Annotated in this window: 101 protein-coding genes (2 of these 101 only partly in view); 29 read left to right on the top strand and 72 right to left on the bottom strand. The window is 70.8% G+C overall.

Annotated elements, in window-relative coordinates; translation table 11 throughout:
* A protein-coding gene (locus tag AB0I59_RS01810) for a GtrA family protein (protein ID WP_358129026.1) crosses the window boundary here: on the top strand, positions 1-303 show its 3' portion. Its footprint begins 183 nt before the window's first position; the window shows 303 of its 486 coding nt (coding positions 184-486); its start codon lies off the left edge, out of view; it ends in the stop codon at positions 301-303.
* Here the strand turns inward: AB0I59_RS01810 and AB0I59_RS01805 are convergent.
* The 9 genes from AB0I59_RS01805 to AB0I59_RS01765 form a co-directional block, all read right to left on the bottom strand.
* Positions 276-1,544 (bottom strand): sensor histidine kinase, encoded by a 1,269-nt coding sequence (locus tag AB0I59_RS01805; protein WP_061253399.1) that lies wholly within the window; start codon positions 1,542-1,544, stop codon positions 276-278. The genes AB0I59_RS01810 and AB0I59_RS01805 overlap by 28 nt on opposite strands.
* A gap of 26 nt (positions 1,545-1,570) precedes the next feature.
* Positions 1,571-2,239 (bottom strand): response regulator transcription factor, encoded by a 669-nt coding sequence (locus AB0I59_RS01800; protein WP_030451323.1) that lies wholly within the window; start codon positions 2,237-2,239, stop codon positions 1,571-1,573.
* Between the two features lie 264 nt (positions 2,240-2,503).
* Positions 2,504-2,986 carry a bacterioferritin gene (gene bfr / locus AB0I59_RS01795; protein ID WP_061253398.1) on the bottom strand — a complete coding sequence of 161 codons (483 nt, stop codon included), beginning with the start codon at positions 2,984-2,986 and terminating at the stop codon, positions 2,504-2,506.
* A gap of 15 nt (positions 2,987-3,001) precedes the next feature.
* Positions 3,002-3,181 carry a (2Fe-2S)-binding protein gene (locus tag AB0I59_RS01790; RefSeq protein ID WP_061253397.1) on the bottom strand — a complete coding sequence of 60 codons (180 nt, stop codon included), beginning with the start codon at positions 3,179-3,181 and terminating at the stop codon, positions 3,002-3,004.
* A gap of 141 nt (positions 3,182-3,322) precedes the next feature.
* On the bottom strand, positions 3,323-3,928 hold the full coding sequence (locus AB0I59_RS01785) for an MBL fold metallo-hydrolase (RefSeq protein WP_061253396.1): 606 nt from the start codon (positions 3,926-3,928) through the stop codon (positions 3,323-3,325).
* A gap of 97 nt (positions 3,929-4,025) precedes the next feature.
* Complete coding sequence (locus tag AB0I59_RS01780) at positions 4,026-5,111, bottom strand: S-(hydroxymethyl)mycothiol dehydrogenase (RefSeq protein ID WP_061253395.1); 1,086 nt, start codon at positions 5,109-5,111, stop codon at positions 4,026-4,028.
* Positions 5,112-5,170: 59 nt separating this feature from the next.
* Positions 5,171-6,196, bottom strand: coding sequence for an adenylate/guanylate cyclase domain-containing protein (locus tag AB0I59_RS01775; RefSeq protein ID WP_358129019.1), 1,026 nt, complete (start codon positions 6,194-6,196; stop codon positions 5,171-5,173).
* Between the two features lie 17 nt (positions 6,197-6,213).
* Positions 6,214-6,726, bottom strand: a complete 513-nt coding sequence (locus AB0I59_RS01770; RefSeq protein WP_061253393.1) for a PH domain-containing protein — start codon at positions 6,724-6,726, stop codon at positions 6,214-6,216.
* A 54-nt stretch (positions 6,727-6,780) separates the two neighbouring features.
* Positions 6,781-7,611, bottom strand: a complete 831-nt coding sequence (locus tag AB0I59_RS01765; RefSeq protein ID WP_061253392.1) for a biotin--[acetyl-CoA-carboxylase] ligase — start codon at positions 7,609-7,611, stop codon at positions 6,781-6,783.
* 153 nt (positions 7,612-7,764) lie between these two features.
* Here AB0I59_RS01765 and fdhD point away from each other — a divergent pair, with 153 nt between their 5' ends.
* Positions 7,765-8,631 (top strand): formate dehydrogenase accessory sulfurtransferase FdhD, encoded by an 867-nt coding sequence (gene fdhD, locus AB0I59_RS01760; protein ID WP_358129015.1) that lies wholly within the window; start codon positions 7,765-7,767, stop codon positions 8,629-8,631.
* 48 nt (positions 8,632-8,679) lie between these two features.
* Here fdhD and AB0I59_RS01755 read toward each other — a convergent pair whose 3' ends face one another.
* The 3 genes from AB0I59_RS01755 to AB0I59_RS01745 form a co-directional block, all read right to left on the bottom strand.
* Positions 8,680-11,316: a phosphoenolpyruvate carboxylase gene (locus AB0I59_RS01755; protein ID WP_061253391.1), complete on the bottom strand. Its 2,637-nt coding sequence runs from the start codon at positions 11,314-11,316 to the stop codon at positions 8,680-8,682.
* A 117-nt stretch (positions 11,317-11,433) separates the two neighbouring features.
* Positions 11,434-12,990, bottom strand: a complete 1,557-nt coding sequence (locus AB0I59_RS01750; protein WP_358129012.1) for a hypothetical protein — start codon at positions 12,988-12,990, stop codon at positions 11,434-11,436.
* Positions 12,966-13,742, bottom strand: a complete 777-nt coding sequence (locus AB0I59_RS01745) for an ABC transporter ATP-binding protein (protein ID WP_061253389.1) — start codon at positions 13,740-13,742, stop codon at positions 12,966-12,968. Before AB0I59_RS01745 ends, AB0I59_RS01750 begins: the two co-directional genes overlap by 25 nt.
* Positions 13,743-13,808: 66 nt before the next feature.
* On the opposite strand from AB0I59_RS01745, the gene AB0I59_RS01740 reads away from it, so the two are divergent.
* From AB0I59_RS01740 to AB0I59_RS01720, 5 genes are all read left to right on the top strand, one after another.
* On the top strand, positions 13,809-15,398 hold the full coding sequence (locus AB0I59_RS01740) for an acyl-CoA carboxylase subunit beta (protein WP_061253388.1): 1,590 nt from the start codon (positions 13,809-13,811) through the stop codon (positions 15,396-15,398).
* Positions 15,395-15,634, top strand: a complete 240-nt coding sequence (locus tag AB0I59_RS01735) for an acyl-CoA carboxylase epsilon subunit (protein WP_358129009.1) — start codon at positions 15,395-15,397, stop codon at positions 15,632-15,634. The genes AB0I59_RS01740 and AB0I59_RS01735 overlap by 4 nt, the downstream gene beginning before the upstream one ends.
* Before the next feature lie 101 nt (positions 15,635-15,735).
* A complete protein-coding gene (locus tag AB0I59_RS01730) occupies positions 15,736-16,674 on the top strand; it encodes an NYN domain-containing protein (RefSeq protein WP_061253387.1) in 939 nt (312 codons plus the stop codon).
* A 70-nt stretch (positions 16,675-16,744) separates the two neighbouring features.
* Positions 16,745-18,223 carry an AlkA N-terminal domain-containing protein gene (locus AB0I59_RS01725; RefSeq protein WP_358129006.1) on the top strand — a complete coding sequence of 493 codons (1,479 nt, stop codon included), beginning with the start codon at positions 16,745-16,747 and terminating at the stop codon, positions 18,221-18,223.
* Between the two features lie 22 nt (positions 18,224-18,245).
* Positions 18,246-18,776: a methylated-DNA--[protein]-cysteine S-methyltransferase gene (locus tag AB0I59_RS01720; protein WP_358129004.1), complete on the top strand. Its 531-nt coding sequence runs from the start codon at positions 18,246-18,248 to the stop codon at positions 18,774-18,776.
* Here AB0I59_RS01720 and AB0I59_RS01715 read toward each other — a convergent pair.
* The 12 genes from AB0I59_RS01715 to AB0I59_RS01660 form a co-directional block, all read right to left on the bottom strand.
* A complete protein-coding gene (locus tag AB0I59_RS01715; RefSeq protein ID WP_358129001.1) occupies positions 18,766-19,758 on the bottom strand; it encodes a hypothetical protein in 993 nt (330 codons plus the stop codon). The genes AB0I59_RS01720 and AB0I59_RS01715 overlap by 11 nt on opposite strands.
* Positions 19,755-20,510, bottom strand: a complete 756-nt coding sequence (locus AB0I59_RS01710; RefSeq protein WP_358128998.1) for a hypothetical protein — start codon at positions 20,508-20,510, stop codon at positions 19,755-19,757. Before AB0I59_RS01710 ends, AB0I59_RS01715 begins: the two co-directional genes overlap by 4 nt.
* Before the next feature lie 97 nt (positions 20,511-20,607).
* The gene (locus AB0I59_RS01705) at positions 20,608-23,781 is read right to left on the bottom strand and encodes a BTAD domain-containing putative transcriptional regulator (RefSeq protein WP_358128995.1); all 3,174 of its coding nucleotides are present in this window, start codon (positions 23,779-23,781) and stop codon (positions 20,608-20,610) included.
* Complete coding sequence (locus AB0I59_RS01700) at positions 23,778-24,179, bottom strand: pilus assembly protein TadG-related protein (protein ID WP_061253383.1); 402 nt, start codon at positions 24,177-24,179, stop codon at positions 23,778-23,780. The genes AB0I59_RS01705 and AB0I59_RS01700 overlap by 4 nt, the downstream gene beginning before the upstream one ends.
* Positions 24,180-24,268: 89 nt before the next feature.
* On the bottom strand, positions 24,269-24,721 hold the full coding sequence (locus AB0I59_RS01695) for a TadE family protein (protein ID WP_358128992.1): 453 nt from the start codon (positions 24,719-24,721) through the stop codon (positions 24,269-24,271).
* Between the two features lie 5 nt (positions 24,722-24,726).
* The gene (locus AB0I59_RS01690) at positions 24,727-25,113 is read right to left on the bottom strand and encodes a TadE/TadG family type IV pilus assembly protein (protein WP_308066798.1); all 387 of its coding nucleotides are present in this window, start codon (positions 25,111-25,113) and stop codon (positions 24,727-24,729) included.
* 74 nt (positions 25,114-25,187) lie between these two features.
* Positions 25,188-25,439 carry a hypothetical protein gene (locus AB0I59_RS01685; protein ID WP_061253381.1) on the bottom strand — a complete coding sequence of 84 codons (252 nt, stop codon included), beginning with the start codon at positions 25,437-25,439 and terminating at the stop codon, positions 25,188-25,190.
* The gene (locus tag AB0I59_RS01680; protein ID WP_061253380.1) at positions 25,440-26,378 is read right to left on the bottom strand and encodes a hypothetical protein; all 939 of its coding nucleotides are present in this window, start codon (positions 26,376-26,378) and stop codon (positions 25,440-25,442) included.
* The gene (locus tag AB0I59_RS01675; RefSeq protein ID WP_358128987.1) at positions 26,375-27,316 is read right to left on the bottom strand and encodes a type II secretion system F family protein; all 942 of its coding nucleotides are present in this window, start codon (positions 27,314-27,316) and stop codon (positions 26,375-26,377) included. The genes AB0I59_RS01680 and AB0I59_RS01675 overlap by 4 nt, the downstream gene beginning before the upstream one ends.
* A complete protein-coding gene (locus AB0I59_RS01670) occupies positions 27,316-28,635 on the bottom strand; it encodes a TadA family conjugal transfer-associated ATPase (protein ID WP_061253379.1) in 1,320 nt (439 codons plus the stop codon). The genes AB0I59_RS01675 and AB0I59_RS01670 overlap by 1 nt, the downstream gene beginning before the upstream one ends.
* On the bottom strand, positions 28,632-29,405 hold the full coding sequence (locus tag AB0I59_RS01665) for a CpaE/TadZ family protein (protein WP_061253378.1): 774 nt from the start codon (positions 29,403-29,405) through the stop codon (positions 28,632-28,634). The genes AB0I59_RS01670 and AB0I59_RS01665 overlap by 4 nt, the downstream gene beginning before the upstream one ends.
* 1 nt (position 29,406) lies before the next feature.
* Positions 29,407-30,093 (bottom strand): hypothetical protein, encoded by a 687-nt coding sequence (locus tag AB0I59_RS01660; RefSeq protein WP_061253377.1) that lies wholly within the window; start codon positions 30,091-30,093, stop codon positions 29,407-29,409.
* 569 nt (positions 30,094-30,662) lie between these two features.
* Between AB0I59_RS01660 and AB0I59_RS01655 the strand changes: the two genes are divergently transcribed.
* The gene (locus tag AB0I59_RS01655) at positions 30,663-35,567 is read left to right on the top strand and encodes a type VII secretion EssC family protein (protein ID WP_358128982.1); all 4,905 of its coding nucleotides are present in this window, start codon (positions 30,663-30,665) and stop codon (positions 35,565-35,567) included.
* Between the two features lie 133 nt (positions 35,568-35,700).
* Here AB0I59_RS01655 and AB0I59_RS01650 read toward each other — a convergent pair whose 3' ends face one another.
* Together AB0I59_RS01650 and AB0I59_RS01645 are read right to left on the bottom strand one after the other, a co-directional pair.
* Positions 35,701-35,973: a WXG100 family type VII secretion target gene (locus tag AB0I59_RS01650; protein ID WP_061253375.1), complete on the bottom strand. Its 273-nt coding sequence runs from the start codon at positions 35,971-35,973 to the stop codon at positions 35,701-35,703.
* A gap of 415 nt (positions 35,974-36,388) precedes the next feature.
* Entirely contained in the window at positions 36,389-36,847 is a 459-nt protein-coding gene (locus tag AB0I59_RS01645) for a beta/gamma crystallin-related protein (protein ID WP_358128979.1), read from the bottom strand.
* A gap of 244 nt (positions 36,848-37,091) precedes the next feature.
* Here AB0I59_RS01645 and AB0I59_RS01640 point away from each other — a divergent pair, with 244 nt between their 5' ends.
* The 3 genes from AB0I59_RS01640 (at position 37,092) to eccB (ending at position 42,533) form a co-directional block, all read left to right on the top strand.
* A complete protein-coding gene (locus tag AB0I59_RS01640) occupies positions 37,092-38,246 on the top strand; it encodes a S8 family serine peptidase (RefSeq protein ID WP_061253373.1) in 1,155 nt (384 codons plus the stop codon).
* 344 nt (positions 38,247-38,590) lie between these two features.
* A complete protein-coding gene (locus AB0I59_RS01635; protein WP_358128976.1) occupies positions 38,591-40,966 on the top strand; it encodes a protein kinase domain-containing protein in 2,376 nt (791 codons plus the stop codon).
* Between the two features lie 148 nt (positions 40,967-41,114).
* Complete coding sequence (eccB, locus tag AB0I59_RS01630; protein WP_063818614.1) at positions 41,115-42,533, top strand: type VII secretion protein EccB; 1,419 nt, start codon at positions 41,115-41,117, stop codon at positions 42,531-42,533.
* Between the two features lie 45 nt (positions 42,534-42,578).
* On the opposite strand, the gene AB0I59_RS01625 is transcribed toward eccB, so the two are convergent.
* From AB0I59_RS01625 to AB0I59_RS01580, 10 genes are all read right to left on the bottom strand, one after another.
* Entirely contained in the window at positions 42,579-43,307 is a 729-nt protein-coding gene (locus tag AB0I59_RS01625) for a WXG100 family type VII secretion target (protein ID WP_358128973.1), read from the bottom strand.
* A gap of 36 nt (positions 43,308-43,343) precedes the next feature.
* Complete coding sequence (locus AB0I59_RS01620; RefSeq protein ID WP_358128970.1) at positions 43,344-44,423, bottom strand: hypothetical protein; 1,080 nt, start codon at positions 44,421-44,423, stop codon at positions 43,344-43,346.
* Positions 44,424-44,447: 24 nt separating this feature from the next.
* Positions 44,448-45,704, bottom strand: a complete 1,257-nt coding sequence (locus AB0I59_RS01615) for a hypothetical protein (protein ID WP_358128967.1) — start codon at positions 45,702-45,704, stop codon at positions 44,448-44,450.
* An 8-nt stretch (positions 45,705-45,712) separates the two neighbouring features.
* A complete protein-coding gene (locus AB0I59_RS01610) occupies positions 45,713-46,249 on the bottom strand; it encodes a hypothetical protein (protein WP_061253368.1) in 537 nt (178 codons plus the stop codon).
* 25 nt (positions 46,250-46,274) lie between these two features.
* Positions 46,275-47,750 carry a WXG100 family type VII secretion target gene (locus AB0I59_RS01605; protein ID WP_358128964.1) on the bottom strand — a complete coding sequence of 492 codons (1,476 nt, stop codon included), beginning with the start codon at positions 47,748-47,750 and terminating at the stop codon, positions 46,275-46,277.
* A 24-nt stretch (positions 47,751-47,774) separates the two neighbouring features.
* The gene (locus AB0I59_RS01600; protein ID WP_358128961.1) at positions 47,775-48,176 is read right to left on the bottom strand and encodes a hypothetical protein; all 402 of its coding nucleotides are present in this window, start codon (positions 48,174-48,176) and stop codon (positions 47,775-47,777) included.
* Positions 48,177-48,289: 113 nt separating this feature from the next.
* Complete coding sequence (locus AB0I59_RS01595; protein ID WP_061253365.1) at positions 48,290-48,604, bottom strand: WXG100 family type VII secretion target; 315 nt, start codon at positions 48,602-48,604, stop codon at positions 48,290-48,292.
* A 33-nt stretch (positions 48,605-48,637) separates the two neighbouring features.
* Positions 48,638-48,964, bottom strand: a complete 327-nt coding sequence (locus AB0I59_RS01590; protein WP_061253364.1) for a WXG100 family type VII secretion target — start codon at positions 48,962-48,964, stop codon at positions 48,638-48,640.
* Positions 48,965-49,132: 168 nt separating this feature from the next.
* Positions 49,133-49,582: a hypothetical protein gene (locus tag AB0I59_RS01585; RefSeq protein ID WP_061253363.1), complete on the bottom strand. Its 450-nt coding sequence runs from the start codon at positions 49,580-49,582 to the stop codon at positions 49,133-49,135.
* Between the two features lie 142 nt (positions 49,583-49,724).
* A complete protein-coding gene (locus AB0I59_RS01580; RefSeq protein ID WP_358128957.1) occupies positions 49,725-50,246 on the bottom strand; it encodes a YbaB/EbfC family nucleoid-associated protein in 522 nt (173 codons plus the stop codon).
* Positions 50,247-50,522: 276 nt separating this feature from the next.
* Between AB0I59_RS01580 and AB0I59_RS01575 the strand changes: the two genes are divergently transcribed.
* Complete coding sequence (locus tag AB0I59_RS01575; protein ID WP_061253361.1) at positions 50,523-50,831, top strand: hypothetical protein; 309 nt, start codon at positions 50,523-50,525, stop codon at positions 50,829-50,831.
* 119 nt (positions 50,832-50,950) lie between these two features.
* Here AB0I59_RS01575 and AB0I59_RS01570 read toward each other — a convergent pair whose 3' ends face one another.
* Positions 50,951-52,135: an RNA-guided endonuclease InsQ/TnpB family protein gene (locus tag AB0I59_RS01570; protein WP_358128954.1), complete on the bottom strand. Its 1,185-nt coding sequence runs from the start codon at positions 52,133-52,135 to the stop codon at positions 50,951-50,953.
* Positions 52,136-52,309: 174 nt separating this feature from the next.
* Between AB0I59_RS01570 and AB0I59_RS01565 the strand changes: the two genes are divergently transcribed.
* Complete coding sequence (locus AB0I59_RS01565; protein WP_358128951.1) at positions 52,310-53,059, top strand: hypothetical protein; 750 nt, start codon at positions 52,310-52,312, stop codon at positions 53,057-53,059.
* Positions 53,060-53,164: 105 nt separating this feature from the next.
* Here the strand turns inward: AB0I59_RS01565 and eccD are convergent, their stop codons facing one another.
* Positions 53,165-54,601 (bottom strand): type VII secretion integral membrane protein EccD, encoded by a 1,437-nt coding sequence (eccD, locus tag AB0I59_RS01560; RefSeq protein ID WP_358128948.1) that lies wholly within the window; start codon positions 54,599-54,601, stop codon positions 53,165-53,167.
* Between the two features lie 116 nt (positions 54,602-54,717).
* Here eccD and eccCa point away from each other — a divergent pair, with 116 nt between their 5' ends.
* A complete protein-coding gene (eccCa, locus tag AB0I59_RS01555) occupies positions 54,718-58,734 on the top strand; it encodes a type VII secretion protein EccCa (protein WP_061253357.1) in 4,017 nt (1,338 codons plus the stop codon).
* Positions 58,734-59,750, top strand: coding sequence for a scabin-related ADP-ribosyltransferase (locus AB0I59_RS01550; protein WP_358128945.1), 1,017 nt, complete (start codon positions 58,734-58,736; stop codon positions 59,748-59,750). The genes eccCa and AB0I59_RS01550 overlap by 1 nt, the downstream gene beginning before the upstream one ends.
* Here AB0I59_RS01550 and AB0I59_RS01545 read toward each other — a convergent pair whose 3' ends face one another.
* From AB0I59_RS01545 to AB0I59_RS01530, 4 genes are all read right to left on the bottom strand, one after another.
* Positions 59,751-60,086, bottom strand: coding sequence for a hypothetical protein (locus AB0I59_RS01545; protein ID WP_358128942.1), 336 nt, complete (start codon positions 60,084-60,086; stop codon positions 59,751-59,753). It abuts the gene before it with no gap.
* A 96-nt stretch (positions 60,087-60,182) separates the two neighbouring features.
* Entirely contained in the window at positions 60,183-62,663 is a 2,481-nt protein-coding gene (locus AB0I59_RS01540; protein ID WP_494410545.1) for a WXG100-like domain-containing protein, read from the bottom strand.
* A gap of 51 nt (positions 62,664-62,714) precedes the next feature.
* Positions 62,715-62,849, bottom strand: coding sequence for a hypothetical protein (locus AB0I59_RS01535; protein WP_358128936.1), 135 nt, complete (start codon positions 62,847-62,849; stop codon positions 62,715-62,717).
* Entirely contained in the window at positions 62,846-63,241 is a 396-nt protein-coding gene (locus AB0I59_RS01530) for a YbaB/EbfC family nucleoid-associated protein (protein ID WP_061253353.1), read from the bottom strand. Before AB0I59_RS01530 ends, AB0I59_RS01535 begins: the two co-directional genes overlap by 4 nt.
* 283 nt (positions 63,242-63,524) lie before the next feature.
* On the opposite strand from AB0I59_RS01530, the gene AB0I59_RS01525 reads away from it, so the two are divergent.
* Together AB0I59_RS01525 and AB0I59_RS01520 are read left to right on the top strand one after the other, a co-directional pair.
* Positions 63,525-64,946, top strand: a complete 1,422-nt coding sequence (locus AB0I59_RS01525) for a hypothetical protein (RefSeq protein ID WP_358128933.1) — start codon at positions 63,525-63,527, stop codon at positions 64,944-64,946.
* A gap of 195 nt (positions 64,947-65,141) precedes the next feature.
* A complete protein-coding gene (locus tag AB0I59_RS01520) occupies positions 65,142-66,371 on the top strand; it encodes a pentapeptide repeat-containing protein (protein WP_082776550.1) in 1,230 nt (409 codons plus the stop codon).
* On the opposite strand, the gene AB0I59_RS01515 is transcribed toward AB0I59_RS01520, so the two are convergent.
* Positions 66,348-67,739: an NAD(P)H-quinone dehydrogenase gene (locus tag AB0I59_RS01515; protein ID WP_061253350.1), complete on the bottom strand. Its 1,392-nt coding sequence runs from the start codon at positions 67,737-67,739 to the stop codon at positions 66,348-66,350. The genes AB0I59_RS01520 and AB0I59_RS01515 overlap by 24 nt on opposite strands.
* 140 nt (positions 67,740-67,879) lie before the next feature.
* Between AB0I59_RS01515 and AB0I59_RS01510 the strand changes: the two genes are divergently transcribed.
* From AB0I59_RS01510 to AB0I59_RS01490, 5 genes are all read left to right on the top strand, one after another.
* Complete coding sequence (locus AB0I59_RS01510; RefSeq protein WP_061253349.1) at positions 67,880-68,332, top strand: gamma-glutamylcyclotransferase family protein; 453 nt, start codon at positions 67,880-67,882, stop codon at positions 68,330-68,332.
* Between the two features lie 173 nt (positions 68,333-68,505).
* Positions 68,506-70,122, top strand: a complete 1,617-nt coding sequence (locus tag AB0I59_RS01505) for a beta-N-acetylhexosaminidase (protein WP_061253348.1) — start codon at positions 68,506-68,508, stop codon at positions 70,120-70,122.
* Positions 70,123-70,204: 82 nt separating this feature from the next.
* A complete protein-coding gene (locus AB0I59_RS01500; protein ID WP_358128928.1) occupies positions 70,205-72,865 on the top strand; it encodes a glycoside hydrolase family 2 protein in 2,661 nt (886 codons plus the stop codon).
* 145 nt (positions 72,866-73,010) lie between these two features.
* Entirely contained in the window at positions 73,011-73,814 is an 804-nt protein-coding gene (locus tag AB0I59_RS01495; protein ID WP_358128925.1) for a purine-nucleoside phosphorylase, read from the top strand.
* An 8-nt stretch (positions 73,815-73,822) separates the two neighbouring features.
* A complete protein-coding gene (locus tag AB0I59_RS01490) occupies positions 73,823-75,466 on the top strand; it encodes a phospho-sugar mutase (protein WP_358128922.1) in 1,644 nt (547 codons plus the stop codon).
* Between the two features lie 71 nt (positions 75,467-75,537).
* On the opposite strand, the gene AB0I59_RS01485 is transcribed toward AB0I59_RS01490, so the two are convergent.
* The 4 genes from AB0I59_RS01485 to AB0I59_RS01470 form a co-directional block, all read right to left on the bottom strand.
* The gene (locus AB0I59_RS01485) at positions 75,538-76,116 is read right to left on the bottom strand and encodes a PH domain-containing protein (RefSeq protein ID WP_358128919.1); all 579 of its coding nucleotides are present in this window, start codon (positions 76,114-76,116) and stop codon (positions 75,538-75,540) included.
* On the bottom strand, positions 76,113-77,201 hold the full coding sequence (locus AB0I59_RS01480; protein WP_061253343.1) for an adenosine deaminase: 1,089 nt from the start codon (positions 77,199-77,201) through the stop codon (positions 76,113-76,115). The genes AB0I59_RS01485 and AB0I59_RS01480 overlap by 4 nt, the downstream gene beginning before the upstream one ends.
* Before the next feature lie 150 nt (positions 77,202-77,351).
* Positions 77,352-77,708, bottom strand: a complete 357-nt coding sequence (locus AB0I59_RS01475; RefSeq protein ID WP_061253342.1) for a cupin domain-containing protein — start codon at positions 77,706-77,708, stop codon at positions 77,352-77,354.
* 12 nt (positions 77,709-77,720) lie between these two features.
* A complete protein-coding gene (locus AB0I59_RS01470) occupies positions 77,721-78,416 on the bottom strand; it encodes an AMIN-like domain-containing (lipo)protein (protein ID WP_061253341.1) in 696 nt (231 codons plus the stop codon).
* 247 nt (positions 78,417-78,663) lie between these two features.
* Here AB0I59_RS01470 and AB0I59_RS01465 point away from each other — a divergent pair, with 247 nt between their 5' ends.
* Entirely contained in the window at positions 78,664-80,796 is a 2,133-nt protein-coding gene (locus AB0I59_RS01465; RefSeq protein ID WP_358128915.1) for a SigE family RNA polymerase sigma factor, read from the top strand.
* A 179-nt stretch (positions 80,797-80,975) separates the two neighbouring features.
* Here the strand turns inward: AB0I59_RS01465 and AB0I59_RS01460 are convergent, their stop codons facing one another.
* Entirely contained in the window at positions 80,976-82,394 is a 1,419-nt protein-coding gene (locus tag AB0I59_RS01460; RefSeq protein ID WP_358128912.1) for an MFS transporter, read from the bottom strand.
* Positions 82,395-82,497: 103 nt separating this feature from the next.
* On the opposite strand from AB0I59_RS01460, the gene AB0I59_RS01455 reads away from it, so the two are divergent.
* Positions 82,498-82,899 carry a MarR family winged helix-turn-helix transcriptional regulator gene (locus AB0I59_RS01455; protein WP_061253338.1) on the top strand — a complete coding sequence of 134 codons (402 nt, stop codon included), beginning with the start codon at positions 82,498-82,500 and terminating at the stop codon, positions 82,897-82,899.
* A 178-nt stretch (positions 82,900-83,077) separates the two neighbouring features.
* On the opposite strand, the gene AB0I59_RS01450 is transcribed toward AB0I59_RS01455, so the two are convergent.
* The 13 genes from AB0I59_RS01450 to AB0I59_RS01390 all read right to left on the bottom strand — a co-directional run bounded on the left by AB0I59_RS01450 (position 83,078) and on the right by AB0I59_RS01390 (position 96,749).
* Positions 83,078-84,370, bottom strand: coding sequence for a thymidine phosphorylase (locus tag AB0I59_RS01450; RefSeq protein ID WP_061253337.1), 1,293 nt, complete (start codon positions 84,368-84,370; stop codon positions 83,078-83,080).
* Positions 84,371-84,453: 83 nt separating this feature from the next.
* Positions 84,454-84,852, bottom strand: a complete 399-nt coding sequence (locus AB0I59_RS01445; RefSeq protein WP_061253336.1) for a cytidine deaminase — start codon at positions 84,850-84,852, stop codon at positions 84,454-84,456.
* Complete coding sequence (locus AB0I59_RS01440; protein WP_061253335.1) at positions 84,849-86,120, bottom strand: ABC transporter permease; 1,272 nt, start codon at positions 86,118-86,120, stop codon at positions 84,849-84,851. Before AB0I59_RS01440 ends, AB0I59_RS01445 begins: the two co-directional genes overlap by 4 nt.
* Positions 86,117-87,244, bottom strand: coding sequence for an ABC transporter permease (locus AB0I59_RS01435; protein WP_082776549.1), 1,128 nt, complete (start codon positions 87,242-87,244; stop codon positions 86,117-86,119). The genes AB0I59_RS01440 and AB0I59_RS01435 overlap by 4 nt, the downstream gene beginning before the upstream one ends.
* Positions 87,245-87,416: 172 nt before the next feature.
* Positions 87,417-89,018 (bottom strand): ABC transporter ATP-binding protein, encoded by a 1,602-nt coding sequence (locus AB0I59_RS01430; protein WP_358128907.1) that lies wholly within the window; start codon positions 89,016-89,018, stop codon positions 87,417-87,419.
* 78 nt (positions 89,019-89,096) lie between these two features.
* The gene (locus AB0I59_RS01425) at positions 89,097-90,140 is read right to left on the bottom strand and encodes a BMP family lipoprotein (RefSeq protein WP_358128904.1); all 1,044 of its coding nucleotides are present in this window, start codon (positions 90,138-90,140) and stop codon (positions 89,097-89,099) included.
* Positions 90,141-90,415: 275 nt separating this feature from the next.
* Positions 90,416-91,174, bottom strand: a complete 759-nt coding sequence (locus AB0I59_RS01420) for a hypothetical protein (RefSeq protein WP_061253333.1) — start codon at positions 91,172-91,174, stop codon at positions 90,416-90,418.
* Entirely contained in the window at positions 91,175-91,624 is a 450-nt protein-coding gene (locus tag AB0I59_RS01415; protein WP_082776547.1) for a GNAT family N-acetyltransferase, read from the bottom strand. It lies immediately after the preceding gene.
* Positions 91,625-91,737: 113 nt separating this feature from the next.
* On the bottom strand, positions 91,738-92,622 hold the full coding sequence (locus AB0I59_RS01410) for a 2OG-Fe(II)-dependent halogenase WelO5 family protein (RefSeq protein ID WP_358128900.1): 885 nt from the start codon (positions 92,620-92,622) through the stop codon (positions 91,738-91,740).
* A complete protein-coding gene (locus AB0I59_RS01405; protein ID WP_358128896.1) occupies positions 92,591-93,607 on the bottom strand; it encodes a DUF711 family protein in 1,017 nt (338 codons plus the stop codon). The genes AB0I59_RS01410 and AB0I59_RS01405 overlap by 32 nt, the downstream gene beginning before the upstream one ends.
* A 55-nt stretch (positions 93,608-93,662) precedes the next feature.
* On the bottom strand, positions 93,663-94,910 hold the full coding sequence (locus AB0I59_RS01400; protein ID WP_082776546.1) for an amidohydrolase: 1,248 nt from the start codon (positions 94,908-94,910) through the stop codon (positions 93,663-93,665).
* Positions 94,911-95,300: 390 nt separating this feature from the next.
* A complete protein-coding gene (locus AB0I59_RS01395; RefSeq protein WP_061253329.1) occupies positions 95,301-96,482 on the bottom strand; it encodes a glutamate--cysteine ligase in 1,182 nt (393 codons plus the stop codon).
* A gap of 48 nt (positions 96,483-96,530) precedes the next feature.
* Complete coding sequence (locus AB0I59_RS01390; RefSeq protein ID WP_061253328.1) at positions 96,531-96,749, bottom strand: SCO4848 family membrane protein; 219 nt, start codon at positions 96,747-96,749, stop codon at positions 96,531-96,533.
* Positions 96,750-96,846: 97 nt separating this feature from the next.
* Here AB0I59_RS01390 and AB0I59_RS01385 point away from each other — a divergent pair, with 97 nt between their 5' ends.
* Entirely contained in the window at positions 96,847-97,992 is a 1,146-nt protein-coding gene (locus AB0I59_RS01385) for a D-alanyl-D-alanine carboxypeptidase family protein (RefSeq protein WP_061253327.1), read from the top strand.
* Between the two features lie 85 nt (positions 97,993-98,077).
* Here AB0I59_RS01385 and AB0I59_RS01380 read toward each other — a convergent pair whose 3' ends face one another.
* Positions 98,078-99,337: an MFS transporter gene (locus AB0I59_RS01380; protein WP_358128891.1), complete on the bottom strand. Its 1,260-nt coding sequence runs from the start codon at positions 99,335-99,337 to the stop codon at positions 98,078-98,080.
* An 82-nt stretch (positions 99,338-99,419) separates the two neighbouring features.
* Here AB0I59_RS01380 and AB0I59_RS01375 point away from each other — a divergent pair, with 82 nt between their 5' ends.
* A complete protein-coding gene (locus AB0I59_RS01375) occupies positions 99,420-100,247 on the top strand; it encodes a LysR family transcriptional regulator (RefSeq protein ID WP_358128888.1) in 828 nt (275 codons plus the stop codon).
* 43 nt (positions 100,248-100,290) lie between these two features.
* On the opposite strand, the gene AB0I59_RS01370 is transcribed toward AB0I59_RS01375, so the two are convergent.
* From AB0I59_RS01370 to AB0I59_RS01360, 3 genes are read right to left on the bottom strand one after another with little or no spacing between them, the layout of a single operon-like run.
* Positions 100,291-101,229, bottom strand: coding sequence for a YihY/virulence factor BrkB family protein (locus AB0I59_RS01370; RefSeq protein WP_061253324.1), 939 nt, complete (start codon positions 101,227-101,229; stop codon positions 100,291-100,293).
* Positions 101,230-101,277: 48 nt separating this feature from the next.
* The gene (trpS, locus tag AB0I59_RS01365; protein ID WP_061253323.1) at positions 101,278-102,285 is read right to left on the bottom strand and encodes a tryptophan--tRNA ligase; all 1,008 of its coding nucleotides are present in this window, start codon (positions 102,283-102,285) and stop codon (positions 101,278-101,280) included.
* A gap of 43 nt (positions 102,286-102,328) precedes the next feature.
* Positions 102,329-103,636 (bottom strand): hemolysin family protein, encoded by a 1,308-nt coding sequence (locus AB0I59_RS01360; RefSeq protein ID WP_358128885.1) that lies wholly within the window; start codon positions 103,634-103,636, stop codon positions 102,329-102,331.
* A 388-nt stretch (positions 103,637-104,024) separates the two neighbouring features.
* On the opposite strand from AB0I59_RS01360, the gene galE reads away from it, so the two are divergent.
* Positions 104,025-104,972 carry a UDP-glucose 4-epimerase GalE gene (gene galE / locus AB0I59_RS01355; protein ID WP_358128882.1) on the top strand — a complete coding sequence of 316 codons (948 nt, stop codon included), beginning with the start codon at positions 104,025-104,027 and terminating at the stop codon, positions 104,970-104,972.
* A 34-nt stretch (positions 104,973-105,006) separates the two neighbouring features.
* Here the strand turns inward: galE and AB0I59_RS01350 are convergent, their stop codons facing one another.
* Both AB0I59_RS01350 and AB0I59_RS01345 read right to left on the bottom strand, forming a co-directional pair.
* Positions 105,007-106,176 carry a hypothetical protein gene (locus AB0I59_RS01350; protein ID WP_358128879.1) on the bottom strand — a complete coding sequence of 390 codons (1,170 nt, stop codon included), beginning with the start codon at positions 106,174-106,176 and terminating at the stop codon, positions 105,007-105,009.
* 92 nt (positions 106,177-106,268) lie between these two features.
* Positions 106,269-107,720: an MDR family MFS transporter gene (locus tag AB0I59_RS01345; protein WP_358128876.1), complete on the bottom strand. Its 1,452-nt coding sequence runs from the start codon at positions 107,718-107,720 to the stop codon at positions 106,269-106,271.
* 55 nt (positions 107,721-107,775) lie between these two features.
* Between AB0I59_RS01345 and AB0I59_RS01340 the strand changes: the two genes are divergently transcribed.
* Entirely contained in the window at positions 107,776-108,294 is a 519-nt protein-coding gene (locus AB0I59_RS01340) for a PadR family transcriptional regulator (protein ID WP_358128873.1), read from the top strand.
* Here the strand turns inward: AB0I59_RS01340 and AB0I59_RS01335 are convergent.
* The 4 genes from AB0I59_RS01335 to AB0I59_RS01320 all read right to left on the bottom strand — a co-directional run bounded on the left by AB0I59_RS01335 (position 108,291) and on the right by AB0I59_RS01320 (position 113,333).
* Positions 108,291-110,252 (bottom strand): serine/threonine-protein kinase, encoded by a 1,962-nt coding sequence (locus AB0I59_RS01335; RefSeq protein WP_358128870.1) that lies wholly within the window; start codon positions 110,250-110,252, stop codon positions 108,291-108,293. The two genes, AB0I59_RS01340 and AB0I59_RS01335, sit on opposite strands and share 4 nt — an antisense overlap.
* Positions 110,253-110,529: 277 nt before the next feature.
* Positions 110,530-111,747, bottom strand: coding sequence for an NADP-dependent isocitrate dehydrogenase (locus tag AB0I59_RS01330; RefSeq protein WP_061253317.1), 1,218 nt, complete (start codon positions 111,745-111,747; stop codon positions 110,530-110,532).
* A gap of 96 nt (positions 111,748-111,843) precedes the next feature.
* Complete coding sequence (locus AB0I59_RS01325) at positions 111,844-112,125, bottom strand: DUF3017 domain-containing protein (protein ID WP_228646902.1); 282 nt, start codon at positions 112,123-112,125, stop codon at positions 111,844-111,846.
* Between the two features lie 86 nt (positions 112,126-112,211).
* Entirely contained in the window at positions 112,212-113,333 is a 1,122-nt protein-coding gene (locus AB0I59_RS01320) for a citrate/2-methylcitrate synthase (RefSeq protein ID WP_061253315.1), read from the bottom strand.
* Positions 113,334-113,514: 181 nt separating this feature from the next.
* On the opposite strand from AB0I59_RS01320, the gene AB0I59_RS01315 reads away from it, so the two are divergent.
* Positions 113,515-114,162: an FHA domain-containing protein gene (locus AB0I59_RS01315; RefSeq protein WP_061253314.1), complete on the top strand. Its 648-nt coding sequence runs from the start codon at positions 113,515-113,517 to the stop codon at positions 114,160-114,162.
* 75 nt (positions 114,163-114,237) lie between these two features.
* On the opposite strand, the gene AB0I59_RS01310 is transcribed toward AB0I59_RS01315, so the two are convergent.
* On the bottom strand, positions 114,238-114,544 hold the 3' end of the coding sequence (locus AB0I59_RS01310; RefSeq protein WP_061253313.1) for a bifunctional methylenetetrahydrofolate dehydrogenase/methenyltetrahydrofolate cyclohydrolase. It continues 545 nt past the right edge of the window; the window shows 307 of its 852 coding nt (coding positions 546-852); its start codon lies off the right edge, out of view; its stop codon occupies positions 114,238-114,240.

Raw genomic sequence — 114,544 nt, 5'->3', positions numbered from 1 at the left:
GCCTACTTCGGCAACCGCTTCTGGACGTTCCGGCATCGCGAGCAGAGCGGCGTCGCCCGCGAGTACATCCTGTTCTTCCTGCTCAACGCCGTCGGCCTGGCGATCTCGCTGGCCGTGATCGGCTTCGTGACCTACGTTCTGGGGCGGCACGACGCCCTGAGCTTCGTCATTGCGCAGATCATCGGGCTGGTGCTGGGCACGCTGTTCCGCTTCTGGTCCTACAAGAAGTGGGTGTTCCTCGCCGTGCCCGACACCCCCGCCTCGGTGGTGGATACTCAGGCCGGGCCGCTCACCACGCGGTAACGCCCGTCGTCCTCGACGTGCCGCAGGAAGATCGCGAAGATCGCCGGCCGTCGTTTGATCAGCTCCAGCCGCCCGCCGTCCGCGGCGACGATCGACCGGGCGAGCGTCAGCCCGAGCCCGGTGCCTCCCGCTCCGCTCACGTTGCGTTCGAAGACCCTGGTGCCGAGCTCCTCGGGGATGCCCGGTCCCTGGTCCGCCACCTCGATGACGACCGATTTCTCCGTGCTCGTCGTGGTAATGGTGAGCGTGCCGCCGCCGTGCTGGAGAGAGTTCTCCAGGAGGGTCGAGATGGCCTGGCTCAGCCCGCCCGTGGTGGCGAGCGCCCGCAGGCCGCGGCTGCCCACCAGCTTGAGCGAGCGCTGCGCCCGCCGGAAGGAGGGCTCCCACTCGGTGACCTGCTGGTCCAGGATCTGATCCACGTCGATCGGCTCGGCCTGGGAGTGCCGCTGCCGCCGCGCGGCGGCGAGCAGCTCGTCGATCACCGCGGTCAGCCGCTCGACCTGCACGATCGCGGCCTCGCCCTCCTCGCGGACGATCGCGGGCTCGCCCGCCGCGGCGACGATCTCCTCCAGCCGCATGTTCAGGCCGGTGAGCGGTGTGCGCAGCTGATGCGACGCGTCCGTCGCGAACTCGCGTTCCCTGCCGAGCAGCTCCGCGATGCGTACGGCACTGCGGTCCAGCACCTCGGCGACCCGGTTCAACTCGGGGATGCCGTATCTGTGCCGGCTGGGCCGGGCGTCCCCTGAGCCGAGCCGCTCCGCGATCCTGGCGAGATCCTGGAGCGGCAGCGTCAGGCGTAACGAGGTCACGATGGCGAGCCCGACCGCCACGCCGAGCGCCGCGAGGACGAGCGCGACGATGAGCACCAGTCGCGCCCGGACGCCCTGCTGGACCTGCGCGGCGTCCCGGCTGATCCGGACGTAGCCGTTCTCCGACCGCGCTTCCGCGGTCAGTTGCCGGTGCGCCGGAGGTGCCGTGCCCGCCGCGATCGGCGCGGTCCCCTGCACGAACACCTGGATGTACCGGTCGGGATAGTTCTTCTCCAGCTGCTTGGGGTCGATGGATTGCTCCTGGCTTATGGAGTACTCGACCCCGATAAGCAGCCGGGTGGCCTCGGAATGCAGCTCCTGCGAGGCCTCGTCGTGGATCAGGCGGACGACGACCACGCCCAGGGGGACCCCGAGCAGCAGTACCGCGATGACCGCGACGAGCAGCATCGAGGAGAGCAGGCGCCGACGCACGTGCTAGTCCTTTCGCCCATACGGGCCTACTCGCGCTCGAATCGGAAGCCCACTCCCCTGACGGTCGTGATGTAACGCGGCTTGGCGGCGTCGTCCCCGAGCTTCCTGCGAAGCCAGGAGATGTGCATGTCCAGGGTCTTGGTGGAACCCCACCAGTTGGTGTCCCACACCTCCCGCATGATCTGCTCGCGGGTCACCACCTTGCCCGCGTCGCGCACGAGCACGCGCAGCAGGTCGAACTCCTTTGTGGTCAGGTGAAGCTCCTTGTCCCCCATCCAGGCGCGGCGGGAGTCGGCGTCGATCCTGACGCCCTGGACCACCGGGGTCTCGGAGGTGCCGCGCCGCAGCAGCGCCCGTACACGGGCGAGCAGCTCGGCGAGGCGGAACGGTTTGGTCACATAGTCGTCGGCCCCGGCGTCGAGGCCCACGACGGTGTCGACTTCGTCGACGCGTGCGGTGAGAATCAGCACCGGTGTGCCGTGCCCTTCGGCGCGGATCCGGCGCGCGACCTCGAGGCCGTCCATCTCGGGCAGGCCAAGGTCGAGAACTATGAGGTCGACACCTCCCGACAGAGCCCTCTCCAGGGCCTGCGGGCCATCAGGGCTCACCTCTACCTGATAGCCCTCCCGGCGCAATGCGCGCGCGAGCGGCTCGGAAATCGAGGTGTCATCCTCGGCGAGAAGTACGCAGGTCATGAAGCGATCGTAGGACCTTAAGGGGTTGTTTCCCGGCCACAGCGCGCGGTTTGACTTGTCGTTGACCCATCAATTGACCTGGGCAAACACTGATAAATGGCCAATAGTCCGCACGCAAGGGTTCCAGCTTTTCGCCGTACCGCTCCACCGCCTGTACCCCGAACGGCGAATGGCGACACGCGGCGGCCACTCCTTCATCGCATGGGAAAGGGAGGCAAAAAAGAACGCCCGCCGAAAACGGCGGGCGTCAAATGTCCGGAAATTTCAGGAGGACGACGGAGGTTCGGCGTACCTCTGCAGATACAGCTTCTCCCCAAGGCTCTCGAAGAGCCCGAGCTCGGTCTCCAGGTAGTCGATGTGCTTCTCCTCGTCCTCGAGGATGTCCTCGAAGATGTTGGCCGAGGTGATGTCGCCACGCTCACGCATGAACGCGATGCCCGACTTCAGACGCTTCACCACGCCGTACTCCAGCGCCAGGTCCGCCTGCAACTGCTCCTTGACGGTCTGCCCGATGTGCAGCGTGTTCAGCTTCTGGTAGTTGGGCAGCCCCTCCAGGAAGAGGATCCGGTCGGTGAGCCGCTCGGCGTGCTTCATCTCGTCGAAGGACTCGTGCCGGGTGTACTCGGCGAGCTTGGTGTATCCCCAGTTCTCCTGCATCTTGGCGTGCAGGAAGTACTGGTTGATCGCGGTGAGCTCGGAGGTGAGCTGCTCATTGAGCAGCGCGATGATTTCTTTGTCGCCCTGCATCAGGGGCCTCTCGATCTATGCGCTGGTGACGAGGTCGTCTGATCTCTTCAGCATGGCACAGATCTTCCGCACGCAGAGAGCGCAGTCCCCTCCGGCGCCCGTCATGTCGCGCACCTGGCGAGCACTCTTGGCGCCGTCCGCGATGCAGTCGTGCACTTCGCTCTCGGTCACCGCACGACAGATGCAGACATACATGGCGGCCTCTCGGAGGGGATTAAGGTAAGGCACACCTAAGATAACCCACCAAGGTAAGGCTTGCCTAGGTGAGGCGCCCCACATCCGCCCGTGCGGGGCGCCTCGGCGCGTCGCGGCGACGCGCGGCGGCCACAGGACGCTCTAGCCGATGTTCGGCGCCTCGGCTCCGATCGTGGTCGACTCACCGTGACCGGTGTTCACGACGGTCTCCTCCGGCAGCGTCAGCAGCTTCTTCCTGATCGACTCGACGATGGTGTCGTGCGACGAGAACGACCGGCCGGTGGCACCCGGGCCGCCCTGGAAGAGCGTGTCCCCAGTGAAGACCACCCCCAGCTCGGGGGCGTACAGGCAGACCGCGCCGGGCGCGTGACCGGGCGTGTGCAGCACCCGCAGCTCCGGACCGCCGGTCTCGATGACCTGGCCGTCCTCAAGCGGCTGGTACGGCACCGCCGAGCCGTACTCCATCTCCCAGAGGACCTGGTCGGCGGGGTGGAGCAGGATCGGCGCCCCGGTGCGCTCGGAGAGCTCGGCCGCGGCGTTGATGTGGTCGTTGTGCGCGTGGGTGCAGACGATCGCCCGCAGCCGGCGCGACCCGACGGCCTCGGCGATGGCGGCGGCGTCATGGGCCGCGTCGATCACCACCACCTCGTCGTCGGAGCCGACCAGCCAGACGTTGTTGTCGACCTCCCACGTCCCGCCGTCCAGGGAGAACGTGCCCGATGTGATCAGGCGGGAGACAGTGCTCATCGATGGATCTCTTCTCGCGTAGCGGATTTCGCAGATTTCCCTGATTTCGCAGGGCTCGCAGGACTCGCCGGGTTCGCCCGCTCGGTCACCGGCTCCGTCAGAGGAGCACGACCGAGCGCAGCACCTCTCCGCGGTGCATCTTGGCGAACGCCTCCTCGACCTGGTCCAGCCCGATCGTCTCAGAGACGAACCCGTCCAGGTTGAGTCGCCCCTGCAGGTAGAGATCGATCAGCATGGGGAAGTCCCGGCTCGGCAGGCAGTCGCCGTACCAGGAGGACTTGAGCGAGCCGCCACGGCCGAACACGTCGAGCAGCGGCAGGTCGAGCCGCATCTCGGGGGTCGGCACGCCGACCAGGACGACGGTCCCGGCGAGGTCGCGGGCGTAGAACGCCTGCTCGTAGGTCTCGGGCCGGCCGACCGCGTCGATCACGACGTCCGCGCCGTGGCCGCCGGTCAGCTCGCGGATCGCCTCGACGGCGTCGGTCTCGCGGGAGTTGACCGTGTGCGTGGCCCCGAAGTCGCGAGCCCAGGCGAGCTTGCGGTCGTCCACGTCCACCGCGATGATCTTGCCCGCTCCGGCGAGGCCCGCTCCGAGGACGGCCGCGTTCCCCACACCGCCGCAGCCGATGACGGCCACGGAGTCACCGCGGGTCACACCGCCCGTGTTGATCGCGGCCCCCAGCCCGGCCATCACGCCGCACCCGAGCAGGCCGGCCACCGCCGGCTTGGCCTCGGGGTTCACCTTGGTGCACTGCCCGGCGGCGACCAGTGTCTTCTCCGCGAACGCGCCGATGCCGAGCGCCGGGCTCAGGACCGTTCCATCGGCGAGGGTCATCTTCTGCGCGGCGTTGTGCGTGTTGAAGCAGTACCACGGACGTCCGCGCAGGCAGGCCCGGCACTGGCCGCACACGGCACGCCAGTTGAGGATGACGTAGTCACCGGGGGCGACGTCGGTCACGCCGGGGCCGACCGCCTCGACCACACCGGCCGCCTCGTGTCCCAGCAGGAACGGGAAGTCGTCGTTGATCCCGCCCTCGCGGTAGTGCAGGTCGGTGTGGCAGACGCCGCAGGCCTGGACGTTCACCACGGCCTCTCCCGGACCGGGATCGGGGACGTGGACGGTCTCCAGCGTCACCGGCTCGCCCTTGCCCCTTGCGATCACACCCTGGACCTCGTACGGCATATTCGCCCCTCATCTCAGATAAACGGGAAGGTTAGAGTTTTTCATGACAGCCGGGCGCGTCAAGCGCCCGTCCCCGTGGCGGAAGAGCTACGGCGAACGACGTACGGCTGGACGAGCCCCAGGCCACGAGCCGGTCGGCGGCGGATCCGCATCACCTCGACCCCCGCCGCGCCCTCCAGCCCCTGGGCCATCTCGCTGTCGGCGAGGATCGCCCCCGGCCGCGCGATGGCGGTCAACCGGGCCGCGAGGTTGACCGTGGTGCCGAACACGTCGCCCATCACCGGAAGCACCGGGCCGTAGGAGAGGCCGATCCGTACATCGGGCCCCTCCGCGCCCCGCCCGATCGACCGCTTGAGCTCGTCGACCAGGTCGAGCGCGATCCGCGCCGCAGTCGCCGGGACCGGCGCGGTGAACAGCACCTCGTCGCCGAGGGTCTTGACGAGCCGCCCGCCGTGCGACGCGATGACGTCGGAGGTGCGCGCCTCGAACCCCTCCACCAGATCGGCCAGGGCGAACTCGTCCAGCTGCCGGGAGAACGCCGTGAACGACACCAGGTCGGCGAACCCCACGGCCAGCGACATGCGCGACGCCGCCGGCCGCTCGTCCGCGAGTTCGGCGAGGGCGAGCAGGCGGCTCGCGGTGGCGGCGAGCTGCGCCCGCCACACGTGGACCAGCGTCTGCTCGAAGTCCGGCAGGAACTCGGCCGCGATGGTCATCGATCGGGCGAGGTCCTCGTCGCTCGGCCGCGTCTGCGGGTCGAGGACCGCGCCGATCATGATCTCCGCCTGCCACTCGGCGAGCCGCGACGTCGTACGGCCGAGCGCCCGCGCCATCCGGACGATCGCCCGCTCGTCCAGAAGGCCGGTCTCCAGCATGGCCTTGATCCGGCGCAGCGCGTCGACGTCGCCGTCGTTGAACGCCACCGCGTCGTCGGCGAGCGTGGCGAAGCCCAGCGCGCGCCAGATCCGGCCGGTGACGTCCTGCGGGAGGCCCGCCGCGGCGGCCACCTCGCGACGGGTGTAGCGGGGCGGCGAGCCGAGGAACAGTCGCCGGATGTCCTCAGCGGTGGGACGCCGTGTGGCCACCTTCCCCTCCTGCCGGCCTACTTGCCGTCGATGTTCCCGTCGGAGGCATCCTCCACCAGGCGGAACAGCTCCTGGCGGACCAGCTGGATCTTCGGGATGTCCAGATAGTCGATCTCGCCCTTCTCCGAGGCCGACTCGACCCGGAGCGTCCCGCATCCGAGGATCCGCTCGATGAACTTCTGGTCCGAGCTGACACTGTTGACCTTCGCCAACGGGATGTCGTCGTCCGACTTGTTCAGGATGCCGGTGCTGATGGCGAAACGGTGCGACGTCAAGGTGTACGACGTGGTCTTCCACCGCAGGTAGGGGATAAACGTCCACAATGTCAGGGCGACGACGGCGACCACGGCCACCGCGATCCTGGCGTACCCGGAATAGGTGTAGTCGTTGGGAATGAAGTAGATCGCGGCGCTGGAGGCGGCCACGACGAGGACGAACGCGAGGAAGGGAATGATGAGCCGCTTCCAGTGAGGGTGAAACGAGTGCACGATGCGCTCGCCCTCAGTCAAATGGTGTTCAGGGAGACCCATGCGGCAAATCGTGGCACGTTCGCACCCCGCCGCGCGACGGTCACCGCCAAGGTGTCACACGGCCGGCCGTACGTGGACCACGTCACCCGCGCTCAGCGTGTGCTCCTCGCGACCCGAGCGCACGAGCAGGCAGCCGGACGCGTCCACGCCGGTGGCGACCCCGGTCAGCGTCCGGTCTCCCGGCAGCTCCACCCTGACCTCCTGCCCGACCGTCGCGCACGAGGCGAGGTACGCGGCGCGCAGGCCGCAGGCGTCCGGATCACCGCCAGCGGAGACCCACTCGCGGTAGTGCGTCTCGATCTCCCGGAGCACAGCGCGGAGCAGCGGGTCGCGGTCGACGCACGCGGCCTTCTCCACGACCAGCGAAGTCGCCCGCTCGACGGGCAGCTCGTCCGGCCGCAAGGAGACGTTGAGCCCCATGCCCACGACGATGCCGCCCTCCACCCGCTCCGCGAGGATCCCGGCCAGCTTGCGCTCGCCGACGAGCATGTCGTTGGGCCACTTCAGCCGGACGTCCACCTCCGCCACGCGCCGTACCGCCGACGCGGCGGCGACACCGACCAGCAGCGGCAGCCAGCCCAGCCGGGCCGGGCGAGCCGCCGCGGCTCCGGGCCGGAACAACATCGAGACGGCCAGCCCCGAACGCGGCGGGGCCGACCACACGCGGCCGAGCCGTCCCCTGCCCGCGACCTGGGACTCGGCGACGAGGACAGCGCCCTCGGGAGCGCCGCCGCAGGCCTCCTCGGCGAGGTCGGCGTTCGTGGACCCCGTCTCCTCGACCACCGTGATCTCGGACCAGAGCGATCCGGGACGGATCAGGGCCTTTCGCAGCGCCTTCTCGGACAGCGGCGGCCGATCGAGGTCGGTGAAGGGCGAGTCCGGCATCTCTTCAGGCTATCGGTCTCGCCTCTCCCGCCGCCGCGGGGTCCCCGGAGGCCGGCCGGGCGTACCCTGAACACGCACCCGGGCATTGGAACGCGAGCCCTTCCGCACGATCGCGGTTTCCGCCCGTCCCCTCCGACCAGTGAAAATGAGATCGTGACCTTGCAATCGGGCGACAGCCGTACGACCCGCCCCGGGCCGGTCACCAGGACCCGGGTCCGCCACGTGTCCGGCTCCGGCGTACGGGACCGGCGGGACGACCTCGCCACCGAGGAGCCACTGGAGATCCGGCTGACCGCCGGAGGCGAGAGCCGCACCATCGCGATCACGATGCGGACGCCGGGCGCGGACTTCGAGCTGGCCGCCGGGTTCCTGCACGGCGAGGGCGTCGTCCAGACCGGGGACATCGCGGCCATCGGCTACTGCACCGACGAGGACATCGAACCGGAGGCCCGCTACAACACCGTGACCGTCCGGCTGGCCGCCCAGACCCTGCCGGACATATCTCAGCTTGAGCGGCATTTCATGACGTCGAGCGCCTGCGGGGTCTGCGGTACGGCGAGCCTCGACGCGCTCCGCGGCCGTTGCGCGCCTCTCGCCGCCTCCCCGGACCTCACCGTCTCCGCCGAGGTCCTGTACGGCCTGCCGTCCCGGCTCAGGAAGGCGCAGGGCGTGTTCGGGCGCACCGGCGGGCTGCACGCGGCGGGCCTGTTCACACCCGACGGCACCCTGGTCGCGGCCCGTGAGGACGTGGGACGGCACAACGCCGTGGACAAGCTGGTCGGCTGGGCGCTGCTGGACCGCCGGCTGCCGCTGGGCGAGCACGTCCTGCTGGTCAGCGGGCGCTCGAGCTACGAGATCATGCAGAAGGCCCTGACCGCGGGCGTCCAGGTCGTCTGCGCGGTCTCCGCGCCCTCGTCGCTCGCCGTCGACCTGGCCCGCGAGTTCGGCATGACCCTCGTCGGCTTCCTGCGCGACGAGCGGTTCAACGTCTACTCCGGCGCCGACCGGATCACCACCTAGCCCGTACGGCCGGGGCGGTGATCCGGGGCGAGGGCTCCGGGCTGACGGTCAGCCGGTGTTCTGCAGGCCGGCCGCCACGCCGTTCACGGAGAGCAGCAGCAGCGTGGAGAGGCGGTCCCGCTCCCCCTCGGACAGGTCGCCGTCCGCGCGCAGCGCCGCCAGCGCGCGGAGCTGGAGGTGGCTGAGCGCGTCCACGTAGGGGTCGCGCAGCTGCACCGCCCGGGACAGGACCCGGCGGTTCTCCAGCAGCCGGGAATGCCCGGTGATCTCAAGGACGAGCTTCCTGGTGAGGTCGTACTCCGTGAGCACCTGCTCGACGAAGTCCTCCCTGCCGCCCAGCGCGAGGTAGCGCGAGGCGATCGCCCGGTCGGTCTTTGCCAGCGACATCTCCACGTTGTCCAGCAGCGAGGCGAACAGCGGCCACTCCCGGTAGGCCGATCGCAGCTCGGCCAGTCCGCCGCCGGAGACGACCGCGGCCAGCCCGCTGCCCAGGCCGTACCAGCCGGGGAGGTTGACCCGGGTCTGGGCCCAGGCGAACACCCACGGGATGGCCCGCAGGTCGTCCAGGGACCGGGGCGCGCCGAGCCCGCGGCGGGCCGGACGCGACCCGAGCCGCAGCGAGCCGATCTCCTCAAGAGGGCTGACCAGTGCGAACCACTCGGGGAAGCCCGGCGCCTCGGTCAGCGCGCGATAGGCACTCTCCGACGCCGACGCCACCTGCTCGGCCAGCGTGCGGAACTTCGCCGCCGCGGCGGCCGTACGCGACTCGACCATGGGCGTGGAGGCGAGCAGGACGGCGTTGGTGACCTGCTCGATGTGGCGGCGGGCGATGGCGGAGTGCCCATAGCGGGCGAAGATGACCTCGCCCTGCTCGGTGACCTTGAACCGGCCCGCGACCGAACCCGGAGCCTGGGCGAGCACCGCCCGGTTGGCCGGGCCGCCGCCCCGGCCGAGGGCGCCGCCCCGGCCGTGGAAGAGCGTGAGGCGGACGTCGTTGGCCTCGGCCCACGCGGTCAGCGCGGCCTGCGCGTCGTACAGGCGCAGCGTCGCGGCGGCCGGGCCGAGTTCCTTGGCCGAGTCGGAGTATCCGAGCATGACCTCCAGCCTGCGGCCGTTGTCGGCGAGCCTCCGGCGTACCGGTTCGAGCTCGACCATGCCCGTGAGCACGTCGGACGAGTTGTCCAGGTCCTCACCCGACTCGAACAGCGGCACGACGTCCAGGACCGGGGCCCGGTCGCCGAGCGCGTGCCTGGCCAGCTCGTAGACGGCCGCGATGTCGTCGGCCGACCGGGTGAACGACACGACGTAGCGGGAGCAGGCGGTCACGCCGAACCGCTCCTGGATCCAGGCGATCGTCCGGATCGTGGCGAGGACCTCCTCGCCGCGCTCGGAGAGCGTGCCCGAGGCGATCTCCTCCAGGGTCGCCGCGTGGACCTGCGAGTGCTGGCGCACCTCCAGCTCGGCCAGGTGGAACCCGAAGGTCTCCACCTGCCAGATCAGGTGCTGCAGCTCGCCGTACGCCTGCCGTACGGCGCCGGCCCCGCGCAGGGACTCCTGTACGAGCCGCAGGTCGTCGAGCAGTTCGGCCGGCGAGCGGTAGGCCAGGTCCAGGTCACGGCGCCGCGTGGCCGCGATGCGCGTGGCGACGTAGAGCAGCCACTGGCGGTGCGGCTCCTGCGGTGAGCGGGTGGCCATCTCCGACACCATGTCCGGGAAGTCGCCGGTGGCGCGGGCGAGAGCGGCCCGCAGTTCGGCCGACGGCGGCGTGTCCATGGCGCCCGCGGTCATCGTGCGGCCGATCCGGGTGGTGGCGTTCTCCAGCGCGGTGAGCACGTGCTCGGACTGGATCAGGACGGCCTCGCGGGTCACCTTGGACGTCACGTTCGGGTTGCCGTCGCGGTCGCCGCCGATCCAGCTTCCGTACCGGATGTACGCCTTGGCCAGTGGCTGGCGCGTACCGGTGCCCGGTTCGAGCGCCGCGTCCAGCGAACGGTAGATCAGCGGCACGGTGCGGAAGAGCGTCTCGTCGAAGGCCGCCATGGCGGTGCGGACCTCGTCGAGCGGGTCCAGCTTCGTCGAGCGGAGCTGCGCGGTCCGCCAGAGCAGGTCGATCTCCTCCAGCAGCCGCCGGTGGGCCTCCTCGCGCTCGCCCGCTCCCCTGCCGGGGGCGTTGTACGCGTCGAGCTGGCCGCTGATCCGCTGGATCGCGGTGACGACGGCCCGCCGCCGCGCCTCGGTCGGGTGGGCGGTGAGCACGGGACGGTATTCCAGCCCGCCGACCAGGTCGGCGGGCCGCTCGTCACCGCGCAGTTCCTGCACGGCCTCCGCGAGCGACTCCCTGAGGGGGACGTCGTCCCGGTCCCGCTGCCGGAGGATGCGGATGCGGTAGTGCTCCTCGGCGAGGTTGGCCAGGTGGAAGTAACAGGTGAACGCCCGCGCGATCTGCACCGCGCGGTCGATGGGCCACTCGGCGACGAGGGCGGCGACCTTGTCGGCCGTCGTGTCGCCGCGCCGCGCGCCGATCACCGCTTTGCGCAGGCGTTCGACGTCGGCGAGGAGGTCGGGACCGCCGTGTTCGGCGATCACCTGACCCAGGAGTCCACCCAGGAGACGGACGTCCGCACGGAGCTCATCAGGCATCTCCGTGACGGCACTGTGTCGTTCAGCAGGAGCGATGGCGGCCATGTTTCGAAGACTAGCGACTTGGGTCACAGCGTCGGATATCGGTCTCACCAATTGGACTAGACCACTTGTCTGGACCGCTCATCGGACCTTTCACCAGGCCTTATGCGGCCCCACTTGTCAGGTCGGGCGGGACACCGCCGCGAGGATGTCCGGGAGGCGGTTGTTGCCGATCATGCCGCCGAGCCTGCGGCCGCCCCACGCGGCCAGGAACCCGTACGGCACGGCCAGCGCGCTCGCCCACGTGAGGCCGAACAGGACCGGCAGGAACACCGGAAGCGCGATCACGCTGGTGCCCAGCATCGCCCCGAACGAGCCGAGGAACGCCTCGCCGCCCTGTCCCGGGGCCGCCCCGCTGAAGGCGTTGAGCCGGTCGGGGAAGGTGTAGGGGAGGATCACGCTGGTCACCGCGCCCACACCGAGGCCGACCCCGAGGACGCCCCACGCGCTGAGCACGGCGGGCACGGCCCAGACCGGCTCGCCCGCGACGACGGACGAGACGACGGAGAGCACCAGCAGCAGCGGCACCGCGATGATGGCGACCGCCAGGTGCCGGCCGGCGAGGTCGGTGCGCACGTCACGCTCCGTCGCGAACGCGACCGCGTTCATCCAGAGGGAACGGCCGTCGATGCCGTAGGCGTTGGCCGCCTGCATCCCGATCATCATCGCGGCCAGGCACGCCGGGCCGATCACGAACGCGGGTCCGCTCCAGCCGTCCGGCCCGCGGAGCGAGAGCATGAGGACGCCGGTCACCGCGACCGATGTGAACCAGACGACCCGGCCGCGTGGCTCCCGCCGCGCGTACTTGAGCTCCTTGGCGACGACCGCGCCGAGCATCCCCCGCGGCAGGAGTCCGCCGAGGCGCGAACGGCGTACCGAGCCGCCGCTCTGGCTGGAGGAGTCGGGCGTGACGAGGGCCCTGCGCAGCGCGACGATCCACAGCCAGGCGAGCATGGCGACCGTCAGCGCGACGATCACGAGCTCGCCGAGACCGGCGATCCCGCCGTCGACGATCGCGTGGGCCGCCATCCCGGGCGGTGCCCAGCGCAGCACCGAGGCGGCGGCGTCCACCATCTCCGCGGGGTCGCCGGAGAAGCCCTGGTTGGCGAGCAGCCCGGGGAGCTGGAACAGGAGGATGACGAGCACGGCGCCCACGGCGAGCGCGTCCCGCCCGCGGCGGCTGCGCAGCGAGGCGGACAGCGCGGTGGTGACGGCGCGGGAGGCGACCAGGCACAGGGAGAACTGCAGCACGACGGCGATGACGCCGATCAGCACGCCGCCCGGCCCGGAGGCGAGGCCGGCGACCGCGCCCGCGAGCACGATCAGCGAGGCGAGCGGCCACGGACCGGCCGCGGACGCGGCGAACAGGCCGGTCGCCATCTGCCGGGTGGTGAGCGGGAACAGCGCCAGCCGCGACGGGTCGAGCGTCTCGTCCAGGCCGAAGGCCAGCAACGGGACGAAGATCCACGCGATGGTGAACACCGTGAACGCCACGATCCCGATGTCCGCCGCGATGCCGGGGTCAGCCAGCCGCAGCAGGGCGAAAAGGGTGAACCCCACGATGGCGCAGGCGAGGGCGGCCAGGCTCGTGAAGACGAAGCCGAGCTGCTTGATCGTGTCGCCGTGCAGGTTGCCCCGGATCAGCCGCAGCTTCAGACGGACGAAGAGCCCAACCACGACAGCCCCTCCTCCCCTCCGCCGCGCACGCCGACCAGGTCGAGGAACGCCTCGTTGAGAGTACGGCCGCGCCGGATGGAGTCGATGGGGCCCTGGGCCACGATGTTGCCCCGGCTCATCACGGAGACCCAGTCGCAGAGCCGCTCGACGAGGTCCATGACGTGGCTGGAGAAGACGACAGTGGAGCCGGATGCGGTGTATCGCTGGAGGACCTCGACCAGTGTGTTGGCCGAGACCGGGTCGACGCCCTCGAACGGCTCGTCGAGGAAGAGCACGTCGGGGTTGTGCAGCAGCGCGGCGGCCAGGCCGATCTTCTTGCGCATGCCGGTGGAGTAGTCGACGACCAGCTTGTCCTGTGCCTCGACCAGATCCATGACCCGGAGCAGCTCGTCGGCCCGGCGCTCGACCTCGTCTCGCGGGATGCCCCTGAGCTGGCCGTTGTACAGCAGGAGCTCCCGGCCGGAGAGTCGCTCGAACAGGCGCAGCCCCTCGGGGAGCACGCCGATGCGCGACTTGACCTTCACCGGATCGCTCCACACGCCGTGGCCGTTGATCTCGATCACGCCGGCGTCCGGCCGCAGCAGGCCGGTGACCATGCTGAGAGTGGTGGTCTTACCCGCGCCGTTGGGCCCGACCAGCCCGGCGAAGCTGCCCCTCGGCACGATGAGGTCGACGCCGGCGACGGCGATCTGCTGACCGAATCTCTTGAACAACCCTTGGGTGCGCACCGCCTCGGGCTTTCCCTCAACCATGCCGTCAACTCTGCCAGACGGCCCAGAGTCGCGGGCCTCCCCCGGCGCCTGGTTACCCTGCAGAACATGACCGCGGAACGGGTACCCGAGATCGATATCCACACGACCGCAGGCAAGATCGCCGACCTGGAGCGTCGCCGGCACGAGGCCGCCCACGCCGGTTCGGCCAGGGCGGTCGAGAGACAACACGCCAAGGGCAAGATGACCGCCAGGGAGCGGGTGCGCGCCCTGCTCGACGAGGACTCGTTCGTCGAGTTCGACACCATGGCCAGGCACCGGTCGACGAGCTTCGGCCTCGACCGCGAGCGGCCGTACGGCGACGGCGTGGTCACCGGCCACGGAACCGTCGACGGCCGCCCCGTGGCGGTGTTCGCGCAGGACTTCACGGTGTTCGGCGGCTCCCTGGGCGAGGTCTTCGGCGAGAAGATCGTCAAGGTCATGGACCACGCGCTCAAGACCGGCTGTCCGGTGGTCGGCATCAACGACTCGGGCGGCGCGCGGATCCAGGAGGGCGTCGTCTCCCTCGGCCTGTACGCCGAGATCTTCAAGCGCAACGTGCACGCGTCGGGTGTGATCCCGCAGATCTCCCTGATCATGGGCCCGTGCGCGGGTGGCGCGGTCTACTCCCCCGCCCTGACGGACTTCGTCCTGATGGTGCGAGAGAAGTCGCACATGTTCATCACCGGCCCGGACGTCATCAGGACCGTGACCGGCGAGGAGGTGACGTTCGAGGAACTCGGCGGCGCGCACGCGCACGGGTCGAAGTCCGGTGTCGCCCACTACGAGGCCGCGGACGAGGAGGACTGCCTGGATTTCGCCCGGGCGCTGCTGTCCTACCTGCCGTCCAACAACATGGACGACGCCCCGGTCCACGACGCCGCCGCTCCGATGGAGGTCACCCCCGAGGACGTCGAACTCGACACCGTCATCCCCGACTCGGCGAACCAGCCGTACGACATGCGCTCGGTGGTCGAGCACATCCTGGACGACGGCGAGTTCCTGGAGGTCCACGCGGGCTTCGCGCCGAACATCGTGGTGGGTTTCGGACGGGCCGAAGGGCGTTCGGTCGGCGTGGTCGCGAACCAGCCGATGAGTTTCGCCGGAACGCTGGACATCGCGGCATCCGAGAAAGCCGCACGTTTTGTCCGGACTTGTGATGCCTTCAATATTCCAGTCCTGACATTTGTTGATGTTCCGGGATTCCTGCCAGGTACCGACCAGGAATGGAACGGAATCATCAGGCGCGGGGCGAAACTCCTCTACGCGTACGCGGAGGCCACGGTGCCGCTGGTCACGGTCATCACCCGCAAGGCGTACGGCGGGGCGTACGACGTCATGGGATCCAAGCATCTCGGCGCGGACGTCAACCTCGCCTGGCCCACGGCACAGATCGCGGTGATGGGCGCCCAGGGGGCGGTCAACATCCTCTACCGGCGCGAACTGGCCGCCGCCGAGGACGCCGAGGCGGCGCGCGCCACGTTCGTCAGCGAGTACGAGGACATGCTGGCCAACCCCTATCTGGCGGCGGAACGCGGCTACGTGGACGCGGTGATCAGGCCGTCCGAAACCCGGATCCAGATCATCAGAGCGCTGCGCGCCCTCCGCAACAAGCGGGCGACGCTGCCGCCCAAGAAGCACGGGAACATCCCCCTGTGACGGCGCCGCAGAAGCCCCGCGTCGAGATCGTCCGCGGCGACCCGACCCCGGAGGAGGTCGCCGCGCTGGTGGCCGTCCTCCTCGCCGCGCGCGCCCACGAGTCCGTCTCCGGAGGAGGCGTTCCCGGGCCTTCCGCCGAACCCGTACGTAAGAAATGGGCAAACCCCGCACATGGGATGCGGAGGGGACTCGCGCACGGTCCTGGGGCATGGCGTTCGCCCATGCTTCGGCATTAGATCAGCGGAACAGGGTGTCAACAGGCTCAAGAGTTGGGAGTATCTAGAAAAGGGGGAGATATAGTCAGCCGATCATCTAGTGACGAGTCCTGGAGGACGACATGGCCATCCCGGACCTCACCGCACACAGCATGGCTGCCAAGTACGCGGTCCTCGTGGACGTCGGCTACCTTTACGCCGCGGCCGGCGAAGTCCTGCTGGGGGCGAAGGAACGCAAGGAGTACCGCGTCGCCGCGGACGAGCTCATCCAGTCGCTGCAGAAGCACGCGATGGAACGCATTCCCGGCGAGTTGCTCCGCGTTTATTGGTACGACGCCGCACGCGACCGGGTTCCGACGGTCGACCAGCGCGTGATCGCCCAGCTTCCCTGGGTGAAGGTACGGCTTGGCAACCTGAACGCTCGCGGCCAGCAGAAAGGCGTGGACGCCCAGATCCGCAGCGACCTGGAAGCCCTCGCCCGGCATCACGCCGTCAGCGACACCGTGCTGATCGCGGGTGACGAGGACATGGTTCCCGCTGTGGAGGCCGCGCAGGCGTACGGCGTTCGTGTGCATCTTTGGGGGGTGGAGCCGCCGTTCGGCACCAACCAGGCGGAGCGGCTGGTGTGGGAGTCGGACACTGTCGAGATTCTGAGCGCCGATTTCCTGCGTCCCTATTTCAACCGAGCGCCCGTCCCGGTTCCCGTCACGCCCGCGCCGTCCCCGGCGCAGGTCTTCGCCGGCCGCACCGTCAAGCCGGTGCCGCCGAAGGCACCCGTCGGGCAGATCACCAAGCTGGGCCCCGGACGGCCGCACGTCGAGGAGGTCGGCGAACATGTCGCGCAGAAGTGGATACTGACCCGCGGCCGCGACAACATCAGGGATCTACTTCCCGGGCCCATCCTGCCGACCGTCATCGACACCGAACTGCTGATCGAGGCGGAGAAGGAGCTGGGCCACTCGCTGCGCCCCTATCCGGAGGCGAGGGTGTGGCTGCGCGACGGCTTCTGGGCCAGGGTTTACCGCGAGTTCGACCTCGGGGTCGGCATCTCCAGCAAGTGAGGGCCGGCCGGGGTGGTGAGGTCCGATTCCCGCCAGCAGGAGGGTCCGGGCAGGGCATAACGTCGAACACGTGAGCACGCGAGAGCTGGACTTCAACTCGTGCTACGTGGCGGTGTCCGCCCGCGACTCCCGGTTCGACGGGCGCTTCTACACGGCGGTCACCTCCACGGGCATCTACTGCCGCCCGGTGTGCCCGGCGCGCACTCCGGCCCGGAAGAACGTCCGTTTCTACCGGCACGCGGCCAGTGCCGAGGCCGCCGGATTCCGGCCCTGCCGCCGGTGCCGCCCGGAGCTGAGCCCCGGCGCCCCCGGCTGGGACGTACGCGCGGACCTCGTCGGGCGGGCGCTGCGCCTGATCGGGGACGGTGAGGCCGACGACCACGGCGTCAGCGGCCTCGCGCGGCGGCTCAACGTGACAGAACGTCACCTCCACCGGCTGTTCGTCGCCGAGTTGGGGACCGGGCCGCTCGCCGTCGCCAGGACCAGGCGGCTGCTGCTGGCCAAGCAGCTCCTCACCGAGACCCACCTGCCGATCGCCGATGTCGCGTTCGCCGCGGGGTTCGGCAGCGTGCGCCAGTTCAACGCCGCCATGAAGGAGTCGTACGGCTTCGCGCCCGGAGACCTCAGGAAGGCCGCCGCGCCGATGGGCGGCGCCGGCGGGCCGCTCCTCGCCGCGCACGGCCTGACCCTGCGGCTGCACTACCGCGGGCCCTACGACGCTGCGGCGCTGCTCCGCTTCCTCTCCGCCCGCGCGATCCCCGGCACCGAGTTCGTCACGGCCGACGCGATCGAGGACGCCACCTACAGCAGGGCGATCCCCGGCGGGTGGTTCACGCTGGCGCCCGCGGGGGACCACGTCCGGCTCACCGTGCGTACCGGGGACACCCGGCAGCTGGCCAGGATCGTGGCGCGATGCCGACGCCTGCTCGACCTGGACGCCGACCCCGAGGCCATCGCCTCGGTCCTCGGCGCGACGTCGCTCGAGCCGCTCGTCGCGGCGCGTCCCGGGCTGCGCGTGCCCGGCGCGTTCGACGGGTTCGAGCTGGCCGTACGCGCGGTCGTGGGGCAGCAGATCTCGGTCGCCGGAGCCCGGACGCTCCTCGGCCGCATCGCCGCCAGAGCCGGCACGGCCGTCACGGTGCCCGACGGCGAGGCCGCACCGGTCACCCTGCTCTTCCCCACGGCGGACCAACTCGCCGGGGCCGACCTGACCGGGCTCGGGCTGACCAACCGCCGCGTCGAGACGCTGCGCGCGGTCGCCGAGGCGGTCGCCGGCGGGCTGATCGACCTGGACGGAGCCGAGGACGTCCCGGAGACGGTGGCCAAGCTGCTCCGGATCCCGGGCATCGGACCGTGGACCACGAGCTACATCGCGCTGCGCGCCCTCGGCGACCCCGACGCGTGGCCCGGCGGCGACCTGGTACTGAAGAAGACCATGCAGTGCCTGGGCATCCCTGCCGAGCATGTCGAGCGGTGGCGGCCCTGGCGGGCCTACGCCGCGCTGCACCTGTGGAACGCCGCCCCTGGAAAGACCGGACACAACGCCTGATAGGAGGGAGCGGCGAGCCCATGTGGCGGCCGCGATCACCATGATCACTACCCAGATCCTGCCCACTCCGGTGGGCCCGGTGAGCGTCCTCGCCCATGACGGGGTCGTCGTGGCCGCCGGATTCAGCGCGGACCCGCAGGAGCAGTTCGTCCGGCTTCCCGCCGCACTCCGGGCGCTGCCGCTGGTCGAGGGCGACCTCGGCGACATCGCGCAGGCCGTACGGGACTATCTGGACGGCGACCTCGACGCACTGGACCGCGTCCCCGTGGAGCAACCGGGAACGGAGACCCGGCAGCGGCTGTACACGGCGCTGCGCGGCGTGCGTGCCGGGACCACGGTGTCGTACGGCAGGCTGGCGGAGATGGCGGGGCTGCCCAGGACGGCGGCCCGGGCGGCGGGGTCGGCGTGCGCGCAGAACCTGATCGCGCCGTTCGTCCCGTGTCACCGCGTTCTACCCACGACGGGCGGGTTCGGCGGCTACTACTACGGCGTCCCGGTGAAGGAGTGGCTGCTCGCCCACGAAGGGCGCCGCCCGGCCCCTGTCACCCCGTGACGACGGACTGCACCTCTCCGACGGGGACGTCTCGGGTGACGGTGGCCCGGATCGGGTCGAACGGGAACGGCTGGCCTCCCTGGTCGTCGGTGCTGACGACCTGCCACACGGAGGTGACGGTGAGCGTGTAGACGTCGCGCGACTGGTCGATCGAGGCCCTGAGGTAGCGGACGCCGCAGGTGAAGGTCCCACCCTTGGTGTAGGGACGCCCGGCGGCTCCGCAGTTCTCGCGCACCTCGGCGCGGTCCGACGTGGTGCCCGGGTCGATCTCCACGTCCTTGGGAGTGGCGGTGACCGTGACGCTCATGAACCCCGGCAGGGTCGCGGTCACCGAGCGCGGCTCCTGCGTTCCGCCCTCCAACCAGATCCAGGTGGGCAGGTTGACGAAGCTCCTGGCGTCCGGGCTGAGCTTGACCTGCGGATCGGGCACGGTCAGCGCGGCCCTGGCGATCTGCCGGAGCTCGTCGGCGGTGATCCCGCCCGGGGGTGGGGCGGCCCCGTCCGGCACCCAGACGGCGGCGGCCAGCGCGGCCGAGCAGACCACCCCGTTCTGATCGCCGGCGTTGTACGCGGCACGCCACCAGCGGCCCGGTTGCCCCATTTTGTCGCGATATTTCTGGAGGAGGTCATTCGTGTACTGCTGGCTGTTCGCGCTGGAGTCGGCGAGGTCGGGGTCGGCGCGGAACGCGTGGCGCAACGTCGCGTCCTCCTCACGCAGCATCTCCTCGGCGTTCTTGTACGGCTCGTACCAGCAGGGGCGCGGAATCCGGTAACCGTCGCCCTTCGCGCCCTTGCCGCCGAGGCCGTTGCCGGAGAGCACGATGGAGGAGTTCATCAGCCGTACCCCGGCGGTCTTGCCCTCCTGGAATCCCTCCGCGGTCGGCCGGCCCGGACCCGGCGTCGGCGCCATGACCAGGGACGCGAGCAGAGGCGCGAGCAGTGGCCCGAGCAGAGGTGTGAGCAGGGCGGCGATCGGTCTCATCGGGCACACTCCTTCGCGGGCGCGGCAGGGTAGGTGGCGATGCGGAACGTGTTGATCCGCCAGACACCGCCTTCGTCCCGGCCGACCACACCGACCCACAGGTAGACGGACAACGGCGGCCGGGTCCAGTCCGGCTGGTTCGCGACGGGCTTCCCCACCGAGTCGGTCATCCGGATCCCCGACTCGTCCACGCAGCCGAGCACCCGTACGCCCATCCGGTCGCCGATCGTGACCTCGGAATCGACTCGCAGCGCGTACAGCCGGGCCACGCCGCGCGCCGACAGGTTCCGGTCGGAGAACCCGCGCAGGCGGGTCACGATGTCGCGGATGGCCGTCGGCTCCACCTTCGCGAGGTAGGAGGCGTCCTGCCCGCCGCTGGCGACGGCCCGCCACAGGGCGGTGTAGCTCTCGGCGTACATGCGCAGCGCTCCGGCCACGCCGGGGTTCACCCCCGAGGGCCATTCGATCTCGACCCGCAGCCCGTCCCCGGCCGAGGCCTCTTCGGTCCCCGGAGTGATCGGCGACCCCGCGGGGAGGGGGGTGGCGGACGGCGTCCCCCGTACGGCGTCGGCGGTGCCCCGGCCGGTGGACCCGCCCGCGAGCGTGCCCGTGCCTCCGGGGGCGAAGACCGGTTCTCTCCCGGAGGATCCGCATCCCGCCGCGAGGAGACCGCACAGCAGGGCGCACAGCAGGGCGCACAGGACGCCGCCCCTCAGCACCGCGGCGCCCCGCACGGTTCTCGCCGCTCGCATGGTTCTCGCCGCTCGCATGGTTCTCGCCGGTGAAGGGGCTCTCGCCGGTGACAGGGTTCTCGCCCCTCGCGGGGCGCCCGCCGTCGCCGGTGGCCGGTCACGCGAGACGCGGGGTGCCGAGGCCCGGGGGGGCGCCCCGGCGCCAGTCCGGGAGCAGTTCATCGATCAGCGCCTCCGTCTCGGGAGCCATGCCGCCTCCGTGGGGATGGGACGCGGCCCTTCGGTGCAGGCCGTCGACCACCGCGCGCAGCCGCGCGGGATCGCCGGTGGCGTGCGCGGCCCGCAGCAGGTCGCGCCAGAGCCCCTCGTCGTCCGCCGCGAGGAGCAGGCCCGCCCGTGCCGCCGCGACCGCGGCCATCGGCTCGCCCCGCGCCAGCCGCAGCTCGCAGAGGCGGTGGGCGGCGTCCGCCACGCTCGCCGTCACGTCGTACTCGAGCGAGTCAGCGGCGAGCCAGGCGTACCGGCCCGTCGGCCTGCCGCTCAGCAACGGCCCGCGCACCAGCCCGACGGCCTTCTCCAGCAGGAGGGTCTCCGCCTCGGGGTGCTGGTCACGGGATCTGCGGACCAGCTCCTGGAAGAGATGCCAGTCGCTTCTGATCTCGGGGCCGAGCCGCAGCCGCCCCGACTCGTCCGCGTGGACATGCGGGCGGCCTTCCGCGTCGGCGCCGAGCCACTCCACCACACGCGCGATGGTCGCGTCGCGGACCACCGCCTGCACGCCGCGCGGCCACAGCACGCCGCCGAGGACGACCGGATGCACCCCCGACGGATGCGCCGCCAGGTAGACGACCATCTCGTGGGCGAGCGCGGCCCGGCCCTCTTCCAGCCGGTTCACCGGGCTGATCTCGACCGGGCCGAGGATGCGGACCTCGATCGAGGGGGGCTCGTCCGGCACCCGCACCTCGGGTTCGGGCAGCGGCTCGCCGTCTGCGCGCTGTGCCGTACGGAACAGGTCGATGACAGCGGTGTAGTGGCGGCGCGGCAGGAGCTGGGCGTCGACCTCGAACCCCAGGGCGTCGATCCTGGCCCGGCCTCCGTCGGTGATCTCCCAGGTCCAGGTCGCGTGCGGCATCCCGCCCGACACGACGTATCCGGTGGCCGTGCGCGTCGCCTTGCCGAGCACCGCGAGGCGGCGCGCCTCGTCCTCGTCCGGGCGGATCGCCGAGAGCAGGTAGTGGGGCGTCCAGGCGGGATCGGCCACCCTGGAGTGGATCCGTCCGGTGAGGACGTCGCCGGTCTCGCGGGCCGCGCGTTCCTCCAGCTCGGGCAGGACCTCGGCGAGGCTGCCCGCGACCCGGATCCGGTCGGGCGCGATCAGCGTCAGCTCCTCGCCGAACCCGACGAGGGTGAGCGTCATGTGGTCCGACCAGCGGTTGGTCGCCAGCTCGACGGCGAGCGCGGACATGGCGGCGACGGTGTTGGTGCCCTCCATGGCGACGATCCCCTGCGCGGCCTCCAGGTCGACGAGCACCCTGCCGCCGTCCGCGGTCCCCAGGGAGACGAGGCCCGGGTACGGAGCGGGCACGCCGGCGAGGTCCCGCTCGTCGATCCGGCGCCCTTCGTGGGCGTGGAGCCGCCACACCTGCCCGCCGTCGCACGCCTCCCAGGGCTCGGGCGCGTCCAGGTCCGCGGGGTGGATCCACAGGTCCAGGCCCCTGCTGGACAGGTGGACCGCGTAGATCGTCGGCGGGCGCCTGTCCTGGTCGGCGAGCAGCCTGCCCAGCAGGCGCAGCCCCAGGTCGAGCATGCGGCTGCCCGGCGCGTCGGCCCCGAGGCGGATCGCCACCTCGGCCCCGGCGGCGTCCCCTCTCGGCCGGACCACCCGCCGGCCGAACGCGCGCCGCCAGAGCTGCTCCCTGCGCCGCCGCCCCAGAATGGCGAGCAGCCCGGCCGCCGCCAGTGACGCCGCCGCGAGGTAGTCGGCCAGGTCCGGGCCGCCGTCCTCCCGCTGCCCGTGGGGCCCGGCCAGCGAGGGTTCGCCGTGCTGCGCCGCCGTCCTGTCGCCCCTGGCGGTCGTGTCCTGCGCCGAGGGGACCGGCGACGGCTCGGCCCCGGCGGTCTCGCGGTGGGGGCGCTCGGGCAGGGCGGGCGGCGGCATCTGGAAATCGTCGTTTCCCGACACCGGATCGCGGTTCTCGCCCCGCCCGGCGTCGCGCCCGGTGTCCCGGCCGGTGTCGCCTTCGTTGCCGAGGTCGTCGTCCAGGTCGCCACTGCTGTCCGTCGGCATCCGGGGATGCTGGTCCAGCGTGGTGGGCCGGTCCTCCTCCACCGGGACGATCAGGACGTTCCTCGCGTCGTCCGGCATGTCGAGGACCCAGCCCGGCCTGATCAGGTCGGCCATCCGCAACCGGCTGCCGTCGGGCTGCTCCTTGTGCTGGTTGAGCCGGTAGATCTCGGGATAGCGGCGGCCGTCGCCGAGACACTTGTCGGCGATCTCCCACAGGCTCTCGTGGTGGCGCCCGTGCGGCGGCTGCACGACGTAGACCTTCTTCACCTCGCGGGCCTGGAGCGGCGGGCGGTCCTCGGTCGTGACCACGGGCGCGGACAGCGTCGCCGCCTGGGGACGGATCGACGGGCCGGTGCCGGCCCCGGTGACCGGCCCGATCACCGGAACGGCCACCGCCGCTGCGGCGAACAGCAGCAGCACGGCCGAGACGAGCCGGTTGGCGAGCGCCTGCGTGCCGCCGGACAGGGGGACCCGCGCCGGCATGCCCACCCGGCGGATCCCGGCGTACACCTCCACGATCACGCAGACGAGCAGCTGCAACCAGGCCAGCCACACCAGCAGGATGAGGATCGCGATGACCGTCTCCGGGCCGACGTTGCTCGTGAGCACGTCCATGTCCCGCAGCTCGGGCCGCAGCGGCGGCCCGGCCAGCCTGATCAGCGCGTACGGCACGCCGCCCACGAGGGCGACCAGCGCCAGCAGGGCCGCGACCCCGGCGAGGACGTCGCGCGGCGTCCGCTTCGGCGGGATGCGCACCGGACGCCGGACGGCCCGGCGGCCCTGCCGGCGGTGCTGGTGCGCGGCGGTCTGCTGGAAGGTCGAGAAGGACGGCTGGTCACGGTCGGCGACCGGCGGCCGGGTGGAGCGTCCCTCGGACGGCGGCGTGGGATCGCGGGAAGGCGGCAGCGCCGGTGGCAGCGGTGCCCGTTGGCCGGGAGGGCGACCACCGCCGGGTGGACGGCCACCACCGGGAGGGCGGCCCGCGCCGCGGGGGCGCCGCGGCGAGCTCGAACCGCGCGGCCACGAGTTCCCTTCACCGGTCATGCGTCCCCCGCGTCCGGCCCGGCCGTGGCGGTGGCCGCCATCTCCGAGCCGCCGAATCCGAGCACCGACAGGAACACGGCGTTCCAGCGGACGCCGACCTCGACGGTCACCTCCGCCTGGCCTCCGCCGATCTCACAGCGCTTCATCTGTACGTCCTGGTCGTCGTGGGCCGCCACGATCTCCCCCGCCCGGCCGCACACGGCGCCCTCGTCGGCGAGCAGCCGTACCTGGCCGTTGGCGCGCAGCGCCTCCACGTCGATCTGGTCGGCCGCGGCGCGGGCGCCCTGTTCCGCGACGTCGGCGGCCCGAAGCCGGGCGTTGATGGCCGCCCCGCCGTCGACGAGCAGCCCGGCGAGCAGGAAGACCGCCACGGAGAAGATGACCACGAAGACCGACATCGATCCCCGCTCACCCCACGCCCGCGATCCCGCGATGCGTCTTTGGCGGCCTGACCGGCGCGTACGGCCGCGCCGCCCGTGCGGTTCGGTCAATCCACCCTCCGGAACTGCTCCAGCGGGACGACGGAGGTCCCCTTCATGCGCCGTGTCGTGCCGAAGCCGAGGAAGTCCAGGTTCAGCTCGCAGGTCACGGCGACCTGGACGACGCCGCCTTCCTTCCATTCGGTGCCCGACAGGCCGACCTCGGGAGCGCAGTCGCCGGAGAGCGCGGCCTCGGCCGTCTCCGCCGCCGCCGACTCGGCCTCCGACCGGGTCCGCTGGACCGACGCCGCGCGGGCCGCGTCCCTGGCCGCGCCGTTGACCTCCCCCTGGGCCTCGACGACCCGGCCCGCCCCGACGAGGAACATGAGGAAGAGCAGGAAGACGGGCGCGAGCATCACGGTCTCGGCCGTCATCGACCCGCCGTCCCGCGACCGGGGGCGGGACGCCTCGGGAGGCGGACGCCGTACGGGACGGGTCACCGGCACAGGTCTTCGCGGCATCGGTCTCATTGGCATCCGTCCGAACCGTCGTCGGGGCGGAAACACTCGATGGGGCCGCCGAAACTGGCGGTGATGGTGAACGTCATCTCGGGAAGCAGCGGCACCACCTGGACGGCGCTGCCGGTCACGTCGACGCCGCGCTGGTCACCGCGTTCCCAGGCCCGAGCCGTGGCGTTCCTGAGGATCTCGGGCCCGACCGCCCGCACGATCTGCTCGGCCTTCGCCTCGGCGTCGCCCTGCCAGCTCTCCGAGGTCCCGGCCGCGCGGGCGAGCCTCGCGCCTTCCCTGGCGGCGGCGTCGGCGACCTGCCTGCCGTGGAACCAGAGCGTGAGCTGGACGACCAGCAGCACCACGGCCAGGACGATCGGCATGAGCATGGCGAGCTCGATCACGGTCGCTCCGCGGTCGCGCGCGGTCCGCGGCACCGTGGACCGGGTCGCTCGGAGCCGGATCCCTGCCGACCGGGTCACTCTGGGCCGCCGTCGAACTGACCTCCCCCGCCTCCCCCGCCGCCGGTGCCGCCACCGCCGCCGAAGTTGGAGGTGATGTCGGCTTCCTTCTGCGTGACCAGGTTCTTGATGAGGGTGGCCAGGCCGAGCGCGACTCCGGCGATGATCGCCGTGATGATCACCCACTCGACGGCCGAGGCCCCCTTGCTCGGCGCGTTACGCGCGCGGTCGATCCGCACATGGAGCATCGCGATCAAATAGGTGAGCATCTACGCCCCCAACATCTTCATGGCCGCCGGGAAACTGAGAAAGATCACGAAGCCGGCGCACAGCAGGAGCTGGGCGACGAGCATCGATTGGGATCGCTCCCCCGCCTTGCCCTCGACCTCGGCGAGCTCCCTCCGCCGGAGGGTCGCGGCACGCGCGGTGAGCGAGGAGCGGACCTTGGCGCCGTCGTCGGCGACCAGGCCGAGCGCGGCGGACAGGTCGCGCAGCTCGTCCACGTTGATCTCGTCGCCGAGCTGCCCGAGGGCCTGCCAGGGGGTGATGCCGACGATGCGGGCGTTGCCGAGCGCCTCGCGGATGCGTTCCATCGCCCAGTTGGCGCCCGCACCGGAGCTCCCGGTGGGGCTGCCGACGGCGACCGCCATCATCAGCGCCTCCGGGACGCCGCGTCCGCCCGCGAGGTTCATGGCGACGAGGTCGAGGAACGCGCCGACCGCGTGCCGGAAGTCGCGGCGGCGGACTGCCGCGTCGCGCCGGATCTGCATGTCGGGGAGGAGGAAGAAGACCGCGGAGACCGCCAGCGCGGACCAGAGCGGGATGTTCACCGACATGTCCCAGCCCATCAGCGCCAGCCAGCCGACCAGGAGGGGGAAGACCAGCAGCCCGCACGCCGCGAGCAGGACCTTCGTGGCGAGGAACCCCTCGAAGGACTTGCCGAGCAGCGCCAGGTCGGCCCGGATGGACCGGGCCTCCCATCCTCTGGCCGCGTAGAACCGCGCGAGCCGTACGCCGAGGTCGCGGCGGAACGCGCTGACCTGCTCGTCGGGGGCGATGAGCGGCGCCCTCGGCAGGTCGGCGCCCTCACGCGCCAGGTCGAGCGCCGTCAGCCGGGCGAACAGGCCGGGCCTCGGTGGGAACAGCGCGCGGAAGAGCAGGAAGAGGCCCAGGCCGAGTACGGCTCCCGCGAGCGCCGGCTCTGTCATCGTGTCCCTCCCGCCCGGAGCGCGGACTCGTCCGCGGCGTCGTCGCGCGGCTCGCCGCCCCTCGCCACCGGCCCGCCCGCGCCCGCGTACGGCGCGAGGATCCGGGCGGGCTTGTCGAAGCGGGCCAGCCGGCGCATCCACGCGAATCCGGCGCCGAACAACCCCGCGACCACGACGAGGACGGCCTGGCCGAGCACCGAGCCGTACTCCTCCACGTACGAACGGTTGAAGATCACCAGGATGGCCGCGAAGGCCAGTGCCGTGCCGACCACGATCTGCACGCTCTTGCGGGTGGATCGGCGCTCGGCCTCGACCCTTCGCCGCATGTCGAGCTCCTCGCGGGCGGAGACGGCCAGCGCGGACAGCACGTCACGCAGGCCGGGACCGCGCAGCCGCGAGTTGAGGATCAACGCCGCGACGACGAGGTCGGCGGAGGGGTCGTCGAGCTCGTCGGCGAACATCCTCAGCCCGTCGGCCAGGGGCATGCGGGAGTGCAACCGGTCCACAAGCGCGAGCAGGTGGGGCCGGAGCATGGGCGCGGCCGCCCGGATGGACGAGGGAATGGCCTGTTCGAGCCCGGCGGCGCCGGCGATCGTGTCCCGCAGCGACTCGGTCCACGCGGCCAGCCCCTCCAGGCGCCGCATGGCCGCGCGCTCCTCTGACGCGCCGCCGGCCAGGCCGCGCCAGGCCAGGACGAGGAGGACGGCGCCGACCGCCATCACCGGCCATCCCGTCACCAGCAGGACGACGAACCCGGTGATCACTCCGATCGCGGTCCGGGTGGACAGCGTCCTGAGCAGCTCGCGCCGACCGGACTTCCCGTCGGGGCCGGCGGGCCGGGGGCGCAGGCCGTACAGGGCGAGGGCGAGGAGGAACAGGCCACCGCCCGTCACCGCGCCGGTCAGCAGCACCAGCGGATCGAACAAACCGGCGGGCATCAGCGCCACACCTCCTGTGCGGGGTCGTAGCCGTGCGCCGCCAGCTCGTCCAGGCAGGAGATCGGGGCGTGCGGGACGACGCGGTCGCCCGCGGCGATGAAGACCTCCGAGGACAGGACCCGCCCGTCGCAGCCCGTGACCTCGCGCACGCTGGTCACGAAGCGCCGGAGCGTCCCGCCGCGGTGGTAGTCGTTGCGCTTCTCGATGAAGACCACGAAGTCGATCGCGCCCGCGATGAGCATGTGGGTCGCCTCGATGGGCAGCCGCTCGTCGGCCTGCAGGGCGTACGTCGCGATGCGGTTGAAGACCTCCATCGAGGAGTTGGCGTGGATCGTGGAGAGCGAGCCGTCGTTGCCCTGCGTCATCGCGTTGAGCATGGTGACGATCTCGTCGCCCAGGACCTCGCCGACGATGACCCGCGAGGGGTTCATCCGCAGGGAGCGCCGGACCAGCTCGGCCATGGTGATCTCGCCCTGCCCCTCGGAGTTCGGCAGGCGCTGCTCGAACGCCACCACGTTGGGGTGCAGCTCGGGGAACTGGTCGAGGCCGAGTTCGAGCGCGCGCTCGACCGTGATGAGCCGCTCTGCCACGGGGATCTCGTTGGCCAGCGCCCGCAGCAGCGTCGTCTTCCCCGCGTTGGTCGACCCGGCGATCATGATGTTCTTGCGCGCCGCGACCGCGGCCGCGAGGAAGCGGCCGAGCTCGGGGGCGAGTGTGCCGTTGCCCACCAGGTCGCTGAGGAACACCTTGCCCAGGCGGGCCCGGCGGATCGACACGGCGGGCCGTACGGTGACGTCCATGACGGCCGACAACCGGGAGCCGTCGGGCAGACGCAGGTCGAGCTGCGGGTTCGCGGTGTCGAACGGCCGGGACGACAGGCCGGAGTACGCCGCGAGGATCTGGATGAGCTCGATCAGCTCGTCGTCGGAGTCGGCGACGGGCTCGTGCGCGATCTCCTGCCCGTCGGCGTAGCTCACGAAGACCCGGTCGCAGCCGTTGATGTCGATGTTCTCGACCTCGGGGTCGTCCAGGAACGGCTGGAGACGGCCCACGCCGAACAGCGCGGCGTGGATGCCGGCGGCGAGCGCCTCCTCCTCGTCGACGGTGGGCGGGGTGCGGCCGACGCCGATCTCGCCCCTGGCGTACTCCTCCAGGACCTGCGCGATCAGCGCGCGGGCGAACTGCCGCTCGTCCTCTCCGGTCATCGGGGGGATGCCGCTCGCCTGGTCCAGCCGCCGCTGGTGGGCCAGCCGGTCGCCGACCTCCTGGCGGAACCGCTTCACCAGCGTGTGGTCGATGCCGCCCTGCTGCCCGCTCATCGTCGCGCTCCGCGTCGGTCGGCCCGCTGCCCGGCCGGCTCCTCGGGGGAGATCAGGGCGGCCAGCCGCCCGGCCAGCTCGCGCGCGGTGCGGATCAGCAGGCTGCGGTCGAGCCGCCCGCCCCACTGGCCGCGCAGCAATTCGGCGCCCTTGGGGTCGTGCGCGAGCCCGGCCACGAACGCGACGTCCCAGGGCGCGACGATGCGCCGGACCTCCTCGACGGACGCCCGGTAGGACCGGGGGTCGGCGATCACGACCACGACCGGGCGGCTGTCCAGCAGGGCCAGCCGCTCGCGCAGGTGGGCGACGTGGTCGAGGCTCGGGCGGGTGAAGAGCACGACCTGGGCGGCCTCCGCGATCAGGTCGCCGATCTGGGCGTGCCCGCCGAGGCGGCCGCAGTCGGCCAGCACGTCGGCGTGCGGCAGCGTGGCCAGCGACCGGCCGAGGGGCCCCCACAGCCAGGTGAGCCCCCCGGCCTGCTCGCCGTGGGTCAGGCCGGTGAGCACGTCCAGGCCGCCGACGAGCTTCTGCGTGTGTTCGTAGATGTGGTCGGGGTGCAGCCCGCGCCTGGCGACCGCGCCCAGGCTGAGCAGGCCGCGGCCCGGGTTCAGCACGCCGCCGTCCTGAGCGGGCAGCCGGTAGGCGAGGTCGCCGCCGGACGGGTCGCACTCGGCCAGCAGCACCGGACGCGGCCACACCGCCCCGAGGGCGGTCGCCGCGGTGGTCACGCCGGGCGCCCCCTTGTCGGCGGCGAGCACGATGAGCGCCACGTCACCCGGCTCCGGGGAGCACGGCCAGCGCGATCTCGCCGCTGGAGGCGTACGCGGCGACGGTGGGCGAGATGGCCGTGTCGACGACCACCGAGACCAGCCCGCTGCCCGACCTGCCGGGGGCGCCGACGCTGTGGACGCGGGCGCCGGGCGCGAGCACCCGCTGCTGGGCCGTCCCCTTGCCGCCCGCGGGGACGTAGATCACCTGGACGACGTCGCCCTTGCGCATGCCGACCGGCGCCTGCCCCGCCTTGAGCGCGAGGCCCACGATGGCCTTGCCGGGGCCGAGCTCCTCGCTCGACTTGGTGACCATCGCGCTGGTCAGCAGCGTGCCGGGCAGCAGGGTCACGGCGGCGTAGGTCGTCTCGACCTCGCTCCGGTACCGCCAGGGAACGTAGTCGATGCCGGTGTCGGCGATCTGGACCTCCTTGATGGCGGAGGCCGTGATGAGCTGGCCCGCGCCGACCTGCTGGACGATCCCGACGGCCGAGACGCGGTCGCCGCTGCGCAGGACGAGAAGCGTGGTGGCCAGCGCCCCACCCAGGATGAGGAGGACGGCGAGCGCGGCCAGCGCCGGCTTGCGCTCCCGTGGCGGCACGGGAAGCTTGCGCGACGCCGGTCCGGACAGCCCTGGCCGCTCGTTCGCGGGAGCGCGTCCGTCGGAGGCGGGCTTGTCGCTGATCCTCATGGGTGGGGGACTCCCAGGGATGATCGCTTCCGGTACTGAAATGAAGGGCCGATTAACGGCCGCGCCTTCATCCGCAGTATTGGTCAGTTCGAATTACAGAATTGACACCATTATGGACAACCACCCGCTGCCGTGTGGCCGGAAACCGGCCATCCATGCTTATCCGTTAGGAATACCGGTGTCAATGCCCGATTGATCGATGCTTGTTTACGATTATCACTTTCCTGTGGTTGAATTGCGTGATAAGAAGCACTCTGTCCGCATAGATCACATCGTCCCCACCAGCCCGTCCATGCCCGTTCATGCCCGTTCATGCTGTACGGCGCGGAGGGGTCCCGCGTTTCCCGCGAACAAGGAGATAACCGGGGACAGCCCCGCTACCTTGTCTCGGCGAGAGCCCTTTCGCCGGGCGCGTCCCGGAGGGACACTCCCCGAAATGTGGTCGGGGGGCCGGTTCCACGGGGGCCGGCCGATCGGCACGCACCGAGTTCACACACCGAGTTCACGCCACGAGTTCCGGTCACGGCGAACCGCCTTTCCCCGTGAGGGCGGCCCTTGGGAGTCTGGGTATGCGGATCATGCTCACCGTGGTGGCCGAGCACGGCCATCGCGAGGTGATGGTCGAAGGAGACGAGTCCACCACGGTCGGCGCGCTGGCGGCCGCGCTCGCCGGCCCGGCCCGGCCCTCCAACGTCGTACGGCTGCCGCCCGCCAGGGCGCCGTACGACCTGGACAGGGGTCGGCGGCGCCGGGCGGCGGGCCCCAAGCTCTGGGTGGACGGGCGGCCCCTCGATCCGGAGGCGCTCGTCTTCGGGCTGATCCGCGACGGCGATCTCGTGGCGCTCGACGGGCAGGCGGCGTCGGCGACGATGGCCGAGGAGCCGGACGGCGTGGTCGAACTCCGGGTGGCGGGCGGCCCCGGGGCGGGTTCCGTCCACAGGCTCGGCCCGGGCCTCCACACGCTGGGCTCGGATCCGGGATGCGCGATCGCCGTGCCCGACCCGCGGATGCCGCCCCACGCGGCGACGGTCCGGGTCGCGCCCGGCGGGGTCACGGTCGAGCCGGCGCATCCGGCCGCGGGGCTGGAGCTGGACGGCGAGCGTGTACGCGAGGCGACACCCTGGGCACCCGGAGGCGCGGCGCGGCGGCCCGCCGGGAAGTCCGGGAAATCCGGGAAATCCGGGAAATCCGGGAAATCCGGCCGCAGAGTGGGTCGCGGGTTCCGCGGAGTCCGCACGGCCCGGCGGGCCGCCGAAAGCCGCCGGGCCTCGGGGACCGGCCCGGACGCGGGAACGCCCAAGGACGTGCGGCAGGTCCTCCTGTCCTGCGGCGGCTCGGTGTTCTCCATCGGCCTCGTCGAGCCGCCCGACGCCCACCTGGACGCGCTTCCCGACGGAGGGCTGGCCTACAATCGGCCGCCCCGGCTCCGCGCGCCCGAACGGCACCGGCGGGTCGAGGTGCCCGGCGAGCCCAAGCGGGGTGAGGGTGCCCGGCTCCAGCTGCTGGCCGCGCTGCTGCCCGCGGTGTTCGGTGTCGGCATGTTCGTGGCGTTCCGCCAGGTGTACTTCCTGCTGATCGCGCTGATGAGCCCGATGATCATGCTTGGGCAGTGGGCGAGCGACCGCAGGCACGGCAGGAAGAAGCACCGCCAGGCCGTCAAGGCGTACAAGGAGCGGTTCGCGGAGTTCGAGACCGAGGTGGCGCGGGCGCGCGACGAGGACGAGGCGGCCCGCAGGGACGCGGCCCCCGACCCGGCGGAGATCCTGCTGACCGCGACCGGCCCGCGCCGCCGCCTGTGGGAGCGGCGGCTGCACGACCCGGACGCCCTGCGGCTCCGTGTCGGGCTGGCCGATCTTCCCGCCGGCGTCGCCTTCGCGCCGGAGCGAGGCACGCCCGCCGACACGGAGCTACCCGAGCCGCCCCTCGCGCGGCACGTACCGGTCGCGCTCGCGATGCGCAGGCTGGGCGTGGCGGGCGTGACCGGACCCAGAGCCGTCGCGGTCGGCACCGCCCGCTGGCTGGTCGGGCAGGCGGCGGCCCTGCACAGCCCGAGGGACCTGGCCGTCGTGGTGCTCTCCGCGCACGCGGACGCCGCCGAGCAGTGGGGGTGGGTGCGCTGGCTGCCGCACTGCGCCGCCGAGGGCGCGTCGGGAGGCGTGGCCCTCGGTTCCGGCTCCGTCGCCCTCGTCGGCACCGATCCCGAGGCCGCCGCCCACCGGGTCGCCGATCTCGCCGCGCTCATCGGCGAGCGACTCGACCCGGCGGAACCCGCCCTGCCCGGCGCCGCCTCGTACGGCGCGGCGCCGCTCGGCGGCCCGCTGTCCGGCGGGCCAGCTGGCTGGGGGGACCTCGGCCGCCCGGGGAACGCCCGGCCCGAGGAGGCGGCGGAACCCGCGTTCGCCGCCTACGACGAGCGGCCCTGTGACGTGCTGGTCGTCCTCGACGGCGCCCAGGTGCTGCGCGGCCTCCCCGGGATGCCCCAGGTGCTCAGGCAGGGACCCAGGGCCGGGGTCTACACGATCGCGATCGACGACGACGAGCGCCTCCTGCCGGAGGAGTGCGCGACGGTGGCGTCCTGCGAGCGTGACGGGTCGCTTCGGCTCCGCGGCGGCGGGCTGGACGCGATCGGGCCGATCCGGGGCGACCAGGTCTCGCCGTCGTGGTCCGAGCGGCTGGGCCGGGCGCTCGCCCCTCTGCGGGACGTGAGCAGGGACGACCAGGCGTCGGCGCTCCCGGAGTCGGTCCGGCTCCTCGACCTGATCAGCCCCGAGGGCATCGCGGGCCGGTGGAACGGATCGAGCCGCTCGGGCCGCTCGACCCGCGCGGTCATCGGCGTGAGCCCCGACGGGCCGTTCGAGATCGACATCAGCCGGGACGGGCCCCACGCCCTGATCGCCGGGACCACGGGCGCGGGCAAGTCGGAGCTCCTCCAGACGCTGATCTGCTCCCTGGCCGCCGCCAACCGTCCGGACGAGATGACGTTCGTGCTCATCGACTACAAGGGCGGCGCGGCCTTCAAGGAGTGCGTACGGCTCCCGCACACCGTGGGGATGGTCACCGACCTGGACGGCCACCTCACCCAGCGCGCCCTGGCGTCGCTCGCGGCCGAGATTCGGCGCAGGGAACGGCTGCTCCTGTCCGCGGGGGCCAAGGACATCGAGGATTACCAGGGGTCGCGGACGTCCGGCGGGGAGCCGCTGCCCCGGCTGGTGCTGGTCATCGACGAGTTCGCCGCGATGGTGGCCGAGTTGCCCGACTTCATGGACGGCCTGGTCGACATCGCCAGGCGGGGCCGCTCGCTCGGCATCCACCTGGTGCTCGCCACCCAGCGGCCCGGCGGCGTGGTGACCGCGGACATCCAGGCGAACACGTCGCTTCGGATCGCACTGCGGGTGACGGACGCCAGGGAGTCCGCCGACGTGATCGACGGCCCCGAGGCCGCGCACATCTCCAAGAAGACGCCGGGACGCTGCTACGTGCGGTCCGGCTCCGGCCAGGCGGTCGCCGTACAGGCGGCGCGGATCGGCGGGCGCACCCCGGACGGCCGTGACGGCGGGGTCGGCGGGCCCGGCGGGCCCGGCGGGAACCCCCGGGTGATCGAGCTTCCGTGGCGGGCGCTCGGCCACGCCCTGGCCGCCTCCTCCGCCTCGTCCACCTCGTCCGGCGGGGACGCGGCGGCGTCCGGGACGGACCTCGCGCTGCTCGTGGACGCGATCGACGCGGCGGCCAGAGGCATCGCCCGCCGCCCCAGTCCCTGGCTGCCGCCGCTCCCCGACGCGGTCACGCTGTCCCCGGAGCGGGGTGTGGACGGGAGGCCGCCGGTGCCGGGCGGCGGGCCGTCGTTGCCCTTCGGGCTCACCGATCTGCCGTGGAACCAGGCGAGGGGACCGCTCGCCCTGGATCTGGAGCACGGCGGGCATCTGCTGATCGCCGGAACGGCGCGGAGCGGGCGTTCCACGGCCCTGCGGACGATCGCGGGGGCGGTCGCCGCCTGGGCTTCCCCTGAGGACGTCCACCTGCACGCCGTCGACTGCGGTTCCGGGGCGCTGATCCCGCTGGTCGGCCTGCCCCACTGCGGCGCCGTCGTCACCCGCGACCAGCTCGACCGGGTCGAACGGCTGCTGTCCCGGCTCCGCGCGGAGGTCGGCCGCCGCCAGCAACTTCTCGCGGAGGCCGGGTACGCGTCCCTGGCGGAGGCCCGCGCCGCCTCCGGAGCCGGGCGAGCGGGAGACACCGGAAGAGCCGGGAACGCCGGGGATGCCGGGGATGCGGCGGTCGGGCGGCTCCCGTGGCTGGTGCTCCTGCTGGACCGGTGGGAGGGCTACGTCGCCGCGTTCGAGAACTACGACTACGGGCGGCTGCTCGACCTGCTGTTGCAACTGCTGCGCGAGGGCCCGGCCGTGGGCCTGCGGGCGGTCGTCACCTCCGACAGGTCGGGGTTGCTCGGCCAGATCTCGACGGTGTTCGAGGAGCGGCTCATCCTGCGCCTGGCCGACCCCGCGGACTACGGTCTGGCGGGCCTGCCGGTGAAGGACCTGCCCTCCGTCCTGCCTCCCGGGCGGGCGCTGTCCGTCGGGGAGCACGGGCTGGTGGAGAGCCAGATCGCGCTGCTCGCCGACGATCCGTCCGGTCCCGCCCAGGTGGCCGCCCTGCAGGCGCTGGCCCGTACGGCTCCCGCCCGGTTCGGCGGCGACCCGGAGCGGAGGGGATCGTGGGCGTGGCGGTCGCCGCCGCCCCTGCGCGTGGACGCGCTCCCCGTCCGCGTCACGGCCGAGCAGGCGATGGACCTGGCCCCGTCGTTCGAGCCGCCCTCGCCCCTGTGGGCGCTGCTCGGCGTGGGAGGGGACGCGCTGGAGCCGCTGGGCCTGGACCTCCTCGCCCAGGGTCCGGCGGCGGTGATCGGCGGGCCGGCCCGGTCAGGACGGTCGTCGTGCCTGGTCACTGCGGCATGGTCGCTGGTGCGGCGGGGGACGCCGGTCCTCGTGGTCACCCCCCGTCGCAGCCCGCTGCGCGAGATGGCGGGGGCGCCGGGAGTGCTGGCCGTACTGGACGGCAACGCCAGGGGCGTGGCGGGAGGCGAGTCCGACGGGTTCGGCGGGCTGCCGGGCGCGCAGGACCCGCGGGCCCTCCTGGACGGCAGGGAGGGGTATGTGGTGATCGTCGACGACGCGGAGCTGATCTCCCCCGACTCGCCGCTCGGGCTGGCGTTGGAGGAGATCCTGCGCACCGCGCGGGACGGCGATCACGGGCTGCTGATCGCGGGGGCCACGGGGGATCTGGCGACGGCCTATCGGGGGTTCACCGCCGAGGCCCGCAAGTCCAGGACCGGCCTGCTGCTGTCGGTGCAGAGCCCCGCGGACGGCGATCTCTTCAGCGTACGGCTGCCGCGCGGAGCGGTCGGGGGCCCGCCGGGGCGGGGACTGCTGATCACGTCGGGGGCCGCGACCCCGATCCAGGCCGCGGTCCCCGGATAGCGGGACCGGGCCCAGGATCGGGACCGGGACGAACGTCGGGTGCGGACGTATCCGGGACGGAGATGTCCGGACGAACCGTCCGGACGGGACCGGGGCCGAAGGATCGGCGGATTCGCGGGAAACGGCGGATCGGTTACCTGGTCGCGGACTCGATGTTGCCGCGGTAGGCGTTGATCACCCGGGACGCCTCGTTGAGCTCTTCGGACATGCGCTGGAAGGCCGACCGGTAGCTCTGCCATGCCTCGTTGAAACGCTGCGCGCCCGGCCCCGTCCAGGCGGTGCCGACCTTGGCCGCCTCACGGTCGAGACTGGCCATCGTGGCGCGAACCTGGTCGGCCTGCTGAGTGAACTGTGCGGCCATGCTCTGCATCTCCGCGGGGTCGCCGCCGAGCAGGTTGTTACTCATTCAGTGGCTCCTTCGTCGACAGTTCGGGCGCCCTCACCGTAGATCACATACCGTCCTTGTAAAGGTGTTATGCCGACTGGTTATGAAGGCGGTCAGGAGTATTCCGAACGGATGTGGATCACACGGGATGCCGTTCTCCTTCCGGCCGGACGACGGGGTTCTCACCAGTGCCGTGTCAGGTTCGCCCTCTTCACGATCCGGTGTAGGCGTGGGTTGTCGGCGTCGCGGCCTCACCGGCGATGCGGCGGCGGGGTGACCGGCCCTGGTGCGGCGGGTCCACAGGCCGAAGGGCCGCGGGGAGCCAGACCTGTGTGAGGCATGGTTCCCCGCGACCCGGATGCGGCAGGCCGCCGGCCAGGATCACTCGTGAGTGCCACCGGAGAGTCAGCAGTAGGCGGGCGGCCCCGGCCGCCTCTCAGCTGGTGCTGTAGAACGCCGGGTATCCGGCGCAGCTGGCGGTGTCCAGCCGCCGAGCTGAGGAGATCTTGTCGTTGAACTTCCACCGCGACGAGCTGAGGTTGGGCACCGTTTCGCCGGGACGAATGCAGTAGTGGCGATCGCGGTAGTTCTTGTCGTCGTACACGACCCAGGCCATCCAGTCGGCATTGGACAGGGAGCTCGTCTTGTCACTGAAGCTGCCGAGGTCTGGTTCGGAGGTCGGGGTCCACACCCATAGGCCCTGTGCTCCAATCTCGGGGTGCCACACGAGCTTTCGCAGGACCGCGACCCAGCCTTCGTATCCCGCGTCGTCGTGCAAGACCAGGGTGTGATACTCGTCGTCTGTTGCTTGAGCAGGGGTTGCGGCCCCGAAGACGCCCAGCGCCGCCGTGGACACGATGGTCGCGAGCGCGAGTCGCATGTTGATTCGAGACATGATTCCTCTCAGGGGATCGGTTGCTTCGGTGTCTGAGAGGAGCTTGCCGATCGCATCTTGTCTGCGACTTATGCCGGGTTTGAAGCCCATTTGAAGCTACGGAGGCTCGCTCGACCTTCTGGCTTGAGGGTCGGGCGGATGTCACAGTGCGACCTCGAACGGCGTGTCACCACGAAACAGGACAAACCCAAGCTGCTACCGCACTAGTCTGTCCCGCCGGATCACCTGCTGTGGGGGCTCGCCGATGATCATTCGAGGTCTTGCCGCGATCGTGCTGGCGCTGCCGGTGCTGATCACCGCGACACCCACGCCCGCGGACGCCGCCAGGCGGGACACCTGCGCCCCGTCCCGGCCGGGCCGCCTCACGCTGAGCGAGCCGTGGGCGCAGCGCAGGCTCGGCTTCACCTCCGTGTGGCCCCTCACCCGGGGGCGTGGCGTCACGGTCGCCGTCGTCGACAGCGGTGTGGACGCCAAGCATCCGCAACTCAAGGTGGCCCAGTCGGTCGACCTCACCGGAACGGGCACCCAGGACTGCCTCGGTCACGGCACCAGCGTCGCCGGCATCATCGCCGGGACCGAACGCAAGGGCAGCCCCTTCGCCGGTGTCGCACCGGACGCCCGGCTGATCTCGATCAAGCACACCAACGCGGAGCGAGGCGATCCCGCGCTACTCGCCAGGGCGATCGCCAAGGCGGCCGATCTCGGCGCCCAGGTGATCAACGTCTCGGTCAGGGCCGTCGACCGGATGGACCTGAGACGGGCGGTGGGATACGCGCTGTCCAAGGACGCCGTGATCGTGGCCGCCGCCGGGAACGTGACCAAGGAGGACGGCACGTCCTCGCCCGCGTACCCGGCGGCCTACCCGGGCGTCCTCGCGGTGGGGGCGTCCACCCCGGACGACACCATCGCCTCGTTCTCCAACACCAGCACGCCGGTGGCCGTCCTCGCCCCCGGCCAAGCCCTCACCAGCACCTGGCCCGGCGGAACGTACCGGAATGATCTGGAGGGCACGAGCCACGCGACCGCGTACGTCTCGGGGGTGGTCGCCCTGGTCCGCGCCCGCTATCCCGAGCTGGACAACGTCCGCGTACGGCGGCGCGTGGAACTGAGCGCCGACGGCACGAAGGGCAAGGGAAGCGGCGCGGGCATCGTCAACCCGCGGCTGGCCGTGACGACGATCCTGCCCTCGGAGGTCGTCGCGGTGGCGCCCCAGCAGCCCGCGTCGCTCACGGAGGCCGCGATCGCCAAGGCCGATCCACCGGACGATCACGCCATCGGTGTGGCGTCGGCCGTGGCGGGCGGAGCGCTCGGCGCGGCGGCTCTCGCCGTCACACTGGCCGTGGTCGTGCCGCTGGGCCGCCGCAGGAGATGGCGTCCGGGCGGCGAGACCGGCTCCTGACCCGGGCACGCGGCCCTGAAGGCACCGGGGGCCCGGCGGAGCCGGCGGAGCCGGCGGACACGCCACGGTGCCCGTTGCGAGCGGCCGACCGACCGGAGCCTCCCAGCAGGTCATCCGGCGACGCGGCCGCGCGCCTCACCGAACGGTCCTCCGCTATGCCGACACGTCCGAATCCCCGTAGCGGATGAAAGCAGCCACACTCCGACATAGCGGATTCGCCACTCACAGTTGACGTTTGTCAAATAGACACCAAAAACAGCTGATGTGGTCGGGGCATTTTTGGTTGAATGTGACGTGATCATGACCGCTCTTATTGAGCTGATACCTCCCCGGAAGGACGTTCGATGGGCGAGATGAACCCCCTGCTTCCTGGTGATCCAGAGCAGGTAGGCGGATATGCCCTCTTCGGCCGGCTCGGTGAAGGTCCCCGAGGTGTCACCTATCTGGGACGCCCCTCTCCGGAGGCGGCGGCGTCCGTCGTCAAGGTGATGCACGCCCAGCCGGCCGCCGACGCGGAGGCAAGGGACCGGCTCGTCCAGGAGCTGACCGAGGCCAAGGGACTGTCCGGATCCCACGCCGTCCCGCCCGTGGAGGCGGGCTGGGTGGGCGACCAGCCGTACCTGGTGCGCGGGTACGTCGCGGGGTCGTCCCTTCAGGAGACCGTACGGGAGGGCGGGCCGCTCGCGGCCGACGCCCTGGAGCGCGTCGCCCTGGGCACCCTCACCGCTCTCACCGCGATCCACGCCGCGGGCCTGGTCCACCGGGGCCTCACCCCGGACAACATCCTGATCGGCACGGACGGCCCGCGCGTGTCCGACATCGGCCTGGGAGAGGCCGTCGGCGCCTACCGCGCCCCCGAGCAGGTGCGCGGCGAGCCCGGCGACGCCCGGTCGGACCTCTTCTCCTGGGCGGCGTCCATCGTCTACGCCGCGACCGGACAGGCCCCCGGCGCGTCCGCCCCGACCGGCGCCGCTCCCACCGCTCCCGCTCCGGGCGCGGACGACCCGTCGCCCGAGACGACGGTGAACGTCCGGGACATCGCCGCCGCCGTGGCCGACGCGCAAGCCGCCCCCGCCGCTCCCGCTCCGGGCGCGGACGACCCCTCGCCCGAGACGACCGTGAACGTCCGGGACATCGCCGCCGCCATGGCCGGTGACCCGGCCGAAGGCGCGGACGCGGCCGGCGGCGACCGACCGGCCGGCACGCCCACTCTGGATGACGTTCCGCAGCCGCTGCGACGCATCCTCCTCGCCTGCCTGTCCCCCGACGCCTCCGCCCGGCCCACCGCGCGGAACGCGATGCTGCGGCTACTCGGCGAGGACGACGCGACGCCGTCCACCGAGGTCGCCGTGCCCGGCGCCCCCGTGGCCGGTGTCGTCCTCCCGGCCCAGCAGCACGGCCCGCAGCAGTTCCACGGGCCCGACGGCGGACCGCTCTGGGGAGCGCCCCCGATGCCCCCCGGCGCCGTGCCGCCGGCTCCCGGCCCGCACGCGAACCCCGTGGCGGCTTCCGGCCAGGTCTGGCAGGGGCCTCCGCAGCAGCAGCCCACCGCACCGCTGTGGGCGGCGCCCCCGATGCCCAACCAGGCCCCGCCCGTACCGGGAGCCGTCAGCGGGCCCGGCGTCCCCGACCAGGGCGCGCCGCGGCGTAAGACACCCTCCATCGGGCTGGCGGCGTCCCTGGCCGCCGTCCTCGCGCTGTCCGTCGGCGGCGTGTGGGCCGCCGGACACTACTCGAGCACCCAGTCGTTCGACCGTACGGCGGCCGAGGGGTCGGCCGGAGGCAAGCACGGCACCGCGGGCCCGGGAGACGCCATCCCGTCCACGGGGACGGCCGGCAGGCAGCAGCCCCAGACCCAGGTGACCGTCCCGTGGGCGAACAGTCCCGACCCGGAGGCGACGGGCGTGTTCCCGCTGACGCTGCCCACCGACTGGGTGTCCGAGACGCCGACGCCCGATGCCACCGCGCCGATTCCGGACATTCCGATCTCGCCGCCCGCCATTCCGAACACGCAGCCGACGGCCACCTCGGCGCCCGCGGCGACGGAGACGCCCACGGCGAGCGCGCAGCCGACGCGCACCCGCCGGCCGAAGCCCAGCCCGAGCCCCTCTCCCACGGAGAAGCCCACCGAGAAGCCCACCGAGAAGCCCACCGAGACCCGGGAGCCGACTCCGGACCCCACGACACCGGCGCCCGACCCGACCACCAAGAAGCCGGAGCCCGAGCCGACCAAGACGACGGCGCCTCCCAAGCAGCCGGACCCGACACCGACGAAGGCTCCGACCCCGACCAAGAAGGCCGAGCCGGAGCCCGAGCCGACCAAGACGACGGCGCCTCCCAAGCAGCCGGACCCCGAACCGGCCAAGCCGGTGGCCCCGGTGAACAACCCGTACACGCCGCAGCAGGTCTGCAACTCCGGCGGTCACGGGTCGGGCTTCTACGTCCAGCGGTCGGCCGGTTTCAACGGGGGGACGCTCTACCAGCTCTACAGCAACTCCTCGGGGTACAACTGCGTGGTCGCCATGAAGACGGCGGACGTCGGTAAGGACACCAAGGTCTGGGCCACGCTTGAGGTCCAGGGCGGCGGCTCCTCGACCGACAGCGGGTCCTTCAAGTACTACGCCGGTCCGGTGATGCTGTCCGGCAAGGGCAAGTGCGTGCGCATCTCCGGAGGCAGCGACTCCGGCAGCACCAGCCGCGACTGGGCGAACTGCGGGTGATCTCCCGTCGGGGGTGAGCGCGAAGGATCCCGCCTGAGGCGCGGCGGCCACGATGATCGTGGCCGCCGCGCCTCAGCGTCGTCCTGGCCCGGCTCGCCCGCCGACCGCCTGACCTCGCCTGATCACCACACCGGAAGAACGGACTGGGATGCAGACCCGTAAGGATCTCTACCAGGCGCATCGGCTCATGATGCAGCGCCTGGGCATGGCCCTGCTGCAGGCGGAGCCGGACGTGCCGGAGTCACCGATGCGCAGGCACAGCGTCGCGACCTTCTCGGGAGTCCTGCTCGCGGTGCTCGTCCTCGCGGTCTTCGGGATCTGGGGCCTGCTCAAGCCGGGCGGCGCGACGAGCCTGACCGAGCCCGGCCAACTCCTCGTCGAGGAGGAGAGCGGCGCCACCTACATCTACAGCGAGGCCGGCGACACGCTGATCCCCGTCGCCAACTACGTCTCGGCGCGGCTGTTGCTCGACAGCGCGGACGTGACCGTGCGCAACGTGTCGGCGGCGTCGCTCGCGGAGTTCAACCGGGGCCCGCTCGTGGGCATCCCCGGAGCGCCCGACTCCCTCCCCGTGCCCGAGAAGCTGGTCAAGGGCCCCTGGTCCGCCTGCGTGACGGAAGTGACGGACGCCGCCGGATCACACACGTCGTACGTGACCCTGGTGGGCGGCAGGGACGTCGGAGGCCGGGAGATCGGCGGCGACGCCATGATCGTCGAGGACGGCCGGCAGGACTGGATGATCTGGGGCGACAAGCGGATGCGGGTCACCGGCGAGGGCGCCCGCGGCCTGATCGGGGAGACCGCCAGAAAGGTGCCGGCCGCGTGGCTCAACGCCATCCCGCAGGGCCCCGACTTCCGCAGCCCGGACGTCCCCGGCCGCGGACGCAAGGTGCGCGGCCCCGAGGGCGGGGCCGCCGTGGTCGGCCAGGTCTTCACGGTTCCCGCGATGGCCGGGAGCCCCGCCCGGTGGTACGTCCTTCGAGACGACGGACTCGCTCCGATCTCCATCCTCCAGGCGAGCCTGCTGCTTGAGGACCCCGAGAGCAAGAAGAAGGTGTACGGCAGGCGGCCGGTGAAGCCCATCGAGATCGACGCCGCCACGGCGAACACCGCCCCCGTGTCGAAGACCGGCATGGCCGTCGTCGGCCTGCCCACCGAGATGCCGAAGATCATGACACCCGACGTGTCGGCGCCGCTGTGCGCCGTCTACGCGGACAGCCAGACCGGGTCGGCCCGGGCCCGGCTCACGATCGGCAGCCGGATGGACATCCCGGTCCCCCCGACGAGCGGCGACCAGGAGCACTTCGACCAGGTGCTGCTCCCGCCCGGCGGCGCGGCCGTGGCCGGCCTGCTGCCCGGTGACGGGCAACTGTCGGCGGTGCACAGCTACGCGCTGATCACCGACCAGGGGCGCACGTTCGCCGTCGAGTCCGCCGACCTGCTCGCCAACCTCGGCTACGAGCTCTCGGATGTCACACCGGTGCCCGCGCAGATCCTCCACCTGATCCCCGAGGGCCCCGCGCTCGACCCCGCCGCCGCCAGAAAGCCCCTGCAGTACGGCCAGTGACCCGCGACGAGGACACCGCTCCCGCCGCATGGCGGGAGCGGTGTCTCACAGGTCGATGCCCGCCATCGAGATCTTCGCACGGACCCCCGCGTTCGAGTCGTATTGGAGTTGCGCCTGCTCCAGGTGGGGTGCGTCCGTGGGGATCGCCTGCAGCACGGGGATCAGCTTCGCCTGCGTCGCGCTGTACGCGTTCACCAGGCCGAGCACCGCACCGACCACGAGGATGACTTTCTTGTTGTTGGTGACGATGCCCTTCAGGCCCTCCCAAATGGTGAAAAGCGCGACATCGATCGCTGCCTTGATCGCAACCCTGGCGTTGACCCAGACGATGCCGATCAGGTGCCAGGTGACCAGCACACTCATGATCTGCGCGAGCCAGAAGAGGCAGACGGCCACCCAATGGAAGAGTTGCGCGGTCTGCTCCAGGGAGCCCGCCGCCCCTTCCCGGAAGGTCTTGAGCTTGTTCAGCGACTCGACGAAATCGTCCAGGGTCTCGTTGAACGTGTCGAAGGCGCTGCCGGACCAGCCTTCTTGCTTCACGATCAAATCCCGCTGGTCCTTCAGATGTTGCACGAGATTCTCGAGGGTCCTGGGGTCCTGCCCCTGCCCCTCACTACGCCACTCCGACGCCGCTTTCGCCATGCCACCGGGATTGGCCATCAGCATGCCGATCAGCAGGGCGATCCTCCTGGCGACCGGGGTGCCGAGGATGACGGCGGCGCCCGCAGCCTCGCTCGCCGCCGCGATGAACATCGCCCGGTCACTCTCGTACACGACAGGGGTCCTCTCGAAGTCGGATGACGGAAGCGGTCAGCTCGTGTGGGTGATGACTGAGGGCGCGACGTCACCGTCGTCGTCCCAGTCCCCCTCGTCGCCGGTCAGCATGGTCGATTTCTCACGGTCGCGGTCCTGGCCGGCTCCGGCGGCGCCCCCCATCGGCATGAACGGCATGCCGCCCGTGCCGTTCATCCCGGCGGACCTTCCCCCGGCGGCACCGGATCCGGCGGCTCCCCCGTACGTGCCGCTTCCGCCGGAGGAACCCGCTCCGGGGCCGTCCCCCGTCCAGGAACCGGCGTTCGGGACCTGTGTGCCGCTCGGCGTGTAGCCGGCGAGGTTCGTCGGAGTGGTCACCGGCGAGGTCGGATTGCCGAGTCCGCTCAGATCCGGCGAGGACGGGTTCACCCCACTGCCGTTCCCGTCGAGCCCCGGTTGGTCCGAGCCGGGAATGTTCGTATCGGGCAGACCTGTACCGGGCGCGTTCGGATCGACCGCGTTCGGATCGATCGCGTTCGGATCGACCGCGTTCGGATCAATCGCGTTCGGATCGACCGCGTTCGGATCGACCGCGTTCGGATCAATCGCGTTCGGATCAATCGCGTTCGGATCGACCGCGTTCGGATCAATCGCGTTCGGATCAATCGCGTTCGGATCCGGAATGTTGGGCGAGGGCATCTTGGGGCCTGGCGGTTCCTCCTTCTCCTCCTTGACCGTCGACGCCTTTTCGGCCTCGTGGTAGTTGTCGGCCGCCTTGGCGATGGCCGATTTCCAGGATTCGAGCACCTTCACGCCGGCTTCCAGGGACTTCGCCGCACTGTCCCTGGCCCGCTGATGCGTGATGACGAGCCCGACACCTATGGCGCTGAAAGCAGGAAACCCGATACCGATCGAGCTGGTCTGGGAGGCGAGCGTCTCCAACGCTCCCAACGACCGCTCGTTGCCTACTTCGTTGGCCAGAGTGTGCAACTTGTCCTTGTTGAACTTGACCGCCCACTGGCTGCTGACATCCGGCATCTGGAAGGCGGTCGCCGCGGGATTGCCCGTCTGGGCCGAGGCGTTCGCGTTCGCATTCGCATTCGCGTTCGCGTTCGCGTTCTCGGATGAACCTGTCATAGAACTGCCGTTCCTCCGTCGCGGTCAGCCGAGAACCGGGGGGATGGTGCCGCCACTGTCGCCCCAGACCTCGTCGTCTTCCATGAGCCAGGTGGTGTTCTCACGATCCTCCTGCTCCTCGCGGCCCTCCCCACCACGCGCCGGGCCCATCATCATGCCGTTCGCGCCCAGCCGGCCGGTCCCCGTGCCACGGGCACCCGTACGCGTGGACGCCGTCCCACTGCCGGACATGCCGCCATAGGCCGGGACGATTCCCGAGGAGCCGGACCCGACGCCGCCAGGACCGGAGGAGCCCATGCCAGAGGTGCCGTAACCGGCGGGACCGGTCAGCGACGTTCCCGGAGGTGTGAGCGTCCCCGAGCCGTTGTATCCGGCCAGCTGGGTCGCCCCCGTCCCGGTACCCGTTCCCGGCAGGCCGGGGACGGTTCCGCCGTTCCCTCCGACGCCCGAGAGATCCGCTCCGGAATCGCCGACGACGGACGGAGACAGCCCGTCAGTGTCCGGTCCGCCGTATCCCAGGTCGCCGGGGTCGAGCCCCTGTCCGGTCGTGCCGTCCAGATTCGGAATCGATCCGTTCGGGCCGGACGGTAGGTCCCCCGGCGCGTCGAATCCGGGAAGCTTCCCGTTCTGGTTCCCGGCCGTCAAGCCCGGAAGCTTGTCCGGATCGAACCCCGTGGGCTCGAACGGCGGGAGACCTATGTCGTCCGGATTGGGCAGCGCCTGCTGGACATCCTCCGGGAGCGCGGCGTAATGCTCGACGATCCGCGCGTTCACCTTCTTCAGGTGATTCATCGCGCGTTTCTCCGCCCGATAGATCCCGTAGAACGGAGTGACGTCGGCCCAGTCGATGTCGTTGTCGGATCGCGAGTCCCGGTATCTGCCGAGCACGACGTTCTGCTGCGCCCATTCGAGCGTCGCGGCGTAGTCCTGCAGCGGTCTGCCCACCTTGCCGCATTTGGTGGCGAGCTCGCGCACGCTCGCGTGCAGGCTTCGCAACTGCTTCTGCGTCTCGACGGCCACCGTCCCCTTGTTCTGCTCCGCCAACGCGGTGGCGGCCCGCTTGACGTCCGCGGCGAAGTCGTTGAGCAGGGTCTCGGCGGCGCAGTAGTACTGCCCGGCCCGTCGCACCTGGAACGGGTTGGTGTTGTCGATCCACTTCCTGATCGTGTCGATGTTGGAGTGCCCCAGGGAGGTCCAGAAGTTGAGCGGGAGCGGCACTTCCGTGGTCGGAGTGTCCCCGAGCTTGAGATCGACACGCGTTTGCTTCGGTTCGGCCATCATGGACTCCGTCAGGCTTCACGCGGGGCTTCGGCCCCGTTGGCTTGTTCCGCCACGTCATAGCTCTCGACCATGCTCAGCAGTGTCTGAATCGTGAGGTCGGCCTGCATGACCATGCTCGCGTAGGTGCCGCTTCCGGCCTTAAGGCCGTCTCCGCCCTCCTGGGCGCCGCTCCCGGTCCCCCCGCGCGTGATCGTGCCTTCGCCGAGGAGGTTGCCGTACGCCATTTTCATCGACATCGTGAACTCCTCGGCGGTCAGCCACCCTCCTCCCCCGAGTTCCTTGGAGGTGAGATTGCACTCCCGTCGCAGGTCCGGCAGCGACCCGGCCCCTGACGGCGGGCCGGGGAGCTCCGGCGGAGTGCTCCCCTTTTTGGACGCCGCCTGCGTGGCCTGAACGGGCGTCGGTGTGATCAGCGTGTCCAGCACTGTCCGCAGATCATGGGCGATCCGCTTGATCTCCGTGCGGTTCAGCTCAGGATTGCCCGAGCCGCCGGCGTCGTTCTCGTCGGTCAGGCCGGGCCAGTCGGCGTCGTACTCAAGCGCCATGCGCGCCTCCCTGGTCTGTTAGGAGTCAACCGATCACAGGCGGGATCACTCGATGGCTGGAGTCCCAGGCGTCCCGTTCCTCGGTCAGCCAGGTCGTTCGCTCCTCGCCCGAGGAGTCGCCCGCTCCGCTCGCCCCACCCATCGGCATGAAGGGCATCATCGAGCCGTTCGCCGGTCCGCGGGGCACGGTGAGGTTCGGCTGCCCGATCACTCCTGTGCCTGACACGGGTTCGCCCAGGATCGACGGCACGCCCGGCGCGACCGCGCCCGGGCCCTTCACCGAACCGATGACGTTGCCCGGAGTCACGGAGCCGCCGTTGCCGGGGTCCGTGGAGAGGGGCGTCGTGACCGGCGGGTCGGAGACGCCGGCCACTTCTGTGCTCTGGGAGTCGCTTCCCGCCGACGCGCCGTCCTGCCCGATCACGGGTGGAGCGGTGCCGTCGCCCGCGTCCGTTCCGCCGTTCGAGCCGCCCGTGTCACCGCCGGCGGCGGTGCCGCCCGGACCGCTCCCGCTGTCACCACCCGTGCCGTCACCGCTGTCGGCGGGGGTGTCGGGAGTGGTGTCGCCCCCCGTCCCGTCGTTCCCGGTGGCACCGCCAGAGGGGTCGCCACCCGTACCCGCCGCCCCCGACCCACCGGAGCCGGAGCCGCTGCCCGAGCCGTCGGCGCCGCCGGAATTCCCCCAGGACGCGGCGGCGGTCGTGCCGCCGGGGTCCCTCCCGGACGGACCGGCCCCACCGGTGTACGGGGGCGTGTCCCCGTAGTCGACCTTCTGCTGGGGAGCGGGGCCGCCCTTCTCTGGCTCCACCTTGGGCAGCTCGTAGGTCACGTACTGCGGGACGTGCAGGTTGTAGACCTCGACGATCTGCTCGTTCAGCGTGTTGAGGACCTTCCGGGCCTCACCGTCCGCGTACGCCTTGGCCAGCTGGTAGGTGGCCTCGTTCTTGATGCCGGTCTGCGGGGTCAGCGACCGGGGAATTCCGGTCGAGCCGCCGCCGGTCCCGTCGAAGGGGGACTGGGCCACGGGAGGACTCGACTGACCGGTGGTGTCCGTCAGGGACGGACGCGTGCTCGTCCCTGACGGGTTCGCCGGCGGAGTGCAACAGGGGAGCTCGGCCTGCAGGTCGATCTGGATCTGCTGGATCTTGGCCTTCGCTTCGGGGAGATGGAGCTGGCTGTACAGCCGGAGAGCCCGGGCCATCTCGTCCATCTTGTCGAAGAGCTCGGTGCCGGCCGCGCTGAGGTACTGCATCGCCTTCTGGACGTCGGCGGCGACCGGGCCCTGCCATGCCTCGGAGAGCCTCTTCGCCCGCGCCTCGATCGCGTCGGCCATGAGCTTGACCGTGCCGGCCGCGTTCCCGTAAGCGAAGGCGGCGTTCTCCACCGCCGTCGGATCGGTGTTCCGCATCCACTCGGCGATCTCGTCGACGGACGCGGTCACCTTCTCGCCAGGAGGAGGCGCGGTCGCCTTGATCACGAAGGTCTGCCTGTCGTTACCCACAACGATCCTTCTCCGACGTTCCGGTCAGCCCTCGTTCGGCGGGTTGGTCTTCTCGTACACGGAGGCGCTGACTTCCATCGCCTCGATGACAGCCACATACGCCTCGTGGAACCGTCGATAGGCGTCGGTGAACTTCTCGCCGCCGGGGCCGACCGTGTCGGCCAGGGCCCGCGCGTCGGTCCACGTGCCGATCTGCGCCGCGTTGATGCGGCAGTTGCCCTCGACGCTGCTCAGCGAGCCGGTCGTGTAGCCCTCGGCGTAGGCCGGCCCCTCCGTTCCCGCGAGATACGCCCGCAGGTCTTCGGCGACCTTCCGGATGTCGGAGACGCTGTACTTGAGAGGCACGTCACCGTCGAGGCCCGGCCATTTCGGGTCGACCTGGAACGTGTCGCCACCGCCGCCATCCACGGCGTCCTTCTGGGTCATGTCCCTCCCCCGCCTGGACGCGCGACGCGCGTCGCCGAGCCGTACGCGGAGGGGCCTGCCGGGTCACCGCGGGGCGGCGATGACCGGACGGGCTCCCCATGTGTCGCGGCAGGTCAGCCGTTCACCCACATGGCCTTGTTCCGCGCCTCGGCCGCCTTGTAGTTCTCGTTGGCGATCTGGATGGCCCGCTGGATCTCGTCGAGCTGACCCCTCATCTGCGTGGCCTGGGCGTCCCACTTCTGCTGGTGCTCCCTGAAGAACGCCTCCGCGCCGCCGTCACCGTCCCAGTGACCCGCGAGGTCCTGCTGGAGCTTGGTGATCAGATTGGCCGTGGCCTCTTCGAAGGACTTGAGGATGTTGATGATGTCGCTCTGGGCCAGCTCCATCTGGCCGAAGTTGACCTTCGTGAAGTCGAGTTCAGCGGACACTGCGCTCTCCGTTCCTGCCTGGCTGGGATCCGGTCACCTGATGTCGACGTTGATCAGCGACTCGACACGGCCGACACCGGCCATCACGTCCTGGTCGGCGGCGTCGTAGACGACGGCGTTGGCGCCCATCGTCTGGGCGATCTGGTCGAGGTCGTCTCGGACGACTCGCATGCTGTCGTTCCACGCGGTCATCGCCCGCCGGAACACGCCTGCCGCCGGCCCGATCCATCCCGTGGCCAGGAGTCCGTTCGCCGTCGTCTCGACACCCGCCCGGAGACCCTCGATGTACTGAGCCGTGTCGACGACATGGCCGGATGCGATCTTGATCTGGGCCGGGCTCGCACCAAAGAATTGCGACATTTTGTCACCTCCGTGACATAAGGCCAGTTGTGGCCCGCAATGCCCCCGCATATCAAGGGACATCCCGCGCGAACATCACCAACCGGCATCGTAATCGTCAAGATCCACCTAGATAACAGGTATGTACATTACAGATGGGTAAACTTTGGTCAGCATGTCCGTAATCGGTCACGCGCTGTCATCGAGCTGGCGTTTGATTCGCTCAAGTTCGCCCATGACGTCCTCGAACGTCCTGTTGTAGCTCTGCGTCATCGCGGCGACGCCGTCACTTATCGCGCCGGGGTCCTCAAGCAGCTTCATCGGGTTGCCGTCCTTCCCGAAGGTCTCCTCGGAGGCTTCCATCACCTGGCGCTGCAGGTCCTCGCCCGCCTCCTTGATCGTCGCCTTGATCTTCTCGGCGAGCTCGCCGGAGCTGAGCCGCATCGCCTTGGGGTGCAGCTCCAGCTCGCCGAGGCCCACGGAGGTGTATTCAACAGAGACCAGGCCGTCCTCGTCCCGCGCCCGCCCCACGAGAGACGACAGGGCGTTCTCGAACTCGCGCATCTGCGCCACCTCCCGGTCGCCGCGCTGTATGAACTGCTCGATGTCGATGTTGGCGAAGTCGCCGAATCCCGTCATCCGCTGCTCCGTTCTTCGAGGCGGCCGCCCGTCTCATCCCGCAATTCGCATATAGCAATATTTGGAGCAACGTATCTCACCGCCGCGCACGAGCACCGGACTTCCGGCCGCAAAGGGAGGGTCGGCGCGGGACAGCACGGACTCAGCCGGAGCGGCGCCGGAACCGCTCCAGGCCGGCCATCCGGCCCTCCATCGACTCGAGGAAGGAGTCCTGAATCCGCTCCAGCCGCTGTCGCGTCCGCTCGATGTCGGACGCCCGGTCCGTCGGGCGAGCGCCCTGTTCCTCCGCGCCACGGGACGGCTCGGCGCGCACGCCGTCCGATGGGTTCCGGAGTGAGTCCCCCGGTGATTCGCCGAGCACCGGGCCCAGCACCTCGGCGGTCTTGCGGCGGGCGTCCCCCTGCGCGGCCCGTACGGCGTCGACCACCGCCTCGGCGAGGGTCTCGCTGTCCTGCCGCATCACGCGGGGATCGAACCGTACGCCCTGGATCATGCCCTCGCCGTCCACGACGGCGCGCACCATGCCACCCGCGGCGTCCCCCTCGCCGGTCACCTCGCCCAGCCGTTCCATGGCGTCGGTGAGATCCCGGAGAGAACGATCCGCCTGCCGGATGATCCGGTCGATCTCCTCCGGGCGCACCGTCGCGGGATCGAAGTCGAACATCCCTGCCCCCTCTCGGTCGTATCGCACCGCGAGTTGATCATCAGGCGGTGAACCGGGTTCCAGCGCCGCATGGCCGCGGATCGAACCCGGCGTGAACAGATGGCTCCCACCTGGGCGAACGCCGTACGACGCGTCGCGCCGGCGGCATGCGCGGTGATAGTGAGATCACATGTCTCCCCCTCATCCGATCGAGGCCCCGGCAGCCGGTACGACACCGACGCCCCGCCTCCATCACCAGCCCGGACCCAGCGGCCCGCCAGTGAAACGGACAGTGCGATGAGCGGCAACCAGGACAGGTACGTGACCTCGAACGGCATCAGGGACCTGCGTGACCGCCTCTCCGAGGACGTCATCCCCCAGTTCGAGACCAGGCGGCGGCAGGTGGACGAGACGGTCCTCGGGCCCTGGGACCTCGGCATGTCCGGCAGCGCGATCATCCTGCCCACCTACGAGGGAGCCGTGACGAGGGCACGCGAGCACCTCGCCGACGCGATCGGCGCCGTACGGCAGTGGATGGACCAGCTCGACACCGCGGCGACCAACTGGCGCACCGCCGAGGACGCCAGCACCGTCACGTACGTCTGATCGCGGCGGCACACACACGGCATCGCGGCACTCACGGCACCTGAACGCACTCACGGCACCCGACCACGGAAAGGCTGAACGACGTGACTCCTCCGCTCCCTGAAGGGAGCGGCTTCTCGCTAAGCCGCTTCCGCAGCCTGGCGAAGGGCAAGCCCTGCCCTCAAAATGTTGACAGCCGCGTTCACGTCGGCGTGCGCGGTATGCCCGCACGCCATACACGCGAACTCGGCTTGGGTGGGGCGGTTCTCCTTCGCGCAGTGCCCGCAACGGGCGCAGGTGCGGGAGGTGTTGGCAGGGTTCACCGCGATCAGCTCTCGACCGGCGCTTTCAGCCTTGTGCGCGAGGATCGTCAGGAACACCCCCCAACCCGCGTCCAGGATCGACCTGTTCAAGCCGGACTTCTGTGCGACGTTCCGGCCAGGGGCTTCGATCGTGCCCGAGGCGCTGCGGGTCATGTTCGCGATCCGCAGGTCCTCGTGCACGATCACGTCGTAGGCGCGGACCAGGGTGAGCGCGGCCTTGTGTGCGCCGTCCAACCGCCCGCGGCGGACCGTGCCGTGCAGCGCCGCGACACGGGCGGCGGCTTTGCGGCGGCGCGTGGACCCGCGCTTCTTGCGGGCAAGGTCCCGCTGCGCCGCCGCGAGACGTCCGGCGGATGCTTCCAGGTGACGCGGGTTGGCCAGGTGCTCCCCGTCGCTGGTCGTGACCAACCAGGCCACACCCATGTCCAGGCCGACCGCAGCGCCCGTGACGGGCAGGGACATCGCGGGCACGTCAGCGCAGGACAAGACCACATACCAGCGGTCGCCTTCCCGTGTGACGCCGATCGTCTTCACCCTGCCGAGCACGGGACGGTGCCGATGGACGCGGACGTGCCCGATGCCCTGAAGGCGAACGTAGGTCGCGGTGGGGTGGTCGGGCTGGGAGTCCCACCGGCAGCCGTCACCGTCTTTCGGCCACTCCACGGTGTCGAACCAGCCGCGCCCCTTGAACCGCGGAAACCCCGGCCTGCCCCCGGCCTTGGCTCGGCGGAAGAACCCGGCGAACGCCTTGTCGAGACGGCGCAGGGTGGCCTGCTGGGAGGAGAACGACCACCGGCCCTGCCCGCCTGGGTCATCGGACCGGATGTGCGTCAGCTCCCCCGACTGATCGCCGTACCGCACCGTGACGCCTCCCTTGCGGTAGACGGTACGCCGGTGCTCCAACGCCCCGTTGTAGAGCTGCCGATGATCCTCAAGACAGGCGGCGAGCGCGATCTGCTGATGCCGGGTCGGGCGCAGCAGGAACTTATACGACCTACGCACACCCACCCCCCCACGCTCGGTAATCAGACCGCCACGCTATCGGCATGCGCCGACAAAACCCGGAAGGAACCCTGACATGCGGCCCCGGCAGGTCACTACACGATCGGGCCTTGACGGCCCTCCCGCCCCGATTCCCCCATCGCCTGAAGGCGACAGTCCCCTCGGGAGGTTCTGATGGGCAAGCACGCGGGCGTCCCCGCCGTCGAGGCGATCGGCAACCTGAGACGGGCCCAGATCCTCGCGGGAGCGGGGCTCCTCACGCTCACGCTGGTGGAGAACCTGCTGATCGACGATGAGGCGATCATCCACGTGGCCAACAACTGGCTCGCGGTCGCGCGCGAGCTGGACGGCGGCCCGAAGCGGCTCCTCGCTCTCATGCTGACGGAGTCGAGGAACACCTGGATCGCCGACGATCAGACGGCGTTCGAGGACGCCGTCGTGACGTTCCAGTCGAAGCTGGAGGTCCTGCGGGGCATGGTGACCGACACGGGCGGGCTGCTCGACGAGATCGGAGCCACGTTCCGCGACTTCGGGTGGGCGATGTTCGTGTTCTCGGCCACGCTGCTCTCCACGATGGCCTCCGCCGCGGCGCTGCGGTTCACCCCGGCGGGCGCCCAGGCACAGCTCGTCATACGCGCGCTGATCCAGATGGCCGACAAGATCCTCGCAGTGTGGGGCAAGGCGCTGCTCGCCTACCTCGGCGGCGCGGCGTACATCCTCGGCTACCTGTGGCGCAAGGACATGCAACTGCGGAACGTCGAGCCGACCGGTGTCGCCGCCATCGACTTCACGAAGGCGACGATCGACGTGGCCGGCAACCCGACCTTCCGCGAGCCGGGCAAGGCCGGGACCCTGCCGCCGTCCACCGCCGGTTTCGACTGGGTCGCCCCCAAGCGCGACGTGCCCCTGCCGTACGGGCAGTAGGCACGAAACGGAGCACGGACGCACGGAACGGAGCACGGACGAACGAACCCGGGCGGGCGCGTCAGCCGTGACAGGCGACGGACCAGCCCGTGGCCGGGTAACGGATCAGCCGGACAGGCCGCGGATCCAGGTGTAGACCTCCATCACGCCCAGCGCGAGCGGGAACAGCGCCGCGGTCAGCACGACGTCGACGATGTCCCCGGCGCGTCCCCAGAACGGGGACGGGCGGCCGGAGGGCAACCACAGGCCCAGGCTCACCGGGATCGCCGCGACCCACAGCAGCCCGATCACGATCGCGATCGCCCCGACTCCGCCCGCCCGTGTACTCAGCGTGAGCACGAGCAGGACGATCCCGGCCAGGGCGGAGACGGTCAGCCAGAGCCGCTGGGACACGCCGTGGAAGACCCGCGTCCGCATGACCAGCGTCAGCGACAACACGAAGGACATCACCGGGGCGATCCACCCATGGGCGAGCACGAGGAGCGGCTGGGCGGCGAACACGGCGACGGCGATCCCCGCGATGAGCCCGGTCGCGTAACGCCGCGCCTGCCCGGTCCGCTCCAGGATGGCCGCGCTGTCCACCCGGTCGTTGTCCGCGCGCAGTTGCTCGGCCGTGGTGGGCATGGAGGGCAGCGGCAGCCGGGCGAGCCGGAACGCCAGCGCCGGGATGAACGGGCTGCACGCCAGCAGGACCGACACGGCGACCGCGGCGACCCCGGCGGGGGGCACGTCGAACACCATCACGACGGCGGCGCTCACCGCTCCCACGACGGACGCGACGGCGGTGCCGAGGAATCCGGGCACGCCGTCGGCGACCGCCGCGCCGCCGAGCGCGGCCACGAGGGCGGTGCAGGCGAGCGCGGCGAGCAGGTGCGGCGCGCCGAGCCCCGCGAGCCCGGCCGGCCCGGCCGGGGCGAGCAGCCCGGCCAGGAACCCGTACGGCAACGCCGCGTAGCCGATCGCCGCCCCGGCGGTGGAGTCGCCCACCGCCCGGGACATCGAGGTGGCGGCGCCCAGCAGGATGACCGCGAGCACGCCCGCGACCACCGCGACCACGGCCGGCGCCGCCCCGGAGAGCGCGAGCGCCGGGGCCCCGGCGACGAGGAGCGCGCACGAGGCGCCCACCCCGAGCAGGCGGGTGTGCCTGCCGCTCCACGTGCCCCGGCCCTCCTTCACGCCGGTGGCGACCACGTCGGCCACGTCGTCGAACATCGCCGGAGGCAGTACGGACTCGCGCGGGCGGAGGTAGAGCACCTCGCCGTCGAGGACGCCCAGTGCCCCCAGGCTCTGCCCGATGTCGAAGGGGGTGCCGCCGAGCCGTTGCAGCACCCAGCCCGGCGCGGCGGCCGACTCCCCGTCCACCTCGCCGAGCGCGCGCAGCAGGCCGGGCATGACGTGCGGCAACGGGATGTCCGCGGGCAGCGCGAGATCGGCCCGCCTGTGCGGTCCGACGATCGTGACGTGGCACAGCGCTGGCAGCCGGGCGCCCGCCGCGGCAAGGGCTCCCTGTGGCATCGGCTCATGGGCGGCCAGCGAAGTCACACGTCCTCCTCGTACGGATCACCGAACAAGGCGAACATAGCGCGCCTCTTTCCCCCACTCGGATGTAAACCACATCTGGTAAGAAAAGATCCAAACGATCTGGAAGGGCGTCCAGGGTGAGCATTGTCGTCGTACGCCGTCCCGAGCGCCGTCCCAGCCCCAAACCGCCACGGGGCGAGATCCTGCTGGAGTCGCCGCCGGAGGTCCCGGAGGTGCAGCCGCCGGGCTTCGGCAACCTGCTCACCTACCTGCCGATGGGGGCGGGCGCGGCGGCCATGGGGCTGATGTTCACCGCCGGCGGGAACTCCAGCCCGATCATGTACGTATCGAGCGGCCTGTTCGCGGTGTCCATGCTCGGCATGAGCGTGAGCCAGATGGGACGCCAGGCCGGAGAGCGCAAGAACCGGATGAACGGCCAGCGCCGGGACTACTTCCGCTACCTCTCCCAGGTGCGCAAGCGGGTACGGCGGGCGGCCAAGCAGCAGCGTGAGGCCCTCGAATGGAGCGGCCCCGCCCCCGACTCCCTCTGGTGGATCGCCATGGGCCCCCGCCTGTGGGAGCGGCGGCCGCGCGACGACGACTTCGGCACCGTACGCCTGGGAACGGGCGTGCAGAAGCTCGCGATCCAGCTCATCCCGCCGGACTCCAAGCCGGTCGAGGACCTGGACGCGCTGTCGGCGGGCGCGCTGCGCAGGTTCGTCCGGGCGCACTCGACCGTGTCCAAGCTGCCCGTGGCCGTGGCCCTGCACTCCTTCGCGCGGATCAGGCTGACGGGCGACCCCGTCGCCGTGCGGGGGCTCGTCCGGGCCATGATCGCGCAGATGACGGTGTTCCACTCGCCCGACGACATGCGGATCATGGTGTGCGCGGACCAGGAGTGGATGGCCCAGTGGGAGTGGGTCAAGTGGCTGCCCCACGCGTTGCACCCGGAGCGGACCGACGCCGCCGGGCAGGTGCGGCTGATGACCGAGAACCTCTCCGAGCTGGACCGGCTCGTCGGCTCCGAGGTGAGGGAGCGCGCCAGGTTCAAGCCGGGGTCCGCCGCCGACGCCCTGCCGTACCACGTCCTGATCGTCGACAACGGGCGGGTGCCCCTGGACTCCCAGCTCGGGACCGACGCCATCCAGGGCGTCACCGTGATCGACCTCTCCGGGTCGACGGGCGCCGTCGAGGAGCAGAGCACGCTGCGGCTGGACGTCCGGCCGGAGGGCTTCTTCATGATCAAACTCGATCACGCGGGCAAGGAGAGCCGGACCAGGCTCGGCGACCCTGACAGCCTCGACTTCCTCAGAACCGAGGGCCTGGCCAGGCAACTCGCCCCACTGCGCGCATCCACGGCCTCGGGCGAGGAGACGCAGGACGTCCTCGCGGCGAACACGTCGCTCACCGACCTGCTCGGCGTCGGCGACGCCGCCCTCATCGACCCGGCGGTGACGTGGCGGCCGCGGGCGGGCCGCAACCGGCTGCGGGTGCCGATCGGGCTCGGCGCGGACGGCCGCATGGTCGAGCTCGACATCAAGGAGTCGGCTCAGGGCGGCATGGGGCCGCACGGGCTGGTGATCGGCGCCACCGGATCGGGCAAGAGCGAGCTGCTGCGCACGCTCGTGCTCGGCCTCGCCCTCACCCACTCCTCGGAGATCCTCAACTTCGTCCTCGTCGACTTCAAGGGCGGCGCCACGTTCCTCGGCCTGGAGAGCCTGTCCCACGTCTCCGCGGTCATCACCAACCTGGAGGACGAGCTGCCGCTCGTCGACCGCATGCACGACGCCCTGCACGGGGAGATGGTCCGCCGCCAGGAGTTGCTGCGCGCCGCCGGGAACTACGCCTCGCTGCGCGACTACGAGCGGGCCAGGGAGCAGGGGGCCGACCTCGCGCCCATGCCCACGCTGTTCGTCGTCCTGGACGAGTTCAGTGAGCTGCTGACGGCCAAGCCCGAGTTCATCGACCTGTTCGTCATGATCGGACGGCTCGGCCGCTCGCTCGGCGTGCACCTGCTCCTCGCCTCCCAGCGCCTGGAGGAGGGACGGCTGCGCGGCCTGGACACCCACCTGTCCTACCGGATCGGGCTCCGGACCTTCTCCGCGATGGAGAGCCGGGTCGTGCTCGGCGTGGCCGACGCCTACGAGCTGCCGTCCGCCCCCGGCAACGGGTTCCTGAAGTTCGACACCAGCGGGATGACCCGGTTCAAGGCCGCCTACGTCTCCGGGGCGTACGAGGCGGGGACGCACCACACGGCCGCGCCGGACGGGAGCGGCCCGATGCCCCGCGTGGTCGAGTACGGCCCCGCGTACACCCCGCTGCCGGAGATCGAGAAGGCACCGGACGAGCCGGACGACGACGCGGCGGCCGAAGGCGCGGCGGCCGACGGCCAGAAGGCGCAGAGCAGCCTGCTCGACGTCGTGGTCGCCAGGATGAAGGACAAGGGGCCGGCCGCCCACCGCATCTGGTTGCCGCCCCTCGGCGCTCCGCCCACCCTCACCCACCTGCTCCCGCCACTGTCGGTCACTCCCGAACTCGGGCTGTCCACCGCCGCGTGGCAGGGACGGGGACGGCTGCACGCCGTGGTGGGCATCATCGACAAGCCCTTCGAGCAGCGCCGCGACCCGTTCTGGCTGGACCTGTCCGGCGCCGCGGGTCACGTCGGCGTGGCCGGGGGCACGCAGAGCGGCAAGAGCACGGTGTTGCGCACGCTGATCACCAGCATGGCGCTCACCCACACCCCGCGCGAGGTCCAGTTCTACTGCCTGGACTTCGGCGGCGGCTCGCTCGCCTCGCTCGACGGGCTGCCGCACGTCGGCGGCGTCGCCAGCCGTCTCGACGCCGACCGGGTCCGCCGGACGGTGGCCGAGATCTCCACGCTCCTCCAGCAGCGGGAACGCGACTTCGCCGAGCGGGGGATCGACTCGATCACGGCCTACCGGCGGCAGCTGGCCGAGGGCACGATCGAAGGCGACGGCTGGGGCGACGTCTTCCTGGTGGTCGACGGCTGGCTCACCATCCGGCAGGACTTCGACACCCTCGAACCCGTCATCACCGACCTCGCCGCGCGCGGGCTCGGCTACGGCATCCACGTCGTCGCCGCCACCAACAAGTGGTCGGAGTTCCGGCCCGGCATCAGGGACCTGTTCGGCACCCGCGTCGAGCTCAAGCTCGGTGACGCGTACGAGTCGGAGATCAACCGCAAGAAGTCGCTGGCCGTGCCCGAGGGCGTGCCGGGTCGCGGCCTCACCAGGGACGGCCTGCACTTCCTGTCCGCGCTGCCCAGGATCGACGGCGTCCAGAGCGCCGAGGACCTGTCGGACGGCGTGCGCGGGCTCGTCCAGGCGGTGCGGAACGCCTGGACCGGCAGGCCGGCCCCCGCCGTACGGCTGCTGCCCGCGGTGCTGCCCGTCGAGACGCTGCCCGACATCGCGGCGACCGGGCCGGGCCGGATCCCGATCGGCATCGACGAGGGCACCCTGTCACCGGTGCTGGTCGACTTCGACGCCGACCCGCACTTCGTCGTGGCCGGCGACACCGAGAGCGGCAAGTCCAACCTGCTGCGGCTGATCGCCGAGGGCCTGGTGGCCCGGCGCACGCCGCAGGAGGCCATGATGATCGTGATCGACTACCGCAGGACGCTGCTCGACACCGCCGTGACGGACCACCGCATCGGCTACGCGGCGTCGGGGCCCGCGGCACTCGAACTGATCAACGACGCCCGCAGCGCGCTGCTCAAGCGGCTGCCCCCGGCGGACCTCACGCCGGAGCAGCTCAGGGCGCGCAACTGGTGGCGCGGCTCCGACCTCTACATCGTCGTGGAGGACTACGAGCTGGTCGCCACCTCGTCCAACCCCCTGCTGCCGCTGGCCGAACTGCTGCCACAAGCCCGCGACATCGGCCTGCACCTGGTGTTGTCCCGGGCCATGGGCGGTCTCGGCCGGGCCATGTTCGACCCCGTCATCCAGCGGGTCAAGGACATGGCCAGCCCCGCCGTCATCCTGTCCGGCAACCGGGACGAGGGCTTCCTCTTCGGCAACGTGCGGGCGCAGCCGCTCCCGCCCGGCCGCGGCCTCCATGTCGACAGGAAGTACGGCAACCGCCTGATCCAGACGGCGTTCCTCCCGCAGCAGCAGCCGCCGGAGGCCGGCTGATGGGACTTCGCCTGCCCACCGGGCTCGTCCTGGCCATGGGGCTCGTCGGCTACACCTGGCCCGCCGCCGACGAGACCAAACTCATCGAAACCGGCCGTACCTGGCTCGGCTTCGCCGACACCCTCCGCAGGCAGTCCCAGAACTCCTACGAACACGTCCGGCGGGTCGCCACGCGCAACAGCGGCCGCGACATCACCGCCATGCACGACCACTGGATCTCCGCCGACGGCCCCACCGCCCACAGCAAGGACGCCATAACCGCCACCCGGCTCATCGGCGCCGCCTGCCTCGCCGGAGCCGCCATCGTCGCCGCCCTCAAATTCGGCATCATCACGGCACTGGCCCGCCTCGCCGTACGGGTGGCCCGTGCCATCGCGACCGCCACCGTCAGCCTCGGCACCTCACTCGCCACGCTTCCGCTCTCCGTCGCGGCCACCCGCGTCGCCATCCGCGGGCTCCTGCGCGTCACGCTCAACCGCCTCAAACGGATCGTCGGAGCCCTCCTTGAACGCGCCCGCCGCCTCTTCCAGAAGATCACCCCCATGGGGTTGCGCATGCGGCTCGCCAGGCGGCCGGATCCGCTCCGCGCCGCGGCCGACCGGAGCGTGAACGTCAAGGCCATCACCCCCTCCCCGGTGTGGCGTACGGACCGGCTCATTCTCCGGCGCGCGGACGACCGGCACCCGGACGAGGTGTTCGGACCCGGCTTCCATCCGCGCAACCCCCGCAACACCGACCTGGAGTCCCACCTGCGGTTCGAGGAGTCGGCGTTCGTCAGTACCACCCGGCTGGACAACCCGATGGACATCTTCCCGACGAGATACCTGTACGACGTGGACGCGCCCGGAGGCATCGACCTCGCCCCCACCATGGGCAGCGCCCTGCGCACCGGGCACCAGCAGGAGATCGCGTTCCCCGGCGGGATCGAGGGCCGCTACATCAAAGGCGCACGGCCGTACGACGCCACGACGGAGACATTCGGGGACTACATCCCGAACCCCGGCTACCGGCCCTGATCAGACCATCCGGTCGGGAACGGCGTCGGCCGCGGCCTGCGCGCTGGCAGACTCGGCGCCTCCGTGATTTCCGGACATCGCCTCGACGGCGGTCCCCGCGTCCCTGATCCCGCCGGCGAGCGTCATGTACGCGTCCAGCGCCTCCCGCCGGATCATGGCGTAGATCGGCCCGCACATGCTTCCCAGCTCGTCGTCGCCCCAGGGATCCAACCGGCCCGCCAACTCCGTGCCGAAGATCTCGGCCTCGCGTGCCATGTTCTCTCCCACGCGCGCGAGTCCCTCGCCCGCGGCGCGCAGGTCCGTGTGGGAGACCTCGATCCCGCCCGGTTCACTCATGCTCCGTTCTCCTCCTCACCGGCACGGCGCTGGATCAGCGCTCTCATGAACGGGCCGTCCATCCGGCGCTGCGCGTCGGCGATCCCGGCCATGATCTCACTCACTCCTGGTCTCGTTGAGATGGCCCCACGGAATGCCCGCGGCGTCGAGAGCCTGCCGTACGTCCGAGGGCGGCGGGCTCTCGAACATGACGTGCTCGATGTCCGTGACCGCCACGCCCCCGTGGATCTGCGCTTCCACGTACGCCCTCTCCCAGAACGACGGGTGGGCGTAGTCGCGCCCGGTCCCCCGCAACGTCGGCGCGATGTACGGCATGTCCGCGTTATGTGGAAACGCACCGAAAGATTCGGCACGAGGATCGGTCAGCGGGCTGGGCATCGTGCCTTCGCGCTCCTTGAGCGAGTCGCCCATGCACACGGTCGTCCGTGCCCGGACCTCGGGCCTGAGGGTGACCTGGGCGTCACCGTAGTGCTCGATGCGTCCGCCCTGGACCGCGTACCTGTTGGCGCCGGAATCGGCCAGAACGTTGACAAAGCCATAGATCGGCCGGGTGTGCGCCGGGGAATCCATGGGATATCCGAACCACATCTGCTCGAAGCCGGCCCGTATCGACGGATAGTACACACCCCTCGATCGTCCGACCTCGAACTGCGATTTGAACCGGCCGTCTTCGAGCACCTTCAGGAGGTTCTCGGCCGAGATGCGCACCGCCACCGGCCTGTCGTCCAGAAGTTGCACCAGCTCGGCCCGCATGATCTCCGCAACCGCGTCCACCGACAGTCCCGCCTCCTCCGCGACGAGTTCGATGCTCTTCCGCACCTCCGCGTGGTGCTCATAGAAGGCACGCTCTCCCTCATCGGGGACAAGCCTTGCCATCTGGTCGAGGAGGTCGTTGAGCTGGAACGAAAGAGCGTCGGCCTCCTGCTGCCTGCCCAACTGGACGAGCAGATCACGCTCGGCCGTCTTCTCGACGATGGCCGCGAAGCCGTCGGCGATCGCCGCATCCGGCGCTTCGCGCACGAGCGGTCCCGGTCGACCCTCTCCACCCATGCCCCGGGCGCCGGGCGCGCCGGCGTCGACGCCGGCACCGGTCGCGGACGAGTCCGCCGGATCGCTGTGTGGCGCCTGGTCGGTTCCGCTCCTCGGCCCCGCTCCGTCCTCGCCGAGCGGGCGATTTATCAGTGAGTCGATGTCCGGGCGAGCAGTGGGCATCGAAGAGGTGTCAGCGTGATCAGAAGGCCGTGGATCGGCGCTCCTCGGCCCGCCGGACGGCGCGTCCGCACGCCCCTGCCGCTGGGCGGCGGTACGCGACACCGCCACTCCGTCGCCGCCGGTCTCGGCGACCGGCCGCACGGCACCCTGCGGCCGTGTGGCCGCTCCTTCCGGTCGAGCCGACTCGCCCGGCGGCCTGCCCGCGTCATTCCCGGGACGGGAGGTGCCGGCGTCCGGGCTGGTCGCGCTCTCCGGCCGGGACGTGCCGGGCCCCGCCGGGCCCTCATCCGACACGGCGTGCGCCAGGGAGGTGGCGCCCGAACCATCGGTCGGCGGATGCTCGAGCATCCGCCCCGACGGCTCACCCGACGCCCGTACGGCCGGATCCACCATCGGAACCGCCGACGCGTCGGACGTCAGCCCCGGCGAATGGCGACTCGGGTCGGCCATCGGGCCGGCCGACGGATCGGACACCCCCTCGGAGAAACGGGGCGTGGAGGGAGACGACCTCCAGGAGGGGTCCCAGCCGGCCCAGTGCGCGTCGGCGCCTCCGAGTACGCCCGCCGTACCGCCCTTGAGCACCGTCTCCCAGTCGAACTGGCCCGAGATGCCCAGCGACACCGCCGTGGCCGCCGCGTTGGCCATGCCGGACTGCCCCATCAAGCCCCATACCGACTTGCTGGAGGCCGCCAGGACCTTCTCGAACATCGACATCTCGGCCGGGGTCATCCCCAGCCGCAGACCAGGGGTCGCGAGCCGTGACAAGAAGCCCGACGTGGCGGTGAGGAACGCCCCGGTCAACGCGCCCGTCCCGGCCGACGCGAGGACCTGATCCCAGTCCACCTCGTCGCGGCGGGACTGGGTCGCCTGCACGGCCAGGTCCATCCCGCCCACCAGCCCCCCGAAGATCGCGATGTTGATGAGCAGCCGCCGGGCGATCTGGGCGACGGTCAGTCGGGCCAGGACGACCCGTGAGCCGATCAGCGCGAAGGAGATGCCGCCCCATGGTCCCATCGCCGCCGCGAGCAGCCACGCGAGTTGCGCGACGAAGAGGCAGACCGAGACCTCGATCATCCGCTTGGTGTACTGGACCTGCACACCGAGCCGGTTGAACTCGATCGCGGCGGCCACCAGACGCTGGACGAGATCCGCCTCGCGACCTCCGTACACCTGCCTGACGTGCGCGGCGAACGCCTTGAGGGCCTCGCCGTCCCACTCCGGCGGGTTCGCCCCGACGCCTCCCCTGGATCGTCCTGCCGGGCCACCGTTCACCACCAGCCGGGCGGCCGCGGCGCACGCGTCCGCGAGCCGGAAGCATCCGGACTCGTCCCCTTCGGGCCAGTCCATCCCGACAATCCATCCCACCCATGGTCTGGCCCAGTCAGGGACGATCAACCTGTCGAATCCCACGCCGGGTCACACGTCGCCCTCGTTGGCCCGCTCGGCCGCCGCGTAGGTGGCGGCGTTCGCCCGGAGACGCTCGCCGACGGCCCGCGCCTGCCGCTGGAGTTCCACCCAGCGCACGTAGTAGCCGTTTCCGGGCGTCGTCACACCTCTCCCTTCGGAGGCAGATCGATGGGCTGGGGCAGGAACGACGCGAAGTCCACACCGTCCCCGAAGAGTTCCTCGTACGGCAGGCCCTCCGGCAGGAGCGGAGCCATGAGCTCCTGGGTCCGCTCCGCGATCTCGGCCGTTCCCTTCCCGATCAGCTCCATGATCGAATGCGACAGCTCGGACGGCGAGAGCTTGCGGTAGACCCGGGGATCGAACTCGATGTTCCGTACCTGACCGCGTGAACCGATCGTCACGGTGACCATCCCGTCCTCCGAGCGGGAGGTCGCCGTCAGTTCGTTCAGGCTGCCGTACGTCTCACGGAGCCGCGCGGCCTGCATGTTGTATTCCTGGGCGAGTCCCTCGATCATCGCCTGGTACTCGTCACTCATCGGCGATCACTCCCGGCGCGGCCGAGGCTGACCAGGGATCGTCCACTCCGCACTCGCCACTTATCGATCACCCACAAAAGGTGGCATCACTCCGAAATCCCCGTCAACGACGGCAGCCACCGATCCTGACAGCCGAGGTCGCGATGTGACATGCTCGGCCACCGCGATCACCCCGCGGATGCCGGAACCGGTCCTGGAACGGTCTCGGCAACGGATACGGTTTCGCCGGACAGGAACAATTACGCATCACGGTTCGTCCTCAAGGGCGAAGGAGGCTTACGCCGTGACCATCACCCATCCGCTGGGCCGCGTGGGGGCCGCCGTTGCGGCGCTGCTCGTCGGCCTGTTCGCGTTGTTCGCCTGGAGTCCGGCGGCCCACGCCGCGGCTCCCCCAGACGTCAGCACGGTCCTGGCCGGCTGGAAGAGCAATGATCCGCTCTTCGTCCAGGACGGGGCTCCCCTGTCGTCCGGCGACCAGTCCGGCATCCGTGACGCGCTGAAGAACGCGGACACCAAGATCTACGCCGTCGCCCTGCCCGACGGGACGATCACCACCAACCAGGAGGCGGGCACCTACATCACCTCCCTGGGCCAGGCCCTCGCGAACGCGGGCCGGCCGAAGGCCACCGTCGCCGTCATCGACGGGACCACGCTCTTCGCCGGGTCGAGCGCCCTGGGCCGCAAGACGTCGGGGCTCGCCGGCCAGATCGCCAGGAAGGCCACGGAGAACAACCCGGGCAAGCCCGTCGAGGTCATGCAGGACTTCGCCAACCGGATCGACGCGGCAGCGTCCGGCGACCGCAAGGCGCTCGACGACGGCAGCGCCGCCGGCGGGGTCGGCGGTGGCGGTGGCACCGGCCTGCTGGTCATCCTCGGCATCGCCGTCGTCGGAGGTGGCGGTTTGTGGATCTTCGCCCGCAGGGCCAAGCGGAAGCGCGAGGAGAAGGAGGCCGCCGAGCTGGCGGCCGTCAAGCAGACGGTCGAGGAGGACGTCACCAAGTTCGGTGAGGAGATCACCGCGCTGGACATCGACGTGAAGATGCTGCCGCAGTCCGAGACCTCGGCCGACTGGCAGCGGGCCCTCGACTCCTACGAGCGCGCCAAGAACGAGCTGGCCGCCACCAAGCGGGCCGAGGAACTGCGCACGGTGACCGCGACGCTGGAGGACGGGCGGTACGCCCTGGCCTGCGTCAAGGCCCGTGTGAACAAGCAGCCCCTCCCCGAGCGGCTGCCCCCGTGCTTCTTCAACCCGCAGCACGGCCCGTCCGCGCGTAACGTCAACTGGGCTCCTCCCGGCGGCGCGCCGCGCGAGGTCCCGGCCTGCGCGGCGGACGCCGAGGCGGTCGAGCGCGGCTTCGACCCGCAGATGCGCGAGGTCATGGTGAACGGCGAGCGCCGTCCCTACTGGGACGCCGGCCCCGCCTACCAGCCCTACGCCTACGGCTACTACGGCGGTTTCGGCGGCGGCGACATGCTGACCGGCATGCTCGTCGGCACCATGCTCGGCAGCGCCTTCGGCGGCTTCGGCCACGGCGGTTACGGCCACGGCTACGCGGACGGCGTCGCGGCCGGCGGCGACTCCGGCGGAGACTGGGGCGGCGGTGGCGGCGACTTCGGTGGCGGCGGAGACTGGGGCGGCGGCGGTGACTGGGGTGGCGGTGGCGACTTCGGTGGCGGCGACTTCGGTGGCGGCGGCGACTGGTGACCCGCACCCCCACGTGCTGATCGATTCCTGATCGACGGCCGGGGCATGGCTTCTCAGGTGACCTCGCACCCAGTGGGTGCGGGGTCACCGCCTTTTCCGGCACTTTGGGGCGATGCCGGGGGAGATCAGGGACACCGCCTACCATCGTCGCGAGAGACTTAGGGGGCGTTTCTTCAGCTTTGTGAGGAGGCTCCGTTGCGTCGCTCCCGAGCGTTGGCCGTCACGTTGGCGGCCTCCGCCGTGTCGTTCCCCGTCCTGCTGGGCCCGGCAGGCGTACCGGCCGCGGCACGCGCCAGGGCCTGCACCCCGGGCAGTGGGCCGGACCTGCGCGGCGAGGACCTCGCCGACGCCGACGATCTCCCCCGCAACCTGCGCTGCGCCGACCTCACCGGAGCCACGCTCAACGGCGCCGACCTCACGCACCGGGATCTCACCGGGGCGATCCTCCGCGACGCGTCCCTGCAGGGGGCCACGCTGAGTCTCGCCCACGCCGACGGCGCGGACCTGCGGGGCGCGGATTTCACCGGTGCCGACCTCGGCCAGTTCCGTGCCAAGCGGGTGAAACTGCGCGGGGCGCTCCTCATCGGCGTCTACGCGGAGCAGGCGGAGTTCCCCCGTTCCGACTTCACCGGCGCGATCCTCAGCGGGGCGGTGCTGACCCAGGCGGACCTCACCGGGAGCACGTTCGCCTCCGCCGATCTCACCAAGGCCACCATGGGGCAGGTGAAGGCGCGCGGGGCCGATTTCACCCGGGCCACGATGCGCGGCACCAGGCTCGGCCAGGCCCATCTGGAGCGCGCGGTGTTCACGTCCGCCGATCTCAACCGGGCGGTGCTGACCCAGGCGTCGCTGGACGGTGCCGACCTGAACGGGGCGAACGTCAACGGCGCCACCTTCGGGCAGGCGCGCGACCTCGATCTCACCGGATCACGCGGGACGCCCGCCGATGTTCCCGCCGACGCCCTCTCGCCCTCGCCCACGGAGGCCGACAGGACGCCCGAGGCCGCTCAGGAGGCCGCGCACAGAGCCATCGCCAACGATCCCGTACGGACCGCGGCCGGGCTGCTCCTGGTCGTCCTCAGCGGCATCGGGCTCGGCCTCACGCTGCTCTTCTGGGGGCTCTCCCACCGGCGCAGGAAGCGCGACCTCGCCGCCTTCGAGAAGGAACGCGTCGCGGTCATGGACGACCTCACGCGGTTCGGGGACGAGATCGACACCGTCGACGCCGAGATGAAGTCCGGGCGGATCGACGGCGCGCCCGGCGAGTGGCGCGCCGCGCTCGACGCGTACGAGGCCGCCAGGCACGTGCTCACGGTGGCGCGCACGCCGTACGAGCTGCAGGGGGCGGCGTCAGCCGTACAGCACGGCAGGGCGTCGCTGCACCGGGTCAGGACGCTGCTGTCAGATCACGGTGGTCAGCGGTGACATGAGCCGGCGGGCCGCCTCGGTGATCGATCCGGACAGCGAGGGGTAGACGGCGAACGTCTGCGCGAGCTGGTCGACCGTCAGCCGGTGCTGCACCGCCACCGACAGGGCGAGGACGAGCTCGGACGCGCGGGACGCCACGATGACGCCGCCGAGCACGATGCCGGTGTTCGGGCGGCAGAAGAGCTTGACGAAACCGTCGTTGAAGCCCTGCATCTTAGCCCGGGCGTTGGTGGCCAGCGGCAGCTTGACGACGTTGGCCTCGATCTCCCCGGACTCGATCTGCCGCTGCGACACGCCGACGGCCGCGATCTCGGGATCGGTGAAGATGTTGGAGGCGACGGTGGCCAGGCGGATCGGCTGTACGGCCTCGCCCAGGGCGTGCCACACGGCGATCCGGCCCTGCATGGCGGCGACGGAGGCCAGCATGAGCACGCCGGTGCAGTCGCCCGCCGCGTAGACACCGGGCGCGGAGGTCCTGGAGACCTTGTCGACCTCGACGAACCCGCCCCGGTCGAGCCGGACGCCGGCCTCCTCCAGGCCGATGCCCGAGGTGTTGGGGATCATGCCGACGGTCATCAGGCAGTGGCTGCCCTCGGCGGTCCTGCCGTCCTCCAGCGTGACGACCACGCCGTGCTCGGTGCGCTTGACCGACGCGGCCCGGGACCGGCCCATGACGTTCATCCCACGCCGCCGGTAGACCTCTTCGAGCACCTCGGCCGCGTCGGCGTCCTCGTTCGGCATCATCCGGTCGCGGGAGGAGACCAGGGTCACCTCGGAACCGAGCGATCGATAGGCGCCGGCGAACTCGGCCCCGGTGACGCCGGACCCGACCACGATCAGGTGCTCGGGCATCTCCTGCAGCTCGTAGATCTGCCGCCAGGTGAGGATGCGCTCCCCGTCCGGCTCGGCGCCGGGCAGCACGCGCGGGTACGCGCCGGTCGCGACGATGACCACGTCGGCCCGGATCGTCCGGTCACCGGCGCGGACGACCTGCGGGTCCACGAGCCGGCCCTTCGCCCGGATGACCTCCACGCCCTCGGCGGCGAGCCGCGCGGCGATGTCCGCCGACTGCGCCTGCGCCAGCTCCTTGACCCGCTTGTTCACGAGGGGCATCTCGACCATGATGCCGCCGATGTCGCCGTCCGTCCCCCCGTCGAAGTGAACGCCCACGGAGGCCGCGTCCAGCAGCGCCTGTTTACGGACAGAGGTGGCGATCAGCGTCTTGGACGGCACGCAGTCGGTGAGCACGCACGCGCCCCCGGGCCCTTCCTGTTCGACGACGGTGACCTGCGCCCCCAATTGGGCGGCGACCAGGGCCGCCTCGTACCCGCCGGGGCCACCACCGATGATCACGATCCTTGTCACGTGCCCTATTCTCCCGCATCATCCCGCTCGTCGCAGATGAGGGGGACATGTAAGGGTCTGACTACGGGGATTCCCCGCGAGTTGGCGGGTCGTGCGTCATGGCCGTCCGGGGACGCGCCTCGTGGTTTAGGCTTCGTGCCGTGCCTGTCTACGCCGCCTACAGCAGCAACATGGACCCCAAGCAGATGGCTGAGCGCGCCCCGCATTCACCCATGCGCGGCACCGGATGGCTGTCGGGCTGGCGGCTGACCTTCGGCGGGGAGGACGTCGCCTGGGAGGGCGCGCTCGCCACCATCGTCGAGGATTCCGACGACCAGATCTTCGTCGTCCTGTACGACGTTCCGGAGTGGGACGAGGCGTCGCTCGACCAGTGGACCGGCACAGAGCTGGGCTTCTACCGCAAGGTGCGAGTCCGCGTCGCGACGCTCGACGGCGACGTGCTGGCCTGGACCTACGTCCTCGACTCCTACGAGGGCGGCCTGCCGTCGGCCCGCCACCTCGGCATCATCGCGGACGCGGCGGAGAAGGCCGGGGCGCCGGACGACTACGTCAAGCACCTGCGGACCCGCCCCTGCAAGTCGCTGGGCGACTGACGGCGCCTTTCGCGACGAGCGTCGCCGCCGGCGTCCCGTCGGGGCCATTAGAAAGAGTCCTTTACTATCAGTGCGCGCCGACTTATCGTGACGGTGAACGTCGACGGGGGCGACACAACTGACGTGCCGGCGGGCCGCTCCGCCCGGCACGCGGCGACCCCTCGGAGGCGTCGATGAAGGTCTACGGAGGGCGGCGCGGACTCGCGGCCCTGCTCCTCGCCCTGAGCGCCGGTGTGGCGGCCGCCGGGAGCACCGTGCTCGCGATCGGACCGGCGGAGGCCGCACCCACGCCCGTGCCGTTCGGCTCGGTCCTCCCCGCCGTCGCCGGCTCGACCTCCACGCCCGGCGTCACGTACGACATCGGCGCCGCGACCACCATCTACACCGAACCCGGCTCGGCCGCCGCCGCGTCCATCGGCGGCTACCTCGCCGCGCTCCTGCGCCCCTCCACCGGCCATCCGCTTCCCGTCACCGCCGCGTCCGTCCCCTCCCCGTCCGACGGGATCTCGCTGCTCCTGTCCGGCGCGCCGAGCACCGTCGGGAACGAGGGTTACCAGATGGAGGTGACGGCCACCTCGATCGTCGTGCGCGCCAACCGACCGGCCGGCCTGTTCGCCGGGGTGCAGACACTGCGCCAACTGCTGCCGGCCGCGGTCGAGAGCACGACGGTGCGACCCGGCCCGTGGACCGTCGCCGGCGGAAAGATCGTCGACTATCCGCGATTCGCCTATCGCGGCGCCATGCTCGACGTCGCCCGGCATTTCTTCCCGGTGGCGACCGTCAAGCGCTACATCGACGAGATCGCGCCATACAAGATCAACCATCTGCACCTGCACCTGTCCGACGACCAGGGATGGCGCATCGCCGTCGACGGCTGGCCCAACCTCGCGACCTACGGCGGGAGCACGGCCGTCGGCGGCGGCCCCGGCGGGTACTACACCAAGGCCGACTACCAGCAGATCGTCGACTACGCCGCGTCGCGGTACATCACGATCGTCCCCGAGATCGACATGCCGGGGCACACCAACGCCGCCCTGGCCTCGTACGCCGAGCTCAACTGCGACGGCGTCGCGCCGCCCCTCTACACGGGGACGGACGTCGGATTCAGCTCGCTGTGCACCTCGAAGGAGATCACCTACACCTTCGTCGACCAGGTCGTCGGAGAGCTCGCCGCACTGACACCCGGGCCGTACGTGCACATCGGAGGCGACGAGACCCAGTCCACGCAGCCGGCGGACTACGCCGCGTTCATCAACCGGGTGCAGCGGATCGTCTCGGCGTACGGCAAGACCGTCATCGGCTGGCACGACGTCGTCAACGCCACACCCCCGGCCTCGACCGTGGCCCAGTTCTGGGGCACCACCACGCGGAACGCGGCCGTGACGAGCGCCGCCCAGCGCGGCGTCAAGGTCATCATGTCCCCGGCGGGCCGCACCTACCTCGACATGAAGTACAACTCCCGTACTCCCATCGGCCAGAAGTGGGCCGGCCTCATCGAGGTCAGGGACGCCTACGGCTGGAACCCGGGGGCGTACCTGAACGGCGTCGGCGAGTCCTCCGTCCTGGGCGTCGAGGCGCCGCTGTGGACCGAGACCATCCAGAGCCTGTCCGACATCGAGTACATGGCCTTCCCGAGGCTGCCGGCGATCGCGGAACTGGGCTGGTCGCCGTACAGCACGCACGACTGGAAGGCGTTCGGTCAACGTCTCGGCGCGCAGGGCCCCCGCTGGCGCGTCATGGGCCTGAACTACTACCGCTCCGCCCAGGTGACCTGGCCGGCGGGTTCGTAGGCACCCCCGCGAACCGGCCCGGCCACGTCTCCTCGCCTACCTGAACCACCCCGCCAGGTGTCAGCGAGAAGGAGTCCGTTCCATGCCCGTTTCCCGCAAGCATCCCCGGCTGCTCCTGTCCCGATTATTCGTGATCCTGCTCATGGCGTTCGCCATGGGAGTCGTCGACGCCGGCGGCGCGACGGCCGCCACCCTCGGCTCGACCGAGCTGACGACGGGGTGGGCGCTACGGTCGGCCGCCAACGTCACCGACACCGGCGCGACCATCTCCCAGGTCGGTTACAGCACCGCCTCGGGCTGGAACCCGGTCACGCTTCCCTCGACCGTGCTGGCCGGCTTGACCGCCAACAACGTCTACCAGAACATCTATTTCGGGACGAACCTCAAGTCGGTCCCGGACCTGACGGGGCAGAAGTGGTGGTTCCGCGGCGAGTTCCCCGCCGCGGCGACGACTCCCGGCCAGGTCTACCGGCTCCGCTTCAAGGGGATCAGCTACCGGGCCCAGATCTGGCTGAACGGGACGCAGCTCGACGCGGGCGCCGTGGGCTCGATGGTGGCCCACGAATACGACGTCACCGGCCTGATCAACCCGGGGGCGGCGAACGCGCTGGCCATCCTCGTGACACCGCCCGTCCACGACTGCAAGGACCTGTCCTTCTGCACGGTGGACTGGAATCCCGAAGCCCCCGACATGAACGCCGGCCTGTGGGGCAGGACGCTGCTCGACACGACCGGCCCCGTCGCGCTGCGCGACCCCTACGTCAGGACCGTCCTGCCGCTGCCCGCGACGAACTCGGCCGACCTGACCGTCTACGTCGACGCCGTCAACGCCACGAACGCGCCGGTCACGACCACCGTCAGCGGAACGATCTCGAAACCGGGCCATCCGACGATCTCCGTGAGTCAGAACGTCACGCTCAACGCGGGTGAACGGCGGGAGATCGCCTTCACCCCGGCGGCCTATCCGCAACTGCACGTCACCGACCCGGCCCTGTGGTGGCCGTACCAGTTCGGCAGCCCGGAGCTGTACCGGCTCGCGATCTCCGCGGCCACCGGCGGAGCGACCTCGGACACCAAGTCGATCGACTTCGGCATCCGGCAGTTCACCGACTACCGGACCACCGTCAACGGCACCTCGTTCGCCGGCTACAAGGTCAACGGCCAGAACATCATGTTCCGCGGCGGCGGTTACGTGTGGGACATGCTGCAGCGCTGGGACACCAGGACGAACGCGGCGCACATCCAGTACGTCAAGGACATGGGGCTCAACACGATCCGCCTGGAGGGCACCCTCGGCAACGAGGAGCTCTACGACCTGGCCGACAAGGCGGGCATCATGCTCATGCCCGGGTTCGTCTGCTGCAGCGCCTGGGAGAACGACAGCGGCTGGTCCGCCGAGCAGGCGCAGGTGGCCGTCGCTTCCCTGGACAGCCAGATGCGGGCCCTGCGCGCCCACGCGAGCACCTTCCTGTGGACGTACGGCAGCGACCAGCCGCCGACGGCGGCGCACCTGACGGCCTACAAGAACGTCGCCACCGCGCTGCACTGGCAGAACCCCACCCTCGACAACGTCGCCACCTGGTCCAACGCCAACGCCGGGATGAAGATGGACGGCCCGTACGTATGGGAGCCGCCGGTTCTGTGGTGGGACACCACCAGGGCCGGGAGCGCCTTCGGCACCACGGGCGAGGAGGGCACCGAGTCCCCGCCGCCGCTGGAGAGCCTGCGGAGGTTCCTCGCCCCGGCCGACCTGTGGCCGATCGGAACCGCCTTCAACTACCACGCGGGCAAGCCGGGCAGCGTCTTCGACACCATCGCCCCGTTCACCAACGGCGTCAGCAAGCGGTACGGCACCGCCACGAGCGCGGCCGACTACTCGAAGAAGTCGGAGCTGCAGAACTACGAGACCACCCGGTCCTTCTTCGAGGCGTGGAACGCGCACCAGCACACCCAGTCCTTCGGCACCATCTTCTGGATGCTCAACAGCGCCTGGCCGTCGGTCCACTGGAACCTGTACGACTACTACTTCAAGCCGGGCGGCGGGTACTTCGGCAGCAAGAAGGCCAACGAACCCGTGCACATCAGCTACGACTACGCCACCAGGAAGGTGTTCGTCGTCAACTCCACGCTCGCGGCGCGCAGCGGCCTGACGGCGACCGCCACCGTGTACAACATCCCGGACCTGTCCCAGAAGTACACGACCCAGGCGACGGTCACCGCGAGCGCCAACGCCTCCACGCAGGCACTGACCCTTCCCGCGATCACCGGCCTGTCGACGACCTACTTCGTCCGCCTCCGGCTCACGGACTCGGTGGGCGCGACGGTCAGCGACAACCTCTACTGGTACTCGACCCAGGCCGACACGCTGGGCAACAAGAGCAACTGGTACCAGACGACCGTCAAGACGTACGCCAACCTCACCGGCCTGAACAGCCTGGCCGCGAACCCCGACGTGACCGCGACCGCCACCCGGACCGTGTCCGCCGGAAAGGAGACGGCCACCATCACGATCAGGAACACCAGCACGACCGCCGTCGCGTTCTTCCTCCGGCCCGAGATCACCGCCGGAAACGGCGGCGACGAGGTCGTGCCCGTCACCTACACCGACAACTACCTCTCGCTCTGGCCGGGTGAATCCACCACGATCACCGCCGCGTATCAGACGGACGATCTGGGCGGCCAGGCGCCCTACCTGCGGGTGAGGGGCCACAACGTCCCCACCGCCTCGATCCCGCTTCCCTGATGACCACGGTGGAGGTCCCTTCTCGTGAGGGGCCTCCACCGCCGCCGAAGGTCGTGGTTTGGAGAACATCGCCGAAGTCCGGCCCGCGGATTCTGGCAGGTGACGTGGCAAGCGAGGTTCGTCCGCTTCTGTACGCTCGGTGAACGTGACCAACGACGCTTACGAACTGGCGGCAGAGGCCGCGGCCACCCTCAAGAACCTCACCGGCATCGAGTCCTTCGACGTCGCCCTCGTCATGGGGTCGGGCTGGGTCCCGGCCGCGGACGCGATCGGCGAGACCATCACCGAGTTCCCGGTGACGAAGTTGCCCGGATTCGCCCCGCCCGCCGTCGCCGGGCACGCGGGCACGATCCGCGCCGTCACGACGGCGTCGGGGCTGAACGCCCTGATCCTCCTCGGTCGTACGCACCTCTACGAGGGCCGCGGCGTCGAGCCGGTCGTGCACGGCGTCCGTACGGCTGTCGCGGCCGGGGCGCGCACCGTGGTCCTGACGAACGCCGCGGGCGGCCTGCGCCCCGAGACCCAGAACGTGGGCGACCCCGTCCTGATCAGCGATCACATCAACATGACCGGGGCCAACCCGATCACCGGCGCCACCTTCGTCGACCTCACCTCGGTCTACTCGCCGCGGCTGCGCGACCTCGCCCGCGAGGTGGACCCGTCCCTCGCCGAGGGCGTCTACGTCGCCTTCCGCGGCCCGACGTACGAGACCCCGGCGGAGATCCGGATGCTGCGCACGCTCGGCGGCGACCTGGTCGGCATGTCGACGGTGCTCGAGGCCATCGCGGCACGGGAGGCCGGGGCGGACGTGCTCGGCATCTCCCTGGTGACCAACCCGGGCGCCGGTCTGGTGGGCGAGCCGCTGAACCACGAGGAGGTCCTCGAGGTCGGCCGCGCCACCGCCGCCCGGATGGGCGTGCTGCTCGCCAAGGTCGTCGACAAGCTGTAGGGGCCCCGATGAGTGATCTCGTACTGCGGGCGCGGGAGTGGCTGGCCCAGGATCCGGACCCGGAGACCCGGGCGGAGCTGGAGGCGGTTCTCGCCCTCGACGACGAAACGGAGCTGGCCTCGCGGTTCGGCTCCAGGCTGGAGTTCGGCACCGCGGGCCTGCGCGGCGAGCTGGGGGCGGGTCCCGCCCGGATGAACCGGGTCACGGTGATGCGCGCCGCCGCCGGTCTGGCCCGCGTCCTCGGCCCGGGCCGGCACGTCGTGATCGGCTACGACGCCCGGCGCAACTCGGACGTGTTCGCCAGGGACACCGCCGCCGTGCTGACCGGCGCGGGCCTGCGGGCCTTCGTGATGGACGGCAGGTGGCCGACCCCCGTGCTGGCGTTCGCCGTACGCCATCTGGGGGCGGACGCGGGCGTCATGGTCACCGCCTCGCACAACCCTCCGCGCGACAACGGTTACAAGGTCTACTGGGGGGACGGCGCGCAGATCGTGCCGCCCGTCGACGGCGAGATCTCACGGGCGATCGACGCGGTCGGCCGGGTGGACGAGCTGCCTCTCGGCGACTCCTGGGACACGCTCACGCACGAGGCGATCGTCACCCCCTACCTGCGGGCCCTCGCCGCGCTTCCTGTCGGTGACGCCCGGGACGTCCGCGTCGCGTACACGCCGTTGCACGGGGTCGGCGCGGACACCCTGGCGGAGGCGTTTCTGAGCGCGGGCTTCGCGGTTCCGGAGATGGTCGCGGCGCAGCGCGACCCCGATCCGGACTTCCCGACCGTGGCGTTCCCCAATCCGGAGGAGCCGGGCGCGATGGACCTCGCGCTCGAACTCGCCGGGACGATCGGGGCGGACATCGTCCTGGCCAACGACCCGGACGCCGACCGGTGCGCGACCGGGCTGCGGCTTCCGGACGGCGGGTACCGCATGCTCACCGGCGACGAGCTCGGCTCCCTGCTGGCCGAGCACATCCTGCGGAACACCTCGGGCGACGACCGCCTGGTCGCGACGACCATCGTCTCGTCGTCACTGCTCGGCAAGATCGCCGCGGCGCACGGCGTGCGGTACGCGGAGACGCTGACCGGCTTCAAATGGATCATGAAGGCCGGGCCGGGGCTGATCTTCGGGTACGAGGAGGCCCTCGGCTACAGCGTCGGCTCCGACGCCGGGCTGCCCGTCCACGACAAGGACGGGATCGGCGCGGCGCTCACCGTCGCGGGACTGGCGGCCGCGGCCCGGCGGGAGGGCCGGACGCTGCTCGACCTGCTCGACGACCAGGCGCGCCGGTACGGCCTGCACGCGACCGGCCAGCTCTCCGTCCGGGTCGAGGACCTGTCGCTGATCGGACGGGCCATGGCCCGCCTGCGGGAGGAGCCCCCGGCCAAGCTGGGCGGGCGCGAGGTCGAGTCGGCGGAGGACCTCGGCGCCGGCCTGTCCGGCCTGCCCCCGACCGACGGCCTCCGGTACCGGCTGGCCGGAGGGGCGCGCGTGGTCGTACGGCCCAGCGGCACCGAGCCGAAGCTCAAGTGCTATCTGGAGGTCGTCGTCCCGGTCACCGGTCCGGCGTCCGGCGACGTGACCAGAGCACGGGCGGCCGCCGCGGCCGACCTCGCCGCGGTCAAGGCGGATCTGTCCGCCGCGCTCGGCGTGTAGGAGGCCGGGCGGCGGCGGGCCGCCCGGTCGGCGAGCGCGGCGGTGGTTGTGGTGGCGGCGGCGCGGGCGGCTCAGACGAGGACGAAGGTCACCACGACGAGCACGACCGCCGCCGCCACGGCGGCCAGCGCCACGGGCGACCAGGACACGCTGGTCGTCCCCGAGGCGTCCCGCTTGCGCAGCACGGCCATCTCCAGGAGCTGCTGGGCCACCCAGTCGGCGTGGGTACGTCCCAGGACGGCCTGCGCCGCGCTGTCCGGCAGCTGCGAATTCCGCGCCTGCTGCCTGCCCGCCCGGCGCACGGCCTTCGCCCGCTCGCGGGCGCTCGGCTGGGGGCTCCAGCAGCGGATGCTGGTGTCACCCGCCACGATGACGATCGCGTTGGAGACCTGCACCTCGTCCACCGAGCTCCACGGCACGTACGCGTTCCGGAACGGGTTGCGGATCCGGACGCCGCCCTCCTCGGCGATGATCGCCGGGCGGAGCGCCAGCAGGCCGACGAGCAGGGTGATGACGCCGAGCACCGCCCCGGCGATCAGCGCCGACGGCATGCTGCCGCGGACGATCAGGTCCCAGGCGTTCCACGCGGCGAAGATGACCCACGCCCACCCGAAGACCCACGCCAGCTTCGACCGGAAAACCTGTTTCATGCCTGCCACTTCTGCTGTGCGAAGCCCGGCTTGATCACACCGTTGATCAGCGCGAGCCTCTCGTCGAAGGGGATGAACGCCGACTTCATGGCGTTGACCGTGAACCACTGCAGGTCGTCCCAGCCGTAGCCGAAGGCGTCCACCAGCTTGGCGAACTCCCGGGACACGCTCGTGGCGCTCATCAGCCGGTTGTCGGTGTTGACCGTGACCCGGAAGCGCAGCCGGCGCAGCAGCCCGATCGGGTGGTCCGCGATCGAGGAGGCGGCCCCGGTCTGCAGGTTGGACGTCGGGCACATCTCCAGAGGGATGCGCTTGTCCCGGACGTAGGCGGCCAGCCTCCCGAGCTTGGCCTCTCCGTCGTCCGACAGCGCGATGTCGTCGATGATCCGCACGCCGTGGCCGAGCCGGTCGGCTCCGCACCACTGGATGGCCTGCCAGATCGACGGCAGCCCGAAACCCTCACCGGCGTGGATGGTGAAGTGCGCGTTCTCCCGCTGGAGGTATTCGAAGGCGTCGATGTGGCGGGTGGGAGGGTAGCCCGCCTCGGCTCCCGCGATGTCGAAGCCGACCACACCCACGTCGCGGTAGCGCACGGCGAGCTCCGCGATCTCCATCGAGCGGGCCTGGTGCCGCATGGCGGTCAGCAGGGTGCCGACCCTGATCCTCGGGGTGCCGTCGGGGCCGGCGGAACCCAGCCGGAAACCCTCGATCACCGCCTCGACGACCTCGTCCAGGCTGAGACCGCCGGTGGTGTGCTGCTCGGGCGCGTACCGGACCTCGGCGTAGACGACGCCGTCGTCCGCGAGGTCCTCCGCGCACTCGGCGGCCACTCTGACGAGCGCCTCCCTGGTCTGCATGACCCCGACGGTGTGGTCGAAGGTCTCCAGGTAGCGTTCGAGCGATCCCGAGTCGGACGCCTCCTGGAACCAGACGGCCAGGTTCGCGGCGTCGTGGGACGGCAGCTTCGCATAGCCGGAGTCACGGGCGAGGTCGATCACCGTCTCGGTACGGAGGCCGCCGTCCAGGTGATCGTGAAGCAGGACCTTGGGAGCCTTGCGGATCTCCTCCAGCGTCGGCCGGTTCATGCGCGCTCCTCGCGAAGGGCGCCGTGCCTACCGATTCGCTCGCTCATGCAGCCTCCTCGCCCGGCGGCCCCGGGATCGCCGGGCGCCGTTCTCGTTCATCTCGGCATCCTATGCCACCTGCGGAAACGCCGATCATGCACTGTTTGCCGATTATGAGTCGTCACGATTGGCAGTCTCGGGGGAGAACGCCGGGAGGCAGACGGCGACGTATTCGGCCCCGGCGGGACCGGAGCGGTAGCGGATCTTCTCACCCGGATCGCTGACGAAGGCCTGACCTGCCCCGATCTCGGTGGACCCGCCCTCGTGCTCCACGATCACCGATCCCTTGAGCACGAGGGTGTACTCGCCGAACTCCGGTGTCTGCGGCGGTTCCTCCCAGTCCGGGGGCGCCTGCATGTGCGCGATCGAGAGCCGCTCGTCACCGCTGTTCACACGGCCGACGTACTCATCGATGATCTTTCCGCCCGGAACCGGGATCCGGGTGGCCGCGTCGATCTTCCTCACCATGGCACAAGTCTGTCAGTGCGCCACGTCGATCACGATCCGGGACGGCCCCGACTGCGGCACGACCCGGAACCCGGCCTTGTGGGCGAGGACCAGCCCCACGCTGACCATGCCCTCGAAGTCGCCGTTGTTCACGATGTGACGGACGTTGGGAAGTTTCGCGGCGACCTCGCGCGGCCCCTTCCACGTGGATTTCCCCGCGCTGTCGTGCGCCGCCGCGGGGGTGACGCGCACCTGGAGGTACGCCCCGCCCGTGACGCCGACGGCGGAGCCGGAGCCGTCGTAGACCAGCTTGTCCGTCCAGTCCACGGAGTACCCGGTCATGGCGCCCTTCAGGTCGATCACGACGCGGTCGAACCCCGCGTGCCGGGCGAACCTGACCCCGGTGACCTTCGGCGGCTTGGCCGGGGTGCGCTCCGCCTTGACCGGCTTGGTGCTCGTGGGCGGGGCAGGAGCGGACGCCCCCGGCTTCGCCGCGGCCGTACCCGTGGCGGCGGCCGGCGCGGCGGAGTCGGCGGCTCCGGTGGGGTCGGCGGCTCCGGTGGGGTCGCCCGCGCCGGAGCCCGGGGAGGCCGCGACGGCCGGTGAGGCGACCTGCCCGGCCGTACCGCCGGTTCCGAGTTCGTCGCCTCCCGCGCTCCCGGCGCCCCCGCAGGCGAGGGTGGCGGCGATCGGTACGAGGGCGAGAGCCAGAGCGTACGACGTCTTCATCGCGATCTCCTTTCGAACGTTCCACAGCCGGCGGTGCGGTTCCGTCTCCAGTCGATTAGACGTGTGCTTCCGGTCCGAGGTTCGGATCTCCGTTAATGTGGCCGCCGCAGCGCATCCCACATTCCGAAATATCCGCATCATTCCACCCGGAAAAGTGGAGGGCCAGTGATGACCGAGCCACGCCGCGGGCGCGACCGCGGCCCGCTTCGCCTCCGGACCCGCCTCGGCACGGCGCGGACGTGCGCGCATGAGCGGTGACCGCGGCACGAGCGGTGATCCCGGCGTGAGTGCCGGCCACGGCGTGCGCGGCGGTCCCGGTGACAAGAGTGCGCAAGGTAGGCGCCACAAGAACGACATGGGCCGGCTGACCGGCTTCGAGGCGTTCGTCGCGGACCAGGCTCAACCGCTGGCCCGTACGGCTCTCCTACTGACCGGCGATCCCCATGCCGCGCGCACCTTCGTGATCGGGACCCTGACCCGGATCGCCGCCCGCTGGCCCACCCTTCGCTGGGCCAGGCCCGCCGACACGGCCCGTCAGGGCCTCTTCACGTACTTCCTCGCCCGGCCCGCCGACGCCCGGGCCGGTGATACCCGGGCCGGCGATACCCGGGCCACCGGTCGGAAGGGCCGCGCCGGGGCGGCGCGTGGCGAACTCCGGCCCTCGACCGTCCCCGCCACGGAACGGTCGTCCCTCCAGGAGGCCCTGGCGGCGCTGTCCACGCTCCAACGCGCGCTGATCGTCGCGCGCTTCCACGAGGGGATGCCGGAGCCGCAGGCGGCGGGGCTGTGCCGCACGGCCGCTGTCACGGCACGGGCGGAGATCGAGCTCGCCCTCGCGGAGCTGCGCCACCGCGTCCCCGGACTCGCCGCCCCCGTGTCCGGTGCGGCTCGGGCCTCCGCCGACCTGGCGGCACCCACGTCCGCGGCGGCCCCGCCCCCATGGACGCCTCCCGGGCCGGAAACGGACACCTCATCCCTGCCATCGGCGACCTCCTGGGCGTCCCCGACTCCGGAGCCGGAGATCATCGCTTTCGCGAAGGAGCCCGCCTGGGCGCCGGTGCCGCCGTCAGCGGTCCCGTGGGGAGGCTCCACGGCGGGAGCGTCCGGCGTGTCCGGCCCCGTGCGGGCCGACCCGATGGAGGAGGCGCTGCGCCGGGGGTTGGACGCCATCGCCTCCGAGATGCCACCCGTCCGCGTCGTCGACGAGGTCGTCGACACCGCCCGGCGACGTCGCGCCAGCCGCGTCTCCCTCATCGCCAGCGTCTGCGTGACGCTGGCCGCCGTCATGATCGTGCCCATCGTCTTCGGCATGACCGTCTTCGTCGGCGCGATCAGGGACTCGGCCGACCGAGGCGTGCCGGACGGCCCGGCGGACGATCCGTACGGGATCCACGAGGACGGCCCGGCCGACGGCCCGGCCCAGGAGTCCGGCGGCCCGCTCCCGTCCGTCGTGGACGCCCCGATCCGGTACGCCTACCTGGATTCCTGTACGCCGGGCCAGGCGAGCGGGAACGACTGCGTGGAATGGCGCGTGGTCACCGCGAAGGGGCAGGAGTACGAGATCGTCGATGTGGGGGTCGAGGACAGCTCCCGCGCGAACGAACTGCTCGCGGTCAGCGGGGACGGGAACCAGATCGCCTACTACAGCTCCAGCGCGTCCGACTTCGTGATCGTGGACCGGCGGCACTCCGTGCCGGAAGCGACCGAGCTCGTCCCGTACGGGCAGACCCCCACCAACCACACGTCGCTGGCCATCTCGCCGACGGGGCGGTGGCTGGCCGCCGGACTCGGCACGCGCAAAGCGATCGGACGCCCCCGGGTGCACGACGCCACCACGAAACGCACCTGGACCCTGCCCCTGCGCATGCGGGTCCTGGCCGTCTCCGACGGCGGCACGGTCCTCGGCACGACCGTCACCCGGGTGAACGACACCCGGATCACGGAGCTGGTGCGGATGCGCCCGAACGGCCGGGTGCTGAGCCGCGTCTCCCTGCGTGACCCCATGTACGGCCTCCGGCTGCCCGTCGCGGGCATGCCGCTGTCACCCGACGGGCGCGGCCTGGCCCTGATCGACCTCAGCGACCATCCGGGGAAGGACAGCCCGCTCTGGCTGAGCACCGTCGACCCCGGCACCGGCCGGGTCCGTACGAGCTGCGCGCCGCGCCTTTCCGAGGACGCCGAAGTCCTGAGCGTGCGCGGCTGGGCGAGCGCCCGCGAGGTCATCGTGGACGCCCGGACCGCTTCGGACGGCGGATCGGGCGGTGGAGGCGCGGTGCCATCCGTCCACGCCGTGGACGTGAGGTCGTGCGCCGCGCGTGACATCGTCCTCGACGAGCGGAGCCGGGTCCCTCCTGTCTGGACTCCGGGAGTGCTCGGCTAATGCCGTGACCGATCCCCGCGGCCGTCTTACGCGTGCCCGGGTCGCGCGATCCGGGCACGCCAGAGGGGCGCCCCCGAAGGAGCGCCCCTCACTCGCCGTACCGTCGGACCGGCGCCCCCGCCGCGTGCCGGTCGGACGGGACACGGTCACCTGGACGCGTCGTCCTCGGATACTCGCCCTCAGACGGTCTCGAGGACCCTCTCCGGCTCGGCGGCGGTCGCCGTACGGGAGCGGAACCGCAGGCCGCTCGCGGCGACCACCAGTCCCACCAGGGCGAACAGCGCCGAGACGACGATCGCAGCGCGGAAGGCGCCGATCGGGTCGGACGCCGAGCCGGAGGTCAGGACCGCGGTCACGATGGCGAGCACCACCGCGCCGCCGACCTGGCCCGACGTGTTGAGCAGGCCGGAGGCGAGCCCCTGCTCGTCGTCGGAGACCCCGTTGGTCGCCTGGATGTTGAGCGACGGGAAGGAGAGCCCGAACGCGATGCCGAGCAGCACCATCCCCGGCAGGACCATCCCGGCGAGGCTGGGGTGCTCGTCCACCCGCAGGAACATCGCGTAGCCCGCCAGCAGCGCGATCGAGCCGAGCACGATGAGCCGCCCGGTGCCGAACCGGTCGGCGAGATCGCCCATCTTGGTCGAGCTGACCGCGACCAGCAGGCCCGCCGGCAGGAACGCCAGCGCGGTCTGCAGCGCCGACCAGCCGAGCAGGTTCTGGAAGTACTGCATGGCCACGAACTGGAAGCCGACGTACGAGCCGAACAGGATCACCAGGCCGACATTGGCCCGGACCAGCGGAGCGGACCGCAGGATGCCCAGGCGGACCAGCGGGTGCTTGACCCGGCGCTCCAGCCACACGAACAGCCCGAACAGCGCGGCCACCACGGCGGCCGACAGCGCGGTGCGCACGATGCCGACGTCGGGAGCCTGGACGACGGTGAACACGAGCAGCAGCATCGCCGCGGTGATCGTGATGGCGCCCAGGATGTCGTGGCCGCCCTCGCCGCGTTCGTCGGAGCGCGGAAGCAGCCGGGCGCCGGCGACCAGGGCGATGATCGCCACCGGGACGGGCATCAGGAAGGTCCAGCGCCAGCCCAGCTCGGTCAGCACGCCCGAGAGCACCAGCCCGAGGGAGAAGCCGCTCGCGCCGCAGGCGGTGAAGATGCTGAGCGCCCGGTTCCTCGCCGGACCCTCGGCGAAGGTCGTGGTGATGATCGACAGTGCCGCCGGGGCGGTGAACGCCGCGCTCATGCCCTTGACGAACCGTGCCGCGATGAGCAGCGCGCCGTCGCTCATGAGTCCGCCGAGCAGGGACGCGACGGCGAAGACGGCCAACGCGATGAGGAAGACCCGGCGGCGGCCGAGCAGGTCGGCGGTACGGCCCCCGAGGAGGAGCAGCCCCCCGTATCCCAGCACGTATCCGCTCACGACCCACTGGAGGGCCGCCGTGGACATGCCGAGGTCGGCCTGGATGGAGGGCAGCGCCACGCCCACCATCGAGACGTCGAGAGCGTCGAGGAAGACGACGGCGCATAGAACGCTGAGCGCACCCCACAGGGGCGCCCCCCAGCGCTCGTCCTTCGTGGAGGAGGTCATGGCGGGAGACATTACATGCACCTGCATTCAATGCACAAGCATTTAATGCGTTTGCATCTACCTGTCGTGCGTGCTAGGCTCCGGCCGAAGCAAGGAGGCTGGGATGGCTCGCCAGAAGTCCGGCATCGACGTCATCGACACGTGGCGCGAACTGCTCGCGCGGCACGCCACCGTCTCCTGCGCACTGGAGCGTGAGCTCAGCGACCGGCACGGCCTCGGCGTGAGCGAGTTCGAGGTGCTCGACCGCATGGCGGAGGGTCTCGCCACCTGCGACGGGGGAGGCAAGGAGAAGTTCCGCGTGCAGGAGCTCGCCGACGAGGTCCATCTGAGCCAGAGCGCGCTGTCCCGGCTCATCGCGCGACTGGAGCGCGAGGGGCTCGTCACGCGGGCCATGTGCGAGGCCGACCGCCGCGGCGTTTTCGTCCTGCTCACGGACGAGGGCCGGAAGCGGCACGCCGAGGCCGCACCCACGCATCTCGCCGTCCTCACGACCCACCTGGGCTGACGGCCGGCACGCCCTCCCCCGCGGACCCACGCCGTCCCCGCCCGCGTGCCCCCTGTTCCGGCGCCTGACGTCGGCCGCACATGACTCAGCCCGGCCTGTCACCCCGCGATCCACGGGGCTCATCCAGGCCGGGCCGTACTCCTGATGCGGGTGATCACTCCCGCGACGATCCCCGCGATCAGTCCTGCGCGGTGATCCGGGCGACCACGAGCGGGAGCAGGCCGGGGTCGGCGGAGTCGCCGATCTCGTAGGCGCCCTCAAGGGCGCCAAGCGCCCGCTCGAACCGTCCCGCCTCGTCGGCGTGCAGGGTCATCAGCGGCTGCCCGGCCCGGACGGTGTCACCCGGCTTGGCGTGCAGCGTGACGCCCGCTCCGAACGAGACCGCGTCCTCCTTGCGCTCGCGGCCCGCGCCGAGCCGCCAGGCGGCCACTCCCACGCTGAGGGCGTCCAGCCGGCGCAGCACTCCCGACGACGGCGCGACGACGTCCATCGTCTCGGCCGCCCTGGGCAGCGCCGCGTCGGGGTCGCCGCCCTGCGCGCCGATCATCCGCCGCCACGCGTCCATCGCCGAGCCGTCCTTGAGCGCCTGCTCGGGGTCCTTGGCCCCCGGTACGGCGGCGGCCTCGAGCATCTCCCTGGCGAGCCGTACGGTCAGCTCGACCACGTCGGAGGGGCCACCTCCGGCGAGGACCTCGACCGACTCCTCGACCTCCAGGGCGTTGCCCACGGCCCGTCCCAGCGGCCGGTCCATCGCGGTGAGCAGGGCGACGGTCCGGACCCCGGCGTCGCCGCCCAGCGCGACCATCGTCTCGGCCAGCTCGCGGGCGTCGTCCACGTTCTTCATGAAGGCGCCGGAGCCCACCTTGACGTCGAGGACGAGCGAACCGGTGCCCTCGGCGATCTTCTTGGACATGATGGACGAGGCGATCAGCGGGATCGACTCGACCGTCCCGGTCACGTCGCGCAGCGCGTACAGCTTCTTGTCGGCCGGGGCGAGGCCGGCGCCGGCCGCGCACACGACGGCGCCGGCCGTACGGATGACGTGCAGCATCTCGTCGTTCGACAGGGACGCGCGCCAGCCGGGGATCGACTCCAGCTTGTCCAGCGTGCCCCCGGTGTGGCCGAGCCCCCGCCCGGACAGCTGCGGCACATAGGCACCGCACGCGGCGACCAGCGGCGCGAGCGGCAGGGTGATCTTGTCGCCCACCCCGCCGGTGGAGTGCTTGTCCGCGGTGGGCCGGTCGAGCGCCGACCAGTCCATCCGCTCCCCGGTCCGGATCATGGCCAGGGTCCAGTCGGCGATCTCTCTGCGGTTCATGCCGTTGAGCAGGATCGCCATCGCCAGCGAGGACATCTGCTCGTCGGCCACCGCGCCACGCGTGTACGCGTCGATCACCCAGTCGATCTGGGCGGTGGACAGCTCGCGCCGGTCCCGCTTGGTGGTGATGATCTCGATCGCGTCGAAACCCATGATCCCCCTCTGTCGTGTACGGCTCCCACGGGAGCCGTAACCCTCCCGGCGATCCGCCGCCGTGTATCCGGATTTATCGCTATTCAGCGCGACAAGTCGTCAGGGCCGAAGGCGAACGGCAGGATGTCCGCCAGCCGCCACGGCCCCTCCGGGGTCTCGACCAGCAGCTCCGGCCCGCCGTGCTCCATGAGGAGCTGGCGGCAGCGCCCGCACGGCATCAGCAGCTCGCCGTGCCCGTCCACGCAGGTGAACGCCACCAGCCGGCCGCCCCCGCCGGCGTGCAGCGCCGACACGAGACCGCATTCGGCGCACAACCCGATCCCGTAGGAGGCGTTCTCGACGTTGCAGCCGGTGACCACCCGCCCGTCGTCCACCAGTGCGGCGGCACCGACCGGGAACTTGGAGTACGGCGCGTAGGCGTGCGCCATGGCCTCGGTCGCCAGGGCGCGCAGCGCGTCCCAGTCGATGGTCGGCTTGGTCATTTGGCCTGTCCTCTTCGGTAGGGAACGCCGTCGGCGGCCGGCATCCGCAGGCGCTGCGAGGCGAGTGAGAGCACTAGCAGCGTAGTCAGATGCGGCGTGAACGACGTGAAGGCGTCCGGCACCGTGTCGGTCACCGCGAACACCGCGAAGACCGCGATCGTCGCGATGCCGGTCACCAGGGCGGCCCTGTTCCTGCGCTGCCGTACGAGCTGGTAGACCGCGACGGCGGCGAGCAGCATGGCCACGACGAGCAGGAGCGCGTGGACCGAGGTGCCGCCCTGCCTGAGCTGGAGCGCGTCGGTGTAGCCGAACAGGGCCGCGCCACCGGCGAGGCCGCCGGGCCGCCAGTTGCCGAAGATCATGGCGGCCAGGCCGATGTAGCCGCGACCGCCCGTCTGCCCGTCGCGGTAGATCCCGGCGGCGATGAGCGACAGGAACGCCCCGCCGAGCCCGGCGAGCCCGCCGGAGACGATCACCGCGATCCACTTGTACAGGTAGACGTTGACGCCCAGCGACTCGGCGGCCACCGGCCGCTCGCCGCAGGACCTGATGCGCAGGCCGAACGCCGTACGCCACAGGAGGTAGAACGACAGCGGCACCAGCAGGATCGCCAGGATCGTGAAGAACGAGACGTTCTGCGTGATCCCGTGCAGGATGCCGGCGACGTCCGACACCAGGAACCAGCGCTTGTTCTGCAGATCCAGCAGCGGCTGGCCGATCCCCGGCACGTCGAACGTCCCCATGGTCGGCACACGCGGCGACTGCTTGGCGCCGCCGCCCTTCATGGTCGAGAAGACCAGCTTGGAGAGGTACTGGGTGAAGCCGAGGCCGACGATGTTGATGGCGACGCCCGAGATGATCTGGTCCACGCCGAACGTCACGGTCGCCAGCGCGTGGATGGCGCCGCCGATCGCGCCGCCGATCGCTCCGGCGACCACACCGGCCCAGGGGCTGTGGAACTGGAGCGCGCCCCAGGCGCCGAACCAGGTGCCGAGGATCATCATGCCTTCGAGGCCGATGTTCACCACGCCGGCCCGCTCCGACCACAGGCCGCCGAGCCCGGCCAGCCCGATCGGTACGGCGAGGCCGAGCGCGGCGCTGATCGTGCCGCCCGAGGTGATGTCGTGGGCGCCGGTCACCAGCCGGGCCACCGACAGGAGGATGACCAGCCCGGCGAGGCCGGCCAGCAGGACGGGGAAGGTCAGCTTGAACCGCCGCGCGGGAGGCGCGGCGACCGGCTTGCCCGCCGAGACGTCCGTGGCGGTCATACCGCGGCCCCTTCCACCTCGGCCGGTGCGGCGAGCTCGCGGCTGACCCTGCGCTGCGCGGCGACGGTCCGGTACCGGTGCACCAGCTCGTACGCGATGATCACCGAGAGCACGATCACACCCTTCATGATGTCGACGAGCTCCTTGGAGATGTCCAGGATCTGCAGCGCGTTCGAGGAGCTGTCCAGGAACGCCCACAGCAGGGCGCCGACCGCCATGCCGACCGCGTTGTTCCTGCCGAGGAGCGCGATCGCGATGCCGGTGAAGCCGAGCCCGGCCGGGAAGTTCAGGCTGTACTGGAAGGAGCCGCCGAGCAGTTCCGGCATGCCGACGAGACCGGCCACGGCGCCCGAGATGACCATCGCGCTGATGACCATCCGCTTGACGTCCACCCCGCTGGCCACCGCGGCCGGCTCCGACCGGCCGGTGGCGCGCAGGTTGAACCCGAAACGGGTCCGGTTGAGCAGCACCGCGTAGCCGACGCCGACGATGATCGCCACGATGAGGAAGCTGTTGACCTGCATCGGCGTGCCGGGGATCAGCGCCCATCCGGGCGCGTGGGCGTCCTCGGGGATCGGCGTGGTGCCGATGGCGTTGCCGCTCAGCACGCCGAGCCGGTCGGCGGTCAGCAGCCAGCCGGTCAGGCCGGTGGCGATGGCGTTCAGCATGATCGTGGAGATGACCTCGCTGACGCCGCGGGTCACCTTGAGCAGTCCGGCGATCGAGGCCCACAGGGCGCCCACGAGCACGGCCACCAGGACCACGAGCAGGCTGTTGAGCACGCCGGGCAGCAGCCCGGCCCCGCCGACGGCCGCGGCGAGGAGCGCGGCGAGCCGGTACTGGCCGTCCACACCGATGTTGAACAGGTTCATCCGGAACCCGATCGCCACCGCGACGGCCGACAGGTAGTAGGCGGCCGACGTGTTGAGGATCAGGACGATGATGCGCGGCGTGGAGCCCTGGTCGAGCAGGGTCGTGAAGGCGTCCGCCGGGGAGTTGCCCGCGATCAGCAGGACGACGGACGTCACGAGGCCGGCGAAGACGACGGCGAGGACGGGCGCGACGATCGCGAAGACGCCGTCGAGCTTCACCCGCCCGGTCAGGCGTTCCATGAATGCGCTCATGCTGTCTCCTCGCCTGGCCGCTCAGAGCCGGGTCGTGTCGAAGACACGCAATACGGCGCCTCGCGCGTCACGCTGTGCTGAAAGGGTCGCTCGCTCATGCCGTCTCCTGGCCCGGCGGCTCGGAGGCGTTCGCGAATCACACTGTGCTTTCCGATTCGCTCGATTCGCCCGCTCATGTGTCCTCCCCCGCGCCGGTCATCGCCGAGCCGAGCTGCTCGGGGGTCACGGCACCGGGATCGACGTCGGCGACGATCCGGCCCCGCAGGATGACCTTGAGCGAGTCGGACAGGCCGATGAGCTCGTCGAGGTCGGCGGAGATCAGCAGTACGGCCAGGCCGGCGGCGCGGGCGTTCCTCAGGTGGTCCCAGATGGCCGCCTGGGCGCCCACGTCCACACCCCGCGTCGGGTGCGACGCGATCAGCAGCACCGGCTCGCCGCTCATCTCCCGGCCGACGATCAGCTTCTGCTGGTTGCCTCCGGACAGGGCGGCCGCGTCCACGTCGATGCCGGGGGTGCGGACGTCGTACTCGTCGACGATCCGCTGGGTGTCCTTGCGGGCTCCCGCGCGGTCGATCCAGACGCCCTTGACGTTGGGCTCGCGCGTCTGGTGGCCGAGGATGCGGTTCTCCCAGAGCGGCGCCTCCAGCAGCAGGCCGTGCCGGTGCCTGTCCTCGGGGATGAAGCCGATGCCGCCCTCACGCCGCTTCAGGGTGGACCAGGCGGTGATGTCCGCGCCGCCGAGGCTGATCGTCCCGGCCGTGATGGAACGCATGCCCATGATGGCCTCGACGAGTTCGGCCTGGCCGTTCCCCTCGACCCCGGCGATGCCCAGGACCTCGCCCTTGTGGATCGTGAAGGAGATGTCCTCAAGCAGGAGGCGCACCCCGTCCGCCTTCAGCTGCTCGGCAGAGGTGCCCTTCGGGACCGGCCCGTGCCCCGGAGCCGCCATCGTGAGGCCGGAGACCTCCAGCGTGACGACGTCGGTGACGGTGGACTCGCGGGTCTCCGGGCTGGGCAGCTCGCTGCCGACCATCAACTCGGCGAGCTTGCGCGCGGTCACCCCGCTCGGCTCGACGCTGGCCACGGTCGTGCCCCGGCGGATCACGGTGATCGCGTCGGCCACCTTCAGGACCTCGTCGAGCTTGTGCGAGATGAACAGGATCGTCAGGCCCTCGCGGACCAGCACCCGGAGGTTGTCGAAGAGCTCGTCCACCTCGTGCGGCACGAGGACCGCGGTCGGCTCGTCCAGGATGAGGATCCGGGCTCCCCGGTAGAGGACCTTGAGGATCTCCACCCGCTGGCGGTCGCCCACCCCCAGCTCCTCGACCAGCGCGTCCGGTTCGACGCCCAGCCCGTACGCGTCGGAGAGCTCCCGGATCTTCTTGCGCGCCGCGCCGAAGTCGATGGCCAGGCCGCCCTTGCGCGGCTCGCTGCCGAGGATCACGTTCTCGAGGACCGTGAGGTTGTCGGCGAGCATGAAGTGCTGGTGGACCATGCCGATCCCGGCGCCGATGGCGTCGCCCGGGGTGTGGAAGCTCACAGCCGACCCGTTGATCCGGATCTCGCCCTCGTCCGGGCGCTGCATGCCGTACAGGATCTTCATGAGCGTGGACTTGCCCGCGCCGTTCTCACCGACGATGGCGTGGATGTGGCCCTTGGCGACGCTCAGGCGGACGTCCCGGTTCGCGATGACGCCGGGAAACCTCTTGGTGATACCCGTCAGCTCTACGGCGGGATCTGTGGCGATTGCGGTTGTTATGGCGGCCTCCCCCACCCGGAGTGCCTGTGGACAGGCACGATAGGCCGAGGAGCCCGGAGCGATCAGCGCCCGGGCCCCTCGGAGAACGGCAGGTCAGGGGGTCGTGGGGACCGTGATCTCGCCGTTGACGATCTTCTGCTTGTACTCGTCGAGCTGGGCCTTGATGTCGTCGATCTTGCCGCCGGTGGTGGAGAAGTCGACACCGCCCGCCTTCAGGTCGTAGCGGGACTCACCGGCCTTGACGCTGCCGCTGGTGAAGTTCTTGAGGAAGTCGTAGACCGCCACGTCGATCTTCTTCAGCATCGAGGTGATGATGACGTCGGCGACGGCCGCGTCGGCCGTCTTCGCCTGGTCGGAGTCGACACCGATGGCCATGGCGCCCGCGGCCTTGGCGGCCTCGAAGACACCGCCGCCGGAACCGCCCGCGGCCTGGTAGACCACGTCGGCGCCGCCGTCGTACATGCCCTGGGCCGCGGTCTTGCCCTTGGCCGGGTCGTTGAACCCGGTGAAGTCCGGCGGCTGGCTCAGGTACTTGGTCTGGATCTTGATGTCCGACTTGACGGCCTTGGCACCCGCCACGAAGCCCGCCTCGAACTTCTGGATCAGCGGGACCTCGACGCCGCCGACGAAGCCGACGTTGCCCTTCTTGGACTTCAGCGCGGCCGCGGCGCCGACCAGGAACGACCCCTGCTCCTCGGCGAAGACCAGGTTGCTGACGTTGGGGCCGGTGGCGTCGGCGTCGTCGATGATCGCGAACTTGACGTCCGGGAACTCGGCGGCGACCTTCTTCACGGACGCGGAGTACGCGAAGCCGACCGCGATGACCGGGTTGAACCCGCTGCTGGCGAGCAGGCGCAGCCGCTCCTCCTTCTGCGCGTCCGTCTCGCCGGGAGCGGTCTCCAGCTCCTTGGTCTCGAGGCCGAACTCGCCCTTGGCCTTGTCCAGGCCGGCGGCGGCGGCATCGTTGAACGACTGGTCACCACGTCCGCCGATGTCGTAGGCGAGGCCGACCTTGGCCTTCGCCTTGGCCTCGGGCGCCGCCGACGATGCGCTCGCGGAGGTCTCGTCCTTGGCGTCACTACCTCCACACGCGGCGGCGGCCATGAGCATGGCACCCGCAGCGGTGGCGGCAGCCAACTTGCTTACTCGATTGCGGAGCAAGGTGTACTCCCCTTCCGTGTCCCCGCCGTCCAACCGGTCGCGCACGCACGACGCGCGGCGACCCTGCACGGAAGATAGTTGTTTGACCTGCATAGACCAAATGGGCACACGAGTCCGAAACCGCTCCGTTATGTACCTCTCGCCACCTTGTGACCAGTGAGTAGGTTCGGCCGGCCGGACGGACCCCGGATCCGCCTCTCGATGATCTTCTTCGTGCGATCGTCGAGCTCAGACGCGCTGTCCCGGGCCGATCAGAGTGCGGTGGTCCGGGACAGCAGTTCGTCCGCGTCGGCGATCGCGGCCAGCCGCGCCCACGCGCCGTCGAAATGCGCGGTCAGCGCGTCGATGATCTCGACGTTGTACGTCAGGAAGACCACCGTGCTGTCCCTGATCCCGGGGACGGCGGACGTCTCGATTCCGATGATCGCGGCCGTACGGTCGAAGACCTGGTAGGAGACGAGCAGATCGATCTCCGGGACCAGCGCCACCTGGACGTCCTGCCCCGGCTGGCGCATCCTGAGCAGCCGCTCCAGATGGCCGCGGAAGAGCGTGCGCAACTCGTCGCCGGTGATCCGGCGGTACACCCGGAGGCGGCCCGTCCGGACCGCGGCCTCCGTCGCCGCGAGGTAGTCCTTCTGGTGGGAGAGCGGCGACATCAACTGGTCCTGCCGCGCCCGGCCGACGACCCGGACGATGCGGCTGTTCTGCACCAGCCCGTTGACGATGTCCATGCCGCCGCTCTGCTCGTCCACCCGCAGGAGGTGCGCGGCGTTGGTGAGCTGGGCGACCCTGACCTCGACGCTCGTCAGCTTGTTCTGCACGAACGCCGCGGAGAAGATCGCCGCCAGGAAGATGCCCACCAGCGCCCACTGCGGCGGACCCGCCCCGCGGGCGGCGGCGAGGTTCGACAACACCAGGCCGAACGACGCGCCGACCAGACCGGCGATGATGGGGCTGCTCGCCAGCACCCCGAAGTACTTCTCACTCGTCCGCCGAAACCCGTTGAGCATCTATTCCTCGAAGATCATCTGCTTGCTCACCCGGTGGTGCGGGCGACCGGCGATTTCCCTGACGACGGGATCCACGTCGAAGCCGAACAGGCGGGCCAGGCCGAGCGCGGACGGCTGCGCCGTCGCCTCCACGTGGCCGAATCTCTGGACGTGCGCGGTGCGCAGCATCGACGCGACGAGGAGGAAACCGATGCCCTGGTTGCGGACCCGGTCGAGCACCGCGAGGCGCTGCAGGTGGTTGTGCCACATGCGCGCCGTGCCCACCGGTTCGCCCACGGCCGTCTCCACCAGAAAGTGCAGGCAGTCCTCGTCGTACCCGTCCTCGTCGAGGTGGCGGGCGATTCCCTGCTCATCCTGGAAAACCTTCCGGCGTATCTGGAGCACCGAACTGCCGATGTCCTTCCAGACGCCTTCTCGCAGGACGAACATGTCAAGTCGCGGAGGAGGCATGGCGATTCTCCCGGGAAAAGGCCGATCGCTGCGCACCCCACAGTAGACGCGTACAGCCGGATATCGGTGAGCCCTCCTCTAACGGTGCGATAACAGCGTTATTGGCGCTCCAGCTAGGACCAGAGAATAAGCCGCTCGTCGTCGGTCAAACCCATGAAAAAGGAAAGCGTGATCCGCCTTCTCCCCCTGCCCGGCCGTACGGCGTGGAAATTCCGCGAATCGAATATGATCACGTCTCCCGTGGCCGGCGTGACCGCGACGGGCACGTCGTTCCCCACGATTCTCCGTGAATAACCGATGCCCCTTCGGTGTTTCTCGTCCTCAGCGGTCCAGCGCCGATCCCAGACGAGCGTCTCCCCGCCCGCGTCGGGGGCGGACAGGAACAGGTTGAAGCCCAACTGTGCCACCGGAGGATGGTCGAGGAGGCTCGGAGGGTACTCCTTCAGCACGTCGTCGCAGTGCACGACGGTGCCCTGGTTGATCTCGCGGATGATGCCCCAGAACAGCTCCCGCCCGTCCACCGTCGCCGGCCCCACGTCGTACGGCCAGGCGGCGGCGAGCAGGGCCAGGCAGTCGGGGCGTGGATCGTCGGCGGACTCGCCCCAGAACTTGCCGGTGTGGTCGCGCCGCTCCCAGTAACCGGGATCGATCTCGCCCGCCACCTTGGCCTCGTTGAGGCTCGGCCCGAGATGCGCGGCCGGAAGGCGGTATTTGCGGATGTCATAATCGGTCAGGGAAACGGAATCCAGCAGCCGCGCGAGCGCCGCGCACTTTTCGGCCGCAAGCGCCCGACGAACGTGAATGGCCGCGATCCGGCCCTGCGCCAGGTGCAGGATTTGGTCCCGGGTGAGAGGTCCGGAAGCGACGGCGGGATCGATGCCCGGTGGCTCGAACGGCATTCGGCAGACCTTCCGCCATGGATTTTCCTGAGTATCACATGGCCCCCGCCGACCGTCGAGACCCCGTTCATCTGGTGAACGTGCGGACCACCACGTCATGGAGGAATTCATTGCGGAAATTCGTCCGCTCACCGATCCGGGCCAGCCCGTCGGAGACGAAACGCGCCGACAGCGGCTTGCCGTACCTCCCGGCGAGCGCGCGCATGAGCATGAGCACGTCGAGAACCGCGCGCGGGTCCTCGTCCACACCGATGGGATAGGTGTCGATGCCGAGGCCGCAGTGCAAGGAGAGATAGATGTTGGTGGCCAGGTCGAAGTTTCCCTTGGCGTACTCGTCGGCCAGCTCGAAATCTTCGAGGCAGGGGAACATCAGGCCGCACAGGCCGACCGGCCGCGGATTGTGTTCCTTGATGAAACCGCTCACCCGCACGTACACGTCCGAGATCAGCGAGCGGCTGAAATCGGGATGGAATCGCCGGACGAAGCCGACGAAGCTGCCGGGACCCGGTCCGAGGGGCGCCACCGAGGAGTCCACCCCGAGGAAGCCCGGCACGTCGTCGAGCAGGGCCACGACCGCATTCCAGGCGGCCAGCATCCGGTCCAGCCATTCCTCCAGCGTCTCGCACCCGGCGGCGAGGTCCGTGGGCTGCAATCCGACGGAGAAGCCGGGCCGCTCGAAACTCGACGCGGGGAAGTAGGGGCTGGAGGTGGCGTTGCTGAACGCGTACGCGAAGTAGAACGTCTTCTCGGGGGCCTCGGCGATCAGGCGCGTCAGGAAGGCGACGTCCTCCTCCGTGGGCGGCCGGTCCGTCAGGTCGAGGTGGCAGCACATCTTCTCGACCTGACGGAAGACGTCGAACTGGGCCACCGCGTCCCCCAGCGAGATGCTTCCCACGCTGGGGTACACGTCGGTGGAGCCGACCAGGTCGGCGAGGCGGGCCATGGGACCGGGGCTGACCACGCGTTTGGTCTGCACCGTGAAGCCGCCGCCCGCCAGGCGTTCCTCGACCTCGCGCAGGAGAGTCAGCGCGCGAGGGTCCGGCGTTCGTGTGAAGACGCAGATCGATCGGACGATTCCCCGCACGCGATCACCCCGCCACATCATCACCCAATGCGATGGCCGGGGCAATGGGCCGGTGTCAGCGGGCGCCGTCACCCCACAGCGACGTGAGCGCGGTCGCCGCCAGCGTCTTGACCCCGATGCCGATCGCCCGCTCGTCCACGTCGAACTCCGGACGGTGGATGTCGACCTCGTTGACCGTACCGGGCACACGGGTGCCGAGCCGGGCCAACGCGCCGGGGACCGACTCGACGTACCAGGAGAAGTCCTCGCCGCCGAGGCTCTGCGGGGTCGGGACCGGGCCGGCGTCGCCGATCATCTGGATCACGGCGTCGTGCAGCATCTGGATGCTCGTCGCCTCGTTGACCGTCGGCGGGGTGCCGCGCCGGTAGTCGATCTCGGCCTCGACGCCGTACGCCGCGGCCACCGACTCCAGGAGCGACGTGATGAGGTCGGGCGCCTGGTGCCAGGCGTCCTCGTCGAGCGAGCGCACGCTGCCCTGCGCCATGCCGATGTCGGGGATGGTGTTGAAGGCGGAACCGGCGGAGATCTGCCCCCAGACGAGGCTGAGGCTGGAGCGCGGGTCCACCCTGCGGGACAGGGCGGCCGGCAGCTCAGTGATGATCTTGCTCAGCGCGTACACGAGATCGACCGTCAGGTGCGGGCGGGCGGTGTGGCCGCCGGGCCCGGAGACGCGGATCTGCAGGTTGTCGCAGGATCCGGTGATGGCGCCGACGCGCAGGCCCACGTGACCGACGTCGATCCTGGGGTCGCAGTGCAGCGCGAAGATGCGGTCCACGTCGCTCAGCCCGCCGTCGCGCATGACCTCCAGGGCGCCGCTGCCGACCTCCTCGGCGGGCTGGAAGATCAGCCGGACCCGGCCGGGCAGCGCGCCCGCGTCGGCCTGGGCGGCGAGGAACAGGCCCGCTCCGAGCACCACGGACGTGTGGACGTCGTGACCGCAGGCGTGGCACGCGCCGGGAACCGTCGAGCGGTACGGCACATCCTTCTCGTCGTCCATCGGCAGCGCGTCGATGTCGGCGCGCAGCGCCACCGTGGGACCGGTCTCCCGGCCGAGGTCGACCCACAGGCCGGTGCCCCGGGTGAGCCGCCTCGGCTTCAGGCCCGCGTCGGACAGCCGCTGCGCGATCTTGTCGGTGGTGCGGTGCTCGTTGAAGGCGGTCTCCGGGTGGGCGTGTACGTCACGCCTGAACTCGATGAGCTCATCGCCGTGCTCGCGCAGGAAGTCGGTCAACTGCCCGGCGAGGTCGCCGCCCTGGGGAACCTCCGCGTGGTCGGGGGGCGCGAGCCTCGATGAGATCGTCACAACTCTTTCCTTCCTCGGGCGAACCGCGGCCCGCGGGCCATGGAGGACGTGCTGTGTCCTCTGCCCGGCGCGGTTCGCCGGTTATCGTGATCGGCGCTCAGCCGGTGCGCGACCGCGTCGCGCCGGGCGCCGGACAGCCGGGTCCGGAGATCGGCTGAGCGTCGCCGTCGTACCCGCCCTCGCTCAGGTTCCGTGTCAAACGCCCGAGCGGATCTCTGTGGAGCCCGCTCCACCCGGCAGGCCGCGATGTCAGGCCACGCCGAAGAGCGAAAGGGTCGCGTAGGCATGTCCGCCACGACCGACCCTTCGTTCACAATCTTTCCACGGTTACGGCGGGCAAGATGGGCGATTGACACAGTATTTACGACGACAGCCCGATCACCCGCCCATTCAGGTGCCCGAGTGTCCCGGCCCCCCGTTCGAGAAACCCGGGGGCGACGTCACGAACCTGTCCTCCGCGAGTTCGATGATCGTCGCGTCCACGACGTCCTCCAGCGTGCCGCCCGCCGCCAGGATCCCGCGCTGCCGCTCGCACGAGCCGCCCTGGTCCAGGACCTCGCTCATCACGGCGAGCTCGTCCGCGCAGCCGAGCCGTTCGGCCACCGGCTCCAGCTCGCGCTGGAGCTCGTACAGGACGTCGCGCACCGGCGCGGTGGAGCCCTGGTCATCGGTGATGACCTCGGCGTCCAGTCCGTAGCGGGTGGCGCGCCACTTGTTGTCCCGTACGACCCAGGCGGGCGGCCTCGGCAGCTTGTACCCCCGGTCGAGCTGCTGGTCGAACTGCTGGACCAGGCACTGGGACAGGGCGGTCACCATGCCGACCTCGCGGAGGGTGGGGATCCCGTCGAACATCCGGATCTCGATGGTCCCGAAATCAGGATGTGGCCGGATATCCCACCATACCTCCTTAATACTCCTAATTGTCCCTGCGCGTACCAGCGTGTCCATATACTCCTCGAACTCCGCCCAGTCGGCCAGCAGGTGCGGCGGCCCGGCCGTGGGCAGCGCCCCGAAGACGATCGCCCGGCTGGACGCGAGCCCGGTGTCCTGCCCGCCCCAGCAGGGGCTGGACGAGGTGAGGGCGAGGAAGTGCGGGAGGTAGGCGGCCAGGGCGTTGACGATGGGGATGACCTTGTCCCTGTCCCGGACGCCGACGTGCACGTGCACTCCGAAGGTCTGGATCCGCCACGCCAGCCACTGCATCTCCTCGACCAGCTCGGTGTACCTCTGGACGGGGGCGTAGACCGCCTCGCGCCAGTCGCTGATCGCGTGCGTGCCCGTGCAGGCAAGCGACATCCCGCGCGGTTCGACCACGTCGCGGAGCCGGTCGATGCTCTTGCCCAGGTCGCGTACGGCCTCCGCCGCCGTGTGGCACACGTCGGTGACGATCTCGATCTGGGACTGCATCAGCTCGTGCATGGCCTTGGGCCGGGAGCTCTCGCTCAGCTCGGGGACCGCGGCCAGCACCTCCTTCGCGTCCTGGCGGAGCCGTCGAGTGTGCCTGTCGACGAGCTGTAGCTCCCACTCCACTCCCAGAGTCGCCCCACGCGAAGGATTGAACTGGATCGCCACCGCGGACCTCCATTGTTCGGAATCGGCGTTCCTCTACGCCGTACCCCGTTATCCGCCCGATTTGCCAGTCTTCGCGGTTGTATTCCATGCACGTACACCGACAACGCCCAGCACGACGGCCAGGACGATGTTGACGGCGATCAGGATGCCGTGGACCACATAGAAACTCGTCTCATGCCCGTCGGCGAGGTTGAAGCCCAGATTGATCCATTCAAAGATCATGAAAGCGGCGAGGGCCAGGAGAAAGCCCGATACACGTCTCGACATGCTCTCAGTATCGGCATTGCCACCGAGTGCGTACGACGCGATCTTTGGGGGATCTGTCACGGCATGCGTAGAGACTCGAAGCTAGGCTGAACCCCTTATGGGGACCAGCCTGCGCGCCCTCGGGGCGGCCTTCACCGCGACGACGCTCACGGGCGTCGCACTCTGCACACCCGCCGCCGCGCGAGCCCTGCCCCACCGGGCGGGCACCGTCGGCGGCGACCAGCTCGCCGGACGCGGCCTGATCTCCCCCGAAGGCGTCAAGGCGCCCCCCAAGACCACCGCCTCGTCCTACGTCATCGCCGACGCGGAGACCGGCCAGGTGCTGGCCGCGAAGGACCCGCACGGCCACTATCTCCCGGCGAGCACCCTCAAGACGCTCACCGCGGTCACGCTCATCCCGAAGCTGGACAAGGGCAAGACCGTCAAGCCCAGCCAGGATGCCTGCAACGAGGAGGGCAGCGCGGTCGGCCTGGTGCCCAAGCCGATCTACAAGGTGGACGACCTCATGCGCGCGCTGCTGATGGTGTCGGGCAACGACGCCGCCAACGCGCTCGCCGAGGCGCACGGCGGCATGACGGCCACCCTCGCGGACATGAACAAGGAGGCCCGCAGGCTCCAGGCGTACGACACGGTGGCCAAGACGCCGAGCGGCCTGGACCGGCCGGGCCAGCGGAGCTCGGCCTACGACCTCGCCCTGATCGCCAGGGCCGGGCTCGCGCTTCCCTCGTTCCGCAAGTACGTGAGCACCAAGACGGCCAAGTTCCCCGCACCCAAGGGCTACTACGAGATCGGCAACCACAACAAGCTGCTCTGGCGCTATCCCGGCATGATCGGCGTCAAGAACGGCTGGACCTCGAAGGCGCTCGGCAGCTTCGTCGGCGCGGCCTCGAGGAACGGCCACACGATCATCGTCTCGATCATGCACGACGAGGGCTCCTTCTGGGAGGACGTCGCGAAGATGCTCGACTGGGGGTTCGCCGCGCGCGGCCGGGCCACCCCCGTGGGCGTCCTGGTCGATCCCGTGCCGGAGAAGGCCTCGGTCGTTCCCGAGCTGACCGGGCCGGCGCGCTCCGGCTCCGCGCTCGCCGGGGGTGCCACCGCGCTCCCCTCCCGGCGGCCGGTCGCCGCCGTGGACAGCGGGAGCGGGCCGATCGCCGCGATGATCGCGATCGGTGCCGGCCTGCTCGGCGGCCTCGTCTGGCTCGGGTACGGCATCCGCCGCCGCCGCGCCGGCCGTACCTGACGGCAGCGGCACAGGCAGCGGCACGGGCAGCGGCACAGAGGACGGCTCAGGCGACGGCACCGGGGCCGGGGCGCCGCCACGAGGGTCAGCCCGCCGGCACTCTCCTCCGGGCGCTCCCGGCCGCGTAGACGACGGCCGTCAGCGCGACCAGCCCGGCCGCCACGAGCAGGGCGTCACCGATCCCCCCGAGTACGGCGACGCCCAGCGTGGCGCCCACCTGGCGAGCGGCGTTCAGCACCCCGCCCGCGGTGCCCGCCGTCCCCGGCGGGGCGGCGGCGACCACACCCGCCACCAGCGCGGGGAGGCAGAACGACAGACCGAGACCGGTCACGATCAGCGACGCCACGAGCAGATCGCCGCACGCGACCCCGGCCAGCCCGGCGGCGAGCAGGACCAGCCCGGCCAGGATCGGCGGCCGGGCGCCGTACCGTGCCACGACGCGGCCGGTGAGCAGCGGGTTGACGCTCATCGGCAGGGTCAGCGGCAGGAAGGCGAGCCCGGCGGCCGACGGGGTGAGGTGCCGTCCTTCCTGGAGCAGCAGTGTGAGCACGAAGAGCGCGCCGGAGAAGGCGAAGTTCGCCACGGTCCCGGCCAGCAGTTCCGGCCAGGCGGCGCGCAACAGCCCGCCCGGCAGCGCGGGCGCGTGGCTGCGCCGTTCCACCACGACGAGCAGGACCACCATCGTGACGGCCGCCGCTCCCGCGATCGGGGAACGCCCGGTCACGGCCTGGGCGAGCAGCGCGAGGAAGGCGCAGGCCAGCGATTGCACGGCCCAGTCGATGCGTCGCGTTCCCCGGGGCGAGACCACGCTCTTGGCCGCCAGCAGGCCGAGCGCGGCCAGGGGCGGATTGATCAGGAAGATCGCCCGCCACCCCGCCAGGTCCACGAGCAGCCCGCCGAGCAGCGGTCCGACAGCGAGGGCGCTTCCGGTGGCGGCGGCCCAGACACCCATCGCCCGCGCCCGCTCCGCGGCATCGGGGTACAGCTGCGCGATCAGGCCGAGCGAGCCGCCCAGGCAGAGCGCGCCAGCCACGCCCAGCAGCGCCCGCAGCGCGACGAGCGCCTCCAGCGTCGGTGACAGCGCGCACGCCAACGAGATCAGGCCGAACGCGCCCACTCCCAGCCGGAACGTCCGGGCCGCGCCGTACCTGTCGGCCACCGCCCCACCGACGAGGAGTGACGCGGCGAAGGCGACGGTGTAGGCGTTCACCGCCCACTGCTGCCCGGCCAGCGAACCGCCGAGCGTGGCGCGCACGTCGGGGAGCGCGATCGTGAGCACGGTGGTGTCGAGGAGCACCAGGAAGTACGCGAGCGAGAGGCTCAGGGATCTCACCGTAGATGTCATGCCGGTCACCCTGCTGAACCGGACATCTCACCTCAACAGCTCCCATCGGAAGGGGCGTTCGGGAAATCCGTATGCTCATGGCGTGGAATTACGCCATCTGCGGGGATTCGTGGTGGTCGCGCGATCCGGCACCGTCACCGAGGCCGCCAACATGCTGGGGTTGGCTCCCGCCTCGGTGTCGGAGCAGATCCGGAGGTTGGAAGGAACACTGGGCGTCGCGCTCTTCGAACGCACACCCCGGGGGATGCGGCTGACCGAGGCGGGAACGCGGCTGCTCGACCGGGCACAGGGCCTGCTCGACCACGCCGACGAGGTGCGGCGGGCCGTCACGGAGCGGCGCCAGCGGGTCCGGGTGGGCGCCCTGGAGATGCTCGCGGCGGCCCGGCTGCCGTCCGTCGTACGGCGGCTGGCGGAGCGCCGCCCCGATATCGACCTGGAGGTCACCTCGCTTCCCCGGCAGCTGCTGTTCGCCGAACTGGCCGGTGGCGGCCTCGACGCGGGGCTGCTGCTCGACTCCGGTCTGCGGGTCGGCGCGCTGGGGTTCGCGACGCCGCCGGACCTGGACTACCTGGACGTGGACGAGGTGTCGCTGATCCTGGTCACCGCGCCCGGCCACGCGGACCGCACGCTGCTGGTGACCGCGCCCGAATGCTCCGCGCGGCTGGCCGTGGACCGCGTGATCGGCCCCGAGGTCCCACGGCGTGAGCTGCCCAGCGTCGCCACCGTCAGGGAATGGACCAGGCAGGGCCTGGGCATGGCGATGCTGCCCGATTTCGTCGTGGAGGCGGACCTGGCGTCGGGGGCGCTCGTCGCGCTGGACGTCGCCGCGCCCACCCTGGCCCTGCGGCTGGTCTGGACGCGCGGCCGTGAGGAGCCCCTGCGGGACGTGCTCTACGCCATGAGCGCCTGACCCGCCTTCCGCAGGCCCTCCCGACCGGCCCGCGGCCGGAGCGTCAGCTCTTCGGCAAAAGGGGGGACGGCACGGGGGTGGGCTCGGGGGGAGGGCCCATCCCCGAGGTTGCCGTCCACGCGGCGGCGTAGAGGACGACGCGGGCCGACAGGTTGATCCAGATCAGCAGACCCACGACGACGGCGAACGTGCCGTACACCGGGTTGTGCAGCGTCTTGGCCAGGATCAGCGCCGCGAACTGCTTGAGCACGCCGAACGCGACGGCGCCGACCACAGCGCCCCTGAGCACGTCACGGAACGGCTGCGAGGACCGGGCCACCCAGCCGAACAAGATCAGGAAGAGCAACAGGTCCGCGCCCACTCCGGCGAGGAAACCGGCGACCCGGATGGCGGCCCCCGCGAACCAGGAGGTGCCCAGGCCGAGCCAGTCGGCCACCGCGCTCGTCGCCCCGGTGGCGAGGGCGCTGATGACGGCCGACACGAGCAGGGTCGTCCCGATGAAGACCAGCGTGACGAGGTCCCTGAGCTTGGCCCGGAAGAAGTCGAGCCGCGGCTCGCAGCTCATCCAGATGTCACGGAGCGCGGAGCGCAGCGCGTCCACCGCGCCGAGCCCGGCGTACAGCAGGCCGACCAGGCCGAAGGTGCCCGCGCCCGCCCTGGCTCCGGCGATCTGGTTGATGTGGAGCCGGTCGGCGAGCCCGGGGAGCTGCTGGTTGATCGCGGTGATGAGCGCCTGCTGCGCGTCCGGGCGTACCGCCAGGACGAAGCCGAGCACCGCGAAACCCAGCGCGATCAGCGGGAAGAACGACAGGAACGCGAAGTAGGTGACCGCCCCCGCCAGCCGGGTGGCCGACTGCACCTGATAGCGGTGGACGGTGCGGACGAGGTGGTCGAACCAGGGGAACCTGATGCGTTCCCGCTCCATCAGGCGACGGCCGCGGGCCTTGACCTTCTCGACGAGCCGCATGATCCGCGCGAACATGACCACCCCCGCCGGAGGACTGCCCCGGACCGCCGCCTGGAAATCGGATCAGGAGGAAGTGGGCAGGAACCCCATGCGCTCGCGCACCTCGGCCATGGTCTCGCGGGCCACCTCGCGCGCGCGCTCGGCACCGGCGGCGAGCAGCTTGTCCAGCTCGGCCTCGTCGGCCAGCAGCTTCTCCGTGCGCTCCCTGATCGGCGTGAACGTGTCGACGACCAGCTCGGCCACGTCCTTCTTGAAGGTGCCGTATCCCTGCCCGGCATACCGCGCCTCGAGCTCGGGGATCGGGGTGCCGCTCAGCGCCGACTGGATGCGCAGCAGGTTGGTGACGCCGGGCTTGTTCTCCTCGTCGGCGAGGACCTCGGTGCCGGTGTCGGTGACCGCGCGCATGACCTTCTTACGGAGCGGACCGGGCTGCTCCAGCACGTCGAGGATGCCCTGCGGGCTGGACGACGACTTCGACATCTTGGCCGTCGGCTCCTGGAGGTCGGTGATCTTCTCGACCTCCTTGAGGATGTAGGGGTTGGGCACCTTGAACGTCTGCCCGAAGCGGCTGTTGAACCGCTGCGCGAGGTCGCGGGTGAGCTCCAGGTGCTGCTTCTGGTCGACGCCCACCGGCACCTGGTCGGCCTGGTAGAGCAGGATGTCGGCGGCCATCAGGATCGGGTAGGTGAACAGGCCGACCCCGGCCGCGCTCTCGCCGTACTTGGCCGCCTTGTCCTTGAACTGGGTCATCCGGGCGGCCTCGCCCATCCCGGTCTGGCAGCTCAGCATCCAGGCCAGCTCGGTGTGCTCGCGTACGTGGCTCTGGACGAAGACCGTGCAGCGCTCGGGATCGAGCCCGACCGCGAACAGCTGCGCGGCGGCGATCCGGGTGCGGCGACGCAGCTCCTCCGGGGCCGGGTTGACGGTGATCGCGTGCAGGTCGACCACGCAGTAGAACGCCTCATGGGTCTCCTGCATCGCCACCCACTGCCGGACCGCGCCGAGATAGTTTCCGAGGTGGAAGGAATCGGCGGTGGGCTGGATTCCGGAGAGCACGCGAGGACGATCCATAACACCTCATTCTGTCAGGAGAACCACCGTGCCCGTGACACGCTCACTCCTCCGTTCCGGGCGCGTCCACGGTGGTGGGGGTGCGGATCACGCGCACGCGGGAGACCCGCCGGCCGTCCATCTCCGTCACGGTCAGCCTGGCCCCCGGCGCCTCCGCGGTCTCCCCGATCTGCGGCAGGTGCCCGAGCGCCGCCATGACATAGCCGCCGAGCGTCTCGTAGGGGCCCTCCGGGAGCCTGATGCCGGTCTCGGAGGCGAAGTCGTTCAGGTTGACCAGGCCCTCGATCTCGATGACCCCGGCGACGACGCGCACGGACCTCCCGGCCTCGTCGTACTCGTCGCGGATATCGCCGACGAGCTCCTCGACCAGGTCCTCCAGTGTCACGATGCCGCGGGTGCCGCCGTACTCGTCCACGACGATCGCCAGGTGGTGTCCCTCGTCCCGCATCTCGGCGAGTGTCGGCAGCACGCGCTTGGTGGCGGGCACCAGCTTGACCGGCCTGATCGGCACGAGTTCGCTGATGGGCTCGATGCGCCCGGTCAACACGGGGTCGAGCAGATCCCGTACGTGCACGAATCCGATGATGTCGTCATAGGAGTCGCGATAGACGGGGAAACGGGAGTGCGGCATCGTCGCCGCGAGCACCGCCGCCTCGGCGAGCGGCGTGTCCGCGGCCATGAACTCGACCTCGGTGCGGGGCAGCAGGACCTCTCTGAGCCGGCGCTTGCCCGCCGTGAACACCTCGGCGATCACGTTGCGCTCGTCCTGGGTGAGCTCCTTGTGGCCCACGATGATGTCGCGCAGTTCCTCGGTGGTCATCGCGGCGCGGTCGGCCGAGGGATTGCCGCCGAGCAGACGGACCACGCCGTTGGTCGACACGGACAGCAGCCAGATCACCGGCCGGGACAGGGTCGCGATCAGGTCGAGCATCGGTGCGACCATGAGGGACATCCCCTCGGCCCGCTGCCGCGCGAATCGTTTGGGCGCGAGCTCGCCGAACACCAGCGTGACGTACGAGATGGCCAGCGTGACCAGCCCGAACGCGACCGGCGCGGCGACCCTCGCGGACAGCCCCCAGCCTTCGAGGACCGGTTCGAGCCGGTCCGCGAGCGTGTCCGCGCCGAGCGCGGCGGACAGGACCGTCGCGACCGTCACGCCGACCTGGACGGCGGACAGGAAGCGGTTGGGATCCCGCGCGAGCTTCTGCACCCGCGCGCCCCTGCGCCCCGTCTGACTCAACCTGCGTATCTGGCTCTCGCGCAGGGTGACCATGGCCATCTCCGCCGCCGCGAAGAATCCGCAGATCAGGATGAACATCAGGACAAGGGGGATGCTCACCGCGACGCTCACGGCCGCTCCTCGCGGGCATGGGCGCGGCACCCGTGCTCGCCGGTCCGCTCGCTGGTGCCGTGACCGGCAAGGTTTGCCCGGAAGGAGCGGTGTCCGGGGTGGTGCGTCGCAAGGCGGAGGAAGAGGCCGTAGCGGAGCCTACGGCCGACATTCCCGGGCCCCGCGGAAACTCCGAGCCTGCGAGGAGCAGGTCGGCGAGGTGCCTCCCTGGGCGACGCGACGGGGCAAAGATTGACGGGAGGGGCACTAGTCTCGCTCACGCCTTCGATCCGTTCGCACGGTGCTGATCGGGTCACCCTACTGCCTGGCGTTTAACCCGCGCCTCATCTCCACCGCGTAAGCTGGGCGAGGTCGTACATAATCCAACAAACTCAATCAGGAGCAAACAATGCGGCTGATGGTCACGGGTGGCGCGGGGTACATCGGCAGCGTCGTGGCGGCGCTGCTCGTCGAGGCCGGGCACGACGTCACGGTGCTCGACGACCTGTCGACCGGTCACGCCGACGCGGTCCCCGACGGCGCGCGGTTCGTCGAGGGGTCGATCACCGAAGCCGGTGACCTGCTGAAAGAAGGGTTCGACGGCGTGCTGCACTTCGCCGCCAAGTCCCTCGTCGGCGAGTCCGTGGACCGGCCCGGGCTCTACTGGTCGCACAACCTCGGCGGCACCCTCGCCCTCCTGGAGGCGATGCGGCGGGCGGGCGTCGGCCGGATCGTCTTCTCCTCCACGGCCGCGACGTACGGCGAGCCGGAGAGCACGCCGATCCCGGAGACGGCCCCGACCAGGCCGACCAACCCCTACGGCGCGTCGAAGCTCGCCGTCGACACCGCGCTTTCCGCCTTCGCCGGCCTGTACGGCCTGGCCGCGGTCAGCATGCGCTACTTCAACGTCGCGGGCGCGTACGGCCGCTTCCGCGAGCGCCACGCGGCCGAGACGCACCTGATCCCGAACATCCTCAAGGTGGCGCTCGGCGAGCGGGAGTCGATCAGCGTGTTCGGCACCGACTACCCGACCGCGGACGGGACCTGCGTCCGCGACTACGTCCACGTCACCGACCTCGCCCGCGCGCACCTGCTCGCCCTGGACGCCTGCGCGGCCGGTACGCACACCGTCTACAACCTGGGCAACGGCGCCGGTTTCTCGGTGCGCGAGGTCATCGACGTGTGCCGTGAGGTCACCGGGCACGAGATCCCCGTCGAGGTCGGCCCCCGGCGGCCGGGCGACCCGGCCGTGCTGGTCGCCTCGTCCGAGAAGATCCAGCGGGAGCTCGGCTGGAAGCCCGATCACACGTCGTTGCACACGATCGTCCGGGATGCATGGACCGCCCTCCGGTCGTAAAACCCGGATTCGATCGGTGAATTGTGATGGGATCTCATGTGTGCGAGTGGACGGGCTTTCCCCGCTGGTCATACGGGCCGCGCTGGTGGCTCTCGTCCTGCTCGGCAGCCTGGCGGCCGCCGCCGGCGTGGTGTTCGCCACCGGCGGCCCCCCGGCGGGTGTCACGCCCCAGCGCATGTCCACGACCGCGGCCCCGGTCTGCACGTCCCACTGAACCGATGCGCCCCGTGGAACCCGGCGACCCCGCGGCGCCCACCTGCCCTGCTTGACCCCCGGACTCCGCGTGGCCCGCGAGGCCCGGGTAGCCCGCCGGCCGCGTGTGGCCCGCCGCGTAGCCCGCGGGCCCGGCAGCGGTCACCCCGCCCGAGCCGGTCGCCATGGCGACCCGCATGACCGCCTCGTTGTTGGCCGGTCGCCGGTCGCCCACCTGGCGCGAGTAGACCGTGGCCCGCGCGCCGATCGGTCGGGTGACCCGCTGCGGCACCCGGAACATCAACTCGACCAGGTTCCGGGCTCCCGACCTGATCGGAGGCAGCGCGCAGCCGACGTAGCCCGCCGCGCCCTGGCAGCGCGCGCCCGCCGCGGACAGGAAGTGGGCCCGCGCGGGCTGGAAGAACACGTAGGCGTCCCGCACCACCTCCGGCCCCCGGTTGCGCACGGTGGCCTTCATGGTGAACGGCTCGCCCGGCACGGCCGTACGCGCGGTGGGCGCGAGCCGGACGGCCAGGTCGGCCCCCTCGGCGACCTGGGTGACCGTCTCCGCGGTGTTGTCCTCCTGATGGGGATCGACGATCTCGGAGGAGAGCTCCGCCTGGGCGCGGAGGGTGCCGTGCGCGGCCGGCCGTACCAGGCCGGTGACCGTCACTCCACCGCTGCCGGTCGCGAGCACATCGCCGGGCGAACGGCAGATGATCTCGTTGGTGCCGCGCCCGGCCCGGCATTCCGCCACGTTGACGTTGATGACCTTGACGTCCCTCGGGAGCCGGATCGTGAGCACCGGGAGCACCGCGTCACCCGGGCCGTTGTTGTGCACCCGCACGTCGTAGACCAGCGGTTGGCCCGGTTGGGCGACCCTGGGCGACGCCGAGATCTCGACACCGAGATCCGCTCCGCCCCACTGGTCCGACGCGAGCGCGGCGCGTGGCGCTCCGGCGGCGATCAGGCAGGCGAGACCCGCGACGACCATGATGACCCGACGACCCATTCGTGCTCCCCCGAAACGTTAGAGATCAATTCAATGGGGTACCGCTGGCACGCGGCGCCCCGACACGCCGTCCCGGGCGGAGGTCGCCCACATCATCCCGCCTGCGCGAACGCCGCCTCCTCGGTCCCGCGTACGGCCTCGGCGGGGTCGATCCTGCGGTCGGGCATCAGGGCGAGCGCGACGAGGGCGACGACCGCGCCGACGACGCCGAGCCAGGGGATGACGGTTGCGCTCGCGGCGGCGTGCGCGGCGGGCAGGCCGGAGAGCGGCGCCTCGCGGGCGACGACCGAGCCGTAGGCCGTGCCGCCGACCGCGAGGGCGACGGACCCGCCGATCTGCCGGAAGAAGGTCAGGTTGGCGCTGGCCGTACCGATGAACCGCGGAGGCACGGCCCTCTGGATGGCCACGGTGAGCCCGGACAACATCGGGCCCATGCCGAGACCGATGAGCGCCATCCAGCCCGCGAGCGCGAGCGCCGGCGAGTCCACGGCCACGTTCACGCAGAGCACGGTCCCCGCGATGAGGAAGAACGGCGCGATCACCAGCCACGGCTTGTAGCGGCCGCTGCGCGAGATGAGCGCGCCGGTGACGGCGCTGCCCACGACCATGGCCAGCATCAGCGGGTAGATGCGCAGGCCCGAGGAGGTGGCGCTCTCTCCCTGTGCCTCCTGGAAGTAACGCGGCAGGAAGACCACGCCGGCGTACATGCAGGAGGCGGTGGCGAACGAGGCCACGTTGACCAGGGTGTAGGTCCGGTTGGCGAACAGGTGCAGCGGCACGATCGGCTGCGCGGCCCGCCGCTCGACCAGGACGAACAGAGCGATCAGGACGGCGGCCGCGGCGATGGGGCCGACGACGGGGACGCTCGTCCAGGAGTTGCCGTCGACGCCCTTCTCGGTCAGGCCGACGAGCAGCGCGCTGATGGCGGCGGTGAAGACCGCGATGCCGAGGTAGTCGGGGCGCGCCCCGCCCGCGTCGCCGGGACGGTGCGGCAGCCGGAACCAGATGATCGCGATCAGCACGAGCCCGATGGGGACGTTGACGTAGAAGGCCCAGCGCCAGCTCGCGTGGTCGGTGAACAGGCCGCCGAGGAACGGCCCCGCGATGTAGCTCAGCGCCATCACGCCGCCGAGCGCCCCCTGCACCCGGCCGCTGCGCTCCGGCGGGAATAGATCGACGACCAGGGCCAGGGAGAGCGGCAGCAGCGCGCCCGCGCCGAGGCCCTGGAGCCCGCGGAACGCGATCAGCTGGCCCATGTCCTGAGCCACCCCGCTCAGGGCGGAGCCCGCGAGGAAGATCGTCACACCGACCAGGAGCAGCGGCTTCCTGCCGTACGCGTCGGAGAGCCGGCCGTACAGCGGGACGGTCACGGTGGACGTGAGCAGGTACGCGGTCACGACCCAGGTGTAGAGCCGGGCGCCGCCCAGCTCGGCGGTGATCCGGGGCAGCGCCGTGCCCACGATCGTCTGGTCGAGCATGGCGAGGAACATGCCGCCCAGCACGGCGAACAGGAGGAGCCCGTTCTTGTTCATGTCTGTCTTCACATGTTGAAAATGACATGTAACTTCTGACATGTCAATGCGCAGCTATAGTGGGCGCATGTCCCTGCGGATCGCACTCCTCGGCCTGCTGTCGGCCTCCGGCCCGGCCAGCGGGTACGACCTGACCAAGAAGTTCGAGACGTCACTCGCCCACGTGTGGCAGGCCGGGCACAGCCAGATCTATCCCGAGCTGGCCAAGATGGCGGCCGACGGGCTGATCACGGTCGAGGCCGAGGGCGCCCGGGGCCGGAAGATCTACACGATCACGCCGGACGGCCGCGACGCGCTGCACCGCTGGCTCGTCGGGCACAGCCCCTCGGCCGTGCCGCGCAGCGAGATCGCGCTCCAGGCGTTCCTCGCCCCGCTGCTGGAGCCGGAGGAGGCGCTCGCCGTACTGGAACGCATGAAGGCGACGTTCGAGGAAAGGCTCCGCGAGCTGGAGCGACTCGGCGATCCCAGGTCGAAGAAGGGATACGGCAAGTACGCGCTGGACCTCGGCATCCGGCAGGCCCGGATGGCCGTGGGGTGGGCCACCGACTCCATCGCCGACCTCAAGGCTTCCGGAGGCGCCGTCTAGCCGCAGGTGAGCATGGCGGGAAGGTCGTCCTCGGGGTCGAAGTCGACGTTCCCGAAGTGGCGCTTGAGCAGCTGCTTCATGGTGCCGTCGGCGTACATGCGGGAGATCGCGCCGTGGACGGCCTCGCATGTCCGCGCGTTCCCCTTGGGCATCCCCACGGAGTAACGCTGGTCGGTCAGCTTGAGGCCGAGCACGGTGAGCCGGAGGTTGGGCACCCGGTTCGCGAACCCGGCGAGGATGAGGTCGTCGCCGGGGACGGCGTCCACCTTGCCCGCGACCAGCAGATCCATGCACGCCGCGTAGTTGTCCGCCGGGACCGGCTCCACGTTCACCCTGTCCTGGATCAGGGCGACGGCCCCGCTGCCCAGCGGAGCGCACATGCGCCTGCCCTCCATGTCGCCGAGCCGCCTGATCGGCGACCCCTTCGCCACCAGCACGTCGGTGTGCGCGACGTAGTAGGGCCCGGCGAAGCCGACGTCGTCCCCCTTGTTGTCGTCGTACGCGTAGGTGGCGAAGACCAGATCGACGTCACCGCTGGTGAGCGCCGTCGCCCGATCGCCCCTGCCGATCCTCCGGAATGTGATCCCGCTCGCGGGAACGCCCATCTTGGCCGCGACATACGTCGCCACGTCCACGTCGAACCCGGTGAAGGCGCCGCCGTTCGGTGCGAGGCCGATGCCGGGCAGGTCACCCTTCACACCGATCGTGAGCCTCCGGGTCCGCTGCGCCTTGTCCACGACCGTGGAGTAGGTGGGAGTGGACGACCGGGGCGTCTTCCCCGGCACGCTCGCCCGGCTGGTCACCGTCGGGTCCGCCGTGTCGCCTCCCAGGCGCGTGGCGGCCAGCGCTCCGCCCGCGGCCACGGCGGCGACCACGGCCATGACGGCGGCGACGACCCGGCCCCTGCGACGCCGTCCTCCGCCCTGTGGCGGCTCCGGAGAACCCGCGTCGAGGGTTTCCCCGCCCCCTGGCCTCACCTGCCGCGGGTCCACGCCCAGCGGCGGCACACCGCGTGCCCCGGAGCCCTGTGCCGCCGTCTGGCGCGTCGCCTGTCCCTGGGGCAGGCGCATGGCACGGGTGGCGTCCGCCGCCTCCGGGCTGGCGGCGTGAGCCCCTTCTGACAACACCACCGTGGACGCGTCGCCCGACTCGGTACGGCCGAGCAGGCGCAGCAGGATGTTGTCGGCGGTCGGCCGGGCGGCGGGGGCCTTGTTCAGGCAGGAGCGCACCACGCCGCGAAGCGGCTCGGGCAGCATGCTCACGTCGATGTCGTGGTTGAGCACGCGGTTCAGCACGACCGCGATCGAGTCTCCGCCGAACGCCGCCGTGCCCGTCGCCGCGTACGCGATGGTCGACGCCCAGGCGAACACGTCCGAGGGCGGGCCCACCTTGTCACCCGAGATCTGCTCCGGGGCCATGTAGGCGGGCGTGCCGATCGCCCGGCTGGTGATCGTGCCGGTCGAGTCGATGATCCGGGCGATGCCGAAGTCGACCACGCGCGGCCCGTCAGGGGCGAGCAGCACGTTGTCCGGCTTGAAGTCCCGGTGCACGATCCCCGCGTGGTGGATCGCCGTCAGCGCGGTCGCCGTGCCCACCGCGAGCCGCTCCAGCGCGGCCCCGGTGATCGGCCCGCTCTCCTCCACCGCCTCGCGCAGGGACCGCCCGTCGATGTACTCGCTCGCGATGTACGGCGTGTCGCCTTCGAGGTCGGCCGCGATCACCCGGGCCGTGCAGAAGCTGGCCACCCGCTGGGCGGCCCGGAGCTCCCGGGCGAACCTGGATCTGGCCATGGTGTCGCCGGTGAACTTGACGTGCAGCAGCTTGATCGCCGCGTGCTCTCCCGCGTCGTTTCTTCCCAGGTAGACCACGCCCTGGCCGCCTTCGCCGACGCGGCCGGACAGCACGAACGGCCCGAGCCGGGGCGGGTCCCCCGGTCCGAGCGGCGCGACGTTCGGCATCCCACGCCCCCACGATTCGGCAAAGTCTCGACCATGAGAACTTTACGGCTCCGTTGCCCGTTTCCCAGCCCGCCGAGACCACGCCGAGACCACGACGTGACCCGCGTACGACGAGGCCACATGCGGTCACGGAACGACGGACGCGGAAACGGGCCTCACGGTACGCGGAAGGCGGGCGAGAGCGGACCCCGAAAAGGGCGCGAAACGGGGCACGGCAAGGGAGACGGCAAAGGCCGCCCGCCATGAAGGCGAGCGGCCCCGTGACCGGATGGCGGGATCAGCCGGCCATCTTCTTCTTGAGGTTCTCGTCCAGAGCCGCGAGGAAGTCCTGCGTGGTCAGCCACTCGGCGTCGCCGCCCACCAGGAGCGCCAGGTCCTTGGTCATCTGGCCGCCCTCGACGGTCTCGACGCAGACCTGCTCCAGCTTCGCGGCGAAGTCGATCACCTCGGGCTGGTTGTCGAGCTTGCCGCGGTGCTGCAGGCCGCGGGTCCACGCGAAGATCGAGGCGATCGGGTTGGTGGACGTCGGCTTGCCCTGCTGGTGCTGGCGGTAGTGCCGGGTCACCGTGCCGTGCGCGGCCTCGGCCTCGACGGTCCTGCCGTCCGGGGTCATCAGCACGCTCGTCATCAGACCGAGCGAGCCGAAGCCCTGCGCGACCGTGTCCGACTGGACGTCACCGTCGTAGTTCTTGCACGCCCAGACGTAGCCGCCCTCCCACTTGAGCGCGGAGGCGACCATGTCGTCGATCAGGCGGTGCTCGTAGGTGATGCCGGCGGCGTCGAACTCCGCCTTGAACTCGGTCTCGTAGACCTCGGCGAAGATGTCCTTGAAGCGGCCGTCGTACGCCTTGAGGATCGTGTTCTTCGTCGACAGGTAGACCGGGAAGTTGCGGGCCAGGCCGTACCTCATGGAGGCGCGGGCGAAGTCCCGGATCGAGTCGTCCAGGTTGTACATCGCCATCGCGACGCCGCTGCCCGGGAAGTCGAAGACGTTGAGCTCGATCGGCTCGCTGCCGTCCTTCGGGGTGAAGGTCAGGGTGAGCGTGCCCTCGCCCGGCACCTTGATGTCGGTCGCGCGGTACTGGTCGCCGAAGGCGTGACGGCCGACCACGATCGGCTTGGTCCAGCCGGGAACGAGCCGCGGCACGTTCGACATGATGATCGGCTCACGGAAGATGACGCCGCCGAGGATGTTGCGGATCGTCCCGTTCGGGGACTTCCACATCTTCTTCAGGCCGAACTCCTCGACCCGGGCCTCGTCCGGCGTGATCGTCGCACACTTGACGCCGACGCCGTACTGCTTGATGGCGTTCGCGGCGTCGATCGTGACCTGGTCGTCGGTGGCGTCGCGGTGCTCGATGCCGAGGTCGTAGTACTTCAGGTCGACGTCGAGGTAGGGAAGGATCAGCTGGTCCTTGATGAACTGCCAGATGATCCGGGTCATCTCGTCGCCGTCAAGCTCGACGACCGGACCCGCTACCTTGATCTTGGGCATGCGTGTGGTTCCCCTTCTGAACTAACACTGGCCAGACGGTCCGTTTTGAGGCTCACTGGCCGTTGAGGCTATCGGACGGGCGTAATGCGCCCGTGACTAGGTGCTGTGCAGGCGCAGCAGCAGGCTCAACGAGCCCGCCACCAGGGCGGCGCCGAGCAGCAGGAGCACGAAGGCGTCCATCCGGCGTGTCCGCACCCCGAGCAGACCGGCCCGGTCGTCCGGCACGATCAGCCGAAGCGCCGCCCCCGCGACCAGGGCGAACCCGATGACCGCGCCGCCCACCCACGTGGCGACGCCGAAGGCGATCAGGCCCAGCCCGGCGGCCGTACCCGCGGCAACCAGCAGGTACGGCCCCCAGGGCTTACCGCTCACACTCACCAGCGCCTATGGTGACCCTCACTTCTCGTTTCAGTGCGGTATTTCACCGCTCGGCCTCACGGTCGCGTGCTCGCTCGCTGCGCCGCTCACCGCTCGTCAATCGGCGTCCACTTCTGGTCGCGCTCTCCGATGTACTCGCTGTCCGGGCGGATCAGGCGGTTGTCGGCGTGCTGTTCGATCACGTGCGCGGTCCACCCGGACATCCGGCTGACCGAGAACACCGGGGTGAACAGATCCGTCGGGATGCCGAGGTAGTGGTAGACCGTCGCGGCGTAGAAGTCCACATTCGGATACAGGCCCTTCTCCGCGAAGACGACCTCCTCCATCTCCTTGGACATCCGGTAGAAGGTGTCGTCGCCCGACGCCTCGCCGAGCTCGCGCGACATCTTCCGCAGATGCGTCGCCCGCGGGTCCTCCGTCTTGTAGACCCGATGCCCGAAGCCCATGATCTTCTCACCCGCCGCGAGCCTGTCCCGTACGGCCTGCGCGACCCCGGTGGGGTCGATCGCTTCCAGCGTACGCATGACCTGCTCGTTCGCGCCTCCATGCAGCGGGCCCTTCAGCGTGCCGATGGCGGCGACGATGGCCGAGTGCATGTCGGACAGGGTCGCGGCGCAGACACGGGCGGCGAACGTGGAGGCGTTCATCGTGTGGTCGGCGTGCAGCACCAGGCAGGCGTCGAAGATCTCGACCTCCCGCTGTGACGGCGCCCTCCCGGTGATCTGCAACAGGAAGTTCGCCGCGATGCTCAGCTCGGGATCCGCGTCGGGAATCGAGCCGCCGGTGCGGGCCGCGTGGTAGTGGGCGACCAGGATGGGCTGCTGCGCCGTGAGCCGCGCGGCCTTGCGCAGGTTGGCGTCGGCGGCGTTGGAATCCTTGTCCGGATCGTCCGCGCCGGCCAGGGAGACGAGGGTGCGCAGCGCCTCCATGGGCGCCTGCTTCCCGGCGATCTCCGGGATGTTGCTCTCGACCAGCCCCCCGAGGGCACGGCCCCGAACGAGCTCCGCCCCGTACGCGGCCAGCTGGTCGCGTGTCGGCAACGAGCCGTGCTGGAGCAGGTGCGCGGTCTCTTCGAAGGTGGTGCGGCCGGCCAGATCGTGGATGTCGTAGCCGCGATAGAAAAGCCGGCCGGCTTTCCCGTCGATGTCGCTGAGCGCTGTGGACGCGGCGACGACATCGGCGAGGCCTTTGGTGGGCTTGTCCGCCATGAGTGTTTCCTCCGCTTATCTTCGCCCGAAGTCTACCCGTGAGCAGGCAAAGCACCTCGCAGAGGTCCAGACCAATTTCAAGCGCGATTCTCCTTCCGGCAAAGGAGATTCCCGATCCCCACGTCTGGGTAAGCCGGATCTGTAGCGAAAGTAACGGCGGGCTACCTGGGGAGGAACTGCCGTGGAGGGGCCGTTCATTCGGATCGAGGACAGCGGCGAGGTCATAGCGCTGCGCCCCGAGATCACAACGATCGGTCGGGGCAGGGGCGTCGACATCCGGCTGACTGATCCGAGCGTGTCTCGACTGCACGCCGAATTCGTCCGGCGCGGACCCTACCTGTACGTCGTTGATCTGGGCCTGTCCCGCAACGGCACGCGGGTGAACGGCAGGCCGATCGCCCGGAGGGTCCTCGACGACGGCGACGTGGTCTCCTTCGGCGCCGCGCGGGCACGGGTCGGCGGCATCCCCCGTGAGGACTTCACCCCCGAGGTCGAGCTGCGCAGGGCCGCCGCGCCGGAGCTGACCCGGCGCGAGGCCGACGTGCTGGCCTCGCTGTGCCGGCCCGCGCTGTCGGACGAGGCGTTCGTCGCCCCGGCGACCGCGCGGGAGATCGCCGACGACCTCGTGGTGACGGAGGCCGCGGTCAAGCAGCACCTGCTGCGGCTCTACCAGAAGTTCCGCATCCCCGAGGGGACCAACCGGCGCACCCGGCTGGCCAACGAGGTCGTGGCGCTCGGTCTCGTGCGGCCGACCCCGGTGGTCCCCACGCAGCGGGCCACCGACCCGGCGCATCACTCCCCCACGACGTCGAGCCGCCGCGCCAGCTGACCCGGCCCTGCCCGTGCCCGGCTCGTACGGCCGGGCACAGGCGGGGCACAGGTCACGCGCGGGCGTACGAGCCGGTCAGCCGGCCGCGCGCTCGGCCGCCTCGACCACGTTGGTGAGCAGCATCGCGCGGGTCATCGGGCCGACGCCGCCCGGGTTGGGCGCGACGAAGCCGGCGACGTCCCGCACGTCGAGCGCGACATCGCCGGCGATCTTGCCGTCCACCCGGGAGACGCCCACGTCGAGCACCGCCGCGCCGGGCTTGACCATGTCCGCCGTGATCAGGTTCGGCACTCCGGCCGCGGCCACGATCACGTCCGCCTTGCGGGTGTGCCAGGCCAGGTCCTGCGTGCCGGTGTGGCAGGTGGTCACCGTGGCGTTCTCG

This window comes from Microtetraspora glauca (assembly GCF_040656155.1).
In the GTDB taxonomy this organism is placed as follows: domain Bacteria; phylum Actinomycetota; class Actinomycetes; order Streptosporangiales; family Streptosporangiaceae; genus Microtetraspora; species Microtetraspora glauca.
Note: the sequence above shows the minus strand (reverse complement) of the source record. Positions and strands in the feature narration are given on the sequence as shown.

Excerpts from the sequence above, each read along its gene's own strand:
- AB0I59_RS01480 (WP_061253343.1), bottom strand. The coding sequence starts at position 77,201 with ATGAACCGGCCGACGCTGGAGGAGATCCGCAAGGCTCCCAAGGTCCTG.
- AB0I59_RS01580 (WP_358128957.1), bottom strand. The coding sequence starts at position 50,246 with ATGTTCGACTTCGATCCCGCGACGGTGCGCCCGGAGGAGATCGACCGG.
- AB0I59_RS01410 (WP_358128900.1), bottom strand. The coding sequence starts at position 92,622 with ATGACGTGGTGGTCCGCACGTTCACCAGATGAACGGGGTCTCGACGGT.
- AB0I59_RS01710 (WP_358128998.1), bottom strand. The coding sequence starts at position 20,510 with ATGCGAGCGGCGAGAACCGTGCGGGGCGCCGCGGTGCTGAGGGGCGGC.
- AB0I59_RS01680 (WP_061253380.1), bottom strand. The coding sequence starts at position 26,378 with ATGACAGAGCCGGCGCTCGCGGGAGCCGTACTCGGCCTGGGCCTCTTC.
- trpS (WP_061253323.1), bottom strand. The coding sequence starts at position 102,285 with ATGGATCGTCCTCGCGTGCTCTCCGGAATCCAGCCCACCGCCGATTCC.
- AB0I59_RS01695 (WP_358128992.1), bottom strand. The coding sequence starts at position 24,721 with ATGCCGCGAAGACCTGTGCCGGTGACCCGTCCCGTACGGCGTCCGCCT.
- bfr (WP_061253398.1), bottom strand. The coding sequence starts at position 2,986 with ATGCAGGGCGACAAAGAAATCATCGCGCTGCTCAATGAGCAGCTCACC.
- AB0I59_RS01770 (WP_061253393.1), bottom strand. The coding sequence starts at position 6,726 with ATGGGTCTCCCTGAACACCATTTGACTGAGGGCGAGCGCATCGTGCAC.
- AB0I59_RS01530 (WP_061253353.1), bottom strand. The coding sequence starts at position 63,241 with ATGAGTGACGAGTACCAGGCGATGATCGAGGGACTCGCCCAGGAATAC.
- AB0I59_RS01500 (WP_358128928.1), top strand. The coding sequence starts at position 70,205 with ATGCCCGTTTCCCGCAAGCATCCCCGGCTGCTCCTGTCCCGATTATTC.
- AB0I59_RS01600 (WP_358128961.1), bottom strand. The coding sequence starts at position 48,176 with ATGACCCAGAAGGACGCCGTGGATGGCGGCGGTGGCGACACGTTCCAG.
- AB0I59_RS01460 (WP_358128912.1), bottom strand. The coding sequence starts at position 82,394 with ATGACCTCCTCCACGAAGGACGAGCGCTGGGGGGCGCCCCTGTGGGGT.
- AB0I59_RS01685 (WP_061253381.1), bottom strand. The coding sequence starts at position 25,439 with ATGCTCACCTATTTGATCGCGATGCTCCATGTGCGGATCGACCGCGCG.
- AB0I59_RS01705 (WP_358128995.1), bottom strand. The coding sequence starts at position 23,781 with ATGACCGGTGAAGGGAACTCGTGGCCGCGCGGTTCGAGCTCGCCGCGG.
- AB0I59_RS01745 (WP_061253389.1), bottom strand. The coding sequence starts at position 13,742 with ATGGTTGAGGGAAAGCCCGAGGCGGTGCGCACCCAAGGGTTGTTCAAG.
- AB0I59_RS01765 (WP_061253392.1), bottom strand. The coding sequence starts at position 7,611 with ATGCCGGACTCGCCCTTCACCGACCTCGATCGGCCGCCGCTGTCCGAG.
- AB0I59_RS01590 (WP_061253364.1), bottom strand. The coding sequence starts at position 48,964 with ATGTCGCAATTCTTTGGTGCGAGCCCGGCCCAGATCAAGATCGCATCC.
- AB0I59_RS01635 (WP_358128976.1), top strand. The coding sequence starts at position 38,591 with ATGGGCGAGATGAACCCCCTGCTTCCTGGTGATCCAGAGCAGGTAGGC.
- AB0I59_RS01450 (WP_061253337.1), bottom strand. The coding sequence starts at position 84,370 with ATGGGTTTCGACGCGATCGAGATCATCACCACCAAGCGGGACCGGCGC.
- AB0I59_RS01370 (WP_061253324.1), bottom strand. The coding sequence starts at position 101,229 with ATGTTCGCGCGGATCATGCGGCTCGTCGAGAAGGTCAAGGCCCGCGGC.
- AB0I59_RS01545 (WP_358128942.1), bottom strand. The coding sequence starts at position 60,086 with ATGAGTGAACCGGGCGGGATCGAGGTCTCCCACACGGACCTGCGCGCC.
- AB0I59_RS01655 (WP_358128982.1), top strand. The coding sequence starts at position 30,663 with ATGCGGATCATGCTCACCGTGGTGGCCGAGCACGGCCATCGCGAGGTG.
- AB0I59_RS01715 (WP_358129001.1), bottom strand. The coding sequence starts at position 19,758 with ATGAGACCGATCGCCGCCCTGCTCACACCTCTGCTCGGGCCACTGCTC.
- AB0I59_RS01485 (WP_358128919.1), bottom strand. The coding sequence starts at position 76,116 with ATGAAACAGGTTTTCCGGTCGAAGCTGGCGTGGGTCTTCGGGTGGGCG.
- AB0I59_RS01730 (WP_061253387.1), top strand. The coding sequence starts at position 15,736 with ATGGCCATCCCGGACCTCACCGCACACAGCATGGCTGCCAAGTACGCG.
- AB0I59_RS01575 (WP_061253361.1), top strand. The coding sequence starts at position 50,523 with ATGAGCGGCAACCAGGACAGGTACGTGACCTCGAACGGCATCAGGGAC.
- AB0I59_RS01675 (WP_358128987.1), bottom strand. The coding sequence starts at position 27,316 with ATGCCCGCCGGTTTGTTCGATCCGCTGGTGCTGCTGACCGGCGCGGTG.
- AB0I59_RS01780 (WP_061253395.1), bottom strand. The coding sequence starts at position 5,111 with ATGCCGTACGAGGTCCAGGGTGTGATCGCAAGGGGCAAGGGCGAGCCG.
- AB0I59_RS01350 (WP_358128879.1), bottom strand. The coding sequence starts at position 106,176 with ATGGGTCGTCGGGTCATCATGGTCGTCGCGGGTCTCGCCTGCCTGATC.
- AB0I59_RS01335 (WP_358128870.1), bottom strand. The coding sequence starts at position 110,252 with ATGCCGAACGTCGCGCCGCTCGGACCGGGGGACCCGCCCCGGCTCGGG.
- AB0I59_RS01670 (WP_061253379.1), bottom strand. The coding sequence starts at position 28,635 with ATGAGCGGGCAGCAGGGCGGCATCGACCACACGCTGGTGAAGCGGTTC.
- AB0I59_RS01435 (WP_082776549.1), bottom strand. The coding sequence starts at position 87,244 with ATGAGCGCATTCATGGAACGCCTGACCGGGCGGGTGAAGCTCGACGGC.
- AB0I59_RS01330 (WP_061253317.1), bottom strand. The coding sequence starts at position 111,747 with ATGCCCAAGATCAAGGTAGCGGGTCCGGTCGTCGAGCTTGACGGCGAC.
- AB0I59_RS01740 (WP_061253388.1), top strand. The coding sequence starts at position 13,809 with ATGACCGCGGAACGGGTACCCGAGATCGATATCCACACGACCGCAGGC.
- AB0I59_RS01785 (WP_061253396.1), bottom strand. The coding sequence starts at position 3,928 with ATGAGCACTGTCTCCCGCCTGATCACATCGGGCACGTTCTCCCTGGAC.
- AB0I59_RS01390 (WP_061253328.1), bottom strand. The coding sequence starts at position 96,749 with ATGTCGAGACGTGTATCGGGCTTTCTCCTGGCCCTCGCCGCTTTCATG.
- AB0I59_RS01660 (WP_061253377.1), bottom strand. The coding sequence starts at position 30,093 with ATGAGGATCAGCGACAAGCCCGCCTCCGACGGACGCGCTCCCGCGAAC.
- AB0I59_RS01465 (WP_358128915.1), top strand. The coding sequence starts at position 78,664 with ATGAGCGGTGACCGCGGCACGAGCGGTGATCCCGGCGTGAGTGCCGGC.
- AB0I59_RS01470 (WP_061253341.1), bottom strand. The coding sequence starts at position 78,416 with ATGAAGACGTCGTACGCTCTGGCTCTCGCCCTCGTACCGATCGCCGCC.
- eccB (WP_063818614.1), top strand. The coding sequence starts at position 41,115 with ATGCAGACCCGTAAGGATCTCTACCAGGCGCATCGGCTCATGATGCAG.
- AB0I59_RS01755 (WP_061253391.1), bottom strand. The coding sequence starts at position 11,316 with ATGGCCGCCATCGCTCCTGCTGAACGACACAGTGCCGTCACGGAGATG.
- AB0I59_RS01620 (WP_358128970.1), bottom strand. The coding sequence starts at position 44,423 with ATGACAGGTTCATCCGAGAACGCGAACGCGAACGCGAATGCGAATGCG.
- AB0I59_RS01415 (WP_082776547.1), bottom strand. The coding sequence starts at position 91,624 with ATGCCTCCTCCGCGACTTGACATGTTCGTCCTGCGAGAAGGCGTCTGG.
- AB0I59_RS01790 (WP_061253397.1), bottom strand. The coding sequence starts at position 3,181 with ATGTATGTCTGCATCTGTCGTGCGGTGACCGAGAGCGAAGTGCACGAC.
- AB0I59_RS01380 (WP_358128891.1), bottom strand. The coding sequence starts at position 99,337 with ATGACATCTACGGTGAGATCCCTGAGCCTCTCGCTCGCGTACTTCCTG.
- AB0I59_RS01320 (WP_061253315.1), bottom strand. The coding sequence starts at position 113,333 with ATGGCGGACAAGCCCACCAAAGGCCTCGCCGATGTCGTCGCCGCGTCC.
- AB0I59_RS01640 (WP_061253373.1), top strand. The coding sequence starts at position 37,092 with ATGATCATTCGAGGTCTTGCCGCGATCGTGCTGGCGCTGCCGGTGCTG.
- AB0I59_RS01385 (WP_061253327.1), top strand. The coding sequence starts at position 96,847 with ATGGGGACCAGCCTGCGCGCCCTCGGGGCGGCCTTCACCGCGACGACG.
- AB0I59_RS01610 (WP_061253368.1), bottom strand. The coding sequence starts at position 46,249 with ATGGCGCTTGAGTACGACGCCGACTGGCCCGGCCTGACCGACGAGAAC.
- AB0I59_RS01440 (WP_061253335.1), bottom strand. The coding sequence starts at position 86,120 with ATGACCGCCACGGACGTCTCGGCGGGCAAGCCGGTCGCCGCGCCTCCC.
- AB0I59_RS01455 (WP_061253338.1), top strand. The coding sequence starts at position 82,498 with ATGGCTCGCCAGAAGTCCGGCATCGACGTCATCGACACGTGGCGCGAA.
- AB0I59_RS01645 (WP_358128979.1), bottom strand. The coding sequence starts at position 36,847 with ATGTCTCGAATCAACATGCGACTCGCGCTCGCGACCATCGTGTCCACG.
- AB0I59_RS01475 (WP_061253342.1), bottom strand. The coding sequence starts at position 77,708 with ATGGTGAGGAAGATCGACGCGGCCACCCGGATCCCGGTTCCGGGCGGA.
- AB0I59_RS01445 (WP_061253336.1), bottom strand. The coding sequence starts at position 84,852 with ATGACCAAGCCGACCATCGACTGGGACGCGCTGCGCGCCCTGGCGACC.
- AB0I59_RS01650 (WP_061253375.1), bottom strand. The coding sequence starts at position 35,973 with ATGAGTAACAACCTGCTCGGCGGCGACCCCGCGGAGATGCAGAGCATG.
- AB0I59_RS01340 (WP_358128873.1), top strand. The coding sequence starts at position 107,776 with ATGTCCCTGCGGATCGCACTCCTCGGCCTGCTGTCGGCCTCCGGCCCG.
- AB0I59_RS01565 (WP_358128951.1), top strand. The coding sequence starts at position 52,310 with ATGGGCAAGCACGCGGGCGTCCCCGCCGTCGAGGCGATCGGCAACCTG.
- AB0I59_RS01585 (WP_061253363.1), bottom strand. The coding sequence starts at position 49,582 with ATGACGGGATTCGGCGACTTCGCCAACATCGACATCGAGCAGTTCATA.
- AB0I59_RS01700 (WP_061253383.1), bottom strand. The coding sequence starts at position 24,179 with ATGTCGGTCTTCGTGGTCATCTTCTCCGTGGCGGTCTTCCTGCTCGCC.
- AB0I59_RS01550 (WP_358128945.1), top strand. The coding sequence starts at position 58,734 with ATGGGACTTCGCCTGCCCACCGGGCTCGTCCTGGCCATGGGGCTCGTC.
- AB0I59_RS01490 (WP_358128922.1), top strand. The coding sequence starts at position 73,823 with ATGAGTGATCTCGTACTGCGGGCGCGGGAGTGGCTGGCCCAGGATCCG.
- AB0I59_RS01800 (WP_030451323.1), bottom strand. The coding sequence starts at position 2,239 with ATGACCTGCGTACTTCTCGCCGAGGATGACACCTCGATTTCCGAGCCG.
- AB0I59_RS01505 (WP_061253348.1), top strand. The coding sequence starts at position 68,506 with ATGAAGGTCTACGGAGGGCGGCGCGGACTCGCGGCCCTGCTCCTCGCC.
- AB0I59_RS01420 (WP_061253333.1), bottom strand. The coding sequence starts at position 91,174 with ATGCTCAACGGGTTTCGGCGGACGAGTGAGAAGTACTTCGGGGTGCTG.
- AB0I59_RS01615 (WP_358128967.1), bottom strand. The coding sequence starts at position 45,704 with ATGATGGCCGAACCGAAGCAAACGCGTGTCGATCTCAAGCTCGGGGAC.
- galE (WP_358128882.1), top strand. The coding sequence starts at position 104,025 with ATGCGGCTGATGGTCACGGGTGGCGCGGGGTACATCGGCAGCGTCGTG.